Annotated in this window: 80 protein-coding genes (2 of these 80 only partly in view); 33 read left to right on the forward strand and 47 right to left on the reverse strand. The window is 56.2% G+C overall.

Annotation, left to right across the window (positions count from 1 at the left end; genetic code table 11):
* On the forward strand, positions 1 to 569 hold the end of the coding sequence (locus GSQ91_RS03595; RefSeq protein ID WP_158819880.1) for a murein L,D-transpeptidase. It extends 1,258 nt beyond the left edge of the window; 569 of the gene's 1,827 nt are visible here — the last part of the coding sequence; the start codon falls outside the window, past its left edge; the stop codon is at positions 567 to 569.
* On the opposite strand, the gene GSQ91_RS03600 is transcribed toward GSQ91_RS03595, so the two are convergent.
* The 4 genes from GSQ91_RS03600 to GSQ91_RS03615 all read right to left on the reverse strand — a co-directional run bounded on the left by GSQ91_RS03600 (position 535) and on the right by GSQ91_RS03615 (position 4,805).
* Positions 535 to 1,290 (reverse strand): YafY family protein, encoded by a 756-nt coding sequence (locus GSQ91_RS03600; RefSeq protein WP_158819881.1) that lies wholly within the window; start codon positions 1,288 to 1,290, stop codon positions 535 to 537. The genes GSQ91_RS03595 and GSQ91_RS03600 overlap by 35 nt on opposite strands.
* 21 nt (positions 1,291 to 1,311) lie before the next feature.
* Positions 1,312 to 1,686, reverse strand: a complete 375-nt coding sequence (locus tag GSQ91_RS03605; RefSeq protein ID WP_158819882.1) for a VOC family protein — start codon at positions 1,684 to 1,686, stop codon at positions 1,312 to 1,314.
* Positions 1,687 to 2,023: 337 nt separating this feature from the next.
* The gene (gene dnaB, locus GSQ91_RS03610; RefSeq protein ID WP_158819883.1) at positions 2,024 to 3,418 is read right to left on the reverse strand and encodes a replicative DNA helicase; all 1,395 of its coding nucleotides are present in this window, start codon (positions 3,416 to 3,418) and stop codon (positions 2,024 to 2,026) included.
* Between the two features lie 190 nt (positions 3,419 to 3,608).
* Complete coding sequence (locus tag GSQ91_RS03615) at positions 3,609 to 4,805, reverse strand: alanine--glyoxylate aminotransferase family protein (RefSeq protein WP_158819884.1); 1,197 nt, start codon at positions 4,803 to 4,805, stop codon at positions 3,609 to 3,611.
* Between the two features lie 104 nt (positions 4,806 to 4,909).
* On the opposite strand from GSQ91_RS03615, the gene GSQ91_RS03620 reads away from it, so the two are divergent.
* Both GSQ91_RS03620 and GSQ91_RS03625 read left to right on the forward strand, forming a co-directional pair.
* Positions 4,910 to 5,674 carry a class I SAM-dependent methyltransferase gene (locus GSQ91_RS03620; protein ID WP_158819885.1) on the forward strand — a complete coding sequence of 255 codons (765 nt, stop codon included), beginning with the start codon at positions 4,910 to 4,912 and terminating at the stop codon, positions 5,672 to 5,674.
* Positions 5,675 to 5,802: 128 nt separating this feature from the next.
* Positions 5,803 to 6,285, forward strand: coding sequence for a GatB/YqeY domain-containing protein (locus GSQ91_RS03625; RefSeq protein ID WP_158819886.1), 483 nt, complete (start codon positions 5,803 to 5,805; stop codon positions 6,283 to 6,285).
* A gap of 93 nt (positions 6,286 to 6,378) precedes the next feature.
* Here GSQ91_RS03625 and GSQ91_RS03630 read toward each other — a convergent pair whose 3' ends face one another.
* Positions 6,379 to 7,806, reverse strand: a complete 1,428-nt coding sequence (locus tag GSQ91_RS03630) for a hypothetical protein (protein WP_158819887.1) — start codon at positions 7,804 to 7,806, stop codon at positions 6,379 to 6,381.
* Between the two features lie 762 nt (positions 7,807 to 8,568).
* Between GSQ91_RS03630 and GSQ91_RS03635 the strand changes: the two genes are divergently transcribed.
* A complete protein-coding gene (locus GSQ91_RS03635; protein ID WP_158819888.1) occupies positions 8,569 to 9,468 on the forward strand; it encodes a hypothetical protein in 900 nt (299 codons plus the stop codon).
* Positions 9,469 to 9,656: 188 nt separating this feature from the next.
* On the forward strand, positions 9,657 to 11,234 hold the full coding sequence (locus GSQ91_RS03640) for a hypothetical protein (RefSeq protein ID WP_158819889.1): 1,578 nt from the start codon (positions 9,657 to 9,659) through the stop codon (positions 11,232 to 11,234).
* 93 nt (positions 11,235 to 11,327) lie between these two features.
* On the opposite strand, the gene GSQ91_RS03645 is transcribed toward GSQ91_RS03640, so the two are convergent.
* From GSQ91_RS03645 to GSQ91_RS03665, 5 genes are all read right to left on the reverse strand, one after another.
* A complete protein-coding gene (locus GSQ91_RS03645) occupies positions 11,328 to 13,271 on the reverse strand; it encodes an amidase (protein WP_158819890.1) in 1,944 nt (647 codons plus the stop codon).
* 139 nt (positions 13,272 to 13,410) lie between these two features.
* On the reverse strand, positions 13,411 to 14,559 hold the full coding sequence (locus GSQ91_RS03650) for a hypothetical protein (RefSeq protein WP_158819891.1): 1,149 nt from the start codon (positions 14,557 to 14,559) through the stop codon (positions 13,411 to 13,413).
* A gap of 163 nt (positions 14,560 to 14,722) precedes the next feature.
* Positions 14,723 to 15,724, reverse strand: a complete 1,002-nt coding sequence (locus GSQ91_RS03655; protein ID WP_158819892.1) for an alpha/beta hydrolase — start codon at positions 15,722 to 15,724, stop codon at positions 14,723 to 14,725.
* Between the two features lie 1,572 nt (positions 15,725 to 17,296).
* The gene (locus GSQ91_RS03660; RefSeq protein WP_158819893.1) at positions 17,297 to 17,674 is read right to left on the reverse strand and encodes a hypothetical protein; all 378 of its coding nucleotides are present in this window, start codon (positions 17,672 to 17,674) and stop codon (positions 17,297 to 17,299) included.
* A 345-nt stretch (positions 17,675 to 18,019) separates the two neighbouring features.
* Positions 18,020 to 18,238 carry a helix-turn-helix domain-containing protein gene (locus GSQ91_RS03665; RefSeq protein ID WP_158819894.1) on the reverse strand — a complete coding sequence of 73 codons (219 nt, stop codon included), beginning with the start codon at positions 18,236 to 18,238 and terminating at the stop codon, positions 18,020 to 18,022.
* Between the two features lie 1,056 nt (positions 18,239 to 19,294).
* On the opposite strand from GSQ91_RS03665, the gene GSQ91_RS03670 reads away from it, so the two are divergent.
* The 7 genes from GSQ91_RS03670 to GSQ91_RS03700 all read left to right on the forward strand — a co-directional run bounded on the left by GSQ91_RS03670 (position 19,295) and on the right by GSQ91_RS03700 (position 31,892).
* Positions 19,295 to 19,912, forward strand: coding sequence for a histidine phosphatase family protein (locus GSQ91_RS03670; protein ID WP_158819895.1), 618 nt, complete (start codon positions 19,295 to 19,297; stop codon positions 19,910 to 19,912).
* Between the two features lie 236 nt (positions 19,913 to 20,148).
* Positions 20,149 to 26,556, forward strand: a complete 6,408-nt coding sequence (locus GSQ91_RS03675) for an ATP-binding protein (protein ID WP_158819896.1) — start codon at positions 20,149 to 20,151, stop codon at positions 26,554 to 26,556.
* A gap of 178 nt (positions 26,557 to 26,734) precedes the next feature.
* Positions 26,735 to 27,730 carry a GNAT family N-acetyltransferase gene (locus tag GSQ91_RS03680; protein WP_158819897.1) on the forward strand — a complete coding sequence of 332 codons (996 nt, stop codon included), beginning with the start codon at positions 26,735 to 26,737 and terminating at the stop codon, positions 27,728 to 27,730.
* Between the two features lie 106 nt (positions 27,731 to 27,836).
* A complete protein-coding gene (locus GSQ91_RS26040; RefSeq protein ID WP_256370362.1) occupies positions 27,837 to 27,962 on the forward strand; it encodes a hypothetical protein in 126 nt (41 codons plus the stop codon).
* A 675-nt stretch (positions 27,963 to 28,637) separates the two neighbouring features.
* Positions 28,638 to 29,831, forward strand: a complete 1,194-nt coding sequence (locus tag GSQ91_RS03690; protein ID WP_216845049.1) for a hypothetical protein — start codon at positions 28,638 to 28,640, stop codon at positions 29,829 to 29,831.
* A 112-nt stretch (positions 29,832 to 29,943) separates the two neighbouring features.
* Entirely contained in the window at positions 29,944 to 31,455 is a 1,512-nt protein-coding gene (locus GSQ91_RS03695; RefSeq protein WP_158819899.1) for an MFS transporter, read from the forward strand.
* A gap of 41 nt (positions 31,456 to 31,496) precedes the next feature.
* A complete protein-coding gene (locus GSQ91_RS03700; protein WP_158819900.1) occupies positions 31,497 to 31,892 on the forward strand; it encodes a DoxX family membrane protein in 396 nt (131 codons plus the stop codon).
* 744 nt (positions 31,893 to 32,636) lie between these two features.
* On the opposite strand, the gene GSQ91_RS03705 is transcribed toward GSQ91_RS03700, so the two are convergent.
* From GSQ91_RS03705 to GSQ91_RS03730, 6 genes are all read right to left on the reverse strand, one after another.
* On the reverse strand, positions 32,637 to 33,101 hold the full coding sequence (locus GSQ91_RS03705; RefSeq protein WP_158819901.1) for a hypothetical protein: 465 nt from the start codon (positions 33,099 to 33,101) through the stop codon (positions 32,637 to 32,639).
* Positions 33,102 to 33,411: 310 nt separating this feature from the next.
* Complete coding sequence (locus tag GSQ91_RS03710) at positions 33,412 to 33,675, reverse strand: hypothetical protein (protein ID WP_158819902.1); 264 nt, start codon at positions 33,673 to 33,675, stop codon at positions 33,412 to 33,414.
* Between the two features lie 39 nt (positions 33,676 to 33,714).
* Positions 33,715 to 34,044: a hypothetical protein gene (locus GSQ91_RS03715; protein WP_158819903.1), complete on the reverse strand. Its 330-nt coding sequence runs from the start codon at positions 34,042 to 34,044 to the stop codon at positions 33,715 to 33,717.
* A gap of 21 nt (positions 34,045 to 34,065) precedes the next feature.
* Positions 34,066 to 35,427, reverse strand: a complete 1,362-nt coding sequence (locus GSQ91_RS03720; protein WP_158819904.1) for a hypothetical protein — start codon at positions 35,425 to 35,427, stop codon at positions 34,066 to 34,068.
* Positions 35,428 to 35,641: 214 nt separating this feature from the next.
* A complete protein-coding gene (locus GSQ91_RS03725; RefSeq protein ID WP_158819905.1) occupies positions 35,642 to 36,751 on the reverse strand; it encodes a hypothetical protein in 1,110 nt (369 codons plus the stop codon).
* 108 nt (positions 36,752 to 36,859) lie between these two features.
* The gene (locus GSQ91_RS03730) at positions 36,860 to 37,852 is read right to left on the reverse strand and encodes a hypothetical protein (RefSeq protein WP_158819906.1); all 993 of its coding nucleotides are present in this window, start codon (positions 37,850 to 37,852) and stop codon (positions 36,860 to 36,862) included.
* Positions 37,853 to 38,599: 747 nt separating this feature from the next.
* Here GSQ91_RS03730 and GSQ91_RS03735 point away from each other — a divergent pair.
* Together GSQ91_RS03735 and GSQ91_RS03740 are read left to right on the forward strand one after the other, a co-directional pair.
* Positions 38,600 to 39,013 carry a MarR family transcriptional regulator gene (locus GSQ91_RS03735; protein ID WP_158819907.1) on the forward strand — a complete coding sequence of 138 codons (414 nt, stop codon included), beginning with the start codon at positions 38,600 to 38,602 and terminating at the stop codon, positions 39,011 to 39,013.
* Positions 39,014 to 39,261: 248 nt separating this feature from the next.
* Positions 39,262 to 40,671 (forward strand): chloride channel protein, encoded by a 1,410-nt coding sequence (locus GSQ91_RS03740; RefSeq protein WP_254064346.1) that lies wholly within the window; start codon positions 39,262 to 39,264, stop codon positions 40,669 to 40,671.
* Between the two features lie 593 nt (positions 40,672 to 41,264).
* On the opposite strand, the gene GSQ91_RS03745 is transcribed toward GSQ91_RS03740, so the two are convergent.
* From GSQ91_RS03745 to GSQ91_RS03760, 4 genes are all read right to left on the reverse strand, one after another.
* Entirely contained in the window at positions 41,265 to 41,711 is a 447-nt protein-coding gene (locus GSQ91_RS03745; RefSeq protein ID WP_158819909.1) for a MarR family winged helix-turn-helix transcriptional regulator, read from the reverse strand.
* 773 nt (positions 41,712 to 42,484) lie between these two features.
* The gene (locus tag GSQ91_RS03750; RefSeq protein WP_158819910.1) at positions 42,485 to 45,835 is read right to left on the reverse strand and encodes a TonB-dependent receptor; all 3,351 of its coding nucleotides are present in this window, start codon (positions 45,833 to 45,835) and stop codon (positions 42,485 to 42,487) included.
* Positions 45,836 to 46,453: 618 nt separating this feature from the next.
* Complete coding sequence (locus GSQ91_RS03755; protein WP_158819911.1) at positions 46,454 to 46,903, reverse strand: MarR family transcriptional regulator; 450 nt, start codon at positions 46,901 to 46,903, stop codon at positions 46,454 to 46,456.
* 740 nt (positions 46,904 to 47,643) lie between these two features.
* On the reverse strand, positions 47,644 to 47,805 hold the full coding sequence (locus tag GSQ91_RS03760; protein ID WP_158819912.1) for a hypothetical protein: 162 nt from the start codon (positions 47,803 to 47,805) through the stop codon (positions 47,644 to 47,646).
* Between the two features lie 424 nt (positions 47,806 to 48,229).
* Here GSQ91_RS03760 and GSQ91_RS03765 point away from each other — a divergent pair, with 424 nt between their 5' ends.
* Positions 48,230 to 48,469 (forward strand): hypothetical protein, encoded by a 240-nt coding sequence (locus GSQ91_RS03765; protein WP_158819913.1) that lies wholly within the window; start codon positions 48,230 to 48,232, stop codon positions 48,467 to 48,469.
* Between the two features lie 157 nt (positions 48,470 to 48,626).
* Here GSQ91_RS03765 and GSQ91_RS26165 read toward each other — a convergent pair whose 3' ends face one another.
* From GSQ91_RS26165 to GSQ91_RS03810, 9 genes are all read right to left on the reverse strand, one after another.
* The gene (locus GSQ91_RS26165) at positions 48,627 to 50,546 is read right to left on the reverse strand and encodes a TniQ family protein (protein ID WP_158819914.1); all 1,920 of its coding nucleotides are present in this window, start codon (positions 50,544 to 50,546) and stop codon (positions 48,627 to 48,629) included.
* Positions 50,543 to 51,406 carry a TniQ family protein gene (locus GSQ91_RS26170; RefSeq protein ID WP_158819915.1) on the reverse strand — a complete coding sequence of 288 codons (864 nt, stop codon included), beginning with the start codon at positions 51,404 to 51,406 and terminating at the stop codon, positions 50,543 to 50,545. Before GSQ91_RS26170 ends, GSQ91_RS26165 begins: the two co-directional genes overlap by 4 nt.
* Positions 51,403 to 52,395 carry a TniB family NTP-binding protein gene (locus GSQ91_RS03780; RefSeq protein WP_158819916.1) on the reverse strand — a complete coding sequence of 331 codons (993 nt, stop codon included), beginning with the start codon at positions 52,393 to 52,395 and terminating at the stop codon, positions 51,403 to 51,405. The genes GSQ91_RS26170 and GSQ91_RS03780 overlap by 4 nt, the downstream gene beginning before the upstream one ends.
* Positions 52,396 to 52,409: 14 nt before the next feature.
* Positions 52,410 to 54,380 (reverse strand): DDE-type integrase/transposase/recombinase, encoded by a 1,971-nt coding sequence (locus GSQ91_RS03785; protein WP_158819917.1) that lies wholly within the window; start codon positions 54,378 to 54,380, stop codon positions 52,410 to 52,412.
* A 6-nt stretch (positions 54,381 to 54,386) separates the two neighbouring features.
* The gene (locus GSQ91_RS03790; RefSeq protein ID WP_158819918.1) at positions 54,387 to 55,142 is read right to left on the reverse strand and encodes a TnsA endonuclease N-terminal domain-containing protein; all 756 of its coding nucleotides are present in this window, start codon (positions 55,140 to 55,142) and stop codon (positions 54,387 to 54,389) included.
* Between the two features lie 1,132 nt (positions 55,143 to 56,274).
* Positions 56,275 to 58,914, reverse strand: coding sequence for a DNA topoisomerase (ATP-hydrolyzing) subunit B (gene gyrB / locus GSQ91_RS03795; RefSeq protein ID WP_158819919.1), 2,640 nt, complete (start codon positions 58,912 to 58,914; stop codon positions 56,275 to 56,277).
* A gap of 288 nt (positions 58,915 to 59,202) precedes the next feature.
* On the reverse strand, positions 59,203 to 59,967 hold the full coding sequence (gene aqpZ, locus GSQ91_RS03800; protein ID WP_158819920.1) for an aquaporin Z: 765 nt from the start codon (positions 59,965 to 59,967) through the stop codon (positions 59,203 to 59,205).
* Positions 59,968 to 60,112: 145 nt separating this feature from the next.
* On the reverse strand, positions 60,113 to 62,167 hold the full coding sequence (locus GSQ91_RS03805; RefSeq protein ID WP_158819921.1) for a M13 family metallopeptidase: 2,055 nt from the start codon (positions 62,165 to 62,167) through the stop codon (positions 60,113 to 60,115).
* A 105-nt stretch (positions 62,168 to 62,272) separates the two neighbouring features.
* Complete coding sequence (locus GSQ91_RS03810; protein WP_371417081.1) at positions 62,273 to 63,421, reverse strand: acyltransferase family protein; 1,149 nt, start codon at positions 63,419 to 63,421, stop codon at positions 62,273 to 62,275.
* Positions 63,422 to 63,642: 221 nt separating this feature from the next.
* Here GSQ91_RS03810 and rpmI point away from each other — a divergent pair, with 221 nt between their 5' ends.
* The 6 genes from rpmI (at position 63,643) to GSQ91_RS03840 (ending at position 74,805) form a co-directional block, all read left to right on the forward strand.
* The gene (gene rpmI, locus GSQ91_RS03815) at positions 63,643 to 63,840 is read left to right on the forward strand and encodes a 50S ribosomal protein L35 (RefSeq protein ID WP_014263501.1); all 198 of its coding nucleotides are present in this window, start codon (positions 63,643 to 63,645) and stop codon (positions 63,838 to 63,840) included.
* A gap of 177 nt (positions 63,841 to 64,017) precedes the next feature.
* Complete coding sequence (rplT, locus tag GSQ91_RS03820; protein ID WP_158819923.1) at positions 64,018 to 64,395, forward strand: 50S ribosomal protein L20; 378 nt, start codon at positions 64,018 to 64,020, stop codon at positions 64,393 to 64,395.
* 177 nt (positions 64,396 to 64,572) lie between these two features.
* Positions 64,573 to 65,958 carry an FAD-binding oxidoreductase gene (locus GSQ91_RS03825; RefSeq protein WP_158819924.1) on the forward strand — a complete coding sequence of 462 codons (1,386 nt, stop codon included), beginning with the start codon at positions 64,573 to 64,575 and terminating at the stop codon, positions 65,956 to 65,958.
* Positions 65,955 to 66,779 (forward strand): SDR family oxidoreductase, encoded by an 825-nt coding sequence (locus tag GSQ91_RS03830; protein WP_254064347.1) that lies wholly within the window; start codon positions 65,955 to 65,957, stop codon positions 66,777 to 66,779. The genes GSQ91_RS03825 and GSQ91_RS03830 overlap by 4 nt, the downstream gene beginning before the upstream one ends.
* A 508-nt stretch (positions 66,780 to 67,287) precedes the next feature.
* Positions 67,288 to 70,920 carry a carboxypeptidase-like regulatory domain-containing protein gene (locus tag GSQ91_RS03835; protein ID WP_158819925.1) on the forward strand — a complete coding sequence of 1,211 codons (3,633 nt, stop codon included), beginning with the start codon at positions 67,288 to 67,290 and terminating at the stop codon, positions 70,918 to 70,920.
* A 594-nt stretch (positions 70,921 to 71,514) separates the two neighbouring features.
* Positions 71,515 to 74,805, forward strand: coding sequence for a TonB-dependent receptor (locus GSQ91_RS03840; RefSeq protein WP_158819926.1), 3,291 nt, complete (start codon positions 71,515 to 71,517; stop codon positions 74,803 to 74,805).
* A 113-nt stretch (positions 74,806 to 74,918) separates the two neighbouring features.
* Here GSQ91_RS03840 and GSQ91_RS03845 read toward each other — a convergent pair whose 3' ends face one another.
* The 5 genes from GSQ91_RS03845 to GSQ91_RS03865 all read right to left on the reverse strand — a co-directional run bounded on the left by GSQ91_RS03845 (position 74,919) and on the right by GSQ91_RS03865 (position 79,897).
* Positions 74,919 to 75,902 (reverse strand): transglutaminase family protein, encoded by a 984-nt coding sequence (locus tag GSQ91_RS03845; RefSeq protein ID WP_158820093.1) that lies wholly within the window; start codon positions 75,900 to 75,902, stop codon positions 74,919 to 74,921.
* 101 nt (positions 75,903 to 76,003) lie between these two features.
* Positions 76,004 to 76,990 (reverse strand): alpha-E domain-containing protein, encoded by a 987-nt coding sequence (locus GSQ91_RS03850; protein WP_158819927.1) that lies wholly within the window; start codon positions 76,988 to 76,990, stop codon positions 76,004 to 76,006.
* A 96-nt stretch (positions 76,991 to 77,086) separates the two neighbouring features.
* On the reverse strand, positions 77,087 to 77,740 hold the full coding sequence (locus GSQ91_RS03855) for a TetR/AcrR family transcriptional regulator (RefSeq protein ID WP_158819928.1): 654 nt from the start codon (positions 77,738 to 77,740) through the stop codon (positions 77,087 to 77,089).
* 61 nt (positions 77,741 to 77,801) lie between these two features.
* Positions 77,802 to 78,038 (reverse strand): hypothetical protein, encoded by a 237-nt coding sequence (locus GSQ91_RS03860; protein ID WP_158819929.1) that lies wholly within the window; start codon positions 78,036 to 78,038, stop codon positions 77,802 to 77,804.
* Positions 78,039 to 78,508: 470 nt separating this feature from the next.
* The gene (locus GSQ91_RS03865) at positions 78,509 to 79,897 is read right to left on the reverse strand and encodes a circularly permuted type 2 ATP-grasp protein (protein ID WP_371417083.1); all 1,389 of its coding nucleotides are present in this window, start codon (positions 79,895 to 79,897) and stop codon (positions 78,509 to 78,511) included.
* A 471-nt stretch (positions 79,898 to 80,368) separates the two neighbouring features.
* On the opposite strand from GSQ91_RS03865, the gene typA reads away from it, so the two are divergent.
* On the forward strand, positions 80,369 to 82,210 hold the full coding sequence (gene typA, locus GSQ91_RS03870) for a translational GTPase TypA (protein ID WP_158819931.1): 1,842 nt from the start codon (positions 80,369 to 80,371) through the stop codon (positions 82,208 to 82,210).
* 347 nt (positions 82,211 to 82,557) lie between these two features.
* Here typA and GSQ91_RS03875 read toward each other — a convergent pair whose 3' ends face one another.
* Positions 82,558 to 83,169 (reverse strand): superoxide dismutase, encoded by a 612-nt coding sequence (locus GSQ91_RS03875; protein WP_158819932.1) that lies wholly within the window; start codon positions 83,167 to 83,169, stop codon positions 82,558 to 82,560.
* A 283-nt stretch (positions 83,170 to 83,452) separates the two neighbouring features.
* Between GSQ91_RS03875 and GSQ91_RS03880 the strand changes: the two genes are divergently transcribed.
* A complete protein-coding gene (locus tag GSQ91_RS03880; protein ID WP_158819933.1) occupies positions 83,453 to 85,921 on the forward strand; it encodes a glycoside hydrolase family 15 protein in 2,469 nt (822 codons plus the stop codon).
* A gap of 477 nt (positions 85,922 to 86,398) precedes the next feature.
* Complete coding sequence (locus GSQ91_RS03885) at positions 86,399 to 86,815, forward strand: BrxA/BrxB family bacilliredoxin (RefSeq protein WP_158819934.1); 417 nt, start codon at positions 86,399 to 86,401, stop codon at positions 86,813 to 86,815.
* A 215-nt stretch (positions 86,816 to 87,030) separates the two neighbouring features.
* Here GSQ91_RS03885 and GSQ91_RS03890 read toward each other — a convergent pair whose 3' ends face one another.
* The 4 genes from GSQ91_RS03890 to GSQ91_RS03905 form a co-directional block, all read right to left on the reverse strand.
* A complete protein-coding gene (locus tag GSQ91_RS03890; RefSeq protein ID WP_158819935.1) occupies positions 87,031 to 87,447 on the reverse strand; it encodes a VOC family protein in 417 nt (138 codons plus the stop codon).
* A 143-nt stretch (positions 87,448 to 87,590) separates the two neighbouring features.
* Positions 87,591 to 88,571 (reverse strand): SRPBCC family protein, encoded by a 981-nt coding sequence (locus tag GSQ91_RS03895; protein WP_158819936.1) that lies wholly within the window; start codon positions 88,569 to 88,571, stop codon positions 87,591 to 87,593.
* Complete coding sequence (locus tag GSQ91_RS03900) at positions 88,568 to 89,071, reverse strand: SRPBCC family protein (protein ID WP_158819937.1); 504 nt, start codon at positions 89,069 to 89,071, stop codon at positions 88,568 to 88,570. Before GSQ91_RS03900 ends, GSQ91_RS03895 begins: the two co-directional genes overlap by 4 nt.
* Positions 89,052 to 89,405 (reverse strand): helix-turn-helix transcriptional regulator, encoded by a 354-nt coding sequence (locus tag GSQ91_RS03905; RefSeq protein WP_158819938.1) that lies wholly within the window; start codon positions 89,403 to 89,405, stop codon positions 89,052 to 89,054. Before GSQ91_RS03905 ends, GSQ91_RS03900 begins: the two co-directional genes overlap by 20 nt.
* Positions 89,406 to 89,667: 262 nt before the next feature.
* Between GSQ91_RS03905 and tkt the strand changes: the two genes are divergently transcribed.
* The 9 genes from tkt (at position 89,668) to GSQ91_RS03950 (ending at position 103,670) form a co-directional block, all read left to right on the forward strand.
* A complete protein-coding gene (tkt, locus tag GSQ91_RS03910) occupies positions 89,668 to 91,665 on the forward strand; it encodes a transketolase (protein ID WP_158819939.1) in 1,998 nt (665 codons plus the stop codon).
* Positions 91,666 to 91,752: 87 nt separating this feature from the next.
* Positions 91,753 to 92,433 (forward strand): ribose-5-phosphate isomerase RpiA, encoded by a 681-nt coding sequence (gene rpiA / locus GSQ91_RS03915; protein WP_158819940.1) that lies wholly within the window; start codon positions 91,753 to 91,755, stop codon positions 92,431 to 92,433.
* An 80-nt stretch (positions 92,434 to 92,513) separates the two neighbouring features.
* Entirely contained in the window at positions 92,514 to 93,380 is an 867-nt protein-coding gene (locus GSQ91_RS03920) for an oxidoreductase (protein WP_158819941.1), read from the forward strand.
* A gap of 159 nt (positions 93,381 to 93,539) precedes the next feature.
* Entirely contained in the window at positions 93,540 to 94,445 is a 906-nt protein-coding gene (gnd, locus tag GSQ91_RS03925) for a phosphogluconate dehydrogenase (NAD(+)-dependent, decarboxylating) (protein WP_158819942.1), read from the forward strand.
* Positions 94,446 to 94,530: 85 nt separating this feature from the next.
* Positions 94,531 to 96,078 (forward strand): glucose-6-phosphate dehydrogenase, encoded by a 1,548-nt coding sequence (zwf, locus tag GSQ91_RS03930; RefSeq protein WP_158819943.1) that lies wholly within the window; start codon positions 94,531 to 94,533, stop codon positions 96,076 to 96,078.
* Positions 96,079 to 96,258: 180 nt separating this feature from the next.
* Positions 96,259 to 97,074: a 6-phosphogluconolactonase gene (pgl, locus tag GSQ91_RS03935; RefSeq protein WP_158819944.1), complete on the forward strand. Its 816-nt coding sequence runs from the start codon at positions 96,259 to 96,261 to the stop codon at positions 97,072 to 97,074.
* A gap of 95 nt (positions 97,075 to 97,169) precedes the next feature.
* Positions 97,170 to 98,213, forward strand: a complete 1,044-nt coding sequence (gene glk, locus GSQ91_RS03940) for a glucokinase (protein ID WP_158819945.1) — start codon at positions 97,170 to 97,172, stop codon at positions 98,211 to 98,213.
* Between the two features lie 93 nt (positions 98,214 to 98,306).
* Complete coding sequence (locus GSQ91_RS03945) at positions 98,307 to 99,494, forward strand: glycoside hydrolase family 105 protein (RefSeq protein ID WP_158819946.1); 1,188 nt, start codon at positions 98,307 to 98,309, stop codon at positions 99,492 to 99,494.
* Between the two features lie 435 nt (positions 99,495 to 99,929).
* Positions 99,930 to 103,670 (forward strand): TonB-dependent receptor, encoded by a 3,741-nt coding sequence (locus GSQ91_RS03950; protein ID WP_158819947.1) that lies wholly within the window; start codon positions 99,930 to 99,932, stop codon positions 103,668 to 103,670.
* A gap of 65 nt (positions 103,671 to 103,735) precedes the next feature.
* Here GSQ91_RS03950 and GSQ91_RS03955 read toward each other — a convergent pair whose 3' ends face one another.
* From GSQ91_RS03955 to bamD, 8 genes are all read right to left on the reverse strand, one after another.
* On the reverse strand, positions 103,736 to 104,026 hold the full coding sequence (locus GSQ91_RS03955; RefSeq protein ID WP_158819948.1) for a hypothetical protein: 291 nt from the start codon (positions 104,024 to 104,026) through the stop codon (positions 103,736 to 103,738).
* 19 nt (positions 104,027 to 104,045) lie between these two features.
* On the reverse strand, positions 104,046 to 106,742 hold the full coding sequence (locus GSQ91_RS03960; protein ID WP_158819949.1) for a ComEC/Rec2 family competence protein: 2,697 nt from the start codon (positions 106,740 to 106,742) through the stop codon (positions 104,046 to 104,048).
* A 106-nt stretch (positions 106,743 to 106,848) separates the two neighbouring features.
* Positions 106,849 to 108,144 carry a 23S rRNA (uracil(1939)-C(5))-methyltransferase RlmD gene (gene rlmD / locus GSQ91_RS03965; RefSeq protein ID WP_158819950.1) on the reverse strand — a complete coding sequence of 432 codons (1,296 nt, stop codon included), beginning with the start codon at positions 108,142 to 108,144 and terminating at the stop codon, positions 106,849 to 106,851.
* Positions 108,144 to 108,860: a hypothetical protein gene (locus GSQ91_RS03970; protein WP_158819951.1), complete on the reverse strand. Its 717-nt coding sequence runs from the start codon at positions 108,858 to 108,860 to the stop codon at positions 108,144 to 108,146. Before GSQ91_RS03970 ends, rlmD begins: the two co-directional genes overlap by 1 nt.
* 90 nt (positions 108,861 to 108,950) lie before the next feature.
* Positions 108,951 to 109,754: a type III pantothenate kinase gene (locus tag GSQ91_RS03975; protein WP_158819952.1), complete on the reverse strand. Its 804-nt coding sequence runs from the start codon at positions 109,752 to 109,754 to the stop codon at positions 108,951 to 108,953.
* 27 nt (positions 109,755 to 109,781) lie between these two features.
* Positions 109,782 to 110,606 carry a biotin--[acetyl-CoA-carboxylase] ligase gene (locus GSQ91_RS03980; RefSeq protein ID WP_158819953.1) on the reverse strand — a complete coding sequence of 275 codons (825 nt, stop codon included), beginning with the start codon at positions 110,604 to 110,606 and terminating at the stop codon, positions 109,782 to 109,784.
* A gap of 1 nt (position 110,607) precedes the next feature.
* Positions 110,608 to 113,391 (reverse strand): valine--tRNA ligase, encoded by a 2,784-nt coding sequence (locus GSQ91_RS03985; RefSeq protein WP_158819954.1) that lies wholly within the window; start codon positions 113,389 to 113,391, stop codon positions 110,608 to 110,610.
* 156 nt (positions 113,392 to 113,547) lie between these two features.
* On the reverse strand, positions 113,548 to 115,343 hold the 3' portion of the coding sequence (gene bamD, locus GSQ91_RS03990) for an outer membrane protein assembly factor BamD (RefSeq protein WP_158819955.1). It continues 7 nt past the right edge of the window; the window shows 1,796 of its 1,803 coding nt (coding positions 8-1,803); the start codon falls outside the window, past its right edge; it ends in the stop codon at positions 113,548 to 113,550.

Below are 115,343 nucleotides of genomic sequence, written 5' to 3' on the forward strand. Positions count from 1 at the left end.
TCCCACACATTCAGAGCAGTGGCATCGGCTATCTCGCGGCCAAGGGTTACGAAGTGGCAAAGGGGGATGGCACGGTCGTCACAGGCTATACCGCACACGATATCGAGCATCTGCGCTACATCGTGCGGCAGAAACCTGGACCGCAGAATTCGCTGGGCCTGGTGAAGTTCCTGTTTCCGAATGAGTACGACGTCTACATGCACTCCACACCGGAACTGCCGCTCTTCAACCTGACCCGCCGCGACCGTTCGCACGGCTGCGTGCGTCTGGAGCACGCCGACCAGATGGCTGAGTGGGTGTTGCAGGGCCAGGGCGATTGGGACGCGGACAAGATATCCGAGGCGATGAACGGCGACAAGAATAACAAGACCGTCAACCTGAAGACGACGCTGCCAGTGATCATCGGCTACTTCACTGCGATAGCGGATGATGACGATGGTTCCATCCACTTCTTCAACGATATCTACGGCTATGACAAGGCGCTCGATGCAGCGCTGGACAAGGGCATACCGTATGAGTCGACGCCCAAGAAGATCAATCCGACGCTGGTTCCGGGCGAGACGGAGTAGTCTTTGCTTCCGGCGCGAGGTTATCCGCGATCCAGGTGTCGGACTCGGCTTTCACCTGTTTCAGAAAGTCGCTGAGCCGCTGTCCGCGGTGCTGCTCGAAGGTTCGGTCGAGCACCTCGCACTGCGCGATGCGGTCGAGCCGAAAGACGCGAAAGTCGTTGCGTAGCTCGCACCATGCCACAACTGTCCAGGTGCCGCTCCAGCAGTAGAGCGCCAGCGGCCGCACAGTGCGCTCGGAGGGCTCGCCGTTCAGGCGTGTATAGGCGAAACGGATGGGGTGACACTCCAGGCACGCTGCGTGCACGCGGTCGAGCAGGCGACGCTGAGGTTGCTGCATCCGATAACCAGGCGCATAGAGCAGAATCTTGTCGAGCCGGTCGGCGAGCGTAGCTGGAAGCACCGCCTCAATGCGCGCCAAGGCTGAATCCGCAGCGGCCGCATTCTCCACGCCGCCCCAGGCCTTCACCAGCCGCGCGCCGAGCACCAGTGCCGTTAATTCTTCGGGAGTAAACATGAGCGGTGGGAGGTCGAACTCGCGGCGTAGCGTATAGCCCACGCCGGCTTCGCCTTCAATCGGCTGGCCGGCAAGCTGCAGGTCGCGCACGTCGCGATAGATAGTGCGTTCGGAGACCTGAAGCCGTTCGGCTAGGGCACTAGCGGTCTTCAGGCGTCCGGAGCGGAGCATCTGCACGATGCGAAAGAGGCGGTCACTGCGTCTCAATGTGCGCCTCCGTGTTGCAGATTAACGGCTGTGCAACCCAACATGATTCCCCTCGGAGTCCAGCAGGCAGGCATAGGAGCCGAAGCCTCCGGGGATCTCCGTGCGCGGCACGAGCACCGTGGCGCCGAGTGCGGTGGCACGGTCGAGTGTGGCATCGAGTTGGCCATCGACGTTGTGATAGACCATCGTACCGTCCGCAGTAGGCTTTTGCAGCGGGCTATGAATGAGAGCTCCGGCTACGGCACCAGACTCGGCCGGGAACATGAAGTACGGCACGGAGCCGGGAAATTCGCTGAGCTTCTTATCAAGCAGTGTCTCGTAGAAACGGACAGCACGCTTCATGTCGGTGGCTGGAACTTCGAACCAGGTAATGGCGTTGCCTTCAAACTTGCTCATGGGAGTGTCTCCTGTGCGATATGAATATCGACTACATTCGCAGAGTAGAAGAAGGCTACTGACAGCATTGTGTCAGTAGGTTGGCAGGAGGTTGTAAAAGCTCTTCCACTGTAAGGTGTACCCCAAAATCTGTCATCTCGACCGAAGGCGGCGTTCTTTGCCGCCGTAGTGGAGAGACCTGCAGTTTGTTTGTACTGGCACTATCGCCTGCGCGAACAAGCTGCAGGTCTCTCCGCTACGCATGACGATAAAACCGTCACGCTCCGGTCGAGATGACAGGCTTTTGTGGGTGATTCGGGCGAAAAGCACCTGTACAGACACTTAGGTGGAAACCGCTCTAATACGCGTCGCCACCGGTCTCGCCATGCATGGTGTCGAGGTTCTCAAAGCGTGTAAAGTCGGCGAGATACGCCATCTTCACCGTGCCGGTGGGACCATTACGCTGCTTGGCGATGATGATCTCGGCCTGGCCCTTGATGTCTTCGTTCTCGCGATCGTAGTACTCCTCGCGATGAATGAACGCGACCACGTCGGCGTCCTGCTCGATCGAACCCGACTCACGCAGATCTGAGAGCAAGGGTTTCTTATCGCCAGTACGCTGTTCACTGCCACGCGAGAGCTGCGATAGCGCAACGACGGGAACCTGCAGCTCTTTTGCCAGAGCTTTCAGTCCGCGCGAGATTGAGCTGACCTCCTGCGTGCGGTTCTCAAACTTCTTCTGCGAGCTGCCCGCCGAGCCGGTCATCAACTGCAGGTAGTCGATAACGATCAGATCGAGCGCACCTTCCTGCTGGCGCAGGCGACGGGCTTTGGCGCGCATCTCGGCCAGCGTGATGCCGGGCGTGTCATCGACAAACATCTTGGAGGTCATCAGTCGGTCGAGCGCGGCGATCAGCTTGCCTTTGTCTTCGCGTGGAATAAAGCCGGTCTGCAGCTTGCGCGAACTAACCGCGGACTCACTGGCCAACATACGTCGCAGCAGCGACTCCTTGGACATTTCGAGCGAGAAGATCGCGACGACCTTACCGTCTTTGACCGCGCAGTTCTGCGCGATGTTGATGGCCCAGGCGGTCTTGCCCATCGAGGGTCGCGCGGCGATGATGATGAGCTCGCTGGCTTGCAGCCCGCTGGTCATCTTGTCGAACTCGATGTAATGCGTCGCGAGACCGGTGACCTCACGACCCTGCTCGTAGAGCGCGTCGATGCTTCCGAAGGAACTCGCGACGATGTCCGCAATCCCCGAAAAGCCACGCTGAATAGCCGAATCCGCCACCTCGGCGAGGCGTACTTCGACATCGTTCAGAACCTTGGTGGCCTCTTCGTTCTGGTCCGAGGCCAACACCATGCCATCGTTGAAGATGCCGAGGAGCTGGCGCAGCAGACTCTTGTCCTTGATGATGCGGACGTAGTCTTCAACTTTTGGGTGGCGTGGAACGCCCTCGCTGAGATACGCAAGATACGCTGGCCCACCGATAGCGTCGAGCTCGCGGCGCTTGGAGAGCGCATCCATCACAGTGATGTAGTCGATCGCATGGCCGACGGCCAACAACTCGATCATGACGCGATAGATGCGCTGGTGCGAGTCGAGCGAGAAATCCTCGGGCCGCAGCTTGGCCGTAGCGTCGGTGACGGCCACGGAGTCGAGCAGCATCGCGCCCAGCACCGTAATCTCGGTGTGGACCGAGGACGGAAGACCGTCGTTCATAGGTGCGGGCATGGTGAGAGAGGCCATTCTGTCGGCGGGTACTCCAGATTCGTCTTGTCGAGGGCGTGGCTGTTGAATTTGCTTCGTGAAAGAAGCAAATTCCAGCCTACGCGGGGGTTCAATTGTGGAGAGATGGACGAGATGTCTAAATCAAGGAAATCTCAGTACGAAATTGGCGGCCCGAAGGCCGCCAATTTCTGCCAATTCCTTGATTCAATTACGCTTTGGTTGTGCGCTCGACATAAACCTTTTGCGCAGCGATCAACCCATCGCCAAACTTCGCTCCAAGCTGTGGCAGCGACTTCACCACCACCTGCTCCAGCGCGCCGATCAGCGCAATCGTGTCCATGTAGTCGAAGAAGCCAAGGTGCGCGATGCGGAAGATCTGACCCTTCATCTCGCCCTGGCCGTTGGTGATGACCGCCGCAAAGCGCGACTTCAGCTCCTTGACGATCACACCGGAGTCGACGCCTTCGGGCGCGAACACCGCCGTAGCCGCTGCGCCAGGAGCGTCGCTGAAGAGCTTGAATCCCAGCGCTTCGACAGCCGCACGGGTCATCGCGGCGATAGTCTCGGCGTTGTCGACCAGCTTCTTGCGGCCCTCCGCGAGGTTACCCGCCGGATTATCGGGCGTCGCGGCCTGCGCGGCGATCCAGTCGAGTGCCGCACCGAGTGCCGCGATCAACGCGACAGCCGGCGTGTAGGCGCTCTCGCCGTTTTTCGCGTTCTTCCGCTCCTTGCGTAGATCGAAGTAGTAGCGCGGGTTGTAAGTGGCCTCCATGCGGTCCCACGCCCTCTGGCTCACGGCCAGGTAGCTGAGTCCCGGTGGGATCATCACGGCCTTCTGTGAGCCGCCGATCAGCACATCGATACCGGTAGCATCCATGTCGAGGTGCGTGGTGCCCAGCCCGGTAATGCCGTCCACGATGAGCAGAGCTTCGGAGTGTGCATCCTTCAGCAGCTTCGCCAGTGCTTCCATGTCGTGGCGCGCGCCGGTGGAGGTCTCATTGGCCTGCACGAAGACAGCGCGGGTCTCGAGCTTGAGCGCAGCCTTTACCTTGTCCAGGTCGAAGGTCTTGCCATAGGGTTCGGAGACGAGATCGACCTCGCAGCCGAAGGCCTTGGCCAGCGCCGACCAGCGCTCGCCGAACTTGCCGGCCGAGAGCACCAGCACGCGGTCGCCGGGCGAGGTGAGGTTGGAGACTGCGGCCTCCATCGCTCCGGTGCCGGAGCTGGAGAGGATGATGACGTCGTTTTTGGTCCCGACAAATTCCTTGAGCTGCGCCAGAACGCGCAGGTAGAGCGCACGGAACTCCGGGGTGCGGTGGTGGATGTCGGCAGCGGCCATGGCGAACTGCGCGGCCGGAAGAAGAGGGGTCGGACCAGGAGTGAAGAGACGCGTCTTGCGGATCATATGTCCTTATTTTAGCGATAGAGAGAGATTCCCCCGAAGCAATGTCGCAACCAGTCGGGCTTCAGGGCCATAAACCCTCCTGTAGAACCATGAATAATAGGGATATGTCTGAGAATGTTGAGAAATTCACCGGCCGGGTGGCGGCATACGCTGAGTATCGGGAACGCTACGATCCCGGGATTGTGTTGCCCCTGCTAAGAGACTGGTGCGGCTTGCTGCCAGAGTGGACTGTGGCCGATGTCGGCGCTGGAACCGGCATGTTGAGTGATGTGTTCCTGGCAGGCGGCAATCGTGTGATTGCAGTAGAACCCAATGTCGAAATGCGACAGGCGTGTGCTGAGCTTCACGAGGGCAATGCGCAACTATCCCTCATCGACGGAACCGCTGAGTCGACGGGGCTGGAAGACGCATCGGTAGAGATGGTGAGCGTGGGGCGGGCCCTCCATTGGTTCGATATCGAATTGGCAATGCGCGAGTTCCGGCGGGTTTTGAAGCCGAATGGATGGGTTGCCGTGGTTGCCTTCGGGCGTTCCAAAGACGGCCGGGAAGAAAATGAGGCCTATGAAGAGTTTCTTCGACCGTACACGGTAAACGGCCTGGGCACGCGCGCTCAATATACCAAGTACGAGCGATTGAAAGATCTTTTCGCAGGTTATGAATTTCGGAATATGGAAGTTCGAGGAGAGATCCAGATCGGGTGGGAGGCGCTTCGTGGTCTTACGCTATCGCTTTCCCATGCTCCCCTGCCCGAAACGCCTGAGTTTGGGGCTTTTGAGGAAGCGCTGCAAAGATACTTTGCACACCACGAGAAGAACGGTTGCGTGACACTCGCTACGGGGTACTGGATAAACGCAGGAAGATTTGGGTGATCTGCTTAGGGTGTCATCAAATTCGCGATCGGAGCGCGCAGACAGCCTGTTGTGGCAGCGGTGAAGGTTCTATTGCGACAGGTTCCCCGCCGATTGGTACTCTTGACTACGACAAGAGAGGTGAAGCAATGGCAAAGATAGGCGAGCGTCTTGGCGTAGACATTATTTCGGCGATGAAGGCGAAAGAGCAGGACAAACTGACGACCCTGCGCATGGTGAAGTCGGCATTCAAGTCCAGGGAGATCGATAAGCGCGAGCCGCTGACTGACGCGGAAGAGCAGTCCATCATCACCACGCTGCTCAAGCAACGTCGTGAATCGATAGAACAATTCACCAAGGGCAACCGCCCGGAGCTTGCAGCCAAAGAGCAGGTGGAGATCGAACTGATCGACGCCTACATGCCGAAGGCTGCGAGTGCGGAAGACATTCTCGCCACGGTGCAGGGTGCGGTGGAGCAGATCACCAAAGACAACGGCGGCACACGCCCCGGCCCGCGCGACATGGGTGCGGTGATGAAGGTCGCACAGCAGCGAATCCTTGCTGACGGCATTCGTGCCGACGGCAAGCTTGTCAGCGAACTGATAAAGGCCGAGTTAGCCAAGGGAGCCTAGTTTCGCGAAGGGAGCCGTCGCGAAACGTGGCTCCCTTCGCGCCCGTTGCGTCAAGGCGTTTACAGGTGCTCGAACAGCCACCAGACTGGCAATCTACCGCAGCCGGAATCGCACAAACAAAACCTCACCCGTAGGTGTGTCACCGTAGATCGATCGCAGCGGCTGCGGTGTGCGATAGACCGTGAACTGCGCCCCGGGCGCGGCCAGAAGATGCTGGCCCAGCGCGATGTCGTGGTCGTAGCCGAAGGTGTATGCGGCGACGTGGCCGATGGGCGACTCCTCGAAACCTGCAGGCAACCGTGTTCCAGGTGTGAGCAGCAGCTCATTCGAGCGGCCTGCGTTTTCGAGACGTGTCCACACGTAGTTCTTGCCGGCAAAACGGAGCAGCGCCTCAGCGAGATAGCTGTTCTCTTTGCTGTTGTCGCTGAGCGAGCGTGTGCGTCCCCAGACGAAAGTTGTCGAAAGATCGGTCGTCGGTTCAGCGGCCATATTCATGGAGGGCGTTGCAGAGGCTGACTTCAAGCCATGGCTCATGTCCATTCCGGGCATGTTTGCCATGTCGTCCATCTTCATGCCGCCCATATCCATGCCGGCCATGTTGCCCATCGGTTTCGCATGGAACGTGTGGTGATACATCACACTCGCCGTCTGTCGAGCCTGGTCTTCGCCGGGATACAACGCCTCAGGAGACGTGATGTGCGCAATAGAATACTGCCCACTCCAATCCGGCGTAGGAGAGACTGTAAGCCGCGTCGCAACTGAGTCGATATTGTGCCCATTGGGCGAAGGTTCGAACTGCCATCGTGACTCATCCGGCTCGCCGCCGTGAAAGCCCGAAAGCTCGACCCGCGCCCAGCGATACGTCAGCCCGCCGGTTACAACATTGAACGCGATATGTGTCGAGTCCTCCTGATGGTGCCCGAGCGCGGCGATGGGGTCTTCACTGGCCGACTGGCGATGTGGATAGGCCGTTGGCCCAATAGCAGGATCACCGACCGGGGCTGCATACAGCGAGAACAGCGTGTTGTGCGAGAGCGGCAGATCGTACAGCGCCGCTACCTCCATAAAGAAGTCGTGCGGATGCTGGCCGTCGACGATAGGTGCGCCGTAGGCGGTCTCTCCCTGCTGGAAGAGCTCCGGGTAGTTGCGGTTGCCGACGGTTCCCGGCTCGAACGAGAACATCGCGCGCACGGTCAGCTCGCCAGCTCCCAATTTGTGCTGCGCCATTGGCATGATCCAGTTGGTAGAGAAGAACGCATCCCGATTGCGCGGGGAATCAGCCTGCTGCTGCGTGTCGGCAGCGAAGGCGTTGGCGTGCAGCATCAGTCGCCAGCCATCATGGTCGCTCATCCACATCGGCACAGGTGTACTCGCGGGTTCGATGCTTGTACCCGACGAGCCGTGTTGCTGCTCGGCTTCGATCAGAGAGTGCGCGGACATTACCATCTGCGGCATGGACTGCTGGGCATGCAGGGACGTGGCAAGTAGAAGAACAGACGAAATTTGAATCAACCGCTGCATGCGTGGGGAAGGCTCCTTCAGGTATGACGAGGCGCGACAGGTTTCAGCGCGCTCGTCTTCTTACAGGAGAAGACGTATACGTCGCGAAATCCTTACACCTGCATTTCAGTCACGTGCAAACAGGAAGTGAGGTGGGCATGGTTACGGGCAAACTTCTCGATGGCTCGCAGCTGGTTGTTTCTGAGGATCTTCCGGTAAGCTACCTTGCGGTCTGCGGCTATCCCGGATAACTGAGTAGTTAGCTCGTAGTGATCTCTCCAGTGTCATTATCTACGCTGATGTGCAAAGCGATAAGATGCGACCTGCTTATCTCGATCTGAGCCACATTTATAAGTTGATGAATTCTCACCTATCCGATAAATATTTCGAACTAGAAATCTACAATACCGAACTATAGCCTCAAAACCACGACATTACTGGTTCAGGATGGCGTTGTAAGTTGTGTTACTCCGTAGCTGCAAATTGTAGGAGCAACCATGGTATCGATCTATCTGTTCCGTCTGTCTACTGTCCATTTTCGGACAGACGTTTACCGTGAGCGTGGCTTCGGTCGCGGTGTTCCACGACAGCCAGTTAAACGCTTTCCTGCGCGAAAATTCAATAAATCTTCCCTCGAAATGGTCTTGCGTAAGTGCTATCCCCTGATATGATATGAGGCTTATCGATGAACCTCATTTGTGTGCCGCATGAAAATTTGCGTGAGGGATTTGAGCTTAATCCTCAGTCATCGAAAATCCAGCTTCATCTTTAGGAGTTACTGAAATGCCGGTCTGCTGGTCATCCATTCGTAAGGTCACTCTAGGAATCTTTTCTGTCGTAACTCTGGCTGCGAGCATAAAGCCCGCCACTGCACAAGACCCCCTCGTTACGGGACTTGAAAAGAAATACCGTATCTCGGAGATCAATATGCAAGGCGTAGTCGCCAGGCCTGGAACCGTGTTGACGGTCGAGGCCGATGGGATCAACGCCGAACCCTACCCTACGATGATTACCTTTGAAAACCCAGTGGTGGACGGGCAAGTGAAGCAGCGCTCCAAGGGCCTCGGCTTTCTGAAGAGCAATAATCTGCAGATCCTGCAGCCAGGGCAGAAGGTCTATATCACCAAGATCAATGACGACACCCAGGGAAGCAAAGAAGATTCCCTGAAGATAACCATCCTGACCACCGATGCGGTTCTGGCCACGTTTACGAACGGTGCTTACGGAGGGCAATACCAAGCGGCGAAGAGATATTCGACGACCCTGGCTTTCAAAGAGCCCAAGGGAACCCTGTCGCAGCTGTCTGTGGACGATGCGTCAAAGTTGATCGATGCCATTCTGTCGGTAAATCCTGCTGATCAAGTACGAGCTCGTGAATCCGGCGTAGTTGCCCGTTCGTGCGAACCTCATTGCGCTGTTTCTACGACTACGGGCAACGTGATCGGACAGGCGGTCATCCCGCAGGGAGGTCCACCCGCTCCGGCACCTCTCCCACCGCCACCCGCACCAGCTGATGCGCCCGCTGGACCGCCACCTACGATCGAGCTTGGCCAGACCAAGGACCAGGTCCAGACCGCGTTTGGCACACCCACGCGTATTGTCAAACTCGGCGCGAAAGAGATCGAATACTTCAAGGATATGAAGGTTACTTTCGTCAACGGCAAGGTAACCGACGTTCAGTAGTGTCTTTCAGCGCATTTTCGTAAGAGTGTAGGTCGGATAATCTCTCTGCATGCCGTTTTCATTGGAAAATGGCATGCAGAGAGCTTTGTTTTCGCCCTACAGTATTACGGAAAATGCTTTAGCCGGCCGAAACATCTCAAGTCGGCGTTTGTGAGTCTCGTATCTTCGGTTCTCGGGAGTCCTCGTCCATGCCGCATATCTTTTCGTCACATCTTCGTTCCTGCACGGTCGTTTTGCTGGCAGTATCTTCTGGGCTTGCCCTGCAGGCGCAAATTAAGAAGTCTGTGCCTGCCGCCAAACCTGCACCGCATGTCGCTGGCGCTCATCCCGCAACTGGAACGCTGGGGCATGCCGGCACAGCTCCGCATGCACTCGCTGATCACGGGCCCATGTCTCACGCTGGTCCGGCAAACAATCGCGAAGTTCGCGTCGCCGGCGGAGGCGCTGTCCGTATGCGTCCCAACGGCCGCCCTGCCGACTTTCACGATCCCGGCCGCGGCATGGATATTCACCACAACCTGGTAGGCGGCGGTCGCCGCGTGTCGGTGGAACGCGCCGATCACTCCCACCTGGTTTATGAGCGCGGCCGGGCCGGCTACATTGGCCATCCCTACCTCTACCACGGACATGAGTTTGCTCGCCGAGCCTATTACTTCAACGGCCGTGCTTACAACCGTTTCTATAACCCTTATGGCTTCCATGGCGTGCATCTTGAGGTCTATGCTCCGTATCGGTTCTATCCGGTGGGCTTTTATGGCTGGGCCTACCATCCCTGGTTCCGTCCGGTACCGTATGCCTGGGGCTTCGGCGTCAACCCGTGGTATGGCTACTACGGCGCGTACTTCACGCCCTACCCGGTCTACGCTTCTCCCTCGCTCTGGCTAACGGACTACATGATCTCGCAGTCCCTGGCTGCTGGTTATGACGCGGAGATGGCCGACGGTCCTCCTCCGCCACTAGGAGCCGACGTCTCTCCACTAAGTCCCGATGTCAAGCAGATGGTTGCCGACGAGGTACAGCGTCAGCTGGCGCTTGAAAACAGCGAAGCGCAGATGAACGCACAAGGCCAGGCCCCCGATCCCAACTCCAGCAGCATCGCCCGCCAGCTCAGCGACGGCCAGCCTCATGCCTTTGTCGCTGGTTCAGAGGTCGATGTCGTCGATACAGCCTCCGGGCAGGAGTGCGCCGTTACCGATGGCGATGTACTCCAGCTCACTACGCCGCCGGCACCGGATGCCACCGAAGCCTCGCTGATGGTGATGTCCAGCAAGGGCGGCAGAGAGTGCCACAAGATGGCTGTGGTCTCGGTGCCGCTCGAAGACCTGCAGGAGATGCAGAACCACATGCGTGAGACGCTCGACCAGGGGCTCTCCGATCTGCAGGCCAAACAGGGAAAGGGAGGGCTCCCCACTGCACCTCCCTCGGCCATGGCCGCTCCCGTCAACGCCGCTTTTGCTCAGGATGCACCCCCGCCTGAGCCCGGCGGCGCACAGGACCTGGCCGCTCAGGCAAGACAGGCCGATCAGTCCGAGCAGGCATTGACGAGCGCTGCTAACGTCTCTGGTCCATCGGCTGCGGTCGATGGACCGCCGCCTGCCACTGCTCCGCCTGCATCCGTCAACATTACCCCTGGTCAGTCCATGGACGACGTGAAAGCAGCGCTCGGTCAACCTACCCGCATCGTCAACCTCGGACCGAAGTCGATCTATGTCTACAAGGATATGAAGATCACGTTCAAGGACGGCAAAGTCAGCGATATTGAATAACTTGAAATCCCTGGCGGTAGAAGACCCCACGTTTTGCCTCTGAGACGTGGGGTCTTCTGCTTAATGATTCGTGCGCACATCGGATGACAGGCTCTATCCGATCTTTGGATGCAGTCGATGAAACCCGGTCTTCTGTTGGTACGCAGCAGCGAGCGCGCAGGCCTTGGCTTCGCCGTAGAGCGGCGCAAGAAAGGTGATGGATACCGGCGTGCCGGGACCACCATAGTCAGGCCACTCGTCTATACCGGCAGAGAACGGGGGCGCGTCATCGCCGCGCAGCCCATTGGGCACAATCACCGCTGGTTGTCCGCAGAGATTGGTCGCCGTTAGCTGTGATCCTCCGCTGGGCGTAACGATGACATCAACGCCGAGAAAGAGTTCGTGCATCGCTGTGATAGCCACGCTGCGAGCGCGCTGAGCCTGGATGTAGTCGACAGCTGGGATAAATCGTGCGGTGCGGAACTCGTTAGGCCAGTCGTAAGGCTTTTGTCCCGTGAGCAGCCTATCGCGCCCGGAGAGCGTGAGCTCGTCGAAGGCCGCAGCGCCCTCCGCGCTGAGGACGCTGAGCAGCGCCGAAAAATGAAATCCCGGCAGCTCTACCGGCGTGAGCGCAACGCCCATGGCTCGCAGGTGGTCGAGCGTAGCTGCTTCAAACTTTGCATCATAGACACGTCGATCGAATTCGGCACGATGCGTCTGCTCTCGGCTGGCACGCTCGGCGGCAGAGAGTTTGCTCGTCTCTTCTGCCGATAGCGGCTGAAAGACCGGAGCCTCAAAAGCAGATTTCAAATATCCCACGCGCAGTCGGCGTACATCGAGCGTGAGGTCCACATGAAACGGAGCAGGCTGCACGCTTCGGTCGTGATCATCCGGCCCGTAGATCGCATTGAGCACGAGTGCGCAATCTTCGACCGAGCGGGCGATGGGTCCGATCTTGTCCATCGACCATGAGAGCGCCATCGCCCCCGTGCGCGGGACCAATCCAAAACTAGGCCGAAGGCCCGTCGCACCGCAGCGCGTGGACGGGCTGGAGATAGACCCCAGAGTTTCAGTTCCGATCGCAAAGCCCACGCAGCCCGCCCCAACCGCCGAGGCCGAACCCGCGGAGCTTCCACTCGAACCCTGCCGCAGGTTCCAGGGATTGCGTGTGCGGCCCCCAAACCACAGATCGCCCTGCGCCAGCGCTCCCATGCTGAGCTTCGCCACCAAGATAGCGCCTGCGGCATCCAGGCGTTTCACCACCTCGGCGTCTTCGTCGAAGTGCTGTTGTTCAAAGCCTGCTGCGCCCCATGTGGTCGGGTAGCCCTTCACCGCGAGCAGGTCTTTAGCGCCCCAGGGAATGCCATGCAGCGGGCCACGATACTTGCCGGCAGCGATCTCGCGGTCGGCCTGTTCAGCCTGCGCGATAGCACGTTCTTCCGTAAGCGTGATGACGAAGTGCAACGCCGGATCGTAGCGCTTCAGGCGCGCAAGATACATCTTCGTCAGCGCAACGGAGGTGAGCTTGCGCAAGCGGAGCGCCTCGCCAAGTTCACGCACCGTGGCGAAGGCCACGGTCTCCTCTTGCGAGACAAGAGCTGAGACAGAAAGAGTGCTGGTATTCGGTGCAGGACCGAGTCGTACCGGCATGGAGCCCGCCGAATGGGTAGCAGGAGTTCCTGCGGGCAACGGATTGAAGACGCTCGTCGGAGCAACACTATTGGCCAGGTGTAAGGTTCGTACCCGCAACGCGGAGTTGCGCTGACCGACGAGACCTTCGAGCATCATCTGCTTCTGCTCGTCGGTAAGTTTGATCGCCGCAATGGCGGCTGCCGCATCGATCATCTCTGGCGTAATCGGCGGCCACCCCCGCAGGTCGGGCTGTGCGTCTGCGGCAGGGGCTGCACCGCTAACACCCGAGGAAGTTGCTATAGGCTGCGTAGCAAGAGCCAGCAGCGCGCCTGGAAATAGAGTTCCACCTAGTCCAGCAGCAGCAGAGACAGCAAGAAAGCGCCGGCGGGCGATCCCGGCTGAGGAAGCATTGGCGTCGAAGGTCATGCGAAATTATTGCATCGCAAACCCTCGCAGGATACGCGGAGCCTATTACGAAACCTTATGCTCGATCCAACTCGTGATGAGTATCCCGCTCGCTCAAGGCTCGTTTCTACAGTGGGCGGTATGAGATCAGCTGTAGGCACTAATGCTTCAGGCTGCAGAGATCCACATTTGGATTCACGAGTTGATCGCTCTCCTGTGTCACCGATTTCCATGCGACCTGCTGCAACTGAACTGCAACGGCAGGTGAGATGCCCAGTGTCGCCGCCGCCTGCTCGCTTCCTCCGAACGTACGAACATCCGTGCCGGTGATCTTCTGAAAGAGCACCAGGCCACTGAGGTATGCGCCATAAATGCTGGGATGATGGAATCCTGCATCGGTGGGCGTATCGACCGTCGACGGCTCGCTCCCAGGCTGATAGTTGAAGCTGAGGGAAACGCCTGTTGCGGAGCCTCCATAGGGATCAGGGTTGGCAACGCCTTCACTCCAGGCACGCGACCAGGCATCGCCCACCGCCGCGATGCCGGCGATGTGGCCATCCTGCATCGCGGCGCTCAAGTACACGTCATGATAGGCGTCCGTAAGTTTGCCCAGAGACGTGAGGTAGGCCGAGGGTGAGAACGGGGTGGTGTCACTATCCTCATAGGCGGTATCGGCTGGCGCCCAGGTCTGATAGAGATATACATTCGCGTTCGGCGCCGCAGTATGCACGCCCTGCTCGATCGTGCCGACGGCATCGCAGAAGACCGAGGGATCGCTTTTGCTGTTTTTTGAAAGAGCAACAGGGATTGGCTGGAAACTGGCTTCTTGCAAGACCACGGTATTCCAGAGGGACTGATTGATCACGTCCTGGGCTGCGTTGTAATTGGTGATCAGCGGTGTCTCGGAGATAGCTTCGATGTGCACGTTGTAGGGCAGCCCGGTTTCGACAGCGAGCTCGGCGAAGATGCCCGGGATTCCACCCCACGGCCCCGTTTCGCCAGGTTGACTCTCCATCCGCGCCGTCACTGTCGTATTGAAGTTCTCATCGACGACCTGTGCCGATGCCGCCGTGGAGCCCAAACCACCCGTGACGGGTGTGTTGTTGTAGGTTCGAACAGGCAGGTAGCGCCCGTGCGTAAAACTGTCGCCCACAAACAGGATGTGTTGGGTCGGCGGCGTGCTGGAGACGGTGATAGGGTGACCGTTCGTTCCGCATCCTAGGGTGCATAGAGGAAGTGCGGAGACGGCAGCCACGAGGGCGAACGTTGTCGATCTCGAACGAAAGAGCGTCATTGCATTCTGCTTCATCAATATTTCCATTTCCTTTTTAGGGGTCTCCATTCGTGGAGCGATCTGGAGTCTGCGCTTCTTATGAGGAACGGCATCGCGCACGAAGGCGGCCGTATTGTGTGTATGCGAGCTCCGAGCAGGCCCATGGAGGCGCCTGCCGCAGATAGTCCGGCAGATTCAGTTACTTCAGGAAGCGTTGTTGGATGAGCCAGCGTTGGAACATCTCCGGCCACGCACTCTCTTCAGGAATGCCTACGGCCAGACCGGCGCCATGCTCGCCATGGGCGAATAAATGCGCGTCCACCGGGATTCCTTGCGCCTTCAGAGCCGCGACGAATAGCACGCTGTTCTGTGGGCTGATCTTTGCGTCATCCATGCTCTCGAACAGAAAGACCGGAGGCGTGTGCGGTGTTACATTCTTCTCGCCGGAGAGGTATGTCTGAAGATGCTGCAACTCTGGTCCCTCGAACCCGCGAAGCAGATTGCGGTAAGAACCGGAAGGGGGCACGTCGGCAGGATCCATCGAGATCACCGGATATCCCAAACCAAGCAGCTCCGGGCGTCCACGTTCTGCATCCACGGCATCATGCACCGGCAGGCCGAAGTCGGTGGCGGAGTGCAGGGTAAGCGTACTAGCCAGGTGTCCACCTGCCGAGAATCCAAACAGAGCTACTCGCTGTGAGTCGATTCCAAGTTGAGCGGCGCGATAGCGGATCAGCTTGAGGGCACGCTGCCCATCCCACATCGGAACTGGGTAACGGTAGCTTCCGTCCTTCTGCGCGAGCCGGTAGTACAAGACAAACGAGGTCGCATGAAGCGTTTGCGAAAAGTACTCTGCAACCGGCGCTTGTTCCTTCTCATCCGTTAGGCGGTCATAGCCACCACCCGGAATAATGAGGATCGCAGGCCTCGGAGAAGATCCTTCTGTCCGTGCGGGGAACATGCGGAGATAAGGAATGTCTCTGCATGGATCATCGCCGATTGCCCCTGGCGCACGCCCGTCCCACAGGCGTATATCCGCTCGATCCGCAGGATCATAACAGTTGGCCGACTCTTCATGAGATGACGACGAGGCGGCGCGTTCGTGCCGGTGACTTTGTGCGAAAGCTTGCAATCCCGTGGAGGCCAATAGGACGAAGGCGAAGACTCTATAACCGTTTTTCAGCATGTTCGTAATGTTCAACTTTCCAACTGAGCGGTACCCAGTTATAGAAGCTATGAACCAATACAAAACGCTTTGTTGTCTGCAACATCTTAGGTTTTTCTAAATTAGTTCCAAAACCCTTTGGAATCAATGGCAATTGCCATAATCGCCCGGCAGCGTGGTCCTGAACTCGAACGAGACGCGCGAAATCTTCTCATCAAGTACGTCACCCCAAAAGGGAACGAGACCTGAAAACAGCAAAGCCCGCGGTATTGGCCGCGGGCTTTGCTGTTTCCAAAAGTGTAGACGGACACATAACCCGAAACCCTTGATCCTTTAGAGTGAGTCGTTTGCAGCTGCTTGCAAAATATAACGATGTCACTCGCGGAACCATAAAATGATATTTTCAATCGATAAAGACGCATAACCTGAAACAAGCAGTTAGAGCCATGTAATTGGGTTTATCCAGCGGCTGCCGATCATCTAACTCACAATAGGTACCTTCGCCATATTTTTAGCTGCCCTGGAGAGCTTCTATCGACTGTCGGATAAATGCCTAGGAAATCCCAATAAAAACCAGAAATTTCCGGAACAATATGGTAACTAACTGGGTTCATCTGTGATAGCCTCGGCGGTATCGGAGGCTATCACAGATGCTAGATCTACATTGGCAAGCGCTGGAGTCGAACAACATGGCAAACCACGGCGAGCGACAATCAGAAGTCTTGTTCAACGAAATCGATCGATTAGCTGATCAGGCAGACAGACAACCTACTCAGACTTTCAGCATGAGAATGCCTTTCGCGCTCTATCTAGAGTTTAAGAAGTTAACCAGACAATTGAAGGATGCTGCGCCCGCGAACTCCAAAGACAAGTACACGATGACGTCGTTCGTAAACTCTGCGGTCGCCGCGATCTTAATCCCAGCTCTCAAGGAGAGAGAAGCTGCGGACCGTTCAGCGCCTAATCCACGTTGAAGGTATTTATGGGAGAAAACATAACGATCTCTCTCGGTCATCCCGTACTGATCTTCCTTTGGAGCCTGGCTCTTTTCTGGTCGGGTGCGTTATCGTAATGCACTAACATCAATCGCGTGCCAGCGCCATCTGGATCGCCGTAGCAGCCACTGCCCGGATTGTCGTGCACGATATGCTTGCCGGGTTCATATTTGCATCCTCGCGTCCCGTTGGGTCCAGAGGGACCAGCGGAATCAATTGCAGTACTGAGGAGATGAGGGTAGCCGCAATCAGCGATACCCACGGCCGGCAGAGCTGGGAAATGCTAATCTGCGATGTGTTTATTCATGCAGGGGACATGACTGGACGAGGCTCTTTGCAGGAGCGCTCAAAATGCAATGTTTCCGCGAAGAATACTGTCCTTTACTAGGCCTTGAGAAAGGCTACACGATTCGTCAAACGACGGCCATCTGTCCCCTGTGGGGTGGGATGAAACAATTAGTGTGATAAGCGTTGCGCTGTGGCGCGTCTCTAGCTACGTCTGAAGTTGATGCGAATAATAGCTCAATGGCAAGTCAAAGAACCTTGCAATATGCGGCCTATGATTAGGCCGCGGAAACAGATGAGAGCTCGCGCATAGATAGCGAATGTCTTGCTAAGACTGGCATGCGACTGCAACAACGAGGGCTTCATCAAGGACGTTGAGAGCATCTTCCCCTTGGCCAGCTCGCTGGAAAACAAGATCTACCAGAAGGACAATTAGAGTCGGATGCTCGAGAGCATTGAGGATGCGGGCAATTCTGTCTTGATAATCCGATAGTGGGTGCTTGTCGAGACCCTGCTGCTTGAGTTCGGTGAATATAAAGCGAGAGACTACATACAGCACGCGGGGAAGATCAGACCAGAATTCTGAGTTTTGGTTCTGTAGTTTAAGGACTGCCTCGTCGCAATCTGAAAATGCAGTTGGATCGATCCGGTCTATGATGTCGGCGTGCCGTCTGATTCGGCTGAGTGTATCGTCGATTCTTGGCATCGATCCTCCATGTTGGCAATTGCCAACATGGAGGCCAGTCTAGCTTGCTATATCGTGATATGTCCACGAGTGAAGTCATCTCACATCGGTTCTATTTCTGACGGCCGCTCGCTAATTAGCTCTTCCAGTCATCGGTAGAAAAAGCGATCATGAAATAGATTGATTTTGGCGTCGGGACTCACGAGCAGTGAAGGGTGACTAAGCTGTTGGTATTCCCCAAGAACGGCGTTATCGCGTCTCTGTAAGCGTCTAGCTGAGTGGCGCGAGAAGCTGCTTTCCGAACCTGCCGGAAGCATTTACGCATCGACCATCGTCATGCCTCGCTAGCTCTAACAGGATTTCACTTCACAACCCTTCAGTCAGTTTAGAGATCGTGATCGAAAGCCCCGCGGCAATCGTTTGGAGCGTGGTCAAACTGGGGTCTTTTTTCCCCGTTTCAATCTCGGAGAGATAACTTCGATCCATTGCCAAGAAATCTGACATCTCCACCTGCGTCCATCCACGTTTCAGGCGAAGCGCGCGGATGCGGTCGCCGAACTGGATACGGATGTCAGAACTGGACATCCTACAATGGTCGCGTTATGCTTGCCGTATCCTGTTGGCAATTGCCTACAGATTGCTAAGAGTTTGACCACCAAACAAGGAGTTGGGTCTCAATGGAACCTCTCAATGAAAGCCAACCGATGTGCCCCTATTGTGGGGAGTCTCACGAGGACGGGTGTGACGAGGATGATTTCGCCATAAGCGCCGAAGACGCAGAGACTGAAGCTGCGGAGGCTAGAGCAGAGGAGGCTAGGTCTTTGGCTGGAGGCGAACATGATAAGGATGGAGATCTGCGGCCGGTATCCCGAGATTCCCCACGATGAAACGGTAATTCAGGAATGCCGTACTGTTAGGAATATTATCTGCACTCTCAGCGTGCAATAAGCACATCCGAAATCAAGCAGAGAACACGAGTTCGTCGTCCTACTTTGAGTTGCCTCAATGTCTCTTTCTCCAGAGGAACGTTGATTGCAGGCAGAAGCCCAGCCTAATTGCAGGTTGGGCTTCTTTGCATCTCTATGTAGGAGATGGCGTCAGCATTTGTAAATTGGTTCGTCGTACAACGGTTGGTGACGAAAATTGGCATAGAGCGGTTCAGTGTCCACAGTCTTCGTCGCGCCTGTGCGAAGTTCCGCCGCAAATCCGGGCGCTACAGAACCGCGAAGGCTCGTTAGGGCTTCGAACGGAATCATTAGTTTATTGTTGACGCAATAAGATGCAAAAAGAGCTACCAACTCAGACATCTCGACGGTGCGATGGAAAGGCCGTCTATCGCAGTTGGAAGTCGGCCGAGAGACAGGCGGAGCTCGCGACCACAAGAGAGGGAGCGCTCGTCATTGCCTACGAGTGTCCGGACTGTGGATCGTTACATATCGGCCATGCTGATCTATCCCAGCGCCTGGCGCGGGAAGTCCACATCGATCGAGTTTGCCTTCGGTGCGGTGCATCGATTCATGAAGCAAAACGGCAAAAGGCCAGACAATGGAATAGTCCAGTCTTGTACTGCAGTGCCATTTGCAGGCGATCGGCGGCTTCAGAACGACATCGAGAAAAGAAAGACCAGGATCGGATGGAGCTATGAGAGCAGTGTTTATCCGCCACGGGCAGAGCACTGGAAATGTTGGCATTCCCTGTGAGGACCTTGCGCTCTTAGAACTGACTGAACTGGGCTGGGAGCAGGCCAGAGAATTGGCTGAGGGCTGGATTGAAGTTCCCGATTTGATTGTGACTTCGCCATATTTACGTGCCCAGCAGACTGCCGCTCCAACAATGAAGCGCTTTCCTGAAGTGCCGGTCGAGGTCTGGCCGATTCAAGAGTTCACCTATTTACAGCCCGGCCGTTGGAATGGCACTCTGAGCATCGAACGGATGCCTTTTATTGAGCAATATTGGGGGCAAGCCGATCCAGAATACTGCGATGGAGCGGGAGCCGAGAGCTTCTCGTCATTGCTGGAACGAGCACAGACGGCTCTGCAGCGTCTCGCATCGTACCCAACCGAGACTTTGATCTATCTCTTCAGCCATGGACAATTCATGCAAGCTGTCCGCTCGCTCGTAACTGAATCCAACATGAGCAATCGAGAGAAAATGAGCGGATTCTGGGGGAAAGGAAGTCAGCCTATTTCCAATGGCGAATTGATCCGAGTTCGCAAGGAAGGTACCCGGTGGGAATATTCCGGATCAAAGAGGCTGTAATCTTTTGAGATCTCACGGCAGAGGGCCGATGCGATGGCGAAGCATCGCTAGAGTTTCGGCGGACCATGATGATGCGTATGAGATTGAACCCGGAAGAAGCGGCGCAGCCTAGCGTCCGATAGAACTGTATCCGATCTAGAATAGATTGATCTAAGAGCTGTAATTTCTATTGCTTGGGTGCCCGTCCCGTAGAGTGCTCTCTGCAATGTAGATAGACCTTTAGGGAGCGAAGCTCTATGGCTCAAAGCGACTATCTGGGTGCAAAGGCCTCGAATGCTGGAGACAGCTTTCATGAGCTATGGGCTTTAAACGCCGCGCTCGGCCTCATTCCTCTCAAGACGACGCTAAGGGCTATTGCGCTCGAAGGAGTTCGCGCATCCGATAGCGCTGCCGGCGATGAGGATGCTTGGAGTGGGGTTGACTGTGCTCTCTACTATGGTGGAAACACTTTCGAATCTGCCGAGCGTATCGAGCTCGTGCAACTGAAGTACTCAAGTGCGACGCCGAATAAGAACTGGACCATAGCAGGACTGACGGGCTCAGCACCGAACGGAAAGTCGATTATTAAGCGTTTGGCCAACCAGTTCCAAGCGGCACACGCTGTGCGCCGCGCCGACGCCTCTAAGTTGACGATTCCGAAGTTCGTCACTAACCGCGTAGTCGCGCCAGAGGTTAACGAAGCCCTACGTGATATTCGCGCGAGCACACGAGCAAAGCTTCACTCACTTCCGAAAAAGCGGCGGGAGAACATCGAGAAGCTCCGGAAAGCCTCTGGCTTAGCAGCAGCAGATTTTTCGGAGTTCTGTGATGTCCTCGTCATCGAAGGCAAGTCCGCCTCAAGCGTAGCGCTTCGAGAGAATCTTTTACTGACAATCGGCTCGTGGAGCAACACAAACTCTCGAACTCAGTTAAACGACCTCCTTCAGTTGATTCGGGAACACATGATGCCCCACGCCTTGCGTGATGTGGTCACACGAGAATCCATATTGGCAAGGTTTGGAGTATCTGATCAGAAGTCGATCTTTCCATGTCCTCCGGACATCAAACTCATCGCCAATGCAGTCCCCCGAAAGCAGACCCAAGAAGTTCTTACGCTGATCAAGTCGGGTACACGCCGGATATGCCTCCATGGTGAGGGCGGTTCCGGAAAAACCACCTTGCTGCAAGAGATACAGAAGAATTTGCCGCAATCATCGACCACGATCATCTTTGATTGCTATGGCGGAGGAACATATCAAAACTCAGATGGATACCGACACCAGGACAAAGATGCGTTCACCCAGCTGATTAACGAACTAGCCTCTGAGTTCCAGGCGCCCCTTTTTCTTGTCTCAGGTTCGGACACAGCTTTTCCGAGACGATTCATGGAGCGGCTTGAGGAAGCGGCAAATCTCCAAAAGGTAATCGCCCCAGACTCACTCCTTTTGATTGCTATTGATGCTGCCGACAATTCGATTTCGGCCGCTGCAAATTGCCAGCCTGCAGAGACGAGCTTCGTGCGGAACTTTCTCAAGCTTGGAGAATTGCCGGGAAACGTCGCCGTGATAGTGACTGCTAGGACAGGACGCCTCGGCTCCTTGGATTTACCGTCGGTCTTCAGCCCCATCCCTATCTCGCAATTTTCTGCCGAGGAGACTGCCGCGCACGTAGCAACATACTGGGCAAATGTGGCCGATTCGTGGACGGACCAGTTTCACGAGCTCTCGTCCCATAATCCTCGCGTTCAGTACTACGCCCTCAATAGCAGCCTGGCGTCAGGCAAACTGAATGACGCGATGCAATATCTCTTGCCGAACGGCAAAGGCCTCTCGGACGTATTCAATGGACAAATCCAGGCCGCTATCCTCAGGTCCGGTAGCAGCATCGACATCAAAAAGCTCTGTGCGGCCATCGTCGAACTTCCCAGACCCATCCCGGTAAGTGTCTTGTCATCCGTGACTGAGCTCTCAGAAGCGCTGATAACCGACATTTGCAATGACTTGAAACCGGGCATCAAGCTGGCTAATGATGAGATTTCCCTTGCAGATGAAGACTTCGAGCGGTTCCTCGAAGAGGAGAGCAAAGATCTATCGAATTCGCTCTGTACCAACGTCGCGAGCATTCTGTGGTCGTCCCGAAGTGCATCCCCATACGCGGCGACGCACGTAGCCGCGTCCTTACTCAAGGCTAACCGCGGGCACGACTTAGTTGACCTCATTCAAACGGAGAAGGAGCCAGCGGTCATTTCGGATCCTGTTCTTCGCCGTGAGGTTCAACTCCAAAGACTCAAACTAAGTATCAAGATTTGTCATGAACTCAACGCTCCCGTCGACGCCGTAAAGACTCTTCTCATCGGGACAGAGGCCATAACCACAGAGGATGTGATCCGAAATCGGCTCATTAATAATCCAGATTTGGCCGCATCCTGTAGTGCTGAACGAGCTTCTACTCTAATCCTTCGTGATCCAAACGAATATCGAAATCACGGTACGTTGCTGTTCCACTTGTATCGCCAAGACGCGATCCGTGGAGATGTTCTGCAGGCCCGCGCTCGAGAGAGGCAGCGGGACGCTTGGATGAAGCGACGCCAGGGCGCTTCAAAGAACCAACCAGAGGATCGCTACCAAACGAAAGATGAATGGCCTCTTTCCGATATCGAAATCGCCGTTGCCTTCGAGGGCGACATCATCGTGTATGGACCCGACTATGCCCTACGATCACTTCGGCGATGGATACCCAGAATTTTTCTTCCGACAGTTCTAGTTCTTGTCACAGAACGGCTTCTCGCATCAGGTCGAGTTGACGACGTCAAGAGACTTTATGAGAGCAAACGCCTCCACCCTGCTTGGAAGCTTTTCATTTATGTCCAATGTGCGAAGGGTCGGATCTCTTTTCCTCAAAACGATCTCGTCCGCAGTTTGGCTATTTGGAACAGAAGAAGCCGGAAATTTTTGTGGGGTTCCGCATTTGCTAGCCGTGAAGACCTTCATCGCAAAGTCTTAACGGAGAGTGTCATTGACGCTTGCGAGCTTGCAGTTTCGGCTGGATTGCCGCCATCGACGATCTCGACCTTGCTGGGGCAGTTCGTAAATTCCCGCCTCAGGGAACGGACCACTTTTTCCGCTTTTGACTATAGCGGCCTCGACTTCACGCTTCGGTCACTCGCTCTTCAATTCTTGACCAGTGGCGCCGCCCTGAATCCGAATAACTATTGGCTTGCACCCTCTAGCCCGGATGCCGAAACCAAGGGGCAGTCAGATGGTCGAGAGCGCGAGAAGAGTGCATATATCGATGCCCTGTGCGGCGTTTACGCCCATCGCGCAAGGCTATTGTTTGACCGCAAATCGGACGTAGACGTGTCTACTTTGCTGACAGCGATTCGCGCGGGGGCCAAGCTGGATAGCTATGAACTCCGTCGTCAGTTTGAAGTTGGCAGGATACGGGAACAAACCGTACGTTCCTTGTCTGTGTTACTCACTGTCCATTCTCTTCCCGCCAAACAGCTACTCGAGACGGCAGTAGAAATATTCGGAGATCGAATCCAATTCGCAACTACCGAGCAGTTGAGCGCTATTGCAGCTTTCCGCATCTGCCCCGAGATTCACGAGTACCTGCTTCGCTACACAACGGATTGGAGTTCCAGACTCCCAGAAAGAAAAATCCCCGCTTCTGAACGAATCGATACGATGATACGGCTTGCACGGTTCATTCTGCCGATCAGCCAACCCAGCGCGAGTGCAATGTTCATCAAGGCTCTAAATTTTGCCAATGATATCGATGAAGATGTTCTCCTACAAATCAGAGTGCAGGCAGCCTTCGTCGATAGAGCTTGCCCAGAACTGGATACTCAGCGGAAGTCCCAGTTGGGGCGGGACATGGTCTGCATTGCGGGCGACGCCATTCTTCGCTTCGACGATATCCGGGAATTCGATTGGGGTCATTTTGCTGGGGTCCTCACTCGCTTGTGTCCGAGCCTTGCCCTTGGGATTGCTTCCCGATGGGAAGACTCGGCAATGTTGAAGAGGGATCGAATTTTAGCGCCTGCGGTCATGTCCGGATTAAAGTCCGGACAGTTCACAGTCGGGCAAGCATGCGCATTGGCATCCCTAATCGATGATCGGAACTCCCCGGTCCTAGTTGCAATCGCTGAGGCTTCGATCAGCCTTCCGCAGAAGACCAGGGCTACTATAGCGGACATTGTTGCGTGGGACGATCTGCTGCGCTTCGGGAAGGGCTTCAATGACAACGTTGTGAAGTCGTTGAAACTGGTGAACGCTCTTCCGGGCCCATGGACTCGTTCTCTAGACAGCACCGTTTCTTTCGTGTCGACCTATCAAACAACGCATCCGGATAAAGATGAAGAGACTAAACCTCTCAGTCCCGCTATGCAGGCGGATAGCCCGTGGACTGAGCCGATTGCCTTTCAGAACTCTTCCGAACTCCAAGATGCAATCAAGAAGGCGGAAGAGGAGGCCGAGCGACGAGGCCAGCACTATAAAAGCTACGTCGCGTGGGACTTGATAACGGACCGCATCCCAATTGCCCAGCGAACAGTTTTTCTCAACTCCGTTTGCGAACTGTATAGCAAAGGTTATCGGTACTCTGTAGATAGTGAATTGGTCCGAGTCATCAACCGCTGGCACGAAGATCCAGCCGTCGAAGGATGGTGTGGGCTCACAATGCCCACATTCATCCGCGACAACATCATCGAATTAGGTCAGTGGATACGCTCTGGCCATTCCGTCATCCACGACCTGCTCAAGTATTCGCGTCTCGGACAGGAGCAGATTGTTGAGGTGGTATTAGAGGGGCTTGCGGCGAATGCAGAGGCCCTATCGGCCCCCTCCGCCTTGCCACTCGTCGAACTGCTCGCTGTCAACTTGGGTGTCAACGACGCTATCGTCTTAGCGGAGTGGTATTCCGATCGCCTTGTCACTCATATTCCGCCCAGTGACCGCGATCTGATCGACGCAAGTGATATACCAACCGATGTTCATGCCGGTATTGCTCGGTACATATTTTCCGTGATGACCGATGTGGACACGCGTATACGTTGGCAGGCCGCGTATGCCTTCGTTAGATTGGCCCTTCTTGACGAGACTGAGACTATCAGAGCCTTCGCAACGGAAGCAACAAGAACTTCAGACCGACTCTTCCGACAACAAGCCGCTCCCTTTTACGATATGGCAGGGAAGCTTTGGTTGATGGTAGCTGCAGATCAAGCCGCTCTCCTTGCACCGGACAGTGTCGTTTCCCTTCAAGAAACGATGTGGGCTCTCTTAACGGATTCTGCCTTTCCACACGTTTTGATTAGGGCCTTTTCCCAAGCTGCGCTGAAGAAGCTCGCTGGTGCCGGAAAGATAATCCTCTCCACTAAACAAAAGGTGTCTCTAAACTCGATCAATAGATCGACGTTGAAGCGGGCGCCTAAGAATGAAACCCAGAGAGAACTAGACGAAGACAAAATTCCTACGAGACACAGATTTGACCCCATTGATACGATTCCGTATTGGTACAGGCCAATCGTAAGCTGTTTCGCTAACGTTCCGATGGACCGCTTTCTCGCACTGGCAGACAAATGGATAAGTAATACGTGGCAAGTTCCAGCTGACATTGGTGTCTGGAAGGACGAAAAGAGACTGAATCGATTTTCGGAGCGCGATTGGAACCTTTGGTCCAACAGCCACGGCTCTTCGCCGGTGATCGAAAGACCATCAACATATTACGAATGGCACGCGATGTGGTGCACCCTAGGGGAACTTCTGGCAACCGAACCTCTCGTTCAGGAAAAGGATGAATGGTCGTACGACAACGTGTTCCTCAAGATAGAGAGGGAACTGCTCACATACCCCCCGATCTGGCTCTCTTCTCTCAGAACGCCCAAACCACTCGAACCTCAGTTTTGGTTCGAGCCGTTAAGCAGGGCAAGCATTGAAGAATGGCTGGGTGAACCCGAAATCGCGTTCTCTTTAAAGGAGATAAGACTCGACTCCGCGTCGAGCCAGATCGTTGTAGAAGGCCAGCACGAGACCCAAGCACCATGGTTTCGTTCAGAAGTGATAATTCGCACAGCGTTGGTATCTCCGGATCGGGCGCTCTCGTTGGCCAGAGCCCTATCATCCGCGAACCACTATCGTTACTATGTTCCATCCGAAGGTCACGACCTTGAGATCAATAAGGGACCATACCGTCTCCGAGGTTGGCTCAAGGACCCGGATACGAATGAACCTCGAATCGATGAGCACGATACTTTCCGCGGATCGATAACCGCCTCGGGGGACATTCCTGGCTCCGCAGTTACAAAGAAATTCCACTTGAATTCGAACTGGCCTCATGACGAAACGATCACTGGATCGGACGGGGCAGTCATCTTCACCAGGGAACGATGGTGCGACGGCATCGTCACAGATGGTGGATACCGTCGATATGACGATCGACCGACTTCTGAGGGTGAGCGTCTTTATATGGACAAGCGGGCTTTGAAGCAGTTTTTAGCAAGTGAAGGTATGGACCTAATTGTCCACATACAAAACACAAGAGCAAATCGAGGATATGGCTATGGCGAGAGCAACCAGGACGAAAAGCGCCACACGTACAACAAACATTTCATCCTCAAGTCAGATGGGACCTACCAGGACCCACTCGGAAATTCTGGAACTTGGTAACACAATCGTCAATGAGGTTGGACTTGATGATGACACAGACACTCTCGGGCGATGGATGTGCCACCATATCGCTGCTCTGATCGAGGAGTCAAAGAGTGCAAGGACGGCAGAACTGAGGCGAACTGCCCAACGGGAAGCTGTCTCTACGATCCTTTCGATATGGGAGAAGCGGACCTCATTGCCTGCGAACGCTTATCCGCTGGCTCGCTACAAGTACCTCTTGCAGTGCCTTGCCGCCACAAGCCCAGATGCGTCGATTTGGGAAACGAACCGGCGATCCCCCATCATCCAGGCTGCTGGCAATATCTTTCGTGACGTCTCTGAGATTGTGAACCTTGCGTTATTGATGGACGGTAAGCCGCCCTTATTCAAACGCAAGAAGGAGAACGCCCCTCCTGTTTCAGTGCTGTTCTTGGACTTGATCGAAGCAAAACTCGTGAATGCAGTTGAGGAACTTGATGAGAGATCCTTGGAAATGATCCAATCCATCATCGATAGCAAGGATTCGGTTACTAGTCCAGAAACTAAGGCGTTGCAGGCGCTTCTAAAATTCATTGGATCGACGCTAAAGGAATTGAATGTGCTTGCAGAGAAGGTCAACGCTAAACTGACCGACAAGAACGACGCAGAAATCAAATCCGAAATCATGCCGAAAGACGAATATACGGTGAGCATCGTAAAGAAGCTCTCACAATCGGCAGCTGAGAAATGTGCAGAAATACTCAAAGAAGGTGCCGCAGTAGACGTCGCGATAGCTAAAAGAGGCCTTTCCGAAGCTAAGAAGATTGTACTTGCTAAGCGTGGTAAAGAAATAGTTGGTTTGGCAATTATTAAGCCTTTTCGCAGCGTCTACGCAGCAAAAATATCAAAGAATAGCTCGTCGAGCATCGAAGTCGGAACTGCAGAGTTGGGATATATCGCGATTAGTAAGGCTTGTCGCGGGAGCGGGCTCGGTCAGAAGCTCGTTCGGACTCTACTCACTGATGTACGCGATCCCCTGTTCTCCACGACCACGTCGGTTGCCATGAAAAAAATATTATCGAAACAGGGGTTCAAGAAGGCCGGCCAGCCCTGGAACGGACATGCTGGACGTCTGACTCTCTGGAAGAGATCGGAGATTGCCCCATTGCCGAATGTGAAGCCTGCGGCTAAGCAAGATCGCCTCGATTCGTAACCGCTCCTTGGTATCGTCCAATGGCTCACTTCGGTGAGTCGTCATCTGTCGCTACGTACCAAGCTACATCTTTCGATTTAAAGAGATCAGGATGTTGTGAGGTCAAGTGAGAAAGCACAACCTTAGCGATACGGACGCTGTGCTCGACTTCCTTCTGCCACTCGACATTCGCAAGGCCATCGCTATGCGTCGGTTTCCACGGCGCTGTTCGAATGGCGAGGACGAGACTTGAGGCGATGAGGAGCGCTGGCCCCAGCTTTTGAGCGTCGACCTCACGACGGTAGCCACCCACGCGCGAGCCAGGGTTCCATAAGCTCCCGAGCGGCCCACCGCTGTCCATCACGCACAGTGAGGGCAGCTTGTTTGCGGGTTTTCCATACCTTCTCCCATCCGTCGGGATGATGCGGATCCGGAATCTCCGCTGGATGCGAGTGGGACACTATTAGGCCCGCAGGTATGGCTCGCCGAAGACGGAATTTAAAGTCGATCTCTCTAGCCGTGGCATCCTCAAGTGTCGTCTACCGATCTCAGCCACGGAACCTCTGTGCCAGAGCTGATTTTCGGTTGCCAATCGCGACTCAATGAGTGACTAGGCGATTTGCACTAGAGATTTAGCGCGAAGCCAAATTCCTTCTCAGCGACATCAGCGCCTATCGATACCAACGTCGGTCCAATAGCGTCTCGGTCGATGTTTTGCAGACAGACGGCAAAGGATTGGTGGCGCAGCTTGAAAATGCAGCCGACATCAAATATGATTGAGCTTGCCGAAAATAGAGTAGCGGGATGGTATCTCCCGCGGTCATCCCTCAGATGATCTCTTCACAGCCACGGCGCAACCTGACCAACAGTCGGGAATGCGCATGACGTGGCTGTTTTCGCGTTCACGGTGCATCCCGACGAGAAGGATGTGCGCGTGGCCATCTCGAAACAGAATATTCTCCTGAGCGCCCTGCTCTGGACTAGTACGGGTCTGTTCCTCATTGAGGCAGGCGTAACGATTGCATCGCTCGCAAGCATATGTGTGAACCGTGTTCTGAGATGTGCTCTGGACTTGGCGGTCGTTGCACGACGAGTAAAAAGCATCGGGCACCGATCTGTCGCAACCATTACGTTTCTAGTGGTGATAGCTCGGCCAGGTTTGGCCAGAGCATCGGATACGACGAACACCTCGAATCAGGGTAAACCTGGTGATCATGTGCCGTTCTTCCTCTTAATTGATAACCGGGCTAGCTTCGCTTATCAATCGACCGCAACACAACCAGGCGTCACCAGCAAAACGGCCAAACAGATTTTCGAGTTCTCTCATCTTGATATCTGGCGCTACGGGACGAATCTTGTCATCGTCGATCTGCTGAAGTCAGATCACGCGGACCCGGCAGCGCCGTGCCTCTCGCCGAACGGCCCAACGACAGGCTGTGCCGGCGCTGCGGAACTCTATGGCTTCATCCGAAGCACGTTGGGATTCAACGAAATCCTTCGCACCAATGCATTCGCCAAGGGGCCATTGCACGACGTGTCTCTCGTAATCGGCGGCGATGTACAACGGGAAAACCGCTATTCGAGCGCATACAAGCATGATGTTGTCACTGGACTGCAACTCGCATTCGACTTGCCCTACAAAGGCTTCCTAAATGTCAGTCCTCTGTACTACAAGGAAGCAAATTACAACGCTTACGCGCAATGTGATGTCGGTGGCATTCCGGGTGTGACTTGTCTCGCTGATGGCGATATCGCGTACAGAGGCACTTGGGCAGTTGAGACTTCGTACTACATGGACCTCGATTTTCTGCCAGCGAAAATGCAATATTTTGCTGTTCGCGGCCGCGCCAATTTCTATGGCCCGAAAGGCGGAGAGAATTCACCTCTGCCTAGCACCCCGACAAAAACTGAGATCGATAGCGAGCCCGTCCGTCTGATTTTCGATTCCGGTAAGGCGTTCTGGGGCTCGAAGCACACACATAGGCTCGACGTGTGGGTCGCGTATCGATATTGGGAAAACAAGTATGGCTTCGACCACAATGCCAGCACGGTCTGCATGGGCCGGGGCGCCGGCTCCTGCGTGGAGAAGTCGTTTTATCCAGGCATCACCGTTAAGTTCTAGATCGATCCAAGGACCAGCAACGAGGCCCTTCGATCAATCTGGGAGCCTCCACTGGTTACAACCGCGTTTGTGCAGACCGTGCACCTTCTAACTGTTACACCTCAGGTGAATCATGCTTAGCAACAATAAATGGCTCGTGTTGGTTGTCGTTTCGACCGCTCTCTTTCTCATCAGCATTGACATGACTGTGCTGTATACCGCTTTGCCACGGCTGACCCACGATCTTGCCGCCGACAGCGGCCAAAAACTTTGGATCGTCGACACATTTCCTCTTGTCATGGCGGGCTTGCTTCCAACTATGGGTGTGCTTGGCGACCGGATTGGGCATCGCCGAGTCTTTCTTTGGGGTCTGATTGCTTTTGCCTCTGCTTCTCTGCTCGCCGCTTATGCCCCCTCAGCGAACGTCCTGATCGCGGCACGGGCCTTTCTTGCCGTGGGCGCATCCATGATGATGCCCGCGACGCTTTCTCTTCTGCGACTGACATTTACGACCGACAAAGAACGCGGCCAAGCAATCGGTATCTGGGCTGCTGTCTTTTCAGGCGGTGTTGCGATCGGCCCGTTGATCGGTGGAGCTCTACTCAGCCATTTCTGGTGGGGCTCCGTCTTCCTCATTAACGTGCCCGTGGTTGTAATGGCACTTATCTTTACTCCATTCATAGTGCCCGCTGGAAAGGGGAACCCAGAGCGGCAGCTCGACCTCCTGAACTCACTGCTCGCCATGGTCGCAATGGTTAGCCTGGTCTATGCGCTGATGGAGGTCGCAAGACCCGGAGCAGGGCTGCTTGGGGCCACTTTCGCGGGTGTCATCGGCATGACGGTTATGGTCATCTTCGTGAGGCGGCAGAACCGTTCTCCAAGCCCGATGATTGACTTCTCGCTATTCGGCAACGGACGCTTCACAGCCGGCGTATTGACCGCGATGACCGCAACCCTGGCTGGTGCGGGCGTACAACTTGCGCTCACGCAGCGGTTACAGCTTGTAATCGGGTATTCGCCGTTTCATGCGGCTCTGTTCATGCTGCCAATCTCGATCTCGGCATTTGTCGCAGGTTCCCTCAATGGGTTCGTGCTCCACAAGGTGGGCATCGGTCGGGCACTCTGGACAAGTCTCATCATGGCTGCGACCGGCCTGATCGGCTACGCTGTCTTCCGTAACAGCAGTGCTGTCGAGCAAGTCGGAAGCTTTGTCATCTTGGGATTTGGCGTGGGTGTAGGTTCAGCGATGGCCTCAACCGCCATCATGATCAACGCGCCAGAAGATAAAGCCGGCATGGCCGGCGCCATCGAAAGCGTCGCCTACGAACTCGGCGGTGTGCTTGGCGTTACCATCCTCGGTAGCATTCTGTCTTTTACCTATACGAAGGCTCTTATACTGCCGCAGGGCATTCCCACCCCAGCGCTCGCCATGGACAGCCTCGATCAAGCCCTGTTGCTCGCCGGACACTTGTCCGGTGACACGATGACGAAATTGATCACTCAGGCTAAAACGGCCTTCGACATCGCCTTCTTATCCGTCTTGGTCGCTGGCACCGCGATCATGCTGCTGATGGCCGCAGCGATCGCCCGAATCATCAGCCGGGCGAAAACACCTGAGCCTTCTGCCGTTCACCGTATGACCTAGTTCTTCAACAACTCTTAGCAAATCGGAAAGGACAAATCACCATGAAACTTACCTCTACCATCGCCCGGATTCTTTTTGGGGTGCTGTTCCTCGTATCTGGACTCAACGGGTTCTTGCAGTTCATCAAACTGCCTCCCACCACCGGAGCTGCCGCGCAGTTCATGGGGGCTCTCTTCGTCTCCCATGAGATTGCCGTCATCATGGCGCTTGAGGGGATTGTGGGTGTCCTGCTCCTGGTGAATCGCTTCGTACCACTAGCCTTGTTTCTGTTGGCTCCGGTAATCGTCAACATCGTGCTCTTCCACGCCTTCATGGCGCCTGAAGGCCTTTCCACGGCGCTGATTGCCTCCGTCCTCTGGGTACTTACTGCTCTCGGCGTTCGCGGCATCTTCAAAGAACTGTTCCGGTTTCGCCCAACGGATTCTGTTCCAACCTAAGTCGGCCCGACTATTACAGGTCCGGGTGTGCCGCAGCGGCACACCCGGACTAACTCGTTTACCTGGCGAACGCGTGAATTTGTCCACGCGAGGTAGCGGAAGCTATCCGGGTCCGCGTTAAACTCCGGAGACGTGAAGGCCTTCTTCATCCATCGGTGCGCTGCGTCGGCTGGCAGGAAAATGCCGTATTTGTTTTCATGTTCAGACGGCGCACACCAGGACATATCTGCCGGGCCTCCCTGACTGGTGCGGATGGTGCTTGCGGCAGCCAGGATCGGGTTTCCTGCAGCTTCAGGCGTCCGCTCTTTCGCTCAAACAGTCAAGGCCGTTGCCGTCCAGTTCCGTCCGGCGCGTCCAGCCTCGAGTCCGAGGGTGTAGTCCATCTTCTTCATGGAGTCCTCTATACGCGGTCAAGTATAGGACGGGTGGCCAGTCCTCCGCGATATTCCAGACCGAGATGGGGTGCCTCTGCTGACACACGGAATCTTGGTCGCAAAGATATTGCTCCCCACAAGATTGAAGCCACCTTCGAGCCAAACGGGTTTTACCTTCTTCTTATCGGGAACGCTGGCTCGGGCAAGACGTATCTCATGCAGCGACTAGTGAAGAACATGGTGGTAAAGAGACGTCGCATCGTTCTCGGTGCGCCACGCACAAGGCGATCGCGGTCCTCGCGCGCAAGCTAGTCGAGGCCTACATTCGAGTCCGGATCTGGTCGCATACCTTGTCTTTTTTACAAGAAGGCTATCGGAACAGATCGTCGAGGCGATACGACAAGTTTCGAGCTGCAGCCCACCCTGCATTCACAAATATTTCCAGTGTCTCTCGCATAATCCTGAGGCATTCCGGATTGGTCTGGAAAATTTCGGGGTGTTCGGCCAGATAGGTGCTAAAGATGCGCAGTACCAAGTCGAAGCCTAGCTGCTCGTATTGGTAGCCCCATTTCTTCGCGGTGCGGAGAATGTCACCGACACGCAAAAACACCCTCTCGGGGTCCAGAGAGATGAACATCTCAAGAGACTGCGTTAGGCTATGAGCGATTTGAGCCTCTCCCAACGCCGCTAACTTGTCCCAGTGGCCTCCAATCGCCTCGTAAAGCCAGACCTGCTCTGGTGTTTCTACAACTGGCGCAGAGTGAGGCCGATTCTCCTGGAACGCGCCTACAGCGAAGTAGAGTTCTCTGCTCAGGTCCAGCGCCAGTTTCATCATGCTCCTAAACACGCGCTGTTCATCGTCACTCAACTGGCGGTGCTCCGCAATCGCCTGATTCAACGGCTGGAGGTTTCTGGTCTCCCATTTCTTGGAAGTGGGGGTCGCGCGTGAAGATCGCTCTCGCTCCCAGTCGCTGCCTCACGACACGGTAAGGCTCGTCCTCATGATCGACAAGCTGTTGCACCATTTCTGGAACTGCGTTCATTGGGTACAAATGCAGGCTCTCGCGCATCACAAGCCACTGACTTCGAACGTCGGCGGGGGTGGTGTGTGTGTCCGCCGCTATTTCAGCTTCGTGCTCGATAATTTAGGCGTCGATATAGCTCGGTGCAAACGCAATAATCACACCGGAGACAATCGCTTCGTGGATCGCTGTGGTGGCCGCGGGGTTAGAGCGTCTTCCCAACAGCCAGCGGAGATGCTCCTGCGCGGTGGACGCATCGAGCACAATGTTGAACCTGACGAAGTCGCGTAAGAACGGCGAAAGCGCAGTGATGCTGCCTGCCAAACTCAAGAGTGTTTGCAGCTTGTCGGAGCGAAAAACCTGTTTGAGGTGAACCTCTTCTCTCATGCTCAGTCACCATGCGGGACGGAAGCGACGGTCCTCCGTCTAATCTTGAACTCGCCCGAACCGAACTACGACCAACAGGTTCTCAGCCGGGGCCACCGTGATACTCCCCGGTTCGTGTAACTCGGTGCGCACCGTTCCGTCTTCGTGAACGTCGATTTGCGCGAGGGCGTCCTCGCTTTCCTTGTCGAGGGAAATAGTGCATCTCCAATAGGGGCCGGCATTCCTCCAAAAGAGATCGAACGAAAATCCGTCCTTGTGTTTCTGCGAATAGGCATTGTTCTTTCGCAGGCGTGAAACAATTCGCCCTAGGATAGACGGACTATCGAGATTCTGTTCGGCGATGATCTGTAATTCTTCAGCTTCTGTCATGAGGTTTCCACTCCGGCCCTATCAGTTCTTGCTCTTCAGTACCTTCCATAGAAAAAAAGCCGGATGCCGCTTCACGTCTTGCCGATAGTCAAAGATGGTCTTTCCGATGGTAGCGAATGCCACGGCGGTCGACAACAATCCCACACCGGCCGTCTGCACCGTTGCTGCAAGACCCAATCCTGCAATCATTGCATTGGTTGCGAGCTTTTCTTTGACCCCTTTCATCTTGGCGTCTATTTCATCCATGCGGACCTGTGTCAGCTCATGTACGGCATAATCCGCAGCCCGGTTGGCTTCTGCCGGATCGTCCTTCTCTCGGATGCTGCTCAGCTTCTGGTCGAGCAGCAGGCGAAATCGTTGGAATGCCTCTCCCTCGTCTTGCCGAATCCGCATGATGTCCTCTGGACTCACTCCGGCCAACACCGGCAGGTCGAGATTGAGAAAGGTATTGGCCGTGTGTACGGGAATGCTGCTCTGCGGCTCAAGGACTTTCTGCACCGCACGGTAGGTCAACTCTGAGCGGCTGCCCAATACTGCATTTAGCCGCGCCGCGAACGCGAACTGCCTCTCTATCCTGGTGAAAAGTTCCAGAGCGGCTTGATTGACCGATTGCTTGAGCCAATGGTCAAAGTACGCTGCATCGGGAACATCGTCGGGCAGCGTGAAGGTGCCCCGCACGATATGGGTCTTCTCGTCCATATCGATCACTTCGTGCTTCCAGAGCAGATACATAAAATCGGCTTTTCCCGTGTCATCTCCGAAGTCGATGTTGATCGCCCGTCCCGGACGAAGGCCGTTCTCCAAACGAAACCCTCTATCGACTTTCGTCATGCTCTTCACGACCGCCGCTTCGCGAAAAAGCTTCATGATCTCGGACGGAAGCGCATCGTCATAGGCCGTCGGGGAGTAGTTGATCTCCAGTGGCTTCCCCGCCGGGCGGATGGGACGAAGTGGAAGAAGCTTGAGAAAATTGCCGGCAACGAAGGGAGTTACAGACTTGAGTAAGCCTGCAACACGCGCCAACTTGCGACGATCAATTCCATCGTCCTGCTTCATGCCCAGGTACTGATTCATCGCATCAGCCGTTCTGTCTAACCGTTCGACTAATGGCAAGAGAGGGTCGTCGAACACGTACTGATTTACATAAAGCGACGATTGAACGAGGTGTGCCAGATTGATTTGCTCATCCGAAACAACCACCAAGTTGCTGGGATCTGTGGAGATTTCCGACTCGACAGTCGCGGCTTCCTTCGTGGCGAAGTCGTAATACCGTCGTAGTTCCTTTTCGAGTTCCTGCTCCGAAACCGACTCGAACTCTTCGGCAACGAGAGTTTGATTGAAGAGAAGACTTTCCGCCAAAAATTCGTACGTACGAGATCCCATGCCTCAAGTTTATCTATGTGAGGGAGGAAGTCTCCTCCTTATCTCGAGCCGCTTCGCGTCGTCGGCCAACTGACTACATTGCTTTCAGCTTAGTCAGTCTCGATAAACGATAGGCGCCTATCGTCTATCGTTAGTTATATTTCCAATCGACCAGAAGTGAACAAGCTGAACGTTTACCGAACTGATATCTGAGTGTTCCGATCAAGCTCGATGTCTACATGACATGTGTCGAAGAGAGACGCTTCGACATGCGGTTTTGAAGAACTGCCGGAAGGTCTGCTAGATGCTGCAAGAGGGACGTATTCATTCGTTCCGCCATCTTTGCTGTAGTCAGAATGTGGTGGCACGCTTTTTCAGTGACCACGACATCACAGTAGGGAGTAGCCAGCGCTAAAGCATCAATGTCGTAGATATCGTTGACAGTCCAAGTCCGCTGTCTATTTCGGTGCCATGCCGCTTTGAGAACGATAGAAACATCGGTGCTAGGCATAGATCGCACCAAGCGTCTACCGGATTCTGGGTCCTGCATAACGTCTGTAAGGGCAATGCCTCGCTCCTTGAGGCTTCTCGGGAGAATGTCTTGGAATTCAATTATCAGTTCGCGTGCGGAAACGAAGTCGTCTAGTCGTCCGCGCCTCGACTTCGGGTCCGAATCAAGGATCTTCTTAAACTCGCGCTCTTGCTCTGCACGGCTTTCTGCGACGGCGGCCGGGCCTTCAGGCTTGTAGCCGAGTGCTCGCAAATCAGCCTCGTCGTTCGAATCGACGGGGCCCCGCAAAATAGAGCGCTCCATCCTCAACATCGAGTCCTTCATGTACGCGTCGAAGGCCTCAGCACCATAGCGCTGGCGGAAGCCCTCCGTCTCGTCCCCCGACGGCCCCTGGATCGCGAACCCGCTCTGAACCCCGAACGCGTGACGGATACCTCGGCCGATCAGAGGCACCTTCGAATGCGGATTCGGTAGTTTCGCGATTGGGTCCAAGACCGCAGAGAGCTCTGTCGCCATCACTATATGTCGGCCCACAAGTGTATTGAAGTCTGTAAGCTCTTCTATAACATTGGCCAGAGATCGTCGCTGTCTGGGATCCTTGATATTCTGTGCTTCGGCATAGACCGTTCCTGACAAGACGAACAAAGCTCTCCTGGTAGAGCGTGCATGGCGACATGCTTCGAGCACGTCGCGATGCATTGCTCCCTGCGGGTGACCTGCTAAGGCTTTCGACAGTCCAATCCAATGGTTTAGATCTAGGTAAACAATCAACCTGTCAGCGGGAGGCAGTTCAAGCAGAAGCGGCCAGATGAGGGGAGGAGCAACATTATACATATGTTCAAGAGTTTCCTATCAGGCAAGGGCTTTTACACAACATAGAGAGCATCCGCTTCAGAAACCATCTTCGGTATTCTGGATCGAGGAGTGTGGCGTGGCAGCTGCTTACAGCAGCGCGTCGCTCGGAACCTCAACAGCAGCTAAGGGCAAACGGTTAGCTAAAAGTATGAGAGCGTCCATCACTCTTTGAACCTCTTCTTGCTGACTTGTCGCGACGACGTTATCCGATCGATAAAGAGGAAAAGCCAGGTCGTTTCCTTGAGCACGGATTCCATCCCTAAAACAACCACTCAGAGCTAATGTTGTCGCATCCCGCCCGTGAAATTGGACCCAAAGCGGTCCGCTCGAAGGCGACCGTTTCCAAGCATACGGCCAATAACCTAACCAGACCCGGAATCCTCGTAGTAGGACATTCTGCCCGTAAAAGAAAAAGCTGTCATAGCCCGCCCCGAGTCTGCCGGACTCGCGGATGAGTTGAGACGTCGTCGCGGAAGCTATTACTTCGGAAGTGAGCCATACGAGGTGTCGGATCGATTCGTCTTGAATGGGATTGCGAAGTTGATCATTCGTGAATGGGATGAAGTGCTCTTGTTCGATCACGTTACAGAACTCCTTAAGGTGCTCTAGGGCTCCACTAAATAGACGCTCTTCGCGAGCGCCATCGCCGACAACCGCGTCCTCAAGTCGGTGCAGGAGGTCGTTCCAAGACAGTACGACAAGTGAGTGCTTAGAGATCAGCTCAGACAGCTCCTCCCGCAATGAAAGGAGCCGTTCTGAGGGAGCGATAAAAATGACTCTAGGAGCGACCTCAAAGTACCTTCCGGAAAGTTGGTGGTTGGTAAGGGAAGCCCAGAATTTCAGTTCCAATAGTGCGACGGTACGACCATGCTGAATAAGATGAATGTCGGGAATACACCCTGCAGACCCCTTTTGGGTTTCAACCTCGATAGGTACTGTATCCAAACTAGAGGTATCAATTAGGCTTCGGAGGACCCCCTGTCCAGCCTCTTCACGAAGAAGCAGAGCGAGAACTTCACCCGCTAAGTTTTCCCGCTTGTCTCTCGCATGGGTCTGTACAAAGCTAAGAAGATCTTGCATTCTCTGCTATTCTCCGTGTCGCTTTAGGGTGTCGTTTTGCTAATTAGTTGACACATCCTTGTTCGGATTATCTTGCACACTATCGTTCCTGGCCCTCCCCCGCTGATCTCGATGAGCGTTCTGAAGCCTAAACTTCCGGCAAAAAATGTAACTATCCTACACATTCCCACTCTCATTCGTAACCGGTGCGCCTGTGCCTGGTCCGTCGTAAGTTCGGGGTCGGGAGAGAGTTCTTCGACCGGGGTAGGTGCAGTCGGATCCGCACCAGTTGCCATGGCTACATCGTTGCTTTTCGCAGGCGGTGATGGCGGCGAGAAGAACGTCTCCGGAAAACCTGCTTCCGGCTGCGCCTGGATGAGTCGCTTGCGCCAGCGTCGCGCTAGATTGGTCAAGCGGCCGCCATTCGAGTCCGGATCTTTCATCGCTGGGATTACTGTAAACGACGTAGACCCTTTCAACAGTTCGTTCAACTTGGTCCCCCACGTCAAGTTCGCAGCTGCCTTCGAGTTTCCGGAGATCTGAATGATGATGATCGCGAACCGTCTTATCCCTGGCCAGAATCACTACCGCACCAATCATCCCGATGACCGGGAGTAAGCAAAAAGCTTGCAGGTAAATGTTCATCGGGCACCCCCTTAGACACAATGTCGGACCAGGCAGGAAGCCCTATGACTACTCACGATGTAGACTTGCTGTTCCATGTGATTCCATATCGTGTTACGATATGGAAAGAAAGATGTTCTATCTATGCTGATCGAACACGATGACATTCAACTTCTGGCTAAATTCCGGCGGGAGATTCGGCGCTTCTTGCAATTTAGCGATCAAGCGGCCGCTTCTGTAGGTCTGCAACCACAACAGCACCAGCTTCTATTGCAGGTTGCTAGAGCTCCGGACGGCACTCTGATCACGATTGGCTACATCGCTGATGTGATGGGACTCCGACACAATACCGCTGTTGAACTTAGTAAACGGTGTGAGTTGGCGGGACTGGTGAGCAGAACTCACGATCCTAACGATCGCAGGTGCGTGGTGTTAAAACTGACGACCCTAGGCAACCGCGCGCTTCGTCAACTCTCCGACGTCCATTCTCGGCAGTTGCGGGAGTTAGCTCCAAGCCTGATCCAGGCACTCACACGCATACGCAATTCAACACCATAAGCGGCAGCGGGCGCATAGACCGCGGATGAAAGAAGGCACACTTGCAGTCAGAGCCATCGATTCTCAGAGATTTTACAGTCGACAGACGGGTCTGGTTACTTTCCAGCGTTTCCATTGTCATTGGCATATGCGCGACTATCCTGGCCGTACTACTTCTGCGCTGCATCACGGTGTCGACGAACTTCTTTTACTACCATCGCTTCAGCATCACTCCAGTTTCTCCATCCGAAAGTCCTCTAGGACATTGGATGGTTGTGGTTCCCGTTGTGGGCGGATTAATCGTTGGCCTGATGGCGCGGTTTGGTTCAGACAAAATACGTGGTCACGGAATGCCGGAAGCAATCGAAGCGATCCTCCTTCACCGAGCCAAAGTCGATCCTAAGATCGCAATTCTGAAACCCCTCTCGGCGGCAATTGCGATTGGTTCCGGTGGACCCTTCGGCGCAGAGGGTCCCATCATCATGACAGGGGGAGCAGTTGGATCTCTCATCGGTCAATGGATGCATGTGACTGATGCAGAAAGAACCACACTTTTGGTCGCCGGAGCGGCAGCGGGTATGTCCGCAACGTTTGCTACGCCGGTGGCGGCGATTCTCCTGGCGGTCGAACTCCTGCTCTTTGAATGGCGGCCCCGGAGCTTGGTTCCCGTATCGATTGCGAGTGCCACAGCGGCGCTTCTCCGGGTTTATTGGCTTGGCGCAGGGCCGCTCTTTCACATGCCAACTCTGCCGGGCACTCTTAATCTTTCGTTTGTGATTGGGGCTCTTTTCCTGGGTGCTTTCGTGGGTCTCGTCTCTGCAGGAATGAGCCGCATGATGTATGCATTTGAGGATCTGTTCGAGCATTTACACCTCCACTGGATGTGGTGGCCTGCAATTGGGGGCATAGGCATTGGAGTGGGCGGCCTCTTCTTCCCGCGTGGCCTCGGAGTTGGATACGACAACATTGCAGAGTTGCTTCACGGGAGCGCACCCATCGGGCTAATCGTTGGAATTCTGATCGCAAAATCGCTGATGTGGGCATTTTCCTTGGGATCAGGAACCTCCGGAGGAGTGCTCGCACCGCTGCTCATGATTGGTGGAGCTGTGGGCGCGCTGGCGGGGCATCTAGCTCATGCTCCGTTCGAGACTCAGGCATTCTGGGCGTTGATCGGCATGGGATCCATGCTTGCAGGATCTCTTGGCGTGCCGCTCACTGCGATTCTATTTAGCTTGGAGGTTACGCACTGCCTCCCTGCCTTGCTGCCTCTATCGATCGCCTGCGTTGCATCTTATCTTGTCACGGCTCTCGTTATGCCTCGGTCAATTCTGACTGAAAAGCTTAGCAGGCGAGGCTATCATCTGACTCGCGAGTATGGTGTCGATCCGCTTGAACTTGTCCTCGTAAGAGAGGTTATGTCACCCCTCGCAATAGGAGCTTCACGAATTCCTCTCTCGAGTGTTTTTGCTTACGCAGATTCAACAACGCGAGGGGCCGCGGAAATAATGGCTACGGAAGGCTTAGAAACAATACCGGTCGTAGACCGAACGACTAACGAAGCATGTGGTGAGTTGTCGCTTAAGGATTTGTTGCGTGGAAGAGGACGATCCTTGGACCGCGAAAATGAGCGGCTCAGGCTCTTCGGGTATATTCCTCCCGAACTTGGTGGTCACAACTGAAGGAGAATTCTTTGCTTCACCTTCACCAACACTCGAAAGTTGCTACTGTCTGTCAGGCGGAGTATTGCCCCGGTGGAATATCGCTTCATCGTTTCAGTCTTGCATCGAACCACTGATTGGTCATTCACTGAATGCAATTCGCAAACTGTCGCGGAGAGCGACATAGTAACTACAGAACCACTGTTTTAAACAGGTACGCGTGAGAAGACACCTTTGCGAAAGCGGGGGCCTTCTCCATATGGGCTACATCCAACGCGACGGATGCAATCAGGGAATGCTGTTTCCAGGATTACTGGACGACTTTGTACTAGCCGATCAGGTTTGCCACGTGATTGATTCGTTCATTGAGAGGCTTGACAGATCAGAGCTTGAATTTGAGCGCGCTCGGGCTGCCGAGACAGGACGACCTGGCTATGATCCACGCGATGAGCTGAAGCAATATCTATACGACGACCTGAATCAGATCCGCTCGTCGCGGCGTCTGGAATCTCAGTACTGCCGAAATGTAAGGTCGTAGAGCAATGCAGGTCGGGACAAAGGCATAGCGAAGCAGCAAGAGATCATTCAACTTTGTTTGTACCTGCAGTGTTGTTTCAAGGCTGCTCCTGTGGTGGCCGGCGCTTAGTGAACGGTGCGAGAGTTTCAATGAGCTTAGATCCGAGGATGTAGAGCTCATGTGCGTGGTCGTCGGAAAGTGCCTTGAGTAGACGAATTCCCTGAGGCGTAAGCGAGAGGATGACGTGCCGGTATTCGCTTTGCTCGACATTACGGACGATATGACCTGATTCTTCGCAACGTTTGCTGAGTTCGACAACGCTATGGTGACGTAACGAGAGGCGTTCGGCGACGTAACCCACCGTGGTAGCCGTATCTTCAGGAGCTCCAGCGATTTGCAGCAACAGTTGATGTTGCTGTGAGGTAAGCCCCGCTCGCGAGGCTGCTTCTTCGCTGAATTGCAGGAATTTCCTCAGCGTGTATCGAAACTCCGCCAGTCGCTGCATCCGGGAGTTAGTTGCCGACCCGCGCTTGGAACGTATCATTTACGTCATTCTATATCTTATCAGGATATCGTGATACGATATCGTCGAGTGTTGTTTGCTGTATCACTAGCACGTCGACGAAAGACCAGTACGAGTTTGGCTCTCGAGAATCCCCCCCCGCGAGGCTCTTGGGTGCTCAGTCGGTGTTGCGCGAGGTGATCTATGAAGATCGAAGTAATGATTCTCTTTCTGATACCACTAGTGGCAATGGTCACAGCAGCAATTGTTATCGTGAGAGACAAGAGGAATTCATCCGATCATAAGGTCGGTGAGCGCCATCTCTGACTAGGCGTGCGGATCCGGCAATTGTTAGCTGTACGAGCGGGAAGAGCAAAAGTCGTGCGCGGGCATGGCTACTTTGCGTATTGAGGCTCTGGCCTACGGCGGGGCCTCGCATTGCGATCTGACGAGATGACTGGCCGCCACGCGACCCAAAGGGCTTACCTATCGAGGTGGCAAGGGGGATTCGGGATGAGGTAAAGGCGAAAGTTCAGAACCTCATCTCGGCAGAGAGATTAGAAAAATAGAGGAGCGTACTGCGGGGGGAGTGCGTTTCTTTTGTCCGAACCCCCTGCGTATCCAACATGATTTTCCTGGCGTCTCTTTCCTTTGCGTCATTCAGAACCTTGCAGTTGTGCTCAGCAGCAAGCACAGCCATCGCCTATTGACTGCCATGGTCGCATCACAGCAGGCGCCGTCTCAGCAAGCCGATGCGGACGGCCTGTTGAGACGGCGACAAACCACGCAGATGTCAATACGGTGACACGGCGGAGCTAGAAGGTAATCTTGGCCGCAAGTTGAATCTCACGCGATATGCGTTGGAACGACGTGGGAGAACCCGCCGAGGAAATGGTTCCGTAGGCTGAGCCGGGAGTGATATTGGGCACTAGCGTAGTGCTGCCCGCGGCAGGCGTAGGGGCGGTTGCGTTCGGATTGTTGAACTGCGGTGTATTGAAGAGGTTGAAGAACTCTGCACGCAGTTGCAGGGTCTTTGATGTAGTTAAGTGGGTGTTCTTGAAGACGGAGAAGTCCACATTCTTCGTCCCCGGGCCCTGAAGGATATTGCGTCCGGAGTCTCCCCACTGCCCGGTAACAAGCGGAGAGCTCGCGGGAGAGAGTGGAATGCTGACAAAGGCAGAGGTGTTAAACCATTCCGAGATTGAGCGCTTGCCAGGAGGCAAAGATCCATTGCCATTACCGGGAACCAGTTGCGCGCGTGGCGTAAGACCATCACCCACTCCGCTCGATGAGGTAACGGAGAATGGCAAGCCGTCGGAATAATTCAGAATGGTGTTCAGTTGCCATCCCCGAACAAAATAACTCAGAGTTCCCGCTCCCTTAAACGGAAGTTCATAGCTCGCGCTGGCCACAAACCGATTCGGAATGTTCAAATCTGAATCACCGTAGTCGGCATGGAGATTGTAGGGATTCAAGACGCTGCCTGGGCTGCCGGTTCCTTCGTCGAGAGAGTGACTATAGGAGTAAGAGGCAAGAAATCCCAAGCCATGTGCGCGCCGCTCGACCGAAAGTTGCAGAGCGTTGTAATTAGAGATCTGCCTGGTCTGCAGTTGGTTGATCTGCGAGAAGTACGGATACGGCCGGCTATTGGTCACGAGGGTTGTGCCTGGCGAACCCGCATTGATATCTACCAGATTGTCCAGGTGGACACCGCCTGTTCCCACATAAGCAACCTTGAGCACGGTGGAGTAGGGGATCTGGCGCTCAATGCTTGCGTGCCACTGCTCGCTATAAGGAGTCTTGGCATTCGGATCGGTGGCTAAGAGCGGCAACCCAATGGGCAACGCGCTGGCGGAAGTAACGGTGGTATGAACAAAACCATTCGAAGCAAAGTTGAAAGAACTTCCGTTAGGGGCGTTGGCTCCATAGGTTGTCGAGTTGTTAAAAGCCCAGTAGTCTTCTCCGGGAGCGTTGACCGACATACCAGACGAATTCGCGACGTTCGGGGCCGAATAGTAAATTCCGTATCCTGCGTGGAAGACAGTCTTGTCGGTTAACTTATAGGCGAAGCCCACACGAGGTGCGAAGTTGAACTTGTTATCTTTGACACCACTTCTCGGAATGCCTTGGGTTCCAACCTGCTCCAAAGAAGTTGTCGAGATTGAGGGATCAAATGCATACATTCGGTTGTCGACTTCGGTCCACGGCCAGCCAAGGAAGTTCTCGTAGCGAAGACCGAGGTTCACCGTGAGCCTATTGTTGACCTTGTAGTTATCTTGTACGTAAAAAGCCAAGTCACTCTGCCGGAAGCCCCGGGTACCGTGCTGGTACGCGTATGTTCCACTCACTGGCGCTCCGAAGAGCAGATCGGTCCAGGCCAGCCCGCTGTAAGACGTGCCGAAGGACATGGTGCCGTGCTCCGCTGAGGTCTGAAACATGTCGTACTGAAGTCGGACAAATTCACCACCAATATCAAGCGAGTGCTTGCCAAGTACAAGATTGAAGTTGTCGTCAAACTGATAATTGTTGGTTCCGATCTGCGTTGGGCTGTTCGCTGCATCTCCGAGTGCTGTGTTGCCTGCAAACGTGAGAACCGGAAGTCCATCGGAGAGTGGATCGCCCGGAACCTCAACGCCTGGAATGCCAAGTTGCGTGGGAAGGTTCAATCCAGCGTCCTTGTTCGTGGCGATCACAAAAAACCGAGACCAGCCGAAGCGGACCGTGTTAAGCCTTGTTGGCGAAAAGATGTGGGTCTCACCGAGGACGGCCTGATAAGCCGGATCTTGTGCGGGACCACTGATAACGTCGCCCACCAGAGGCCCAGGCAGAACGCCGGGAGAGACGATTGTGTCATGAGCCTGGCTATAACGCAGGAAGCCGCTATCGCGCGCTGTGATCTGATGATCAACTCTCACGTCAAATGCGTTCTCGACTAACGTCTTTACGGGGTTATAAAGCAGGTTAATGGCGGTCGTCGTACCCGCTATGTTGGGCGGCGCGTATTTCTGATAAAAATTCAGGATGTTCGCGCCCGTTGGGTTGATGCTCGGGTCGCTCAAAGGAATGAAATTATTGGCGTAGGCGGCTCCTGTCCTGGGGTTCTTGATCTTTTGCGCATAGGCGGAGAAGTCGTAGCCGGTGCTGGTCAAATTGAAATCCGGTACCGTATCCACGTCGGTAAATCCCTGAACAAGTCGCTGGCCGGAATAGTCAACAAAGAAGAAGGTCTTTGGATTGGCTTGTCTGAAAAAAAGTGGACCGCCAAAAGTACCACCAAACTCGTTCAGGCGGAGAGGTGGTTTGCCTGCGGTGTCGAAATAGTTTCTGGCATCAAGAGCGGAGTTGCGAAGAAACTCGAAGACCTCGCCGTGATAGTGGTCCGTGCCGGACTTGTAAACCAGATTGATCGTGCCACCGTTTCCGCGTCCATAGCGCGCGTCGGCATCTGTAGTCTCTTCCGAAAACTCTTGAATCGCGTCAATGGGCGGGAAGATGATCACACCGAGCCCATTGTGATTTTCGTTGTCACCAATGCCATCCAAGAGCAGACGGTTCTCCTGATAACGAAGGCCAGCGAAAGCATACGATGAAGGTCCGCGCTGTTGCACATAAGGAACATTGGCCAGCTGGGTTTGCGCCGGTACGACACCGGCGCCCAGCCCCAGCAGTTCCGTAAAGTTGCGGCCATTGAGAGGCAGATCCTTGACAGCTTGCTCGGTGCGAAGGTTGCCAACGCTCGAACTCTCTGTATCGAGCAGTTGCCCCGCAGCCTGCACCTCGATCGTTTCCTCAGCTGCTCCCACGGCCAATACGATATCGGCATTGGCACGCTGGCCGACCTCCAACCTGACGTGGTCAACCACCTTGCTGAAGCCTGGAGCTTTGACTTCTACGTTATAGTCGCCAGGATGCAACGGCGGCGAGACATAAATTCCTTGCGAATCGGAAGGGGTATTGCTCTTCAGGCCGGTACTGGTATTCAGCACAACCACCTGAGCATTCGGAATTGACGCGCCCGTGTTGTCCTTGATGACACCCGTGATCACTCCAGTTTCGACAATCTGCGAGTGCAGAGTCGCAACGAAGACGAGGAAGAATACAACGGCCAACAGCCGCGAAAGCTCTTGCTTAACTTGAGTGCGAAATACGAAATATACAGCAGACATACCGATCTCCAAAAATGCGAAATATTTTGCTCGCACAGGAAAATGGCCCGCGACAAGTTGTCGTGGGCCATTGCAATGCGTGCTCGAGCACACACTGCCGCTAAATAGGAACGATGCACTTGTTCACGACGCAAAGCGCACCAACTTTTGGGAAAAAGGTTGGACAACAACAAGTCGGGCCCAGAATAGTTGCATCGTTGATCGTTCGCGCGTATGCACTCGTGTTCATTGAACTCCGCTCCATATGGGATATTGATTCTCGCGGCAGGCCTAAGGCCGTACGTTCAGGGGTTGACCGCCGATTGGAGACCGTGGGGACAAGCTGGCAATTTAATTTTTGAGGGAACGGAACCCGGCGTTACAAAGCCTGCTGGGGCAGGCTATGACCATCTTTAATAGCGCGAGGAAATACGCAGGGTCAACAATACGAGCAACAAGGTGTTGGCTCGGAAGCAAGCCTTCGGCTTGCCATCATCTGAATTGACGCTGACATATATCCCATTAGGACATAATTACAGGAACGTGTCAAAACGATTGAACGGTTCTCGCTTTACTTTGCAAAGATGGCAACAGAGAAGATTGCCAGGCTTCTATAGGGGTAGAAGTTACGCCGTCGATTTATCGGTCATCTGCATTGGAGTCGGCGTAAGCACTGATACGCTGCAAATTCAATGTCAGCCTGGGGCCCAATATATTGAGTTCTCGCGCGTGATCAATCGAGAGTTTTTTCAACGCTTTCTTGCCTTTTGGCGTGATTTGCAGCGATACCCGCCGTAGATCGTCCGCGTCCGGTGCTCGCAACAAGAATCCTTCGCGCACTGAGCGATTTACCAGTTGAACCACACTGTTATGACGTAGCTTGAGTCGTTTTGCAGCGTATGCAATCGTTACTGGCGTACCCTCTCGCGCGCCTGCAACCTGAAGCAAAAGCTGATGCTGTTGTGGCTGCAGACCGGTTGCAATGGCGGCTTCTTCACTGAAATGTAAGAACTTTCTCAGTTCAAAGCGAAACTCTGCCAGACTCTCAAGGAGAGTATTTGGATGGGCCGAGGATGGTTTGGTAGCCACACGCCCATCGTATAAAGATATTAAGTAAAGATACAAATCTGAAGATACGACGCTGATTTGTCCACGCGTGCCTGCGAGCCATTCAGGCTGCTCGGGGCGTTGCGCCAGTCGGTCGTTTCGAAAATGTCATTGGTCAAAATGGTCGACCAATAAACGCAACATGAAGGATACTTCGCCTCTTCGATGCTTCGAGATGTGTAGACCGAGAGCGACTGGGTGGACAATATCGGCTCTTGCTTTACCAGACGCTCGTATAGCGCAATCGCGCTCCCAAGCCTGGAGAGCAAAGGTAGCGCGAACTTTCGCCATTCTTGTCCAAGTTTCCTTCACTGGTTGAAAAGAGTAGATAGTCCTTCGTTTGCTTCTGCGTCGGCATCATCACTTCCGATGTGACACGCACCGGATCAAATTCATCACTGTGGCACAACGGATAACTGTTCGACTAAAGGCAAGAGAGGGTCTCCTATTCCTCATGAAATGGAGGTCCCACGGCTGTTGGGCTTTGAGAGTCCAAGGTGCGTGAAGAGCGTCAGGCAACAACAGGCGGAACGCATCGAATTCAGAATTCGCTTGTCTTGAGCTCTCTCCCCAGGTGCAACTTAGCAATCCAACACGAATCCTCACCGCAGGTGTGAATACTTTCTGCGTGAAGACGGAGGGCCATAAGGAATCGCGAGAAATTCTCTATCTACCGCAAACCGACCGACGATTTTGGCCGCTCGAGAGTCTCTTCGAGAGAGCTACTTCGAAGCTTTACTAGGGGCAATCTTTGGCAGCGGGCGCCCCTTGAAGTACTCGACGTCGCCGGAGTAGGCATTTTTCACGCTATAGAGACCAGTCTGCAATTTCTCAACTTGCATGGGTTGCGGATTCGACCGGCTGAAACCCGGATTGAATGTCATGATGCCTCCTCCATCAATACCTTAGTTATTGTGCCCGACCAGCTCACGCTGGCAGTAATAGCCAGTTCTAAAAGATTGGATGCTGTGCCTTCCTCTACTGACCACCCAGTTATTCGAGGGACGGATCCGTCTCCAAGGATAAGGACGGCGCAGAATTCGACCCGAACCGTCGGATAGGCAAGTGCAAGAAGACACGAAGCCATTGATTCATCGCGCAAAAATCGGCGCGACTTCCGACAGGACCGGTTTCTCATTGAGAAAAACGGATGAAGCTATGTTGCACCCCAACATGCACTTCAACCTTGCAAACCATTTGCCCCTTGCGGCGAACTGCAAGCCTGGTTCACTTCCTTCGGAAATGAACCGAGTGCAGAACTTTCCGGTGGTGTGAAGCCATCGAAAGTATGGGCGAATTCTACAACCTATGGCCGTTCTAAATGGTCTTCTCAAGATTCAAGACCAGATTGGTTCGCGTATTGCCATTTGGCTCAGTGACTTGCAGCTTGAGCAGGCATATTTTGTCATGCGTGGCCAAGTTATGGTTCAATTTGTCATGCGTGGCCAGGATATGCTGAAATTCTGGCGCGCCACCAATTGCGGTGGTGCTGAAAACAAAGCACTTGCGGTGGCCAAATTATGCTTCAATCGGCCAAATTATGCCTAAACCGACACTCTTTCTCCAGAGGAACGTTGATTGCAGGCAGAAGCCCATCTACCTCACTGCCTCGCGACGAAGGCGCGTACCTCACCGCTGCCCGGAGTGGAAACGCCGCCACATTCTCCTCGCTTATGCCCCATGCTGGCGTGAGGCTTCGGGGTCTTCAGGTGACGCCGGTAAGCGGTTCGCCTGAATCAATGAGGCGTTCTGGGCAGAACAATGTCTCTCGAGACACAAAGATTTTGTACCCCTTACCAGGGAGATGGATCCTAAGGAATCCCTCCCCGTATGAAGGCATGGCGGCCAAGAGAGTCCTACTGCGGACATTCAGATCTCGCGCCACTTGAGACAATCCAACATAACCGCCCTTGAATCGCTCGATCTCCGATGTAGAAAGAAAATGCAAACCGTGACTCCCTCGAACGGCGGCCTCGACTAAATGCCCCGAACGAATCAGATTGCGGATTACTTCAACTGTGCATCCGAGGAAATCAGCTGCTGTCCCGTGTGTCCACATGCCAATAGGAACCGTCGCTACGTGTTTCGCGGGATGATATGGCACAAGGTCCTGTCGTAAGACTGCGTATTCGCTGAGCTTGCCGTTGGCACTCCGCGGCTGAAATACCGGGATTTTGCCCGCGAATATAGCTTGGATTACATCCACGATTCCCCGACGGCCTACAAACAACCTTGTCGCCTCTCGCAAAGAGATCAAGTTCGACTTTGACAAGTCGACGGACTGAGAGGCGAGTTCCCGAAATCGTTTGACTAGCCCCTGAACTTCATCACGCCGAAAGCGCAATTTTTTACCGCCAGCAAACGAATCCATGCTTTCGCAACTTAGGAGCCCACTGCGACGAAACTCAACAAGTGTCTGAGCCGAGAATCCTAGCTGACACTGCGCCTGTTTGGTGGGACACAACATGGCCTGATCGTGATGGTATTTCCGCGCCCAAGCTTCAACAGATGACCGCTCCATCCACAGAACTCTCTTTCCGGGATGATCCGGACAAGAAGGAGCGTCGATTTTGCCACGCGAAAGCGCATCTCTGATGAGCTTTGCGGAGACGCCAAACAGTTTGGCAGCCTGCGTTGCCGTGATCAAACTTTGCATTGTGCATCCGGAGCGCGCTAGGTGTGACTGGGGTCGAATTGGCTCCGTCCAGTAACTGCTAATGAACGATTCGTATTCCTTCCGCAGGAAGCTGAAACGCGGATCGTTGATCAGCTTCAGCCAAGCGTGATAGTTCTTCCCGAACATATCTTTGTGCGGATTAGATTGAAGTCCAGGTCTTCGTTCATAGAGCATCCTGAATAACTGATGTAAGCCTGTCGGCCACTTATCCAAACACCTGCCTGCCGAATCCGTAATCTTCAGAGCCTCCTGGAGATTGGTTGAATGGAGTTCTCTCATCGAAGAACCTGCGGCAGTAGACAGGCAGCCCATGAACAGTAGCCAATGCGCTAGCAAATTTAGATCAAGGGCAGCTACGTGTTTCCCGACAACGTGAAGCGAAACCATCGAACGTGGATCTTTACAGAGATAGACAGCCGACAACATCTCGCTAAGGATCAAGGAGTACTCAGAAGCGGCCCGGCAATCTGCCTCTTCGAGGTCTGCTCCGCAGCGACACCTGGATACAGACTTGCGGTTCCAGCAGATTCGGCTCTTGCATTTTGAGCAAGTATCCACCATCTCTACCCGGTGTATATGGCACGAAGTATAAAGCGTCAAGTCCCAGAGACGATGACAGAACTCTTGGTTCCGAAGACACATTGGGCAGATACGAGGTGAGCTGAGGCATAGCCGATCAGCGGAAAGCAAGTGATCCCCAAACTGACGCTTTGAAAATCGTCCACTGCGGACATGGCGGTACGAGAGCGCTTTCCATTCCGCTTCGGATAGGCGAAACCAGTGTGCGCTTCGCGCCTCGACATCCCGAATCTCTGCAGTAGAGTCTTGTGGTGTAGCCTGTCGGACAATCGTTCTGTATGGGTATGCGAACGTTCCTGCAACACGGAGAAAATATCCGTTGAAACTTTCGTGGTCAATGAAAACAGTTTTGACTAGAAGCTTGTTCATCGTTCTACTCCCTCTCGGATTGCTTCCCCAGAAGCAGATTCGTCCGAGACGAGCTCCATCGAAGGATGAAAGCACTTGGTGACTAGGCGTCCAGTACTGACGGCATTGATGAGATGGGGCTTGAGGGCCTCAATTGAAATTGATAGCCTGCAGGTGCTAACTAGGCCTGCCAGTAGGTGGATGGCATCAAGAACAGTCGGCAGCTCCGGATACTCAGGCGTGTAGCCCATGCGTACGTGATTAGTGATCTTCCGATCATTCGCATGCCTCTGACACGCTTGCGCAATTAGCCGCGCGAGGAAGACAAGTGAATCATCTGCCGGACGGTAAGCAGCAGTCCGGAAATCAAATCCACATCTGCATAGATTAATGTCGCACCTGGAACGGAGGTTCAGGGAAGACTGGCATTTTGGACACTCGTCGAGCAGTTCGCATCTATGAACAGGACACGCAACGCAGAACAAAATGTCCCAGTAGATCGGCCAAATCATTTCGTTCAATAGACAAATCGAACATAAGCGCGGGCGAGCGGCGACCATAAATCGTCGTCTCAGCAGATCACGGCGATAGGAGGATGTCTTGTCTCTAGGAAGTGCTGACACTGAATTCGTATATTCCCATGCAAGATTTGACCATTCTTCCGGAGTGAGCCGTAGCTTGCTGGCTATCGCGGCCGTTTTATCGGATGACCACATCTCGTGTGCTTTCAGGCATAGCAAATGAGGAAGTATGTAGTAGCTGGATATGCCGTTGGCTTTGCCTACTCTGAGGAGATAGCCCCATGGGCTCTCCAATTCATGTGGCTCGACGCGGCGGATCACGCGAGTGCGTATCTTCAATGGGTTATTGGATAAAGTCATTTTGTCCTCGCACCTCGTTTTCTCCGTTGATCCCTTAGTGCGTGAAGCCCCAAGCTGGAGGTTAGCTTGATTGGTTCAGGAGTTATCGCTAAGTCAAACGGGTTCTGGGAGGACGGATGATCTTCCCAAATCTGATCGACGTAGGCGCGGGAGAGAAGGTCGAGAGTGATCACATGAGTCCCAAGTCGTTTCGCTGCTTTTACAGCTTCATCTAATATCTTCGACAGATAACCAATGACCCCATAACAAGCGCAGTAGCATCGTTGATGGACATCGGGATCTGAGAGGATGGTCAGGTCGTACGACGGCAGGTTCGCTTGAAATGCAATCAACAGTTTGGTGAATGAGGCCCTCTCGTCTGGCTTGTCCCAGTCAAATTGCCCAATCGTAAAGGGCGCGCTGAATAGTCTACGCAGTTGCTCATTCTGGCGGAGAAGTTCGAGGGATCGCTCAAGGCCAAAGAGAACCACAGAGACTTTTGTGTGCTTAATAAGACTTTTGAGCCAATCCGCAGCCTCATGAGCAATTGTTAGACTTCTGTTGTCTACAAAGTGATTGACCTCATCGAGCACTAGCACTCGAACTTTGCATGCAGCGAACAGTTCGTAGATTCGCAACGTTTTCTCGAGTGCTGTCCCATGACGGTAGAGGGGGTCCCCAAGATCATGGAGGATTTGATCGGCTAATTGCTTTACCGTCACTCCTGGCAGTAGCTCGACATAGAGAACAGGAACTATATCTCCCGAAACGGGACTCAACCGTGGGTGCTGTGCGCTAAAGTACTGTGCCAGCTGGGACTTGCCACGGCCGCTTTCTGCGACACATGCGCAACAGCTCGGATTGTTGCTTTCGGCGCCCTGCAAACATTCGCTGAGCCGCACCATTCCATATTCGAATTGGGGGTATTTGATTACAAGATCCTTTATGTGCTGGGTCGGTTGAGTCGTCGGCGCTGAACCTATCTCGGTTTTGCAATCAGAAGTATTCATAAGGCCCTCTCGAGTTAAGTGAGTTTGTCAACTTCGTAGGTGTCGGCTGACTCTGCACGAGCAGATGATGGCGCTGGATGGAAGGAGAGATCTGCATTCGACTTCGGGGACGACTTCATGAACGGTCTATTTGCGGACTTAATGAATAGGTCATCCGTAAATGTGATGTGGGGTTTCTTCAGCTTCAGCTTTTTTGCCAAGTTGGAGCAGATCGTCTCTCGCGCACGGCGCAGGGCCGCATTGTCGACACAGCCACTTGTTTCAATTCGGGCAAGTTTGAGAATCAGCTTTTGCTGATAGACCGATATGCCGGTGGAAAGCTCTGGGTAGGTTGCAGGCACGGCGATGTACGTTTTATGGACCGGGTGGATGACATGGATCCTGCCCAAATCATCGAAATCTATGACACGCTCAAGCGAAATCTTCTTTCCGAATTGGCACCTGAGATCCTGCAGTTCCGATGAGTTGTATTTAAGCTTCAGAAAATCCATACCGTAATGCCAAACACGACCGTAACGGTGTAGCCCTACAACACGGTCTAGGTCCACTCGAGCGGCAGGAAGAGGAACCGTCATCATTTTCATTCCCTCGGTCCAGCGATGGACTGGAATATAGCCTGGGGTGCCATGAACATCTTGATGATAGACATCAATGATCCAACGATGAATCTCTTCTTGCAGGGTTTGTAGGGTGATGACTGCAGTGGTTCGCGGGTTATAGTCTTTCAAGTCGATGTACTTCGATAGCGTTGTACCTGCTGCGGGGTGCATGTTTTGTTCGTTAAGGGTTCGTTGGAATCTTTCGATCGCGCCTTTGAAGGAACCCATTCGAGGTGGACCATACAGTAGGTCGAAGCCGAGGTCGCTGCTTACACGCATAACTTCGTCGGACAAGAAATCCTTCCCGTTGTCTGCGACGAGCAGACTCCACAGCCCGTAGCATGGCCATTCATTTTCGATCGTAGGATATTTTTCCTTGACATATGTCTTAGGCAAGATGGCGTTCTTGAACGCCCGCATGATGCTGCGCGTGGATGGGCCTCCATAGTCGATGCTGAATCCGATGCAGCATTTGCTATAGCGATCAAGAATCGATGTGATCCATGGGCGCCCTAACGGTAAACCTGTAGTCTCATCCACCACAATGCAATCAATAGGGGTGTGATCAATTTCGACCTGCTCGAGCGGTCTCGTTGTAGTCGGACCACGGCCTGTAGATCGATACTCAACGTCGGCGAATCTCTTGCCGTGTTGCATCACGGCAAGTTCATAGCGGGGGATCTTTGCAATCATGCGAGTGACCGTTTTCATGCAGGGTATCGGGAGTTGCCGAGAAGAATCACGATGCTTATTCAGCTCACTTAGCTCTGTTTTGACGGCATCGAGTACGTGCCTCGAAGTACGTTTTTCGCGACATGTCAGAACTTCAACTATCTTTGACCTTGCAACACGGAGAACCTCTGCGGGCAGTCTGGGAAGACGGTTTCCACGCTTCTCGTGTTTTGCAATAACGGCTCGAATGTCGCGTCCCCCCGCTATCCAACGGGAATAAGCAACGTGTAACTTCGAGGTACTAGGTGGGAACGGATCCTCAAACTCAGCGGCAGCAGCGTCAATGAATTGTTGAAGACTTTTTGGTGCCAACGACTGAATCGGCGCGCCGTTGTTTCTGTGACAGTCCAGACGGATAAGGTATTTCAAGACCCTTTCCGCTTTTTGGACTAAGTTTTCTGGGAAGGTTGCGAGAGAGCGCTTAAGTAAAATCTTGAGTCTTTGTGAAGTTTCAACCTCGTCTAATGCAGCAACTTCGAAGACTAACTCTCGATCTTGATATAGCCGTAAGAGGTCACTCTCAGGAAATGCAACCCATTCTCCGGTGAGAACATTGCGAACCTGCCACCTGTTGTCCTCGAGACGCGTGTGAATGATGAACGTCGCACCGCCCAGAGTGAACTTTTGATTTGGTGCAATCCCCGCTCGTGCCATCGGAATTCACCTCTCCTCAGCAGCATCGTTCGGCCAGTCCCGGTTGGGGAATGGACTCAGTGAGATCAAACTCTGGCTCTTAAAAGGGCTCGCCCAATCAAGATGGATTGAGCCCGCAAGAATGAGACGACAGATAACCCCGGGTTCAATGCAGGTTGCCTTCACGAGAGCTGCCAGTGGTGAAGGATCCTTGCCGTCGCGGAGGTATCGACGGACTGCTTCGAGATCATGACCGGATGCTTGTACTCGCCGAAAATTCAGGAGCTGGATGGCGATGCTCAGCCTTGGTTCAGCCTTAATTTGACTTTGCCGCCATACTCGATAGCTGATGCCGTAACCTGAGAGCAGAGTCGTGATTTTCTTGAACTTCGCAAGATCAGCAGCATCCGTCGCGCGATTGTCCGGCTTCACTTCGACAACATAGACCTTTCCATGCCGTACAAAGAGGATGTCGGGCGTGTAACTCACCCACTTATGATGCTGGTCGAAGTACCTCAAGTGGAAAGGCTGTTCGAGAATGAAATCAGCCCTTGAGCAGGCAATGATTACCTTCAAGGCGTTCACTTCGAGGTAAGACTCAGCTCCGAAGGATCGCAGCCCATCGAGATCCGCGACCAGGCCTCGTGCCCCCCGGTACGTTCGCACTGGAGCCCGAACCGGGCGCATCTGGGTGAGCTTCTCATAGCTAAAGGGTTCCATCGGGTCTGAAAAGACCAGTTGGCTTTTCCCTTTGTCCTGTGCCGTTATTTTTGGAATGAACATGGCGCAATCATGGGTGCGCGTTCAGGAAGGGTCAAGCTGTGGAAAAATCGAAAAAGGTAGAGTTTTCTATGGTTCCCCGTCGGAGACGTGCCCCTCCAAGCTGTGGAAAAATATTTCCTGAAACAGGAATTAAGAACCCTCTTTGGGAGGCCCTCGCGAGGTCTGGTGTCGTCGGAGTGCATCGTTCCCAACTGGGCAGCCGATGTGCGATCTGGACGGTCACCCTGCTGCGTGGGGCCCTGGGCTCGGGAGGACTGACATACGGCCATCAAGTCGTGCGATGATAGGGTTTCAGTGTGGTGGCGGTGCATGGGGCACAAGAAACCGGACCAACTCGGATTCTTTCAAGACGTCGGGGCAATGATTCGTCATCTGCGCCTAAACGCAAAGAGCCGTGTGATCGGGCAGGCAGAACTCGGAAGCGCAATGAAGACCACGCCCAATACCGTGTGTCGATGGGAAAATGGAACGTATAGACCCTCGTTCTTTGACATCAATGAATTAGCTACGTATTTCTGCGTTCCGATCAGCCAGTTCGTTCCAGGAGCCCAGTTCTCATCGGCGATGGGTGAGCTTATCGAGGCTGCATCATGCCTGAGCCCAGCGGCAATCCATGAGTTAATTCTGTTCGCCCGCTTTAGGCGCTCTATGGATGTTGATGCTTCGCAATCGAAGCTTTGCCGATCTATCTCCCACAGAGGTGCACAGCTAGACTCTGACACGCACAGCCAACTCGAACAACACGTCCCCTCCACAACCACCGAGATGGCTCTAGACCTCACCCACGTTTGATCGCTTGACAATCAGAATCGCCACGACCACGTGCTCCTTCTCAACGCGCATGAACCTTGCTCATCTGGATTCGACATTTCTATCTCCAGGCGCGGATAGCTCTCGGAAACCTATCCCATACTTATAGCTTTTCTTTGCCGCCGCGCTTTGTGGCCTCAAAGCGTGGCGGGAGAAGGCCCGCTTCCGGCAACAAGGCCAGTATCGAACCTACATTGGCGTCAAGGTGGACTCTAGTAGGATGATTTTCGAAAGAAGATACGAATATCACTTTATACGTCCATAAATACCACTTTATGCGTCCAAAATTTCGGGTTATGTGTCCGTCTACAAAAGCTATTGTTTAGATGTCCAGATTCTTTACATCCAACGCGTTCTCTTCGATGAACTTCCGGCGGCTTTCGACATCCTCACCCATCAGCGTGGTGAAGATCTCTTCGGTCGCGGCGATGTCCTCGAGCTTCACCTGGAGCAACGTGCGGCGGGCAGGATCCATCGTGGTCTCCCAGAGCTGTGGCGCGGTCATCTCGCCGAGGCCCTTGTAGCGCTGGACCTGGTATTCCTTCTTGCCCTGTTCGATGACGTACTCGAAGACCTCACGCAGCGTCTTCTTCTCGACGGGGTCCTGTGAGACCTTCGCCGAGCGCTTCACCGGCTTGGCTGCCTCTACGGGAGCAGCACCTGCATCGACTGCGCCTTCCAGTTCGACCTCTTCGGTGTCCTCGAGATCCTGCTCGGCCTGCTCCTCTACGGTCTTCGTCGCAGCGGCAGTGGCCTTCCCTGCGTACTCGATCAGGAACGGCCCTACAAGCTGCTCGCGGATCTGCGCGTGCTTGGCCAGCAACTGGCGAGCCTCCGGTGCTACAGCCAGGGTCCAGTCGATGTGCCGAACTGCTCCCTGCGAGTCGGTGAACGAGACAGAGTAAGTGCGATGCTCTTCGTCGAACTCAATCTCGGAGACATGCTTGAAGAGCTGCGGGCGCTCCAGCTCTTTGAGCCGTGCGCGCATCTCCTTCAGCTTGTCGGCTGTCTCGAAGTCTGCACGGCGAACGGAGTCCTTGCCCTCGTTGTTGAAGATCTCAGCGAACGCACGTACAACGTCTTCATTGCGCAAACGCTTGACAACCTTATCGAAGAATCCGAGGTAGTCGTTGAGCTGCGACATGTACTTGGTCAGCTCTTTGCCTTCGAGCTTTGCGCCGCCCTCGCCGTAGCGGATAATCATGCCGTCCGACGCGCGCTTGACCATCACCTGCACGTACTCGCGCTCGTCCTTGATGTACTGTTCGAACTTGCCCTTCTTGATGCGGAAGAGTGGCGGCTGGGCAATGTACACGTGCCCACGCTTGATCAGCTCCTGCATGTGGCGGAAGAAGAACGTCAGCAGCAGCGTGCGGATGTGCGATCCGTCGACGTCGGCATCGGTCATCAGGATCAGTTTGCCGTAGCGCAGCTTCGCGGTATCGAAGTCATCCTTGCCGATGCCGGTACCGAGCGCGGTAATCATCGCGCGGATTTCTTCGTGGCCCAGCATCTTGTCGTAGCGTGCCTTCTCCACGTTGAGGATCTTACCCTTGAGCGGAAGGATGGCCTGGAACTTACGATCGCGGCCCTGCTTGGCGGTACCGCCGGCCGATTCACCCTCGACGAGGTACAGCTCACACAGTTCCGGCCTGCGCTCAGAGCAGTCGGCAAGCTTGCCCGGCAAGCCACCCCCGTCGAGGGCTCCCTTGCGGCGAGTAAGGTCACGGGCCTTGCGGGCCGCTTCGCGAGCACGCGAGGCATCGATGGCCTTATTGATGATCTTCCTCGCGACTGAGGGGTTCTGTTCGAGGAATGCGCCCAGCCGCTCGTTCACGAACGCCTGCACCTGGCCTGCGATGTCGGAGTTCAGCTTGCCCTTGGTCTGGCCTTCGAACTGCGGCTGCGGCAGCTTGACGCTGACCACGGCCACCAGGCCCTCGCGCACATCATCGCCTGAAAGGTTTTCCTTCACGTCCTTGAACAGGCCAAGCTGCTGGCCCGCGACGTTGATGGTGCGCGTCAGCGCCGTACGGAAGCCAGAAAGATGCGTGCCGCCGTCTACCGTGTTGATGTTGTTGGCAAACGAGAAGACCGTCTCGGAGTAAGCGTCGTTGTATTGCAGCGCAATCTCCATGACGACGTTGCCCTGCTCGGTCTCCATGTAGATGGGCTTTTCGTGGAGCACCTGCTTGCCCTTGTTGAGCAGCTTGATGAACTCCGCGATGCCGCCCGTGTACTTGTAGACCTGCGACTTCGTCTCGCCTTTGGTGTCGACCTGGCGCTCGTCGGTCAGAGAGATCTCGATGCCCTTGTTCAGGAACGCGAGCTGGCGCAGACGGTTGGCGAGTGTGTCGAAGTTGTACTCGGTGACGGTAAAGATGCTCTTGTCGGGCAGGAAGTGGATCTTGGTACCGCGGCGCTTGGAGGGACCCATCTTCCGCAGTGCGCTGATGGGGTCGCCCTTGGAGTAGTCCATCTCCCAGGCGAAGCCGTCGCGCCAGATCTCGACATCGAACTCTTCCGAGAGCGCATTGACGCAGCTGACGCCGACGCCGTGCAGACCACCCGAGACCTTGTAGTTCGATGCATCGAACTTGCCGCCGGCATGCAGCATGGTCAGTACAACCTGCACCGCGGGCATGGTCTCACCGGTAGGCAGTGTCTTATTGTCGACGGGGATGCCACGGCCATCGTCGACGACGGTGATGGAGTTGTCGACGTGGATGGTTACGTCGATGCGCGTCGCATGGCCTGCAAGCGCCTCGTCGACGGAGTTGTCGACGACCTCATAGACCAGATGATGCAGCCCCTGCTCGCCGGTCGAACCGATGTACATGGCAGGGCGCAGGCGAACCGCCGCAAGGCCTTCAAGAATGGTGATATTTTCGCCGGTATAGGTTCCTGGCTGCGGCGGGGGAGTCTGGCTGCTGGCTGTTGCGGGGATGATTTCTTCAGGCACGAACGGAACGCTCCATGGGTCTTACCCGGCTGGCTCGAAAGCTATCGGGGAAAGGCGCAAAAACCTTGAAAATACAGGCTGTTTGCTAAGATTTTCGACTCCTAAGTATAGCACGAACAGGCCTCCCTCCGGAGTGTCGTGGGAGGGTCCTGGGGTACGAACAAAAAGCGTAAATTCAGGGGTTTTCCAGAGAGCTTTAGTCAAACATTTCAAAAGGGTTTGAAGCCCAAAGAACAAAAGGCCCCCGAGCGCGAGACTCGAGGGCCTTTTGTGGCAGATGCCACGGTTTTACGCCGGGGCCGAGTAGGTTATCGGTTCCTCCGCTACGGGAGGTGCCTCATGCTCTGCCAGCACTGAGCTATAGAAGAGTCCTGCAAGCACGGCTCCCACCAGCGGAGCGACCCAGAATAGCCACAACTGTTGCAGCGCCAACCCTCCCGCAATAATTGCCGGACCGGTTGACCGCGCCGGGTTCACCGAAAGGTTGGTGACCGGGATGCCGATCAAATGGATCAGGGTCAGGCAGAGACCAATCGCCAGCGGTGCAAACCCCTTGGCCGCGCGCTGGTCGGTTGCGCCCAGAATCACGATCAGGAAGAAGAAGGTCAATACGACCTCGGCTACCAGGCAGGCGATGAGGCTATAGCCGCCGGGCGAGCCAAAGCCGCCAGACATACTAGGGCCGTAGCCATTGGAGGCAAAACCGCCTACCGCATAGCCGGTTTGGCCGGAGGCAATCACATACAGCACGCCAGCCGCGGCGATGCCGCCAACGATCTGCGCAATCCAGTAAGGAAGGATCTCCTTCGCCGGAAAGCGCTTGCCGGCCACGAGTCCGAGCGTGACCGCAGGGTTGAGGTGGCAGCCAGAGATGTGGCCGATGGCATAGGCCATCGTCAGCACGGTCAGGCCAAAGGCCAGCGCCACACCGACAAAGCCGATGCCGAACGCCGGAAACCCGCAAGCTAGAATCGCCGCTCCGCAACCGCCGAAGACCAGCCAGAATGTCCCAAAGAACTCGGCAATACAACGCCGTGAAAGCGCTATCTGCATACTTCCTCCAAGGTTCACATCTTCGTTCGTGTTGTATCTGAAACGGAGCCAGTTTAGAGCAAGATTCTGCTCGTGTAATGCAAATATGTTTGCATTACGCCGTTTTTTTTCGTGTCCTTTGTGTTCGTTTTTGCTATTGCCGGGTCTACCAGACCCGGCATGACGGCGCATGCACCATCGGTTGGCCCGCCTTGCAGCCGAAGGCCTTCTGGAACTCCGGCATGTTCGAGACCACGCCGTTGATGCGCGCAAAGCCCGGCGAGTGCGGATCGGTCGCGGCATGCACGCGCAGGTTCTCCGGGCGGTCGTTCTCGCACGCCCACTGTGCCATGCCCACAAAGAAGCGTTGATCCGGGGTAAAGCCCTCGACGTCCGTCAGTTTCACGCCCTCGGTCTGCTTCTTCCACGCGATGTAGGCCAGCAACTCTCCACCCAGGTCGGCGACGTCCTCGCCGCTGGTGAGCTTGGAGTTGATGTGCGTGTCGTCGACGATCACATAGCCCGCATACTGGTCGCGGATGCAGTTGATGCGGTCCTCAAAGCCCTTCGCATCCTCTGCAGTCCACCAGTCGCGCAGATTGCCCTTGGCATCGAACTGCCGCCCCTCATCGTCGAAGGCATGAGTCAGTTCATGTCCGATGGTCCCGCCCGTGTTGCCGTAGTTTGGCGCGTCATCGAGCTTCGGGTCGTATAGAGGTGGCTGCAGCACGCCCGCCGGGAAGTTGATGTCATTCATCTGCGGGTTGAAGTAGGCGTTCACGGTCGGCGGCGTCATGCCCCACTCGTTCAGGTCGACCGGTTTGCCCAGCTTGTGCCATTCGCGCGCATCTTCAAAGCGGTAGGCACGTACAACATCGCCGGCATAGTCGTCCGGCTTGACCTCGAGCGTCGAGTAGTCGCGCCAGTGCTCGGGATATCCGATCTTGTTGCGAATGGCGTGCAGCTTGCGCAGCGCCTCCTCTTTGGTCGCCGGACTCATCCAGGGCAGGCTCTCGATCTCATGCTGCATGGCCGTCTCGATCTGCTCGGTCATGAGTTGGGTGCGGGCCTTCATGTCGGCCGAGAAGGTGCGCCGCACGAACTCCTGCCCCAGAGCTTCGCCGAGGTTGCGGTCGACCGCACGGGTACAGGTCTTCCAGCGCGGAGGCATCACAGGAACGCCGCGCAGCGTCTTCGAGTAGAAGTCGAAGTTGGTCTGCTCGAATGGATGCGCAAGGTAGGTCGCGGCGGAGGTGAGCAGATGAAAGCGCAGGTACGCTCGTAGCGCCGCCACGTCTTCCGTGGCGAGCTCGGCTTCGACGGCTTTCATGAACGCCGGCTGCGAGACGTTCAGCTTCGTCACGCCGGGCGCTCCCTGGGTGCTGAAGTAGAGCGGCCAGTCGATCGAAGGCGCCAGCTTCGCGAGCTCGGCAACGGTCATCATGTGATAGATGCTGTGCGGATCGCGGAGCTCGACGCGGGTTAGCGACGCCTTGGCCAACGCGGTCTCTATATGCAGGATGGCGGCGGCATCGGCCTTGGTCTTCTCGGCTGGCTCGCCCGCAAGAGAGAGCAGTTGCTGAATGTACGCAACATATTGCTCGCGTATCTTGACGCTCTTGTCGTCGGTCTTCAGGTAGTAATCGCGGTCGGGTAAGCCGAGTCCACCCGCTTCCACTTCAACGATGATGACGGAGGAGTCGATCGCATCCTGGTCCGTGCCCGAGCCGAAGAAGAAGCTGCCAGCATACTCATGGTGCAGGCGTGTGAGCGCGGCAAGCAACTCGGCTCGCGTCTTCAACGCGTCGATGCGGCCCAACTCAGGCTGCACCGGCTTATCGCCGAGCACGTCGATGGCCGAGGTGTTCATGCAGGCGGCAAAGTAATCGCCGACCTTCTGCTGCACGGGCGTGCGGTTCGTTGCCTTGGCATCCTCTTCGAGAATGCCCCATAAAAACTGCTGATTGTCATTGGCGAGCTTGGCATAGACATCCCACGCAGCCTGATCGGCTGGGATCGGATTGTTCTTCAGCCAGCCACCGCAGGAGAACTTGTAGAAGTCCACGCAGGGATCCGCCGTGCGGTCGAGGCTCGTGACATCCAGCGAGGGCGAATAGGGCATCGCCTGCAACGGCTGCGGGGCCGCAGGCTGTTGTGCGGACAGACAAATGGCGGAAGCGGCGAGCGCAGTAGCCACAACGAACAGAGGCTTCGAGAGCATGGGTTCTCCAATGAGAGCCATCCTACAACGCTCCACACTCAATCTGCCTTAAGGCGCTGTTGTTCCGTCAGGCTCCGGCTTCACCAGAAGCAGTGCTTGAGGTGGCTATGGAGCAGCGATCTGGGGGATTTCTTCGCCTTCCATCCGGCGTATCTTTCGCCACAACTTCTGGGGCCACCTGGGATCCATGCAGGGCCTCTCGATCAGTACAAAGTAGGCAGTGGACAGCGCCAGTGTTACCGCTATCAAGAGCGCCATCTGGACTGCGAGGGTCTCTGCGTTTCCGGGCATCTGCAGATATTGGATCGCGCGAAACGAGACCGAGATAATCAGCATATGCATCAGGTAGATGGAGTAGCACATGCCTCCGGTCAGGGCTACAAAAGGTTGCCGAAAGAACCAGTTGGAGGCCTTGCCGTAGAAAGCTGCCAGGTAAACCGGAATAATGATCAAAGGTAGCCATGCCGGCGCGTCGCCTACATGTCCGACAAGGAAAATGGCTGGCCATCCCACCAGGCTGACAAGGTCCCAGGTCCATGTCTGCCGGCTCGTATGCCGCGGATATTCCAAGAGATCCGTCAGCAGAAAACCGGAGAGGAAATACTGCATATAGAAGAGCGGCGTCCGATCATAGGCAGTGAATGGGATGGGGCGGCTGTTTACGAAGCAAAAAAACAAGACAAGCGCAGCGATGGTTCCCCGGCGCAGAACGGCGTTCTCGATTCGGTAGAGGTTTCCCAGGAACGGAGCCAGGATATAGAACTGGATCTCGATTTCCAGGCTCCAGGTCACAAAATTGATCGTGCTTCCCGAATGAAAAACAAACATGTGGGCATAGCCCAGGCTCGCCAGCAGGTGTGGCAGCATCGCATGCAGGGATCTATGGAATGCCAGATACAGAGCAGCCGTGTAGATCAGAAGAGACAGAATGTACGGCGGCTCCAGCCGCGTAATGCGGCGTAAGAAGTAGGAGCGAAGCTTGACTGCAGGTCCTCCAAGGCGGTGCTGGCGCAGAAAGGGCCGCGCCAGAATATAGCCGCTAATTGCAAAAAAGAGCCGAACTCCGCGGCCACCGTTTTGGAAGATGTTGATGATCCAATGGGCGCTGTATGGAAGTGCGGGCAGTGGCCGTCCTTGACGGGTTACTTCTCCAAGCACATGCACAAGAAGTACGGCGATTATTGCCATAAAGCGCAGTCCATCGATCTGTGGAATCCAGCTGGCCCCGCTTGTTATGCGCCGCAAACGCAGCAATCAACTACCCCTCTTTCGCCTGTCTGAACCATTTCTTCCGGACGCTTCTTATGCTACGGGAACAAGTTTTGGGAGGCGAGCGACGAGGCTCGCCGCGCTTGGCGGCTTAGGGGGCGTTGGCGTGCTCTGCCTTGGCTCTTTCCTGTTTCCTATCCGCTGTTTCCTGCCTTTCTGCTATACTGATTGCTGTTGTAAATAGCAGTATTTCCGTTAGGAATCCCATGCCAAAGTTGAAGACACACTCCGGCGCGGCCAAGCGCTTCAAGAAGACTGGTACCGGCAAGTTCAAGCGCGGCCAGTCCAAGATGCGCCATATCCTCACCTCGAAGGCGACCAAAACCAAGAGCAAACTTGGCAAGATCGTGCTTGTTTCCGTGGCGGATACCCCGAAGGTCGCCCGTATGCTCCCTTACGCGTAAGCGTAGGAGAGATTGAAAAGTTATTCGAATCGAGTTGTTTCATCAGGGCCGCTCAAGCGTTGAGGCCCCTGGGTTAGGCCAACGCCAACCCACTGAGATTCGAAGTTGTAAGCGAGTGAAGAGGCCCACCACCCTTACCTCCAGCCGCTTGAACGCAGTACGCAAAAGGAGAATGACATGCCCCGTGTAAAACGGAGTACAAAACGCAGCGACCGCCGCAAAAAGATCCTCAAGCGCGCGAGTGGCTACTTCCTCACCAAATCCAAGCTCTATCAGGCAGCCCAGGAAGCCGTCGAACGCGGCCTGAAGTTTGCCTATATCGGCCGCAAGCAGAAGAAGCGGCAGTTCCGTTCGCTGTGGATCGTGCGCATCGGCGCGGCGGCCCGCATCAACGGCCTGAGCTACTCGCTCTTCATCAACGGCCTCAAGAAGGCAGGCAACGGCCTCGATCGCAAGATCCTCGCCGACATCGCCGCCAACGACCCCGCTGGTTTCGCCGCTCTTGCAGCGCAGGCCAAGGCCGGGCTCGAGAGCGCCAAGAAGGTTGCAGCGTAACGTTTCGCAAGCAGGAATAAAAGGGCGTGGCTTCGGCTACGCCCTTTGCTTTGTCGTGTAGCTATTTTTGAGTTTATGAAAGGCGCTCCTGCCTTCCTTTGTGGAATATTCTTTGCGAGCACTTCTTGCTCGTTCCGCACAACGGTTGAACAGGTCTGCATCAGCTATCCTTGAGCTATGCCTGCTCCCGCCGAATTACAGTTCCCCCCAGCAACAGCTATTGATGAGGAGCCGCCTTTCGAAGGCGTACCTCCTTTTGAGTCCTGGGGGCGCTATCCCGCGTACGGAGCAACTGTAATTCCGCTGCACTGGCAGGGAGACTTTCCCCGAGCCATCGACGGTGTCCACCACGGAGCGTTAGCGGTAGGTATGGGACGCAGCTATGGAGATGTGTGTCTGTTGAAGGACGGCACGCTGCTCCAGACGACCTCGATGAACCGCCTGCTGGGGTTCGACGCCGCGACCGGTCTGCTAACTGCCGAAACCGGCATCACGCTGGCGCAGATTCTGGACTTCGCCGTACCCCGCGGCTTCTTTCTGCCCGTCACGCCGGGGACGAAGTATGTCACGCTCGGCGGCGCCATCGCGAATGACATCCATGGCAAGAACCACCACAGCGCTGGGACGTTCGGCAACCACGTCACGCAGTTTGAGCTCGTCCGTTCCGACGGCACTCGCATGCACTGCTCGCCGACCCAGAATCCCGACTACTTCGAAGCCACCATCGGCGGCATGGGCCTTACGGGAGTCATGACCTGGGCGCAGGTGCGGCTCAAGCCCATCGTCAGCCGCATGGTCGACTTTCAGGGCATCCAATTCCACGGCATCGATGAGTTCCTCGACCTCACCCAGCAAGCCGAGCACATCGAGTACACCGTGAGCTGGGTCGACGTGACCTCGACCGGCAAAAACTTCTGCCGCGGCATCTTCATGCAGGGCGACCACTCGCAGGTTCCTGCACCCCTCAAGCCTTCGGCCAAGCCCAAACTCGTCTTTCCGGTCGAGTTGCCGGGCTTCGCGCTCAACAAGCTCTCGGTCAGCGCCTTCAACGCGCTCTACTTCAATAAGCAGATGAAGAAGCGCGCGACCGCCCTGCAGGACTACGAACCATTCTTCTATCCCCTCGACGCCGTGCTGCACTGGAACCGCATGTATGGCAAGCGTGGGCTGTTGCAGTTCCAATACGTCATCCCATGGGAGCACGCGCGCGAGGGCACGGTTGCGATTCTGACTGAGGTGGCCAAGTCCGGCCTGGCGAGCTTCCTCGCTGTACTCAAGGCGTTCGGCAATGTGCAATCACCCGGTATGATGAGCTTCCCAAAGCCCGGCATCACGCTCGCGCTCGACTTCCCCATCAAGCCGGAGAAGAGCTTCGCACTCTTCGACCGCCTCGCCGAGATGACGCGCGAGTTCGGTGGCCGTCTCTACCCCGCCAAGGATGCACGCATGACCGCGCCGCAGTTCCAGGCCTTCTACCCGCAGTGGGAGCGCTTCGCCCGCTACAAAGACCCCGCGCTGACCTCCAGCTTCTGGGAGCGTGTGATTAGTGGGGGTATTAAATGATCGCAAAACAATCTCCAAATCAGCCAACGAAGCAATCGTCAAACCCGACAGCGAAGCCATCTCCAGATCAGCCCAACCACACTCCCAGGCGCATCCTCGTTCTCGGAGCGACCTCCGGCATCGCCGAGGCCTGCTGCCGCCTCTGGGCCGAGCGCGGCGACAGCCTCTTCCTGGTCGCGCGCAACTCCGAACGTCTGGCCGCAGTCGCAGCCGACCTGCGCACGCGTGGAGCCTCTTATATAGATAGTGCTGTTGCCAATCTCGACCACACCTCCATCCACCCCGAGTTGCTGGCGCATGCCATCAACTCCTTGGCTGGGCTGGACATAGCGTTCTTCGCGCTGGGTGTGCTCGGCGATCAGCAGAAGTCAGAGCGCGGCTTTGTCGAGGCTGGGCCGATTTTGCACACCAATTTTGTGGCTCCGGTCAGCCTGCTCACCTGGCTGGCAAACTACTGTGCGCAGCGCCACTCCGGGACTCTGGCGGTGTTGTCGTCGGTAGCCGGCGAGCGCGGCCGCAAGTCGAACTACGTATACGGATCGTCCAAGGCTGGGCTGACAGTCTTCGTCGACGGGCTGCGCAACCGGATTGACCGTGAAGGCGTACGCGTCATGACGATCAAACCCGGTCCGGTGAAGACGGCGATGACGCAGTCGATGAAGGGCAACGAGAAGTTTGCCGACGTAGAAACGGTCGCCGCGACACTGGTGAAGGCGATTGATAAGGGCACAGACGTGGTCTACGTGCCGGGAATCTGGCGGATCATCATGACGGTGATTCGCGCGATCCCTGAGCGCGTGTTCAAGAAGCTGAACCTGTAGAGCGCTTTTGCTCTTATTTCACCTGCAATCATTCGGAACGTAGAGAGGAGCCTGCTCCTCGTCCGCAGCCGCAACGGTGCATCGAACATCCCTCTCGATCCTTGCTCGAGAGGGTGTCGGTTCCTGGCTGGTTTGGGGTGCCCAGCAAATACCGACCCTCGAAACTCCAGTTTTCTATAAAAAGACACATTTAGCTGATCCGTCCTTTCGTAGAATCCCATTTTTTATATCTCCCTGTGCATTTTTGAGATTTTCTGGTCGCCGAAGCGATGATTTTTCTGACAGCAAATTGAAAATCCTTATTTAATGTCTGCGTCATATTGCCTATCGATTAGGCGAATAGTTTGGCATGAGGATTGCTACACCTGTTTGGATATAGCAGAACTGGGCCCTATTAGCATCCCCCAAAATTCCTACCTTTTATTCCTTGGTAGACGTCGCAAGTTTTCCGGTTGCTCCGTTTAGTGGAGATCGATAGACAACTTCAGTTTGAGGAGATTCACCTAAAATGCGCAATTGGCTTGCAAAATTCGCCCTGTTGGCAGTAGTGCTCTCGGCTCCTTCTTTGATGAGCGCCCAGAATCTGTACGCCGCGTTGCATGGCACGGTAACCGACCCAACCGGCGCTGTTGTCCCTGGTGCTCTGATCACGGTAGTCAATAGCAGTACAAGCATCACGACTACTGCAAAGACGGACAGCAAGGGCTACTACGTGGTGCCGCAGTTGCAGGCAGGCGGTCCCTATGCCGTTACGATCACTGCCAATGGATTCGATAAGGCGACGACGGGCAATCTCACTCTCAATGTGAACGACAACCGCGATGTGGACGTCAAGTTGGTGGTTGGCGGCAGCAATCTGACCGTGGAGGTCAACGCGACAGGTCTTCAGGTCGAAACAGCCGACACGCAGTTGAAGCAGATTGTGACTGCCACCCAGCTCGAGGAGATCCCCTTGCTGGGGCGCGATGCTGCTGGACTGCAGAAGCTGAATCCTGGCGTCGTCGAATCTTCCGACCGCTTCGGCAGCTTCTCGACCAACGGCAGCCAGACTCCCGCGAACTCTTATTCCCTCAACGGTGTGGACATCAACGATGGCCCGCTTCAGAGTGAAGGCATTCAGGTCAACCCTGATGCCCTCCAGGAAGAGAACATCATCACCAGCACCATGAATCCGGAGTTCGCTCGCAACTCCGGCGCCATCGTGAATCAGATCGTAAAGTCTGGCACTAACCATCTCCACGGCAATGCGTTCGAGTACTACCGGGATACGTTCCTGAACGCGACTCCCTACCTGTCTACGCTAAAGCCGCAGTTTCATCAGAATCTCTACGGCGGTACCTTGGGCGGCCCGGTGATACACGACAAGCTCTTCCTGTTCCTGGCCTATCAGGGGCTACGCAGCCGTACTGGCGCCCCGACAAGTTCGACTACCCTTACTGCTGCGGATTTAGCGGGCAATTTTACCAACGATTCGAATTTTGCCAGTGGGGGTACGAATAGCGGCGGCCTGACCTCAAATCCGATTCCGAACAACATTGTCGGTGCCCTCGGGTGCCCCCAGGGCTCCACCTGGAGTTCATGCTTTCCGGCGGTAAATGGCACAACGGCAGTAAATGTACCGACGTCAGCGTGGAACTCGCTTGCCTCCAGCATTACGCAAAAATACATTCCACAAGCGAACTCTGCAGGCGATATTTACAACTTCAACTCCTCCGACACGGCGGCGCAGGATCAAGGCGTCATTCGTGTCGACTACACGCCCACCTCACGCGACACCATCTGGGGCTCGTCGGTCTTCCAGTCCAGCCCCTCCACTGCCTCACAGTCCTTTGGAGGCGGTAGCCTCCCGGGATTCGGCACGGTGCAAGCGGAACACTTCAAGATATTTAGCGGTGCTTATACGCACACCTTCAATGCCAGCACCCTGAATGAACTGCGAGCCAGCTACTACCGGTTCAACTTTAAGGCGGTAGAGCCAGCGAACCCTGCGCTGCCAAGTTCCTACGGGTTTACCGGAATCACCCCGCAGAACACTACATCGCCGGGCTTCCCCTACCTGTCGATTGGCTCGTTCCAGGTGGGCAACAGTCTTGAAGGCCCACAGCCTCGCTTGGATAGTAACCTCACCTTCAGCGACAATTTTACGAAGATCGTTGGAGGACACTCTCTCAAATTCGGTGGCTCCTATGAACAGTTCCGGGTCGACAACCCATTCGCCTTCGACAACAACGGAAACTTCGGCTACTCGGGTGGTACGGGTGGGGGCGGACTTTATACCTCGGGCGACCCGATCCTCGACTTTGAACTGGGTATTCCTGATACCTACGCGCAGACCAGCAATGGCGACATCAATGTGCTTGCCTCTGAAATCTATGCGTATGCCCAGGATAGCTATAAGGCCACCTCAACGCTGACCCTCAACTATGGCATTGCATGGGATGTGGAAGCTCCCACCAAAAATGCTCAATTTGGAGGTCTTGGGATCAACTGCTGGTCTCTCTCTTCCACCGAATCCGTTGTCTTCCCCGGAGCCCCTCCGGGACTCGGATTTCCTGGTGATCCTGGCTGCAATCGCGCTGGCGGTCCCACCACACACTTTAACCGCTTCGGTCCGCGTTTCGGTTTTGCGTGGTCCCCGGACTCCGGACTCCCCTGGCTGACAGGTGCGCCCGGCTCGCATAGTTTCTCCATTCGCGGCGGTTACGGTATCTACTACAACCGCGATCAGGAAGAGCAGTCGCTGCAAAACCTTGAAGATCCGCCATTTTTCCTGTTCTCGCATGGCGCAGCCGACGTTGGCGGAAGCCCTGCGTTTACCTCACCCTTTTCGGATGTTACGGGCACTGCAGCGGTGTCAGAGCCCAATGTCTTCCCCTTCACGGTTCCGACAGCAGGCGCAACCATCAATTGGGCCGGTCTCTACCATTCCCTGGGTCTTGCGACCTTCAATCCGAGCCAGTACACCGTTCCCTACGTCGAAAACTTCAACCTCAACGTACAGCGGTCTCTGTCGAGCACCCTTCTATTGCAGGTCGGTTATGTCGGCTCCCTCGGACGCCATCTGGCTAGCTGGTATGAAGGCGACCCGATTACTGCTGCCGGCCACGCAGCCTGCTTAGCAGGCTCTGTCCCAGCCGGATATCCATCGAACTACAACTGCAACAGCGGATTGGCTGGCGCGATTCATCAGTATTTTCCGCAGTTTACTGCTGATGCTGCTGCTCTCGTTCCTAGTAATCCGGCAGGTTTACCCAATGGAACTCCTTGGTACACCAGCATCGCCACACAGACCACCGAAAACGCGTCAAGCTATAACTCTCTACAGGTCAGCCTTGTGAAATCTCGCTCCCATGGCTTTAGTGGCACCTTTGCCTACACCTATTCGCATGCCCTGGACAATGGCTCAGGCTATGAGAGTTCGACAGGAAGTGAGTCGCAAGGTGCCGGTCACGTTCAGATATCGACACCCGGTTTCACCTACCTCAACTATGGAGACTCCGACTACGATGCTCGTCATCGGTTTGTAGCTTCGTATGTCTATGAGGTGCCAGTCTTTGCTGCCATCCGCTCAAACGCCCTTCTCCGCGAGACGCTCGCAGGCTGGGAAGTTGGCGGTGTTACCGTCCTCCAGACAGGATTTCCGATCGGTATCGCGGAGGGAGCAGACAGGTCCTTATGGTGCGATGGCTATAGCTACTTCGGCTGTGGCGATACGCCTGTAACTTCGAGCTTCCACATCAAGCACGAGGACATCAGGAAGGTCCAGACTTTATCGGATGGAGAAGGCAATCCCATCACCGGTCACTTCTATTTCGATCCCTCTACCTTTACTGACGAGCCGGTTGGAACCTACGGAAACGTAAAGCGCAACTCTCTCCTTCACGGTCCCGGTTACAACTACACGGACCTTCAACTCTCCAAGAACTTCCACTTCTCCGCTGCGCATACGGATCGTTATGTCCAACTTAGGATTGAAGCGGCCAACGCGTTCAACCATGCGAATTTTGCGGCGCCTGGTGGAAATTTCGCGGGTAGTAAATCAACGTTTGGTGTAGTGACCACAGTACAAGCGACTGCCGATCCAAATCAGGATCCAACACCAGCTCGTGTATTCCAGCTCGTCGGCAAGGTTTACTTCTAACCGAGACCCTTTGAAACGAGTGCGAGGCTTTTACCGCAAGACATCGAAAGGTGTTCCTGCGGTGGAAGCCTCGCTTTTTTTGATAGGTGCAGCCTACAGGAATCCGCTTGCCAAAAGAATGGTGTTGCGGACTTCGCTCAAGATCGTGGATGCTTGCGGCTTATTCGGTTGCAAAACCAGGGCTTGGATGCCCGTACGGATTGAAGCCTGTAAAACTTAGGACGCTTTCCCCAGCTGCACCATAGCGGCTATCACAGATAGGGCAGGTAGGCTTACTGCACACTTTTGTGGTTGTAAATGCAGTAAATAATATCGCATTGCGATAAATCCCAAAAATGGGATAATTGCGTCAGAACCCGTCCACGAATTTACTGAAAATTGTATCTTTGGTGTACTTGATGCATTCGCTCCGGTCGAATGTTGGCCGAATTTTCAAGAAAAATAAGGTCTATCTGTAAACTTTTTTGTTTGGCTAAGCGATTGCCTACACCTCGCTGGGTCACAAAAACAGCGTTGCGGAATCAGGAAATGCAGGAGGCTAAACGTCTTCGTTGGCTCTTGATACATCTAGCACGCGAGTTATCAGGAGACAGAATGAAGAAGGCTCTTATCTTTGCCATACTTTTTCTATTGGCAACAGGCATTGCACTGGCTCAAACAAGCAAAGGTATCCTTGTAGGGGTTGCGCGCGATTCTACCGGAGCGGTGATCGTTGGCGCGCAGATCGCTGTCCGTAATGAGCTGACGGGAGAATCCCGCAATGCTACGACCAATGGTGGTGGTGCTTATCGTATTGATGCGCTAGGTCCCGGCTTGTATACCCTGCGTGCGACCGCATCTGGATTCGACGTTGCGAATGTCGAGCATTTGAAGGTAGACCCTTCCATCGTCACCTCGTATGATGCCACGTTAGCCGTGGGAACTTCTGCAACCACGGTGGATGTCCAGGCCACTTCCAATCTCATCGATACTGAAAATGCACAACTTGCTGGAACGTTCGGCGCGACAGAGCTAAGGAATATCCCGATCTTCAGTCTCAACCCTATCGAGCTCACCTATACGGCGCCAGGAGTTCAGTTGACGGATCAGGGCGGCCAGGGAGATGGCGTATCGATTCAGGTCAATGGTTCCCGTCCGCGAGCTAATAACTTTCTTATCGATGGGCAGGATATCAATGAGCCAACGATAGCTGGGCAGGCTCTTCAGCCGGAATTACCTGACATCTTTCAGTCTGTGACCGTCATCACCAATTCAGCATCGGCCGAGTATGGTGGGGCTGGCGGCGGAATTGTCAATTTGGTTACTCAGAGCGGAACCAATCACTTCCATGGCGGCGTTTGGGACTTATATTCGGGTTCCGGATTGAATGCGTTGGATGGAATCCAACGCCAGGGGCCGCACACTCATGGTGCAAAGCCGCGCTCAAACGAGCACCAATATGGGTTTACGGTTGGTGGTCCGATCATCAAGAACAAACTTTTTGCATTCGGGTCTTCGCAATGGTCGCGCATCTATGGAAATGAGACAGCAGCCGTAAATCTTCTTCCCGATGCCAACGGAATTGCAGTGTTGCAAGGCCTAGTTTCGCAATCTCCAAACGCGGGAATTCTACTGTCTCTACTCGACAATGGTAGCTATCTAAATTCATCGACTTCCCTTGGGGGAACTACAACAGTAGCACTTGGAAATGGACGTCCAGGTGTTGAACTGGGCAACTTTCAGCGGCAGGCGGCCCCGCAGAAGGCTCCTGATACCCAGTGGTTCTACCGTGTAGACTGGCTCCCCACCTCATCGGATACTTTCTACTTCCGGTACCTGCATGACCGGTCAAGCCTTTCGCCCGATTTCTTCACGAATAACACGGCGCTCCCCGGCTTCGATACAACGCAGGGAGGAACTTCAGAGCAAGGCGGCGGCGGATGGACGCACGTTTTTTCTTCGCACATGGTGAACGAACTGCGTGCATCGGAATTGCGCACGAACTTTGGTTTCCTTCTGGCGCCAGCAACCGCAGCCAATCCGTTGTCTCAACTGCCACAGCTTAATTTTGCCAGTGAGAGCCAGGCTGGTTTCCCTGGGCTTGGGATTGCTCCTGGTTATCCGCAGGACAGCGCGCAGGATGTTTATCAGCTTCAAGATACGGTTAGCTATACAAGGGGCCGCCAAACGATACGTGTAGGTTTCGATATAGGAAGAGAGATTGCTGTATCTGGCGTTCCCTTCAACTACAACGGCTCGCTCACCTTCAATAAAGGAGGTGGCTTCTCTGATCTTGGAAACTTTATCGATAATTACCTTGGACCTTCGGGCAGCGCGACTATCGATCTTGGGAAGAGCCGTGTTGATCCCCACGCCTACAACCAGGCCTATTTCATCCAGGATGATATAAAATTCACCCCAGAACTTACGATCAATTTGGGAGCTCGTTACGAGTACAAGGCGAATCCGGAAAACTCGGTGGGCTTTCCCGCTATGGACCCCAATAATCCTTTCCTGCCTATCACCACGAAAATTAGGGTTAAAGAAGATAAAAACAACATAGCTCCTCGTATTGGTCTGGCCTTCACTCCGCAGGGCGGTGGATGGCTGGGTGCCGGTAAAATGGCATACCATGCGGGATTCGGTATCTTCTACGATCCCCTTTTCTTGAATATTGTCGACAATAGTCAAACATCGGCTCCTAACATTGCTGCGCCTATTGCCACTTCCACGCAAGGCCGCGGTGTGGCCAACGCGACGTCAATTATCCCGACATTATCTCCGGTTATCGATCCTACAAATACACTTGAGCTTGTAGTCAATAACCTGGTCAACCCACAGACCTTTCAGTGGAATCTTGGGTTTGAACGGCAGTTACCCGCCAACCTCAAGTTGACGATCAACTATGTGGGTACTCGCTCGGAGAAGCTCTTTGCCAATCAGCAATACAATTATTTTGGTCCTACGCAGGCAAATGATTATCAGCCCGGCGAGCGTCTCGATCCGACTCGAGGACCGATCATAGCTCGTGGTAATTTCGCAGACTCTATTTATCACGGCGTCTCAACTTCTGTCTCGCATGACTTCAAGCACGGACTGCTGGTCAATGGGACCTATACCTTCAGCAAATCTCTGGATGATGGTTCGGAAGTATTTACGACCTTCAACCAGCCAACCTCGTATTCTGCAAATCTTGCCCCGGGAGGCCGTTCCGGAGAATGGGGCGCATCTCCTTACGATCATCGGAACTATTTTTCTGTCCAATACGTTTACAGCCTTCCTGGGTATAACCGTGAAAAAATACTGTCCCTGATCACCAATGATTGGACGATCTCTGGGGATACCACTCTGCAATCGGGACCTCCTTCAACCTGGTCTCTCAGTGGAATAGATACAAACGGCGACGGAAGTTCAGCGAATGATCGTCCTACGCTTAGTAACCCGCGCGCGCCTTACACCGCAGTTGGTATTGATGGTGCGTTTTTGGGGCCGGATGCGGTCACAGGAAATCCTGCCGTACCCGGCACTTATTATGATCTCGCTACGAACAACACGAGCGGCACCCTTTCGCCGGTCGATTCATCTACAGTTCATTTCTTGATTCCAACTGCTTCCGGCAATGTGCGTCGCGATAGCTTCCGCATGCCTGGAGTACAGTACTGGAATCTTGCACTTCAAAAAAGTATCCCACTCCATGGCCTGACGCATATAGAAGGAAACACTCTTCAGCTGCGGGCTGAAGCACAGGATGTAGGGAACCATAACAACGTCGAACCCTTCGACATTGATTTGCTGGATGTTGGAGGCTCTTCTTTTATGAATCCCTCTCTGAATCGCTCTTCAGCTTCAAATGGGTCGCTTGCAGCAGGAAGGGTTATTCGGCTCTGGGCAAAATTTACTTTCTAATCTGAAGTATTTTGCCTTCGTTCATAACTCGGAAAAGCGTTGGAGTGGTTTTCTCTAGGGAAAATCACTCCAACGCTTTTCTATTTCTCTAAATAGCCGCAGACAGATTGAGTCTATTGCTGTTGCGATTGTTGGTGCTGCCGTTTTGCCGGTGCAGGTTGCTCGGGGAGAGCCTGGGCTTTTTCTACCAGGATCGACCAGTCTTCCGGCACAGGCAGCTCGCGGTCGAGCGACGGCGTGCCCTCGCTCGGCGTCACGCGTACCGCGACTGTCAGCTCGCTCTTGGCGCGGCCGCGGAAGACGCCATGCGTGGGTGGTACGTCCGAGTAGTCGCGGCCGATAGCCGTGCGAATATGGCGATCGCCGGCGATTAGAAAGTTCGTCGGATCGAAACCCACCCACCCCAGCTCAGGCAGAAAGGCCTCGACCCAGGCATGGGTCGCCGATGCTTCCGAACGGTCGCGTGCATCCTCGCCGTGGTACAGATAGCCGCTGACGTAGCGGCAGGGAATCTGCAGCCGAGTACGCACCAGCGCGATCATGATGTGCGAAAAGTCCTGGCAGACGCCGCCCTTGGTGCTGAGCGCGAGATCGATCGGTGAATCGGCCTTGGTGGAGAGCGGCTTGTAGTCGAAGTAGTGGTAGAGCTGTTCGTTCAGCTTGTGCAGCACGCTCAGCGGATCGTCGCGGCGGCGCAGATCGAGATGATTGGCGAGTTCTTCGAGTGCCGGAGTCGAAGTTGCGAACTCACTGGGCAGCAGCATCTCCCAGAAGTCGCTCTGGTGGACCTGGCGATCGAGCTCCGCCCAGGAGCTCTCGGGCAACGATGCAGGCACCTCCAGATGCGGCTGCATCTCGACCAGCGACTCGGCGACAATCACCAGCTGCCCATGCTGGCCTGGGATATCGAAGTGGTGGACCTGGTTGGCCAGGTGGTCGCGATAGCTGAAGACGCGACAGCGCGGACTGACCGAGAGATGGAACGTGAGACATCGCTGGTTCTGGTCAGAGCGCGGGTGCATGCGCGTCTCCATGATGCTCTCGCTCACTTCGGTCTTGTAGAGGAACTTCGTCAGATGCCGGATCGAGTAATACATGGGGCCCTCCGTGCGGTTCGTGGTCGGTTCAAACTGCGTGAGAGTCAACATAGTTCTCTTGCGAATAGCCCTCTGGTGAAGCGTGTTGCTGTGTTGCTGAATCAGCCCGCGAGGGCTGTCTGGATCGAGTAATCGACGTACAAGTGATAGATCGTCTCGTGAATCGCCTGGCATTCCTGTTGGATGCTGCGAAGATAGCTGACAATGTCGCCGGAGAGAATCTCGTCGACGCTGGCGAAGCCGAGCTTCGCGCTGAGGCGTCCAGCGATGCGGTGCAGCTCCTCGGCGCGGCTCTTGCCGGAGTTGCGCTGAATGGCTTGCAGCGCGGTCTGCAGGCTGTCGATGGAGAAGCGCAGCGAGTGCGGAAACTCCGGGTCGAGCAGCAGAAACTCAAGGATGCGCTCAGGCGTAAGGTCGGCGGTGTAGACCTTGCAGTAGGCCTCGAATGCCGTTGCACTACGCAGCAGCCCCATCCACTCGAGATACTCATTGCCCTCGGGCAGGCGGTCCGGTTGCGACCAGAGGTCTTCGTGATAGGCCTCGAGCAGTATGGCGGTCGCGGTGGCACGCTCCAGGTAACGGCCGACCTGAATAAAGTGCCAACCCTCGCCGTGCGACATCGTCGAGTCCGTCACGCCCTGAAACTGGTGGACGGCCTCCATCACCTGTTGCAGGAACGCGGCAGGTGTCTCGCTGTTGTCCTGCAGCGCTTCGGCGTGCATCACGCTCTGCAGCTCAGGCCGCGTGACTTCGAGGTACAGCGAGTTCAGCCGATGCCACTGCTCGGTCGAGATCTGCTCGCGCACATGGCGCGAATTTTCTCTCGCGCGGATGATGCAGGAGAGCACCGAAGACTTGTTGTTCACATCGAAGGTAAGCGTGCGCGCCAGCTCATAGGGGTCGCCGTTCCAGCGGATGCGCCGCGGCTTGCCAAGAGCCTGTACCAGACGCTGCCAGCGGTGGTCGGAGCTGGTGGCGCTCTCATCGAGCATCAGGTTCAGGTTTACGTCGAGCAGGCGCGTCGTGTGCTCCGCGCGTTCCAGATAGCGCGACATCCAGTAGAGCGAATCGGCAACACGTGAGAGCAAATCGTCTCCCTTTCCTGATACAAACTGGCCTGGATAAGGCTTTCCCTCTGCGGCCTGATGAAATCGCTGCCGCTTCGGAAAAATGTAACGGAGATTTCACTTTACACTGACGGCGGCTGTGTTTGAAGGGATCCTTCCATCCGACGGCAATCCGACGGTTCTGAGGCAGAGGCGTTCCAGCTTGTCCGTCAGGCGGTTTCGATTGACTCGTTTTTCAGAGGCACAGGCCGCCTCCGTAACGCCGTGGAAGCCGTTGAACAAAAAGACGGCTGTGAAGTGAGGGTCGTCGATCGACCACGCTCCGGCGGCAGCTCCTGCCTGCAGCAGCTCCAGGAGATGATCGATGACGCGATTGTTGAAAAGGCCTCCATTCCCGACGGCCGGATGGGACTCCAGGTAGACAACATCGTGCAGCGGCTTTAAATCGAAATAGCCGGCCACTCCGGCCTGGGCCCAAGCCTTCAGCTTTCCTGGCCAATCCTCCGCTGCCTTCGTGGCGACCGCTGTTTGTATCTTCTCCAGCAGCCCTAGCTCGAACCGTTCGCGGAGTGCCTCCAGCACGTCCTCTTTGGACGAAAAATAGAGATAGAACGTCCCCTTGGCGACATCGGCGCGCGAGGTGATCTGCTCGATCGTTGTAGGGGCGACGCCCTGTTCCAGGAAGAGGCGATAGGCAGCATGGATCAGCTCGTCACGCCGCTCTTGAGGGGGCTTGGTCCGAGGACGGGCTTTGGTAGCAGTACGCGTCAATACATGTCCTCCATGGCAGAACAAAGGTCACTAACAGCAGCATAGAGCACATGCGGGAAAGTCATGCGTTCGCAGGGGCGTTGGTAACTCTGGCGGCCACGCAAGCCGCAGCGGCAATCGTCACAGGCCGCCAACCCGAAGCGTCGCCGTCTGCAACGCAATCCATCGTCTCTAAAGATTCGATCCAGTCCATGGCTGCCGCGATCGCTTCTTCCGGCCCGTATGTCTTCAGCACAGCCGTATAAAAGGCCGCCAGCTCCTTCTCCGCTGTTCTCAAATCCGTTTCATTCTCGTACATCGCAACGACTCCTTACCACCGGGCTACGACGCCCAGTCTCGAACTCGCCAAGTCCGTATGTAGAGATTATCAGTAATGACTGGTGGTCAGTCAATACAATCTGCAAAATTTAATCCACCGGTGATGGGCCGATGCCTCATTAAAGACAAGGGTTTTATAGTCTGCCCTGGGCGCCGTCGAGTTCCCACACATGGCTGCTGACCATTGTGATCCCCAGCCCGCGTACCCGCGACGAGTTGTTTTTGTCTTTGTTTTTCTGGCTTGTCATTCCGAGCGTAGCGAGCGAACCTGCTGTCTCCCGTTCTTTGTTCGTATCACCCATAGACATATAGGACGGTATTGGAAGGAGATAGCCTGTGTTGGGGCATCGCACTTGTGGTGACATTGGTGAAAAGCGGGAGAAATCAGGTTCGCTCGCTACGCTCGGAATGACAAACCAGAAAGGCAAGCACCCTTCTCCGGTCACACCGCTAACTCAACACCCACGTATCCTTCGACCCGCCACCCTGTGAGCTATTCACCACCAGCGACCCGCGCTTGAGCGCGACCCGCGTAAGTCCCCCGGGCACGATCGTGACCTTGTCCCCATACAGCACATAGGGCCGCAGGTCGACGTGCCGCGGCTCCAGTTCATCGCCGATCAAACACGGCGCGCGAGAGAAGCTGATCGTCGGTTGCGCAATGTAGTTGCGAGGATTGGCCTTGATGCGCTCGGCAAAATCCGCGCGCTCCTTGGCGGTCGAGTGTGGGCCAATCAGCATGCCATAGCCGCCTGACTCGCCCACCGCCTTGACCACCAGCTTGTCGAGGTTCGCCAGCACATGCTGACGGTCCTTCTCTCTCGCGCAGAGGTAGGTCTCGACATTGTTCAGCACCGGCTCTTCGCTCAGGTAGTAGCGGATGATGTCCGGCACATAGGCATAGATCGCCTTGTCGTCGGCGACTCCGGTGCCGAAGGCGTTGGACAGCGTCACATTGCCCGCGCGATACGCATTGAACAGCCCCGCAACGCCCAGCATAGAGTCCGCGCGGAAGGACAGCGGATCGATGAAGTCGTCGTCCACGCGCCGATAGATCACATCCACGCGCCGCAACCCGCTGGTGGTGCGCATGTAGCAGACGTTGTCATGCACCACGAGGTCGCGGCCCTCGACGAGCTCAATACCCATCTGACGAGCCAGGTACGCATGCTCGAAGTAGGCGGAGTTGAAGACCCCGGGAGACAGCAGCACGATGTTCGGCTCCGGACGGCCCTCCGGCGCGAGCGAGCGCAGCGTGCTCAGCAGCACCTGCGTGTAGTGCTCGATCGGCCGCACGTTGTAGCTGCGGAAGAGCTGCGGGAAGATGCGCTTCATTACGCGCCGGTTGGTGAGCATATAGCTCACGCCCGAAGGCACGCGCAGGTTGTCTTCGAGCACGGCGAAGTCGCCGTTCTCGAGTCGAATCAAATCTGTTCCACAGACGGCGATATAGACATTGCGCGGAACCTGCAGGCCGCTCATCTGGCGGCGGAACTGTGGGCACGAGTACACCAGCTCGCGCGGAACGATGCCGTCCTGCAGGATGCGGCCATCGTTATAGATGTCTTTGAGAAAGAGGTTGAGCGCGGTAATGCGCTGGGTCAGGCCCCGCTCCACCGTCGCCCACTCTGCGGCGGTGATGATGCGTGGCAGCAGGTCGTAGGGAAAGATCCGCTCCGTGCCTTCATCGCGCCCGTAGACGGTGAAGGTGATGCCCTGGTTGAGAAAGCTCAGATCGGCGGCCTGTTTGCGCCGCTGGACCTCTTCCGGCGGCAGCGCGGCAAAGTGCTCCAGCAGCGGCTCGTAGTGCTCGTGCAGGGTATTCGCGCCGGAGAACATCTCATCGTACGCATGGTCGAGCTCATAGTTTTTCAGCGCTGCGAGCTCGCGCGGGCGGAGCGGAAGTCCCGAGGAAGTGTTATCCATGTGAATTTTCAGTATAGGGGAACTCCCATAGGCAATTAGCCAACAACTCCAAGCGCGCCACCCATAATTCACTTCGTTTTGAAGGGGCGGGGCTTCAGCCCAGCCGTCAGAAGGCAATCTGTTGCGGTGGCTTTAGCCACGGAGGGGGGGACGATGCCAAGCCTCGCCCCAGAAGCCGTCGCGTACCGTGGCGCTCTCTTCGCGCCCGTTGCGTCAAGGCTTTTACGCCTTCTTGATGGGGCATACCGCCTCGATGCGGTAAACTAACAGGGACGCGCTTTTTACACAATTCCGGAGCCCTGAAGGCCTGCGCCTTCTTCCCCGCGCGCACCTAGCTCCCAAAAACCGATATTAAGACTGATTCAGAACAGGATCCCTCTCTAAGTGAGCACCTCGACGACCGCCCAAGCCATCCGTAACATCGCCATTATTGCCCACGTTGATCACGGCAAGACCACCCTGGTCGACGCCATGCTGCGTCAGAGCGGCACCTTCCGCGCCAACGAAGCCGTTGCCGAGCGCGTCATGGACTCCAACGACCTTGAAAAAGAGCGTGGCATCACCATTCTCGCCAAGAACACGGCGATCCAGTATCACGACTCCAAGATCAACATCGTCGACACCCCCGGCCACGCTGACTTCGGTGGCGAGGTAGAGCGCGCTCTCAAGATGGTCGACGGCGTCGTCCTGCTGGTGGACGCCTCTGAAGGCCCTCTGCCCCAGACCCGCTACGTGCTCTCCAAGGCACTCGAGGCCAAGCTGACGCCGATCGTCGTCGTCAACAAGATTGATCGTCCCGACGCCCGTCCGCAGGAAGTCCTGAACGAGGTCTATGACCTCTTCATCGATCTCGATGCCGACGAGAGCGTCCTCGAGTTCCCTGTCATCTACACCAACGGCAAGGCAGGCACCGCGACTATGGACCTCAACGTCCCCGGCGTGGATCTGCAGCCGCTCTTCGAGCTCATCTTCAAGACCATCCCGGCTGCAACGGGAACTCCTGACGGCGACCTCCAGGTGCTCGTCACCAATCTCGACTACTCCGACTACCTCGGTCGCCTGGCGATTGCCCGTGTCTTCAACGGCACGCTGCGCATCGGCCAGGAGGTCAATCTTTCGCGCATCGACGGCAAGCTCGAAACCGTCAAGGTCACCAAGCTCTTCACCTTCAACGGCCTCAAGCGCACAGACACCAATGAGACCGAGGTCGGCGACATCATCGCCGTCGCCGGTATCCCGGGCATCACCATCGGCGAGAGCTTCTGCGCGCTCGAAAACCCCAAGCCGCTGCCCCCGATCAAGATCGATGAGCCGACCATCGCTATCGTCTTCTCGGTCAACAACGGACCATTCGCTGGCCGTGAAGGCAAGCTCGTCACCTCGCGCAACATCAAGGAGCGTCTCGAAAAGGAGCTCCTCACCAACGTCTCCATCCGTGTCGAAGACACCGGCACTCCGGATAACTTCAAGGTCCTGGGCCGTGGTGAACTCCAGCTCTCCGTGCTCATCGAGATGATGCGCCGCGAAGGCTTCGAGCTCATGGTCTCGCGTCCCACCATCGTCACCAAGCGCATCAATGACCAGCTCATGGAGCCCTCCGAGATCCTCACCATCGATATTCCGGAGAGCTTCGTCGGCACGGTCATCGAACGCCTCGGACCGAGAAAAGGCGAGATGGTCAAGATGGCGAACCACGGCTCAGGCCGTGTCCGCATGGAGTTCAAGGTCCCGTCGCGCGGCCTCATCGGTCTGCGCAACGAGATGCTCACCGAGACCCGCGGCACCATCGTGATGAACTCCATCGCCGGTGAGTACATCCCCTATACCGGTGAGATTCCGCAACGTCCTTCAGGCGCGCTGATCTCCGACCGCCAGGGTGTTACGACGCTTTACGCGCTGGACGGCACGCAAGAGCGCGGAATCCTGTTCCTCGGCGACGGCGTTGAAGTCTACGAAGGCATGATCATCGGCGAGCACTCCCGCGACAACGATCTCGACGTCAACTGCGTCCGCGAGAAGAAGCTAACCAACATGCGCGCCTCCGGTTCTGACGATGCGGTCCGCCTGGTGCCCTTCAAGGTGCTCACGCTGGAACAGTCCATCGAGTTCATCGCAGACGACGAGCTGGTAGAAGTCACGCCCAAGTCGCTGCGCATGCGCAAGAAGATCCTCCAGGCCAACCGCCGCCCCAAGGGCAGCCGCAGCGGCACCCAACAGCCCGAGTAACTCTGAACGGTTCACAGAACAAAGGCCCTCCCACGCGGAGGGCCTTTGTTGTTTTTGTCATTCCCCAACCTCTGTCATCTCGACCGGAGCATGACTGTTTCATCGTCATGCGTAGTGGAGAGACCCCTGTATTTCGCGATGCGCGTATCAGTACCGTCGTCGACTCGAACAAAATACAGGGGTTTCTTGATGCAGAGTGCGCCACAGACGTTTGTATCGCGCTCTGCGTCAAGGGGTCTCTCCACTCGCGATGCTCGGTCGAGATGACAATATGGGGGCAGGCAAAATTTCAGCAACAAAACACACGAGGCCGCCCAAAGGGCGGCCTCGTCACATCCACAACAAAACTACTTCTTCGCGTGCTCGAAGCGCTTATTAACCTCAGCCCAGTTGATGACGTTCCACCAAGCCGCAAGATAATCCGGGCGCTTGTTCTGGTACTTCAGGTAGTAAGCGTGTTCCCAGACATCGTTGCCGAGGATCGGATACAGACCCTGCGACAGCGGATTGTCCTGGTTCGGCGTGGTCAGAATCTCCAGCTTGCCGCCCTTGAACACGAGCCAGCCCCAGCCGGAGCCAAACTGCTTGGCGGTCGTCTCGTTGAACTTTTTCTTGAAATCCTCAAACGAGCCGAAGTCTGCCTTGATCTGCGCTGCGATAGCACCGTTCGGCTCGCCGCCGCCGCCCGGTCCCATGATCTGCCAGAACATCGTGTGGTTGACATGTCCGCCGCCGTTGTTGCGAACGACTCCACGCACATCTTCAGGGATGCTGGCGAGGTCCGAAACCAGCTCTTCGGGCGTCTTCGTGCCGAGCTCGGGGTGCTTCTCAACCGCACCATTCAGATTGGTGACATAGGTCTGGTGATGCTTGTCGTGGTGCAGTTTCATCGTCGCTTCGTCGATGGTCGGCTCGAGAGCGGCATAGTCATAAGGGAGAGGGGGAAGTTCGAAAGCCACGGTAAGTTGCTCCTGTTCGTTCGAGTTGGGGAGCGCATCGGCTCCGCACACTTGGTTGGATGCACGCGCCGCGTTTCGCGGCGCAACATCGTTGAGATTACACCCACGACGCCCGTGGACGTGAAATTCCGGTGAAGAAGCCCTGACGCAACGGGCGCTATGCTACACAAAGAAACACCACGAAAGCCGTCGCGTACCGTGGCGCATCCGTCGCGACCGTTGCGTCAAGGTTTTTGCTCTTGCCCCTGTAACCTCGCTGTCGATTTGTGCTCTCATAGTCACCATGAGCGTCTTCGACGGAACGTATCACTGGCTGGACGATGATGGCCCGGCCTTCGGCGGCCCCGGCCTTGAACCGCGTTGGACTTCGAGCCAAAAAGATGCGGTCTCAACAGCCTATGCGGCTTCAAGCAGGATCTGGTTTACCGCCTCACACGGCACGCTGAACGAGATCTACTACCCCACCATCGATCGTCCGCAGACGCGCGACATGGAACTGCTCTTCACCGACGAGGAGACTTTTTTCCATGAAGACAAGCGCGACTTCAACTACGACTTTCACTACGTCGATGATGACGCACTGGCCGTGCGCGTCGTGGCGACCGACATCGGCGGACGTTACACCGTCACCAAGGAGTTCATCACCGACCCCCATCATCCGGTCGTGTTGATGCACGTGAAGATCGAGGGCGATGAGGCAATCCTTTCGCGGCTCAAGTGTTACGCGCTACTCGCGCCGCACCTGGATGGCGGTGGTGCAGGGAACTCAGCGCGGTCGCTGGACATCGCCGGCAAGCGCTGCATCCTGGCCTGGAAGAACAACATCTCGCTGGCCTTCGGCGCCGATTGCGGCTTCACGCGCTCGAGCTCCGGCTACGTCGGCACCAGTGACGGCTATCAGGATCTCTGCTCGCACATGCACATGGCCTGGAGCTTCGGTCAGGCGCTCGACGGCAACATCGCGATGATGGGCGAGATCGACGTCGCGAAGAACCGCGAGTTCACCATCGCCATCTCGCTCGGCGACGGACACCACTCCGCACTCGCCAGCATGATGCAGACACTCGCCACTCCCTATGCCGAGCATCTGCAGCGCTTTATAGCCCAGTGGCATCGCGCGGAATCACCGAAGCGACTGGCGAAGGCAGCGACCGATGGCGGCAAGCTCTTGCGCATCTCGCACAACGTTATCCTCACCCACGAGGACAAGACTTACTCCGGCGCGTTCATCGCCTCGGCGTCGATCCCCTGGGGCGCATCCAAATCCGACTCCGACCTCGGCGGCTATCACCTGGTCTGGACGCGCGATATGGTGCAATCGGCGACCGCCATGCTGGCCTGCGGCCGCATCGACACGGCCCTCCGCGCTCTCGTCTACCTCGCTTGCACACAGCATCCCGATGGCGGCTTCGCGCAGAACTTCTGGATCGATGGAACTCCCTACTGGCAGGGCATTCAGCTCGATGAAGTAGCGTTCCCCATCATCCTCGCGTGGCGTCTGTGGAAGGCCGACGGCCTCGGCAACTTCGATATCTTCCCCTTCGTCGTGAACGCCTCCGCATTCCTCGTTCGCTATGCGCCGGTGACCCAGCAGGAGCGCTGGGAGGAGAATGCCGGCTACTCGCCCTCCACCCTGGCGGCTGTGATCTCCGCGCTCGTCTGTGCCGCCGATATCTGCATTGCGCACGGCTCCGAAGAGCTCGGCAAGTTCCTGGAGGACTACGCTGACTGGATCGAAGCGCATCTCGATGAGTGGACGACGACCAACCGCGGCATGTTGCTGCCCGACGTTCCGTATCACTACATGCGCATCCGTCCGCCGGCTGAGGGCGAGCCCTTCCACAACCCGCAGATTCCTCCCGGCACGCTGCACCTCTCCAATCGCGGCCCGGGCGAGAAGTTCGCCTTCGAGGCCCGCGAGTTGATTGACGGCGGCTTCCTCGAACTGGTCCGCTACGGTGTTCGCCGGGCCGATGATCCGCTCATCATCGATTCACTCAAGGTCGTCGACGCGGTGCTGAAGATCGACACACCGTACGGTCCCTGCTGGCGCCGCTACAACCACGATGGCTACGGCCAGCGTAAGGATGGCGGCCCGTATCTCGGCTGGGGTCAGGGCCGCGCCTGGCCCATTCTGACCGGCGAGCGCGCCCACTACGAGCTTGCTGCCGGCAAGGATGTCACCTCGTTCGTAACCGCGCTGGAGCAGTTCAGCTCGGTCGGCGGCATGTTGCCCGAGCAGGTATGGGACTACGCCGACCTGCCCTCGGAGGGCATGTACTTCGGCCGTTCGGCGGGCTCCGCCCAGCCGCTGGTCTGGGCCCACGCCGAGTATGTCAAGCTGCTGCGCTCAGTCGCTGACGGCAAGGTCTTCGACCGCATCTCGGTCGTCGAAGAACGCTACGCGGTTCCCAAGGAAAAACGCACCTTCCAGAGCCGCATGGAGATCTTCCAGACCGGCAGACCGATCTCTGCGATGGTGCAGGGCGGAACGCTGCGCATTCTGGATCCGGAACGTTTTCGTGTCGTATACACCACAGACAACTGGGCTACGAAGAGCACACTCGACTCCCGCGTAGTGGGCCGGCCAGGGTCGTTCATCGACATCCAGACCGCCCACGACGAGACCGGGAGCATCCTCTTCACGATCTACTGGCCGGAGAGTGATCGCTGGCTAGGCCACAACTACGAGGTCGCGGTCCACGAAGAACCGCTCCCGCAGGGAACCGCGGCAACGAAGCCGAAATCCTAAAGGGGGTGCGTCTTGTGGCTGGTCGTCTAGAGAGGTATTTTCTGCTTTTGCTTTTCTAGTTGTCATTCCGAGCGCAGTGAGCGAACCTGCTTTCTCCCGTTTTTCGCTAGTGCCGCCACAAACGTTATACGCCAGCACAGACCATGCCCTTCGGGGCTGGTTCTGTGTTGCTTTGTGACTTTCGCGCAAGCCCATTCGTTATCCAAAAATTCTTGATCCGGATTTTCAGTCCGATGGTACTGTGATCGCGACTTGCCCATCTCCATTAGAGAGAGCGGAACATCGTGCGTGGCAGGGGTTGCACAAGGAACCATGCGGAAGAGCCCGAGGTCATAACGAAAGGGCAGGTTATATCGAGTCTTGGCCTGCCACATTGCTTTGATTGCACTTCGCTGAAGCCCATCTCGGGGTTATCTCCGTAGCAGTACGCCGCCATCTCATGGCGTATTCCAACCTACTCCCTACAGGAGAAATACGATGCCTTACAGCCCTTTGTTGGTTAAACCTTTTCGTGACGAAGTTGTAGAAGCCGGCGTTAAGGATTTGCAGACTTCTGCCGACGTCGATACTTTTTTTGCAAACCAGAAGGGCTTATCCCTTCTGTTTATTAATTCAGTGTGCGGCTGCGCAGCAGGGACGGCGCGACCGGCGCTTCGCATTGCACTCGCTAACGACAAAAAACCCGATCAATCGGTTAGCGTCTTTGCCGGCCAGGACCTCGAAGCCACTGCAAAAGCCAGAAATTATTTTCCGGATATCCCGCCTTCCTCTCCATCGTTTGCTTTTTTCAAAGACGGCGAACTGGTGTATTTCATACCCAAGCATCGGATCGAAAGCAGAGATGCCAATTCCGTGGCACAAGATCTGATAAGCGTGTTCCAGGAATTTGCTTGATCGGTGTAGCGACACGGTCCTATCCGCACACCTCCCATCCATCGCGGTGAATCTGCGATGGATGGGAGCCGCACACGTATCGGAACTATTTGTGGCGTGTTTTGCGTCCAGAACGCCAGAGGGGCGCCGAGGTTTCGCGGCGGCCGCCACGAATGCCGTCGCGACCTCCGCGAAACCTCCGCGCCCTCTGCTTTAAAGCTGTTCGCTGTTCGCTCTTAGCTCGGCTGCGGCCCCGGCACAGTCACCATCCAGCCCACGCCGAAGCGGTCTTTCAGCATACCGAACAGCGGCGACCAGAAGGTCTGTGCCAGCGGCATCTGTACGGAGCCGCCTTGACTCAACGCATCGAAGAGTCGCTTCACCTCAGCCTCATCGGTGGACTCCACGCATACCTGAAAGCCACCCAGCGCCTCCTCGCGGCCCTTGGGGGCGTCACAGCCCATCAGGGTAAAACCACCCAACGGCATCGACGTATGCAGGATGAGGTCCTTCGCATCGGGCGGTACAGGTGATCCTGCAGGTGCCTCGCCAAACGTCATGGTGAATTGGATCTTGGTGCCAAACGTCTTCTCATAAAACGCAAACGCTTCGCGACAGGTTCCCGGAAATACTAGGTGCAGATTCGTCTTCATTGTCTTCTCCTCGCTTGTTGTACGTCTCGTTGTACGTCTCGTTGTCAGTTGTCAGTTGTCAGTGTCGGTTGCAGATTCATGGTTGCCAGTCCTCACTAACTGAGAACTGGCAACTGAGAACTGACAACCCACTCGGCACCGAATCATACGCTTTGCAGCAACTCACCCAACCGATCAAGGCTCGAGTTCCATCCAGCAGTCATCCCCTTCAGGTGCTGTTCGGCCCCCGGCTTGGAGTTCATGACATGGACATCCAGCGTGACCTCTGTACCGCCTTCGACCTCGGCAAAGAACACCGAGTTCCAGTTCTCGAACATCGCATCGCCGTTTTTATCCAGCGGTGATGCCGTGAAGTGAAACCTGTATGGCGGATAGAACTCCACGAACCGTCCCGTCATCGGATACACGGTCCCATCCGGTGCCTGCATGTGGATGAGGAGTGCGCCGCCGGCGCGCGCATCGACTTCACACACCGGGTTGGTGAAGCCCTTCGGCCCCCACCACTGTGCCAGCATCTCCGGCTTGGTCCACGCGTCGAAGACCAACTCGCGCGGCGCTGCGAAGAAGCGCCTCAGGTGCAGTTCGCTCGGCACTTCGTTGGGGTCGAGAACCCTCTCGGGCTGTACAGAGTTCATAAACTCCGCGAAGCAGTCGAACGCGCTGTTCCAGCCGCCGTTGTGTCCGTCGCGCTCGCCTTCGGTTGCGAACGGAGCCTGATGAAAGTGCATAACCGTCTTCTTTCCGCGCTCTTCAAAGCGCACGGTAATGATGTTTTCTTTGAAGGGACTTTCGCTGAGCCCCACGCTGGAGCGGTCTTCCCACGCAAACGTGTAGACCAATAGCTCTGGCGGCTTGATCTCGCGGGTTACGCCGCCCTGCCGCAGATAGGCCATCTGCTCACATCCGGGGATGCGGCCTTCCATGCAGAGCCGCCACTTGCCACCCGGTTCCGATGGCGCTACAAACTCTGTTGTCTGGAAGCCGCGCGGGCCCATCCAGTGCTTCGCCATCTCGGGATCGGTCCAGGCCTTCCACACCAACTCCCGTGGTGCGTCGAAGACGCGCGTAATGCGGAGCTCATAACCAGTCGTAGAGGATACGGGCGATAGCGTTGCGGTGCTCATGCGGCAACTCCTTTTGTGGCGAGATGTTCGGCGAGCCGTTCCAGCGTCTGCTTGCCGCCTTCGACGGCGTGGTACTCGCGGATGATGGTGTCGCGCGCTTCGGTGCTGGGGAAGATCATGCGCAGGGTCAACAGTGTCTTGTCGCCCTCTGCCACTTCGAAGGTCACAATCTTCTGAGCGTTCACCTCGGTTGAGCCTTCGCCGCCATGACCGCCGTGCGTGGAGGAGAGGAGCTCAGGCCGCACCACCTCCAGGAAGACGCTCTTATTCGGATAGTCGGTGCCGTCGGGCCCATGCATCACATGGTTCCATTCGCCGCCGGGGCGGACATCCATCTTTTCGATGGTGGTCGTGAAGCCCTCAGGTCCCCACCAGTGAACGATCTGCTCAGGGTCCGTCCACGCGTCGAAGACGAGTTCGCGGGGAGCGTCGATGACGCGTGTGATGACCATCTCGCGACCGTCGGGTTGGACTACGGCGTTACTTTCTCTTGGGTTCATCGTCCTTCTCCTTGGCTTGCAGTTTTTTCAGGTAGTCGTCGAGGCGGTCGAAGCTCTGTTCCCAGAACCTTCGATACTCGTCAATCCAGACAGAGGCATCCTGGAGCGGCCCGGCCTGCAGCTTGCAGGGCCTCCACTGTGCCTCGCGCCCCCGTGCAATGAGTCCAGCCCGCTCCAGCACCTTCAGGTGTTTGGAGATGGCCGGCATGCTCATCTCGAAGGGCGCGGCCAGCTCCGTGACCGAGGTTTCACCCAGGGCCAGCCGCCCCAGAATGGCCCGCCGCGTCGGATCGGCAAGAGCAGCAAACGTCGAGTCGAGATTGGAAGTATGCATATTCATTTCACCAATCGGTTATATAACCGATTGGTGAAATATAGGCCCAGCCAAAACCCTTGTCAACAGGGTTTCTAGATTTTTTTGGCCCATCCTTGCAAAGCACCACTTCGGCCACGAAATGCCACAAATCCTGATGGCCCAGACTCTAAGGCTGAGGGCACATTTGAGATTCACGCCCTTCCGTTACACTGGAACGACCTGTGAATGAGCGGCGCGCACGGTGCGCGCAAACACACGAGATTACTTTTTTGAGGACAGAATGACCGATCAGCAGAAGCAAGATGCACTCGACCAGCTTTCCATCAACACGCTGCGCTTCCTCGCAGTCGATCAGGTTGAAAAGGCCAAGAGCGGCCACCCCGGAGCGCCATTGGGCTGCGCCCCCATCGCCTACCTGCTGTACCACAAGATCATGAAGTACAACCCGTCCGAGCCGCACTGGTCGGACCGCGATCGCTTCATCTTGTCCAATGGCCATGCGTCCGCGCTGCTCTATGGCGTACTGCACCTGGCCGGCTACGACCTGCCCCTGTCTCAGCTCGAGCAGTTCCGCCAGTGGGGTTCGCACACTCCGGGTCACCCGGAGGTCGGTGAGGCTCCAGGCGTTGAAGTGACCACCGGTCCGCTTGGCCAGGGCTTTGCCATGGCCGTGGGTGAAGCCATCGCCGAGAAGCATCTCGCCGCAATCTACAACCACGACAACCACACGCCGGTCGATCACCACACCTACGTCCTCTGCGGCGACGGTGACTTGATGGAAGGCATTAGCCACGAATCCGCGTCTCTTGCCGGCACATTGAACTTAGGCAAGCTGATCGTGCTCTACGACGACAATCTGATCTCGCTCGACGGCCCCACCGATCTCAGCTACACCGAGGACGTTACCGAGCGCTTCCATGCCTACCACTGGCATGTGCAGATGGTCGAAGACGGCAACGACCTCGTCGCGATTGAAAAAGCAATCCGCGCGGCCCAGGCTGAGACCACCAAGCCCTCGCTGATCCGCGTACGCACGGTCATTGGCTACGGCTCGCCCAAGGCCGGCACGAACAAGGTTCACGGCGAAGCGCTCGGAGCAGAGGCCACCAAGGCCACCAAGAAGAACCTCGGCTTCCCCGAGGACCAGAGCTTCTACATCCCTGAAGAGGCCGGCAAGAACTGGCTGCAGGCTAAGGACAAGGGAGCGAAGGCTCAAGCCGAGTGGCAGGAGAACTTCGACGCCTACAAGAAGGCCTACCCCGAACTGGGCACGCAGTATGAGCGTACCTTTGCGGCGAAGCTGGCTGAGGGCTGGGAAAAGGCGATCCCCACCTTCCCAGTGGACAAGCCTGTGGCTACGCGCAACGCCGGCCAGGTAGTGTTGAATGCCGTCGCAAAGATCGTTCCGGAGCTGTTCGGCGGCGCGGCGGATCTTACGGCCTCCACCAAAACCATCTTCAAGGACTCACCTAGCTTCCACGTCGACCCCAAGGGCCGCAACGTGTTCTTCGGTGTGCGTGAGTTCGGCATGATGGCAGCTGTGAACGGCATCGCGGCACACGGCGGGCTCATTCCCTTCGGCTCGACGTTCTTCACCTTTAGCGATTACTGCCGTTCAGCGTTGCGCATGGGCGCGCTGATGCAAACCCACTCGCTCTACATCTTCACGCACGACTCCGTCGGCCTCGGCGAGGATGGTCCTACGCACCAGCCTGTCGAGCACCTCATGAGCCTGCGCGCCATCCCACACCTTACCGACTTCCGGCCTGCGGACGCCAACGAGACCGCTGCCAGCTGGCAGCTTGCGTTAGAGCGCAAGTCGCCCAGCTTCATGGCTCTCTCTCGCCAGGACCTGCCGGTCATCGACGCCGTGAAGTACAAGGTATTCGAGGGCACGCGCAAAGGCGCCTACATCCTCGACGGCAGCGGCAAGGACATCGTCCTCGTCGCCACTGGCTCTGAGGTGGAGCTGATCGTCAAGGCTGCTGAAGAGTTGAAGGCCGCAGGCATTGGGGCAACAGTCGTCTCCATGCCGAGCTTCAAGCTCTTTGAGGAGCAGAGCGAGGAGTACAAGCTCTCCATCTTCCCGCACGGCGTGCCCAAGATCTCGGTCGAAGCCGGCGCCACGATGGGCTGGTGGAAGTACATCGGTCGTGAAGGCATCGCTATCGGGATCGACCGCTTCGGTGCCTCAGCTCCTGGGCCGATTGCGCTGGAGAAGCTCGGTATCTCGGTCGGCCACATCGTCGAGGCTGCCAAGAAGCTGGTGAAGAAGTAGAAGAGCAGGGATCAGGAAACAGGGATTAGGGAAGACGCTGACGTCTTTCCTGTTTCCTGTTTCCTGTCTCCTGTTTCCTGAGGTTTCATGACACAGGACGAAGCAAAAGCACTCGTGGGCAAGCGTGCCGTAGAGTTTGTGAAAGACGGTATGGCCGTTGGTCTTGGCACGGGCACAACAGCGACGCTGTTCATCAGGTCCCTTGGTGAGCGTGTGCAGCAGGGTTTGAAGATCCGTTGTGTGGCATCGAGCGATGCGAGCCACAATCTGGCGGCGTCATTGGGCATGGATATCACAACGCTCGACAAGCTGCCCGAGCTCGATGTGTACATCGACGGCGCAGACGAAGTTGCACCAGGCTTGGCCCTGATCAAGGGCGGTGGCGGCGCGCTGCTGCGCGAGAAGATCGTCGCAAGCGCAGCGAAAAAATTCATCGTAGTTGCAGACCAGACAAAAGTAGTCAAGATGCTAGGCCGCTTTCCGCTGCCGGTGGAAGTCATCAAGATGGCTCTGCCACTTGTACTGCCGAAGCTGGCTGAGCTGGGGCTAAATCCCTCGCAGCGCCCTGCAAAGAACGGTAACGGCCCTTACCTTACGGACGAAGGAAACTTCATCCTGGACTGTGCCTGCGGCCAGATTCCGGATCCAGTGGCAACGGCGGCTGCGATTCGCAGCATCGTCGGTGTAGTGGAGCACGGTCTCTTTCTGCACATGGCCAGCCTCGCACTCATCGCAGGAGATGATGGCGTGACCGAGCTCCAGCCGTAATCGCAACCGAAAAGCCACATTTTATTGAGTTCGTAAAACAGACTTGCATCGCCACGACCTCCGCAAGCGTCTCTTCTTCCATGAGTGATTCGACGAACAACACGCAGGCTGGAAAAGTTTGGTTCATTACCGGTGCTTCTACCGGCTTCGGTCGCGAGATGGCCGAGCAACTGCTTGCGGACGGCGCGAAGGTCGTAGCCACGGCGCGCAAGCCCGATCAATTGAGTGATCTCGCGGCAAAGTATCCCGAGACCGCGCTGATACTGCCTTTGGACGTGACGAAGGATGACGCCGTACAGTCGGCGGTTGAGAAGACGCTGGCGAAGTTCGGCCATGTAGATGTGCTGGTGAACAACGCGGGCTACGGAACGGCAGGCGCGGTGGAAGAGGTAACCGAAGCCGAATTTATGCCGATGTACGAGACCAACGTCTTCGGTCTCATTCGAGTGACGAGGGCCCTGTTGCCGCAGTTCCGCGAGCGCCGCAGCGGCCATATCGTAAATCTTTCGTCAATTGGCGGCCTCGTTGGTCTGCCTGGCTGGGGCCTCTACAACTCATCGAAATTTGCCGTTGAAGGCCTCTCCGAGGCGCTCTTTGTCGAACTTGCCCCACTGGGCATCAAGGTTCTGATTGTTGAGCCAGGCCCGTTCCGGACGGACTTCTTAGGGCGTTCCGGTCAGGAGGCTGCTAAGCGCATCGTGGACTACGACGCGACCTCCGGCAAGACCCGTGAGTACATGAAGAGTAACGACGGCAAGCAGGCGGGGGACCCGGTGCGCGCTGTGCAGGCGATTATCGCTGCAGTCGCGTCGCCCAACACGCCGAAACATCTGCTGCTGGGTAAGTTAGCCCTCACTCGCTTCCGCCAGAAACTCGATGAATTTACCCAGGAAATAGCCATTTGGGAGCCGGTCACGCTCGGCGCTGACTTCCCCGAAGGTCAATGAGGGTAGCTAGGCATTCGGTTTGGTTGGAGGGGCGGGATTTCAGCCCCTCCATGCCCTTCCAGGCAGGCCTGTCCTCGGAACCTGGAATGTGACCCATTTCTCATTGACAGCGGTTCGGATTACTCTCTAAGAGGCGTTTAAAACGCGTGAGGATGGTACATGGAACTTGGATTGATCGGACTCGGCAAGATGGGCGGCAACATGGCGGAACGCCTGCGCCTCGCCGGGCACAAGGTTGTCGGCTTTGATTTTTCTGCCGACGCGGTAAAGAAGTTGAACGATGCCGGCTCCGTCGGCGTGAACACTCTCGAAGATCTCGTCAAAAATCTCCAGGCGCCGCGTGCGATCTGGATCATGGTCCCGGCGGGCGATCCTGTCGACGAGACCATCGCAAAGCTGAAGCCGCTGATGCAGAAGGGCGACATCTTTATCGATGGTGGTAACTCCAACTACAAGGATACGCAGAGACGGCATGATGTCCTGAAGGCAGAGGGCTTCGAATTCGTCGACGTAGGAACGTCGGGCGGCATCTGGGGTATCACTGAGGGCTATAGCATGATGATCGGCGGCGACGTGGATGTCGTCGAGCGGCTACGCCCGATCTTCGAGACGCTGGCTCCAGGCGCCGACAAGGGCTGGGGCCGTGTTGGCCCATCGGGCGCCGGGCACTTCGTGAAGATGGTCCACAACGGCATCGAGTACGGCGTGATGCAGGCGTATGCCGAGGGCTTCTCGATTATGAAGGCGAAGAAGCCGCTCGACCTCGACCTTACACAGATCTCCGAGATCTGGCGTTATGGGTCGGTGGTACGTTCGTGGCTGCTGGATCTGACAGCAGATGCGCTCAAGAAAAACCCCACGCTGGAAGGTCTCGAGGCCTATGTGCCGGACTCCGGCGAGGGCCGCTGGACGGTCTTCGAAGCCATCGATCTCAATGTGTCGGCTCCGGTGATTACGGAGTCGTTGATTCGCCGCCTGCGCTCGCGCGAAGAGAACAACTTCACCGACCGCATGTTGTCGGTGATGCGCAATGAGTTTGGCGGACACGCCGTGAAGAAGAGCTAGAGGATAGAGGGTAGAGGATGGAGGATAGAACGTTCTCTCTATCCTCTACCCTCTGCACTCTACGCTCTCAAACCTGAGGAGCATTATGTCGACAACACAAGTCAATATCAGTCCCGCGGCCATGAAGGCCAGCCAGTCTCTGGAGCGTCGCCCCGATCCGTGTATTGTGGTGATCTTTGGAGCTTCGGGTGACCTGACCAAGCGCAAGCTGCTGCCTGCGCTCTACCACTTGGAGCAATCGGGCTTCCTCCCGGAAAACTTCGCCGTGCTTGGCGTCGCCCGGCGCTCGCTGGAGGCCACGTTTCCGGCCGACATGAAGGATGGCATCGTTAAGGGCGGTGGCGTCGAGGAAAACGAAGCCAAGCTCGCTCCGTTCGTCGATCGTGTGCAGTACTACGCGATGAACTTCGACGACGATGCAGCCTACGATGGCTTGAAGAAGAAGCTCGCCGAGATGGATAAGAAGTTCGGCACCAAGGCCAACCGGCTCTTCTATCTCGCCGTTGCACCGGAATACTTCTCCGACATCGTCGCGTATCTCGGCAAGCACGAGATGAATAAGCCCGCTGAGGGCGACAATCACTGGATTCGCACCGTCATCGAGAAGCCCTTTGGCCATGATCTCGAGTCGGCGCGTGCTCTGAACGACGAAGTCAACAAGGTGTTCGAAGAGAACCAGATCTTCCGCATCGATCACTATCTGGGCAAGGAGACGGTGCAGAACATCCTCGTCTTCCGCTTTGCCAACGGTATCTTCGAGCACGTCTGGAATCGCAACTACATCGACCACGTCGAGATCACGGCAGCTGAGTCGATCGGCATCGAAGGCCGTGGGCCGTTCTACGAACAGGCTGGTGCGCTGCGCGACGTCGTGCAGAACCACGTGATGGAGCTGTTGAGCTTCGTCGCAATGGAGCCGCCGGTTAGTTTCGAAGCCGACGCTGTTCGCAACGAGAAGGTCAAGGTGTGGAAGGCGATTCAGCCGATCCATCCGGCTGATACGGTGCGTGGTCAGTATGGCCCGGGTACCGTCGACGGTAAGGCTGTAATTGGCTATCGCCAGGAAGATCGCGTACATCCTCGCTCGCAGACCGAGACCTATGCGGCACTGCGGTTGGAGATTGAAAACTGGCGCTGGGCTGGCGTGCCGTTCTACATCCGCGCCGGTAAGCGTTTGGCCAAGCGCGTGACTGAGATCACCATTCAGTTCAAGCAGCCGCCGCTGCTGCTCTTCAAGGGTCACGAAGGCAAGGGTGCTGAGGGCATCAAGCCGAACGTGATCTCGATGCGCATTCAGCCGGATGAAGGTATTGCACTGCGCTTTGCGGCCAAGGTCCCCGGCCCGAACATGAGCATGAGCTCGGTGAACATGAACTTCAGCTATGCTGACGCGTTCGGCGCTTCATCGGCCAACGGTTACGAGCGTCTGCTGCTCGACGCGATGCTGGGTGACGGAACACTGTTCGCACACCGCGACGGCGTTGAAGCCACATGGTCGCTGATCACGCCGATCCTCGAAGCCTGGGCCAAAGATCCGGTCAAGGACTTCCCGAACTATGCTGCGGGAACCTGGGGACCGCCCTTGTCTGACGCTATGCTGAAGGCCGATGGACGCAAATGGCGGAAGCTGTAAAAGCAGGAAACAGGGAATAGCAAACAGAAAACAGCTGTAGGGTTAGCTGCTCCCTTTATTGTTATTTCGAACCTGACTGAGGAATCTGTTGTCCACTGGGCCGTTTGCCGAGAGGGCGACAGGTTTCTCGCTCAGTGTGAAATTAGGCCAAGATAGAAGCAACGGAGAACAGAGAACACTATGCCGCGTCCCGTCACTGTTACGTATCAGGTTTGGTCTTCGCCAGCTGAGGTTGCGCTGGCTTCGGCACGGCTGCTGGCTTCGCGTGCCGAGCATGCAGTCGCTACGCGTGGCATTGCGCGCATCGCGATCTCCGGTGGGTCGACTCCGCAGGCTACCTTTAAGCTGCTGGCCGATCCGGCGCGGCCGTTTCTCGCAACCATTCCGTGGGACAAACTGCAGCTCTTCTGGGTAGACGAACGCTGCGTTCCGCCGGACCATCCGGAGTCGAACTACGGTGTTTGCCGTGAGTTGCTGCTGAGCAAGGTGCCGATCCCCGAAGCCAATGTCTTCCGCATGGAAGGCGAGCTCGATCCTGAAGAGGCGGCTTCGCGCTATGAGAGCCTGCTGCGCAATACGCTGAAGCTCGAAGGAGCAGAGTCTCCTGTGTTCGATCTGGTGGCGCTTGGCATGGGCCCGGACGGCCATACCGCGTCGCTGTTTCCAAACACAGAGGGGCTGAATGAGCTCAATCGGCTGGTCATTGCCAACCACGTTCCGCAGAAGGATACATGGCGCATCTCGCTGACGTGGCCTGTCATCAATCAGGCGACCGAGGTTGCATTTGAGATTGAAGGTCCCAGCAAAACAGACATTCTGGCCGAGGTGCTGACTGGGCCTCGCGATCCTGAGCGCCTGCCGTCGCAACTGATTCGCCCCTCGAATGGTAAGCTGCTCTTCTTGCTCGACGAAGCTGCCGCAGCTAAGCTGCCCGCTACGAGCGAGGTCTTCACGACGCCCAATGGAAGCCGTAAAGTGGGCACGCTGGAGATATGACAAAGATAGAAAAACAGGAAGTATCAAACAGGAAGAAGTAGCAAACAGCATACTGTTTCCTATTGCTGTTTCCTGTCTCTAAAAACGGGGCGTACATGATTCTCGCAGGCGATATTGGCGGCACAAAAGTTCATCTGGCTCTTTACAACTTCGACGGCGGCAAACTCGTGCCTGTCCGCGACCATAAGTTTCCCGCAACAAACTACAAGTGTCTCGACGATATTGTCAAAGAGTTCCTCGCCGGTGAAGAGAGCGCCAAGCCTGAGATCATGGCCTCGTGTTTCGGTTGCCCTGGCCCCGTGCGCAATGGCCGGCTAAAGCTTACGAACCTGCCGTGGACGCTTGATACGCGCGATCTGCAGCAGTCGCTGGGAATTGAGCACATCTTCCTTATCAATGACCTTGAGGCCAATGGTTTCGGTATTCCGGAGCTTGCGCCAGCCAGCGTATTCACGTTGCACCAGGGAGATCCCAGTTCGGTAGGGCATCGCGGTCTGGTGTCGGCAGGGACGGGTCTTGGCGAGTGCCTGCTCATCTGGGACGCCCAACGGCAGCGTCACGTTCCTTTGCCCTCCGAGGGAGGGCACGCGGACTTCGCTGCGCGCAACGATCGCGAGATCGCTCTGTTGACCTACCTACATCACACGCTCAATGGCCGCGTCAGCTTCGAGCGCGTCGTCTCCGGCCTCGGTATCAAGAACGTCTACGCTTTTCTGCGCGACGACCAGAAGATGGAAGAGCCAAGCTGGTTGCGCGACCGCATGGCGACGGAAGATCCAAACGCTGTGATCGGTCAGTGTGCTGAGGATGGCTCAAGCGAAATCTGCTTCGAGACGTTGCAGATGTTCACCGCAGCCTTCGGCGCAGAGGCGGGCAACGTCGCGTTGAAGGTGCTCGCGGCAGGCGGCATCTATCTTGGCGGCGGCATCGCTCCAAAGATTCTGAAGACCATGCAGAATGGTGCATTTACGCAGGCGTTTCTCGATAAGGGACGCCTCTCACCGTTACTCGAAGCAATTCCTGTGCGAATCATCCTCGACGACACCTGTGCTTTGCTTGGTGCGGCGGCATATGCTGAGGCGCGGGCGGCGGAGCTCTCAGGGCATTCGGAGCGGGCAGCTTCGGTTCATGCAGCCTAACCATCCCGTAAAACCGCTTGACTGAACGAAAAATAGAGCAAATCATACGTCTGCCGTGCTATCTTGCTTTTGCCCGATACATGGAGTGGTTTGATGAATCATCGCAACGTCGCAATTCTTCTCAGCGGTCTTATGCTGTTCGCCCTGGTTCCTGCAACAGCTACGGCACAGACCGTCAAGCACGATGCTGGATCGGTCGAGCGCGAAGCTGCCGGCAGCACGCCTCCTGATCCTGGGCCGCTGGCGAGCGATCTCTCGGCGAAGCTCGATTCGCGGGACATCCAGAAGGCGATGCGCAAGGTTGCCGATTGGCAGCTCAGCGTAGCTGAGTCGAAGTTCAATCGGCAGTGGACCTTCGCAACCCTGTACGACGGCTTGTTGGCGGCGTCCGCGACCACCGGGGATCCGAAATACCGTGATGCCGTAGCGCAGGCTTCCTCTGACAAGTTCCGCTGGGAGCTGGAGCAGACGCGCTTTCCGCATGCGGACGACGAGGCGCTCGGTAAGAGTTATCTGGCGCTGTATCAGCTCGCTCCTGAACCGGTGAAGATCGCCGACGTCCGCACCACGATGGACCGCCTTGTGGCTCGTCCTGATGATCCGAACAAGAACGTCTGGTGGTGGTGCGACGCTCTTTATATGGCACCCCCGGTGCTGGTGGAACTATCCCGAATAACGGGCGACCATCGGTATCTCGATTACATGGATCACGAGTGGGCGCTGACCACAGCGCAACTCTACGATCCTCAACAACATCTGTTCACCCGCGACGCGACGTATCTGAAGAAGACCGAAGCCAATGGACAGAAACTCTTCTGGGCGCGCGGTAACGGCTGGGTACTGGGGGCGCTTGTTCGCGTGCTCTCTGCGATGCCCAAAGACTATCCCTCCCGTCCGAAGTACGAGCAGCAGTTCCGCGATATTGCCGATCGCGTCGCTGGCTTGCAACAGCCCGATGGCTTGTGGCGAACCGGACTGCTCGATCAGGAGGCTTACAAGGAGCCTGAGGTCTCGGGTACCGCGTTCTATACCTACGCGATGGCGTGGGGTATCAACACAGGACGGTTGCCGCGGGCGAAGTTCTTACCGGTGGTAACAAAAGCCTGGGCCGGGATGCTGACGCATATCTATGCCGACGGCAGGCTGGGATCGATTCAACCCATCGGCGCTGCTCCGGACTCCGTAGGCGTCTCCAGTAGCTATGTTTATGGCGTCGGCGGGTTCCTGTTGGCGGGCTCGGAACTCGATCACATAGTACGGAAGCCGAGGTCTCAGAAGTAGACCCGCTCGCCTGGTTCAGTCCTGCCGCTCCAGCATATTTCGATGTTGATCGCAGCTGCGTGCGCGCATCGGTTTGCTCTACAGCCGGTCCGACACGCACACCAGCCTTTGTTTCTGCGCACCAAAACAACGAATACTGCTCCCACCGAACTGACAGCTTCCAGATTTCCACGCCCTGTGGTCATCTCTGAGTGGGTTTATTAGCGGGTTCTGTGCAGTCTGCCGACGCCAAAATTTATAAGTAAGTTATTCATTACAGAAAACATCGTCCAAGTGAGGCATTTTTCTGTATGACAGCGATAGATTCCGACTTGACAGCTTTCAATAGGGAAGTGGATACTTCTCGTCGCACATCAAAGACCCTTCTATTTTGTACCTTTGGGAAAAAGGAGAGGTCTGACGATCGCAAGCTTTTGTAACACCTTGAGGAGTCCTATGAATCACAAGTTCCCCCCCCGCCATCCCTTCCAATCATTGGGTTCGATTTCGCGATCAGGCACCCTATTGCTCTTTATTCTTGCCCTGCTAGTGGCAAGCGTTACGGCTCACGCGCAGCTCGCCGGTAAAGGTGCGATTGCGGGTACAGTATTCGATTCAACTGGAGCCGCAGTACCAGATGCCACCATTGTCGTCACTAGCGATGCGACTGGGATCGCCACCAGGACCACGAGCACTTCGGCGGGCGACTTCAGCGTCTCAACGCTCGATCCGGGTGTATATACGATCACGATAACTGCCCCGAGCTTTGAGAAGTTAACTCAGAAGAATGTGCAGATCAACGCCCTTGAGACCGTCAGTTTCAGTCCGAAGTTGACGGTTGGCGCTGCCGACCAGACCGTTACGGTCTCGGCTTTGCCTCCGCAACTGGAGACCACCAATGCCACGCTGGGCGCAACGATGGAGAATGAGATGTACTCCGCGCTGCCGATCGAGATGGGTGCTTATGGCAACCCCGACCAGCGCCGCGCCACCGACTTCGCCTTCCTCATGCCCGGAGTGCAGGGCAACAACACAACAGGCAATGCAACTACCAATACCGGTATTGTCAACGGTTCGGGCAGCAAGGGTGCGGTCTCCGATGTGTACGTCGACGGCGTTGCTTTTGTGCGAGCAGGCGGCAATGGCGACCCGCGTTATGTGTGGACAGCTATTTCAGTCGATGCGATTGATCAGTTCCAGGTGCAGACTAGTGGCTATTCGGCTATCTATGAAGGCCAGGGCATTCAGAACTACACGGTTAAACAGGGTGGCAACAAATACCACGGTTCGGTGTATGAGTTCTTCCGCAACACAGCGCTCGATACTTGGGGATTCTTTGGCCCAGCCACTCTAAACCCTGCTACCGGTAAGCCGGAGAAGCCGATCGAGAATAGCAACGAGTATGGCATCAACCTCAGCGGCCCATTGGTTCCGTTTGGCGGATGGAAAGATAAAGTTTTCTTCTATGCCAACTACAACGGCTTCCGTTATGCCAGTGCGAACCCGCAATTTATTACTCTTCCTACGACAGCGGAACAGCAGGGCAACTTCAGCGGCGAGCCCTACCCGATCTATGACCCTTCCACTCAGGCTGCTTGTACTGCGGCCCACGCTGGCGTCGAGTGCCGGTACCAATATGCTGGAAACATTGTTCCTTCCTCCGAATTTTCTCAAGTCGCGTTGAATCTGCAGAAATTTCTCCCTGCACTTACAAACCAAAATCCACAGAATAACTATCTAGCCCCCAACAAAACAGGATTGGTGAACTGGTCTACGACCGATCGCATCGATTATGTCATCAATCCGAAAGACACTCTTACGATGGTCGCGGCTATTGGTCGGCAGGCCAGTTCGAATCCTGTGGGTCAGACCACGGCAGGCCGTAACGTCGGGCCGATTCCGTATAACTATGGCCAGACTTACGCCCCTAAGACGGCCGTTGGCATTATCGAGGAGGCTCACACCTTCACGTCGCACCTCGTCAACCAGATCAAATACGGTTACGCCCGTTACAACGGGCCGACATTCGACGCTGACGAAGTTCCGGCTTATTCCGCAACGACTGCGGGGTTATCTGGACTGCCGGCAGGAGCGGCGCAAAGTGCTTTCCCCATAGTCAACTTCAGCTCCAGTTGTTCGACTCTGACGAGTGATGCTCCGACATGCTGGGGAGGTACGACGCCCAGCGTGACCCTCGCAGAAAATTACACACTGGTCGATAACCTGCAGTGGGTTAAGGGCAAGCACACCTTTACGTTTGGCGGACAAAGCGCGTGGTTGCTCTACAACGTGATCAATGCCACGGGCGGAAGTACACCGTTCACGCTGGCCACTTCCACTACGGAGACAGCGGAGATTGTAAAAAATGCTGCTGTGGCAAATACTGGCTTAGCCTATGCCAGCTTTCTCGTCGGACAAATCGACAAAGGGAGCTTCACCCAATATTTGCAACAGGAGTTCGGCGCTCGTTTCCGTGCGATCTCTCCCTATGTCCAGGACAATTGGAAGGTCACATCAAAGCTGACGCTTGATCTGGGACTTCGCTACGATTTCTTCCCATCCGTCACGGAAGTGCATAATGCCGAGAGTTTTTTCAGCCCCAACCTTGCCAATCCTGTAACTGGTATCAATGGAGCTCTACAGTTCACCGGGACAGGTTCCGGCACCTGCAACTGCTCCACTCCGGTCAACAACTACAAAAAGAACTTTGGACCACGTATCGGGCTAGCTTTCCAGAGCGATCCGAAGACGGTATGGCGGGCAAGCTATGGTGTCATGTTTACGCATGGAAATGCCGTAGGCGGATCGTCGACGAGTCTTGGAACGCTGGGCTTTTCGGCCGCTCCATCGTTCGCGTCCAATGGTTCTCTGTTAAGCACGATGCCTCTTACCGGGACGAATGGCGCAATCCCAGCCTTCGCGAGCGCGTGCGGTCTGTTGTCGGGTCCACAATATGGTACCGGCTACACTACCGTGTTGGGCTATCCTAACGCTGCCGGTTGCGGTGCGTCCGGATCTACAGCCAGCTACACGGGTACCCCATCCTCCATCGCCTATGACGATCCCTATCTGGGAGGTCGCTCTCCCGAATTCGTCAATTGGACCCTCGGGTTCCAGCATCAGTGGACAGATGCCATCACCTCGACCATTACCTATGTCGGTTCTCAAGGTCACTTCCTTCCCACCGATGGCGGCAATCCGCGTGGCTACTATGCAGACCAGCTCAACCCGTCGTATCTGTCGCTGGGATCAGTGCTGAGCGATACCGGTACAAAGATCGCTACGGATTGCGCCACCTACAATCTGCCCTGCCCAGCTAAATTCAATACGAGTCAAAGCCTTTCTACGGCGTTGAAACCATTCCCCTTCCAAACGGTCACAGACGCCTTCGGTTACGTAGGGAATGCTAACTACAACGCATTGCAGGTTTCGGTGAACATGCGTCCTGCGCACGGTCTGACGTTCATGGCCAACTACACCTGGTCACGGTCAATCGATGATGGTGGCACCTTCCGCAGTGGTTATGCCATTCCGGCGGCTTACCTCGCGGGTGGTGGCGGCAAGTCCTGGCCTGTGGACCGCATCGAACGTACAGTATCCACGAGCAACCAGCCGCAGCACGTTGTAATAACGGGTGTCTGGGATCTGCCAGTAGGACGGCAAGTGCTCGCGGGTAGAGCCTGGGAGCGTGCGGTTTTTGGTGGCTACAAGTTCTCAGAGGTCTTACAGGCATTCTCCGGCTCACCGTTGGCGATCACAGGCAACAGCTGCGGAACCAACCCGTCGCAAGGTACCTGCATGCCGACCTACAACCCGGCGTTCACAGGTCCAGCTCGTATTCATGGAAAGTGGGGTCAGGGGATCACTGCTGCTAACCCGTCTGCGATCTCTTACATCAATTCGGCCGCCTTTATTACAACCCCGGCCTATCAATTCGGCAACACGGCTCGCACGGCTCCGTATAACCTTTACGGTCCCGGCAACTATCAATTGGATATCGCTCTTGTCCGCAGTGTCCCGTTGCACCTGACTCAAACTTCCAGACTCAACCTCCGAGCCGAGATGTACAACGTCACGAATCACACATGGTTCGCCGTGGCCAACACAGCGGCAGGCAACTCCAGCTTTGGAGAGGTGACCACCAACACGAACTATGCTCGCAGGGCGGTCCAACTCTCGGGTCGCATCGAGTTCTAACCGTAACCTCAACCGACAGCAAAAAAAGATGCCGCCCACCAGGGCGGCATCTTTTCTGGTCGAAACTACATAATGCGGAAGCGTTCGAGCATCAGCCGCTGAAAACGCGGCTTCCAGATCAGATCGTAAGCGAGTTCCTTGCCGGGAAACATCGTGAGAGCGGCGGTGCGGGCGTCGGCGATCATCTGCGAGGCGTCGTCGATGGTCACCGTTGGATCCTGCGCAACCACCTGCATCACCATGTTCATCATCATCTGCATGCGGCGGATCAGGCGCTGTTCTTCGAGCGCCTCCGGGGTTGCCAGCGGCTTTGCGACCTTCGTTGTTGCCTCTGTCGCTCCCATATCTTTTTGCATAGTACCCCCTTTCGCCTTCTTAGTTAGATGTAGCGGTACCTGCGGAGATTCCACCATCGCTCGTCAGCAGGAAGGTCTCGGCCCCTTCGCGATCGGTGCGAAAGGTCTGTACATGGGCGGCTTCAAGTCGGTCGAGCACCTCGAAACGCGGGTGCCCGAAGGTATTGTGGCGACCCACGCTGATGATCGCTTCGCGCGGTGCGACGGCGGCAAGGAACTCCGGCGTTGTCGAGGTATTGCTGCCGTGATGGCCGACCTTCAGCAGCGTTGCCGATGCCACACGTCTCTGGGCAAGCATGGCTGCCTCGCTCGGCGCTTCGGCATCGCCTTCGAGCAGGACGCTGGCCTTGCCGAAGCCGAGGTGCATGACCAGTGAATCGTCGTTCACAGCTGCGCCAGGATTGGCATATCCGATCTCAGGTGCTAGCACGTCGGCCTGCAGCCCTCCCCAGGTAAATGTATTGCCGGCGCGAAACCAGCGCACAACGATGCCGAGCTGCCGCGCTTCGTCCAGCAAGGCGTGCAACCCTGGGGCATCGCCGGGTTGCACACTAAGCCAAAGCTCGCGCGGACGCAGATCGCGCAGTACGGCAGGCATGCCACCCATGTGGTCGCTATGTGCATGCGTTAGCAGTACCGCATCAAGGCGGCGAATGCGCCGCGACCACAGATAGGGTGCAACGACCTCTTCGCCGATGTCCCAGCGATCTGCTGACGGTGTCTGTTGTCCTACGGGTCCGCCGGCATCGACGAGTAGCGTGCGGCCTTCCGGCGACACGACCAGCAGTGAATCGCCCTGCCCTACGTCGAGTGCCGTCACTTCAAGCACGCCATGATGCAGCAGTGGCGGCTCCGGCAGCAGCACCGCGAGCGGAATGACAGCCATCGCAGCTACGCCCAACCAGAGCCACACTCGCCGCCGTGCACGCAATGCCCAGCAGCAGAAGATGATTGCGATGCAAGCGAGTGCGATGGCCAAAGGTGCAGGAGTTGGCACGCGCAGGTCAGCAATGCCGGTATGGCCGAGATGCTCCACCGTTGCTCGTACTGCATGAGTGAGCAATGCGGTGAGGGCACCGGGGATCATCGCCAGCCAGGAGTTCAACAACGATAGGCAGAACGTTAGAACCGCAACACAGATCAGCATTGCCACTAGTGGTACGGAGATGAGGTTCAGCGGCAACGCCAGCAGTGTTGCGCGATGGAAGTACACGGCCATGGGGAGCACCATGCAGATCTCCACGACGGCGCCGAACAGAAACACTTCCAGCGTCCAGGTCACAGCGCGCAGCAGCCACAACGGAAGATCGCGTGCTCTTTTACTAAATAGCTCACCACACAGCACGCCGAACATGCGCAGACGAACGCGAAGCTGTGCGACGCGCGGCGGCAGGAAGGCATCAAGACGCACAAGCCAGAGATGGTGCATTGCACGCTTCCAGGGGCCAAACATGCGGTCGCTGAGCGGCACCGCGAGGCCTGCGATGGCGAAGATAACCAGAAAGGTCATCTGAAAGCTGGCTTCAAACAGCGCGCGGGGATCGAATGCAAGCACGGCAAGCCCTGCTGCGCCGAGCGCATTGAGTGTGCCAGCCTCGCGGGCCAGCCACCGAGCAAGCAGATACACGGCGGTCATCCCAAGAGCGCGTTGTACCGGAACGCCGAAGCCCGTGAGCAATGCGTAGCCTGTCGCTGCAACGATGGTTGCCATAACTGCGGCACCCTCTGGAGCGCGCAGCTTGCGGAGTATCCAGAAGAGTGCACCGGACAGAAGCACGATGTGCAATCCCGACACCACGAAGAGGTGAAACGTGCCAGTTCGCTCGAAACCCGCGCGCAGCGTATGGCTCAAGCTCCCGCGATCCCCAAAGAGCATCGCATTCAGCATGGTCGCGTCTTCCGCGCTGAGTCGTGCCGCAGCAGGTAACGTGTGATTGGCGCGCGAGTGGACGAAGTTGTCTATACGACTTGCCGCCCACGTCTGCGCGGCGTAGAGGCGGCAACGCCAGTCACTGTGCGCGCTGCCGGTCTTCTGCACGCGCGCCGCCTTTACGTTGGCTTGGGCCGCGATGCCTTCGCCGAGCAGCTCTTCCGCATACGACCATGCGCCAGGGTCGCGATACGTGTCCGGCACGCGCAGGCGTAGCGACATCTCCAGTACATCCCCGCAGGCCAGTTCGGGCGTATCGCCGGTGATGGTCACGCGCACACCACCTTGCATTGGCAGCATCGTTGAGATGTCCGGTGTGACATCCTCAACGGCTTGCACGTCCAGATCGACGGACTCCAGAGCATGCTCGGCATCGGCTTCCCACGCACCGGGCTCCATGCGCCACGGTTGTTGAGGCTGCTGTGGCGCGGCGTTGTTCTGTTGTGTGTCGTGTAGTTTTCGTACGCGCACGACTCGGCCACGCACCGTGCGGCTCAGGCCATCGGCGTATTGGGTGAGTGCCGTTTGTGGCGCTATAGAGGGCTGTATCTGCGCGCACCAGCAACCAATGACGATCCAGAGTCCGAGCACAGGGACACCAGCAACGCGCGTGGCCCGCCATAGGCTGGCTGCAGAGAGTAGCGCCAACAGCGTGGTTGACGCGGCGAGAACGAAGGGAGTGTGCCAGCTACGTGCGAATGCGTCACCGATGGCAAAACAAGACATGGCTGCAAGCAGAGGCACTCTGCGAAATTGCAGAGGCTCGACCGCCGGAGCGGAGTCCATCCAGAAACCTGAAGTACCTATAACCCGCATGAGCAGCGACGACTGAGTTCTGCCCAGTGTGCCATATGTCGTCTACTCGAAACAGCTGATCTATTGTGAAATCGTTCTATCTGCGCCTTAGAACCACAACAGTCTCTAGATGGAAGGTCTGAGGGAAGAGGTCTACCAGGTGCAGTGCGGTGATGAGATAGTCGCGCTGCAGCACGACAAGATCGCGAGCCAGCGTCGTTGGATCGCACGAGACATAGGTGATTTCTCGTGCGCCGATTTTTAGCAGCAACTCGCAAGCCTCCAGCCCAGCGCCTGCACGAGGAGGGTCGAGCACGATTAACTCAGGCCGTTCGCGCTGTACGACCGCGACACGCAAAAAATCCAGCGTCGTTGCCTGAACGGCGCGATGTTGTGTCCCCGGCGTGGCAAGCGCGTTCTTAAGGTCGCTGGCAGCAGAAGGGTTCGCTTCGACAGCGGTGATCTGTTGGAAGCCTCGCGCGAGTACCCGCGAAAAAAGTCCGACGCCCGCGAAGAGGTCCCATGCGATTGTTCCTTGCTGGCCCGTGCAGACGAGGGCGACGAGTTCATCTACCAGAAATTGGTTGACCTGGAAGAAACCGCCGCGGCTTATCCAATAGCCTTCGCCGGCGACGCGATAGGCAAGACCATTGGATCCCCAAGACGCTGTGCGAATCAGTTTGACGCTTGCTCGTCGCGCGTCAGGAGGCGCGACGCCAGCACCGGCAAGCTGTGGCAACCTCTTTTGCAAAGCCTCGCACAGGCGCGTAAAGCCATTCTTTTTTGTTGGCATCGCACCCGAGCCCAGCAAAGTCATCAGCAACCGAGAACGATCCTCATTGCAGAAGAACTCAACTTCGTCGGCGCTTGAGACCCAGGCACGCGCTTCCACATCACTCTCTGCGAGTTCCAATAATGCGGTCGCCGCTTGCCAGAGCAGCGGTGCTGCGATGGGGCACTCCGTGATGGGGAGAAATTCATTCGTTTTCCGTATGCTGTAGCCAACGCGAAGCTTCCCTTCAACCATGCCGAAACGAAAGCGCACACGGTTGCGATAGCTCCAAGGCTCTCCTGTATGCGTTGCGATCTCAGGCAGATCACGGACGCTTGCACGCTGCATCGTCTCTACCAGAATTGAGTGCTTTATCTCGAGTTGTGTTGCATACTCCGCATGCTGATACTGACAGCCTCCACACCGGCCAAAGTGGCCACATTTCGCGGCGACGCGTGTCAGCGCAGGTTCAAGGACATACAGCAATTCGTCCGTAGAGGCATCGATTTCGACAAGCTCCCCAGGCAGTGCGAAAGGCACAAGTGCCACCGCACCATTTTCTTTTCGGGTGAGCCCCGCGCCACCATATACGGCACGCTCGATGCGAACAGTCTCGGCCATCACTCATGCCCCATGTAGAAGAGACTGAGGCGCGGAAGGCTGCGGGCTTCGAGCAAGCGCTTCTGCAGAAACTGCGTTTGGATCTGCCGAATCTGCACCGCACCGATCTTGGCACGATACGGTGCGAGCTCGCGGTCGGCTTGTTCGCGCAGGCTGACAATTTCAGCTTCTGGTGCAGCGTTCATCAGAGCCGCGAAGAGCTTCTCTTCGAGCACGGTCAATGTGCGGTCAAGCTCGTCCAGCGGCATCGCAGCAGCCGCGCGCATTGCCTCCGCCAACTCCCGCAAGCGGCGCGCGGTTTCGAGGAGTACTGGCGATGCGGAGGCTTGTGTGTGAACAGCGGCTTCGATTGCCTTTGCGTTTTCTTCAAGAAAACGTGCAACGCGCTCCGCTTCAAAGCCACTCTCGACGGTCTCATGCTGTGTCGTTTTCGCAGAGCCTGTCGCTGCTTCGGCCATGTCTTCTACCGCCTGCATCACAGCCTGCGAGCACCAGGCTAGGCCGTTGACCTTGCGCGTACGGCCTTTGGCGCGCAGCAGCTTTGCATCGTGTTTATCGAAGGCCTCGTCGATGCCGCGCAACACCGCTTCGAGAGGAATGCCAGCCTCACGCCATGTTTCGATCAACGCCCAGTCCAGCGTCGAGAGCAGCAGCAGTGAGCCACGCCGACGGCTGAAGCGTTCTTCGATCTCCGAGAAGTAGTGAAAGTAGTTCATAAGCAGCAAGCAGGAAACAGCAAACAGGAAACAGCATATAGGTATGACCAGCTTTCGCTGTTTGCTGTTAACTGTTTGCTGTTTCCTGCACTATCGCCTTCTTTGGCGCTCCTGATTCCGTTCCCAGATCAGCCGCAGTCCGGTCAGCGTAAGCATCTCGTCGACAGCGCCGATGTGTTTGCAGTCTACGGCGATCAGCTTGGCGAGGCCCCCGGTAGCAATCGTCTTTGTCTCCGGTCCGAGCTCCGCAATGAATCGCTCGAGGATGCCGTCGACGAGGCCAATATAGCCGTAATAGAGTCCGATTTGGATGTTGTCGGTCGTGTTGGTGCCGATAATCTTCGCCGGTTTCTTGATCTCCACGCGCGTCAAACGCGCCGCACGTGAAAACAGCGCATCCGCGGAGATGCCAAGCCCCGGAGCGATAGCCCCACCTACGAACTCGCCCCTCTTCGAAACAACGTCGAAGGTGGTCGCCGTGCCCATATCGACGACGATCGTTGGGCCTCCGAGCAGGTCGTAGGCCGCGACGCAGTTCGCCACGCGGTCTGCGCCGGCCTCGCTGGGATTGTCGGTCAACACGGGCAAGCCAGTCTTCACGCCGGGTTCGATGAAGAGTGGCCTGATGTGGAAGTACATCTCACACACGTGCCGCAAAGTGGAATCGAGCGGTGGGACTACAGAAGAGATGACTATGCCGGTGACGACGTCCGTCTTCAATCCGCGCATGCCGAACAGGGTCTGTAGCAGCACGCCAAGCTCGTCAGGCGTCTGCTGTTTGTAGGGCGTAGTGATGCGCCAGTCCGCGATCACCGCAGCGGGTACGCCCTCCGCCGAGGGGCGAAAGAGCCCCACGACTGTGTTTGAGTTGCCTACATCGAGTGCCAGTAGCATGATCGCCTTCCCGCCTCGGTTGAATTACTATTCCATCTCACGAACACCACCCGAGAGCACTGTCCGCAGCACACCGTCGTCGCTTGCAACGAGCAGAAATCCGCGCTCGTTCAACCCCGCCGTTACGCCAGTATATCCACCCTGCTCGGGCACGCTCACACGTTTTCCGCTTACCCAGCTGGTGGCCTCTGTAAATCTCATAAGCAGATCTTTTTCGCGCGGGGCAGAGGAGTCTTCAAGCAGCGTAAGCTCGCGGTCAAGGGCTCGCAGCAGGGCGATCAACAGTTTGCTGCGGCTCAACTGTTTGCCAGTCACGAGCCGCAGTGAGGTCGCCAGAGGAGCAAGTTCTTCTGAAAAGAGCGGATGATTGATATTCACGCCTACGCCAATCACGGCATAGCGCAAGACCGTGTTCTGCTCGAGTTCCTGGTTGCGTCCAAGGGCAGTTTCGACAAGGATGCCGCCGCACTTTTTGCCGCTGAACAGCAGATCGTTTGGCCAGCGAATGTCGGAGATCAGCCCGGTGCACTCTCGAATCGCATGTTGGACAGCGAGGCCCGTCGCCAGGGAAATCCAGAGCGCATCGTTCAACAGCAGAGCCGGTTTTGCGAGGATGCTCACGTACAGGCCGTCTCCGGGAGAGGAGTGCCAGGAGTGGCCTCCGCGTCCACGGCCCGCAGTCTGTTCGTCGGCGACAAAGACAGTGCCTTCAGGCGCACCAGCGGCCGCGGCTTCGAGCAGCATGGCATTGGTCGAGTCCACCGAAGCGAAGTGCTGTAGCCCCCGGGCGAAGCGCGTGCCTACCAAAGCCGAACGCACGATGGCGATGTTGAGATCATTCGGAGCGACCATGTTAATCCTTCGGCAGTGCTGTTAGTGCTGCTTCAGTCTTCTCCTTCAGTGCGCGAGTTTCGGCCGCTTGCTTCTTCAACCCTTCGACGATGTGTGCAGGCGCTTTGGCCACAAAGCCTTCGTTGTTCAACTGGCGTTCCGCGGCTTGCAGTCCTTTGTCGTACTTCGCGAGGTCTTTTTCGAGGCGCTCACGCTCAGCGGCGACATCGATCTGACGCTCGTAGACGACGGAGACATCGAAGATTGCCGTTGCGCGGGCGTTGTTCCCCTTGGGGGCCTCCTGGACCAGCTCAACGGAGCTCACACGCGCGAGCCTTGCAAGCATATCGGCGTTGGCGTCGGCCAGCGCAGCGATGCGATTGCTCGCGTGAACGTGAATCGGAGTGGCTTCTTTTTCAGGAACGCCGAGCTCTTTGCGCAGACCGCGTACGGTAACGATGAGCTCCTGCAGGATGTTCATCGCTTCCACGCTGGCCGCGTCGTTGGCGAAGTCAGCTGCCTGCGGGAAGCGTGTGAGCGCGATGGACTTCGCGGGCGATTCGCTGCCAACGGAGGCATAGAGCGCATGCCAGAGCTCTTCGGTGAGGAACGGCATAAAGGGCGAGAGCAGACGCAGCGCGGCTTCGAACACGCTGACCAGCGCGCCCAGGGTGATTCCTGTCACATCGCTATGCGGCTTGAAGAGGCCTTTTTCGTCGGGCATGAAATCAAACCGCAGCTTGACGAGTTCGAGATACCAATCGCAGAACTCGCCCCAGAAGAACTGGTAGACGGCGTTTGCGGCCTCGTCGAAACGATAGTCCGCAAGTGCGCGTTCGACCTCCGCGCACACCGTGCTCAGGCGCGCGAAGATCCAACGTGTCTCGAGCGGTGTAGACTCCGGCAGCTCCAGCGATACGGAGTCGTGCGATCCGAGCGAGACCTTGTATCCAGCCTCACGACCGCGTTCAATCTGCATCTGCAGGAAGCGAGCGGCGTTCCATATCTTGTTCGCGAATGCACGATAGCCTTCGGTACGAGCCTCGCTAAAGGCGATGTCGGTACCCGGCGAGGCCTGCGAGGCGAGCGTGAAGCGTACCGCATCCGTTCCATACTTGGTAACAATCTCAATGGGATCAATGACGTTGCCCTTGGTCTTGGACATCTTCTGCCGGTCAGCATCGCGCACCAGCGCATGGATATAGACCTCGCGGAAGGGTACGGCGTCAGCGAGTGTGCGCGGCGAGCCATCGGGCAGGGGGATATCGAGCATGAAGTGACAGCCCAGCATGATCATGCGGGCGACCCAGAAGAAGAGGATGTCGAAACCCGTAACAAGAAGCTGCGTCGGATAGAAGGATGCGAGATCCGGAGTGAGTTTGTCACTGCCATCCCAGCCGAAGACAGTGAATGGCAGCAAACCCGACGAGAACCATGTGTCGAGCACATCGGTCTCCTGCACCAGTTTCGCGCTGCCGCACTTTGCGCAGGCGGTTGGTGTGTCGCGTGAGACATTGATCTCGCCGCAATCGCCGCAGTGCCACGCCGGGATGCGATGCCCCCACCACAGTTGCCGCGAGATGCACCAGTCATGGATGTTCTTCATCCACTCGTCGTAGGTCTTGCGATAGTTCTCGGGCGTGAACTTGATATAGCCTTTGTCGACGGCCTCAATGGCCTTGTCGGCCAGTGGCTGAATCTTGAGGAACCACTGCATCGATAGGCGCGGCTCGATCACGGCGCCAGTGCGCTGCGAAACCGGAAGCGTGAGTGTGTGGTCCTTGATGTCCACCAGCGCGCCGTTGGCGCGAAGGTCTTCGACGATGCGCTTGCGGGCCTCGAAACGGTCGAGCCCGTGATACGGCGAGCCTTCGAGCTTGATGTGAGCCTGCTCGTCCATAATGCTGGGCGAGGGCAGATTGTGCCGTTGGCCGATGGCGAAGTCGTTTGGATCATGGGCCGGTGTGACCTTTACGGCGCCGGTGCCGAACTCGGGGTTGGCCCAGTCGTCGGCTATGACGGGAATCTCTCTGCCGACCAGAGGCAGGATCAGATTCTTACCGAGGAATACCGTGTAGCGCTCATCGTTCGGGTTCACGGCCACGGCAACGTCGCCAAGCATCGTCTCGGGGCGTGTGGTCGCGATGACGATGGAGCCTGTGCCATCTGCCAGCTCATAGCGGATGTGAAAGAGCGAGCCCGCACGCTCTTCGGATTCAACTTCGAGATCGCTCACTGCAGTCTGAATCTGCGGGTCCCAGTTGACGATGTACGCCCCACGGTAGATGAGCCCCTGCTCCCACAGGCGCACGAAGCTCTCCTTCACGGCGTGGCTTAGCCGCTCGTCCATTGTGAAGTACTCGCGCGACCAGTCGACGCTGGCGCCAAGCCGTCGCATCTGATCGGTGATGGCGCCACCATACTGTTCTTTCCACTGCCACACACGCTCAGTGAAGGCCTCGCGCCCAAGCTGCTGGCGTGTCGTCGTGCCTTCGGCGGCGAGTTGCCGCTCGACCATCATCTGGGTCGCGATGCCCGCATGATCGGTGCCCGGGACCCATACGGCCGTGTCGCCGCGCATGCGGTGCCAGCGCGTGAGAATGTCCATCTCCGTTTGGTTGAGCATGTGCCCCATGTGCAGCCGGCCGGTAACGTTGGGCGGCGGCAGCAGTTGCACGAATGTCTTGTCCGCGGCGGTTTTACCTGTAGGTGTGGTGACATCGAACAGCCGCTCTTCCACCCAGAACTTCGCCCACTTCTCTTCAATCGACGACGGATCGTATGCCTTTGGTAGTTCTTGATTCATAAGCTTTAAGCGTAGCAGGGGAAGAAGCAGGAAACAGCAAACAGGAAGTAGGAAACAGGAAGAGCAAAGCAGTTTAGTGATTTATGTGGCCACAACGGCAAACAGGAGAAGCCGAAGCCCCTCCTGTTTGCTGTTTCCTGTTTGCTGTTTCCTGCCTTAGAGCGGGTTCAGCTTGGCCAAGCCCTTTTTCTTCTTGTGCTTGCTGGAGCTTTCGTCGTTCTTGTCGTAAGGCTGCTTGGGATTTTTCTTCTGGCCCTCAGCTTTGGTCTGAGCTGCTGGCTGTGCTGGCTGACCGTTCATGTCGTTCACCTGGTCGGGAGCCTCAGCAGGCTTTTCTACAGGGGGCAGGGCTGAAGCATCCTTCGGTCCAACCGAGCGTATTCCGTTATTGGGATCGGGAGCGCCTGTTGCTGCCGGAAGATTGCTCACCGGCGAGGTGGTTACTCCCGGGGTCAACACTTCAACCCCCAGTCCTGTTCCGCGAGGTCCACTGGGGGCGGCAGGTGCCGCTTCCATCGTGGTTGTTGCGCTGTCGCGTGATCCCTCACCAACTCCTGGAACATCGGAAAGCGTAGGCGGTGCGGTTGATGCCGGCGGCGCGGGCGCAGATGCTGGGGTTGTGTCAGAATCTGCTGCCGGTGTGGTTGTTGCTATAGGAGTCTTTTCAGGCACCCCAGCGTTGGGACTCAGCGCGGCGATATAACTTGTCTGCAGTTGCTTGATGACACCCGGTGCAGTAGTGATTGCTGCATCGTCCAGCGGAGGATCGCCGGCTCGTGCTGCAGGTACCGTATCTGGCTTGTGCAGGAAAAGCACTTCGAGGCGCCTGGAGATGGTGTATTGCGCGCGGCTGCCTTCAAGGGCTTCGCTGGCTGCTACCTGTTCCGGCGTTGGCGTCGGAATCGGCAGGTTCATTGCCGCAAGCCGCTCCTTGGCATCTTCGACGTGGGGTGCTGCAGAGTGCTCCAGTACGACCGTCCGATAGGCTGTTGCAGCTTTGCCGTCATACTCCTGCAGGAGCTTCGCCCTTGCGGCCTCAGGCAGCTTTTGTGTCCGGATGATCCGGGACTGGGCCGCGTACGCGTCGCCGAGCCCGATCAGGGTGTCGTCCATGTGGCTGTACTGCGGATAGGTATCGACCACGGTCTGATAGCGAGCGATCGACGCTGCCCAGTTCTCATGGGAGGCATAGAACGCGCCGAGATCAGCCTCGCGCGTTGCCATCACTTCCTGTACCTCACGCAGCTTCTGACGTACCTCTTCGAGCAGCTTCGGCGGGGCATCGCGATACTGTCTCAACATCGTCCGGTAGGCTTCCTCGGCCTTCAGGGCCTTGGTATAGTCGCGGTCCGGAACGTCCATCTGCTTAAGGTAGATATCGCCGACGCGCATCTGAGCCTCAGCGGCCTCAGTCGCGTTGGGGAAGAAGGTGATGAAATCGGTGTACTCCTGCTCAGCCTGTGCGAGTGCAGCCGAGCCACCCTCCTTGTACCAGCTATCGGCGACGGCCAGCTTGGCGCGCATCAGGTACTGCGAGTCGGGATAGGTATTCAGCAGTGTCTGCAGGTCGAGCCGGGCCACGTCATAGTGGCCGCTCTTCATCTGGGTCAGCGCTTTGTCGTAGAGCTGCTTGTCGGGCAGTTGCGCGTCTTTGCCGGCTATCGGGCTGAGCTTGTTGTCGCGCTTGACCGCTGCGCGCGTATCTTTGCCCTGCTTGACACGATCTTCCTTGGCCTTCTTTTTAGGCTTGGTGTTGCTGAGCGTAGCGGTGGTAGCCGGAGTTCCGTCGGTAGTCTGCGCTGACGGGGTTGCTGCTGGCTCAGTGGTCTGCGGCGTCGCTGCCGGTGTTGCTTCCTGAGCCACAAGGGCGAGAGATGACGACAGCATCGCTGCGACTGCCAGCCCGGCCATCCAACCTGCCCGGCGGCTCGTGAAAAAGCTTCCAAACCCTC

Source organism: Granulicella sp. S156 (assembly GCF_009766105.1).
In the GTDB taxonomy this organism is placed as follows: domain Bacteria; phylum Acidobacteriota; class Terriglobia; order Terriglobales; family Acidobacteriaceae; genus Granulicella.

Coding starts and splice junctions, on each gene's coding strand:
- GSQ91_RS03605 (WP_158819882.1), bottom strand. CDS start 1,686: ATGAGCAAGTTTGAAGGCAACGCCATTACCTGGTTCGAAGTTCCAGCC.
- dnaB (WP_158819883.1), bottom strand. CDS start 3,418: ATGGCCTCTCTCACCATGCCCGCACCTATGAACGACGGTCTTCCGTCC.
- GSQ91_RS03615 (WP_158819884.1), bottom strand. CDS start 4,805: ATGATCCGCAAGACGCGTCTCTTCACTCCTGGTCCGACCCCTCTTCTT.
- GSQ91_RS03620 (WP_158819885.1), top strand. CDS start 4,910: ATGTCTGAGAATGTTGAGAAATTCACCGGCCGGGTGGCGGCATACGCT.
- GSQ91_RS03625 (WP_158819886.1), top strand. CDS start 5,803: ATGGCAAAGATAGGCGAGCGTCTTGGCGTAGACATTATTTCGGCGATG.
- GSQ91_RS03630 (WP_158819887.1), bottom strand. CDS start 7,806: ATGCAGCGGTTGATTCAAATTTCGTCTGTTCTTCTACTTGCCACGTCC.
- GSQ91_RS03635 (WP_158819888.1), top strand. CDS start 8,569: ATGCCGGTCTGCTGGTCATCCATTCGTAAGGTCACTCTAGGAATCTTT.
- GSQ91_RS03640 (WP_158819889.1), top strand. CDS start 9,657: ATGCCGCATATCTTTTCGTCACATCTTCGTTCCTGCACGGTCGTTTTG.
- GSQ91_RS03645 (WP_158819890.1), bottom strand. CDS start 13,271: ATGACCTTCGACGCCAATGCTTCCTCAGCCGGGATCGCCCGCCGGCGC.
- GSQ91_RS03650 (WP_158819891.1), bottom strand. CDS start 14,559: ATGAAGCAGAATGCAATGACGCTCTTTCGTTCGAGATCGACAACGTTC.
- GSQ91_RS03660 (WP_158819893.1), bottom strand. CDS start 17,674: ATGCCAAGAATCGACGATACACTCAGCCGAATCAGACGGCACGCCGAC.
- GSQ91_RS03665 (WP_158819894.1), bottom strand. CDS start 18,238: ATGTCCAGTTCTGACATCCGTATCCAGTTCGGCGACCGCATCCGCGCG.
- GSQ91_RS03670 (WP_158819895.1), top strand. CDS start 19,295: ATGAGAGCAGTGTTTATCCGCCACGGGCAGAGCACTGGAAATGTTGGC.
- GSQ91_RS03675 (WP_158819896.1), top strand. CDS start 20,149: ATGGCTCAAAGCGACTATCTGGGTGCAAAGGCCTCGAATGCTGGAGAC.
- GSQ91_RS03695 (WP_158819899.1), top strand. CDS start 29,944: ATGCTTAGCAACAATAAATGGCTCGTGTTGGTTGTCGTTTCGACCGCT.
- GSQ91_RS03700 (WP_158819900.1), top strand. CDS start 31,497: ATGAAACTTACCTCTACCATCGCCCGGATTCTTTTTGGGGTGCTGTTC.
- GSQ91_RS03705 (WP_158819901.1), bottom strand. CDS start 33,101: ATGATGAAACTGGCGCTGGACCTGAGCAGAGAACTCTACTTCGCTGTA.
- GSQ91_RS03710 (WP_158819902.1), bottom strand. CDS start 33,675: ATGAGAGAAGAGGTTCACCTCAAACAGGTTTTTCGCTCCGACAAGCTG.
- GSQ91_RS03715 (WP_158819903.1), bottom strand. CDS start 34,044: ATGACAGAAGCTGAAGAATTACAGATCATCGCCGAACAGAATCTCGAT.
- GSQ91_RS03720 (WP_158819904.1), bottom strand. CDS start 35,427: ATGGGATCTCGTACGTACGAATTTTTGGCGGAAAGTCTTCTCTTCAAT.
- GSQ91_RS03725 (WP_158819905.1), bottom strand. CDS start 36,751: ATGTATAATGTTGCTCCTCCCCTCATCTGGCCGCTTCTGCTTGAACTG.
- GSQ91_RS03730 (WP_158819906.1), bottom strand. CDS start 37,852: ATGCAAGATCTTCTTAGCTTTGTACAGACCCATGCGAGAGACAAGCGG.
- GSQ91_RS03735 (WP_158819907.1), top strand. CDS start 38,600: ATGCTGATCGAACACGATGACATTCAACTTCTGGCTAAATTCCGGCGG.
- GSQ91_RS03740 (WP_254064346.1), top strand. CDS start 39,262: ATGGTTGTGGTTCCCGTTGTGGGCGGATTAATCGTTGGCCTGATGGCG.
- GSQ91_RS03745 (WP_158819909.1), bottom strand. CDS start 41,711: ATGATACGTTCCAAGCGCGGGTCGGCAACTAACTCCCGGATGCAGCGA.
- GSQ91_RS03750 (WP_158819910.1), bottom strand. CDS start 45,835: ATGTCTGCTGTATATTTCGTATTTCGCACTCAAGTTAAGCAAGAGCTT.
- GSQ91_RS03760 (WP_158819912.1), bottom strand. CDS start 47,805: ATGACATTCAATCCGGGTTTCAGCCGGTCGAATCCGCAACCCATGCAA.
- GSQ91_RS03765 (WP_158819913.1), top strand. CDS start 48,230: ATGGCCGTTCTAAATGGTCTTCTCAAGATTCAAGACCAGATTGGTTCG.
- GSQ91_RS26165 (WP_158819914.1), bottom strand. CDS start 50,546: ATGAACAAGCTTCTAGTCAAAACTGTTTTCATTGACCACGAAAGTTTC.
- GSQ91_RS26170 (WP_158819915.1), bottom strand. CDS start 51,406: ATGACTTTATCCAATAACCCATTGAAGATACGCACTCGCGTGATCCGC.
- GSQ91_RS03780 (WP_158819916.1), bottom strand. CDS start 52,395: ATGAATACTTCTGATTGCAAAACCGAGATAGGTTCAGCGCCGACGACT.
- GSQ91_RS03785 (WP_158819917.1), bottom strand. CDS start 54,380: ATGGCACGAGCGGGGATTGCACCAAATCAAAAGTTCACTCTGGGCGGT.
- GSQ91_RS03790 (WP_158819918.1), bottom strand. CDS start 55,142: ATGTTCATTCCAAAAATAACGGCACAGGACAAAGGGAAAAGCCAACTG.
- aqpZ (WP_158819920.1), bottom strand. CDS start 59,967: ATGCAGATAGCGCTTTCACGGCGTTGTATTGCCGAGTTCTTTGGGACA.
- GSQ91_RS03805 (WP_158819921.1), bottom strand. CDS start 62,167: ATGCTCTCGAAGCCTCTGTTCGTTGTGGCTACTGCGCTCGCCGCTTCC.
- rpmI (WP_014263501.1), top strand. CDS start 63,643: ATGCCAAAGTTGAAGACACACTCCGGCGCGGCCAAGCGCTTCAAGAAG.
- rplT (WP_158819923.1), top strand. CDS start 64,018: ATGCCCCGTGTAAAACGGAGTACAAAACGCAGCGACCGCCGCAAAAAG.
- GSQ91_RS03825 (WP_158819924.1), top strand. CDS start 64,573: ATGCCTGCTCCCGCCGAATTACAGTTCCCCCCAGCAACAGCTATTGAT.
- GSQ91_RS03830 (WP_254064347.1), top strand. CDS start 65,955: ATGATCGCAAAACAATCTCCAAATCAGCCAACGAAGCAATCGTCAAAC.
- GSQ91_RS03835 (WP_158819925.1), top strand. CDS start 67,288: ATGCGCAATTGGCTTGCAAAATTCGCCCTGTTGGCAGTAGTGCTCTCG.
- GSQ91_RS03840 (WP_158819926.1), top strand. CDS start 71,515: ATGAAGAAGGCTCTTATCTTTGCCATACTTTTTCTATTGGCAACAGGC.
- GSQ91_RS03845 (WP_158820093.1), bottom strand. CDS start 75,902: ATGTATTACTCGATCCGGCATCTGACGAAGTTCCTCTACAAGACCGAA.
- GSQ91_RS03860 (WP_158819929.1), bottom strand. CDS start 78,038: ATGTACGAGAATGAAACGGATTTGAGAACAGCGGAGAAGGAGCTGGCG.
- GSQ91_RS03865 (WP_371417083.1), bottom strand. CDS start 79,897: ATGTTCTCCGGCGCGAATACCCTGCACGAGCACTACGAGCCGCTGCTG.
- GSQ91_RS03880 (WP_158819933.1), top strand. CDS start 83,453: ATGAGCGTCTTCGACGGAACGTATCACTGGCTGGACGATGATGGCCCG.
- GSQ91_RS03885 (WP_158819934.1), top strand. CDS start 86,399: ATGCCTTACAGCCCTTTGTTGGTTAAACCTTTTCGTGACGAAGTTGTA.
- GSQ91_RS03890 (WP_158819935.1), bottom strand. CDS start 87,447: ATGAAGACGAATCTGCACCTAGTATTTCCGGGAACCTGTCGCGAAGCG.
- GSQ91_RS03895 (WP_158819936.1), bottom strand. CDS start 88,571: ATGAGCACCGCAACGCTATCGCCCGTATCCTCTACGACTGGTTATGAG.
- GSQ91_RS03900 (WP_158819937.1), bottom strand. CDS start 89,071: ATGAACCCAAGAGAAAGTAACGCCGTAGTCCAACCCGACGGTCGCGAG.
- GSQ91_RS03905 (WP_158819938.1), bottom strand. CDS start 89,405: ATGCATACTTCCAATCTCGACTCGACGTTTGCTGCTCTTGCCGATCCG.
- tkt (WP_158819939.1), top strand. CDS start 89,668: ATGACCGATCAGCAGAAGCAAGATGCACTCGACCAGCTTTCCATCAAC.
- rpiA (WP_158819940.1), top strand. CDS start 91,753: ATGACACAGGACGAAGCAAAAGCACTCGTGGGCAAGCGTGCCGTAGAG.
- GSQ91_RS03920 (WP_158819941.1), top strand. CDS start 92,514: ATGAGTGATTCGACGAACAACACGCAGGCTGGAAAAGTTTGGTTCATT.
- gnd (WP_158819942.1), top strand. CDS start 93,540: ATGGAACTTGGATTGATCGGACTCGGCAAGATGGGCGGCAACATGGCG.
- zwf (WP_158819943.1), top strand. CDS start 94,531: ATGTCGACAACACAAGTCAATATCAGTCCCGCGGCCATGAAGGCCAGC.
- pgl (WP_158819944.1), top strand. CDS start 96,259: ATGCCGCGTCCCGTCACTGTTACGTATCAGGTTTGGTCTTCGCCAGCT.
- glk (WP_158819945.1), top strand. CDS start 97,170: ATGATTCTCGCAGGCGATATTGGCGGCACAAAAGTTCATCTGGCTCTT.
- GSQ91_RS03945 (WP_158819946.1), top strand. CDS start 98,307: ATGAATCATCGCAACGTCGCAATTCTTCTCAGCGGTCTTATGCTGTTC.
- GSQ91_RS03950 (WP_158819947.1), top strand. CDS start 99,930: ATGAATCACAAGTTCCCCCCCCGCCATCCCTTCCAATCATTGGGTTCG.
- GSQ91_RS03955 (WP_158819948.1), bottom strand. CDS start 104,026: ATGCAAAAAGATATGGGAGCGACAGAGGCAACAACGAAGGTCGCAAAG.
- GSQ91_RS03960 (WP_158819949.1), bottom strand. CDS start 106,742: ATGGACTCCGCTCCGGCGGTCGAGCCTCTGCAATTTCGCAGAGTGCCT.
- rlmD (WP_158819950.1), bottom strand. CDS start 108,144: ATGGCCGAGACTGTTCGCATCGAGCGTGCCGTATATGGTGGCGCGGGG.
- GSQ91_RS03970 (WP_158819951.1), bottom strand. CDS start 108,860: ATGAACTACTTTCACTACTTCTCGGAGATCGAAGAACGCTTCAGCCGT.
- GSQ91_RS03975 (WP_158819952.1), bottom strand. CDS start 109,754: ATGCTACTGGCACTCGATGTAGGCAACTCAAACACAGTCGTGGGGCTC.
- GSQ91_RS03980 (WP_158819953.1), bottom strand. CDS start 110,606: ATGGTCGCTCCGAATGATCTCAACATCGCCATCGTGCGTTCGGCTTTG.
- GSQ91_RS03985 (WP_158819954.1), bottom strand. CDS start 113,391: ATGAATCAAGAACTACCAAAGGCATACGATCCGTCGTCGATTGAAGAG.